The sequence below is a fragment of the Peribacillus sp. NPDC097895 genome, from assembly GCF_050277555.1.
Classification (GTDB): Bacteria; Bacillota; Bacilli; order Bacillales; family DSM-1321; genus Peribacillus.
In genome coordinates, this window is the sequence record NZ_JBNNSH010000003.1 from 1 (window position 1) to 115,343 (window position 115,343).

General features: G+C 40.4%; 115 protein-coding genes, 1 tRNA gene, 1 pseudogene and 1 riboswitch (1 of these 118 running past the window's edge). Of the genes and pseudogenes, 44 read left to right on the forward strand and 73 right to left on the reverse strand.

Going from position 1 to position 115,343, the window contains the following annotated elements:
* Window positions 1–439: 439 nt before the first annotated feature.
* Window positions 440–625, forward strand: coding sequence for a hypothetical protein (locus ACQKMH_RS16275; RefSeq protein WP_427588540.1), 186 nt, complete (start codon window positions 440–442; stop codon window positions 623–625).
* Between the two features lie 34 nt (window positions 626–659).
* Here ACQKMH_RS16275 and ACQKMH_RS16280 read toward each other — a convergent pair whose 3' ends face one another.
* Window positions 660–1,565 (reverse strand): DMT family transporter, encoded by a 906-nt coding sequence (locus tag ACQKMH_RS16280; RefSeq protein ID WP_427588541.1) that lies wholly within the window; start codon window positions 1,563–1,565, stop codon window positions 660–662.
* Between the two features lie 149 nt (window positions 1,566–1,714).
* On the opposite strand from ACQKMH_RS16280, the gene ACQKMH_RS16285 reads away from it, so the two are divergent.
* From ACQKMH_RS16285 to ACQKMH_RS16295, 3 genes are all read left to right on the forward strand, one after another.
* Window positions 1,715–2,422 carry an MgtC/SapB family protein gene (locus tag ACQKMH_RS16285; RefSeq protein WP_230159509.1) on the forward strand — a complete coding sequence of 236 codons (708 nt, stop codon included), beginning with the start codon at window positions 1,715–1,717 and terminating at the stop codon, window positions 2,420–2,422.
* Between the two features lie 525 nt (window positions 2,423–2,947).
* On the forward strand, window positions 2,948–4,315 hold the full coding sequence (locus ACQKMH_RS16290) for a beta-propeller fold lactonase family protein (RefSeq protein WP_427588542.1): 1,368 nt from the start codon (window positions 2,948–2,950) through the stop codon (window positions 4,313–4,315).
* A gap of 232 nt (window positions 4,316–4,547) precedes the next feature.
* Window positions 4,548–4,620: transfer RNA gene (locus tag ACQKMH_RS16295), tRNA-Ala, on the forward strand.
* Between the two features lie 713 nt (window positions 4,621–5,333).
* On the opposite strand, the gene ACQKMH_RS16300 is transcribed toward ACQKMH_RS16295, so the two are convergent.
* From ACQKMH_RS16300 to ACQKMH_RS16325, 6 genes are all read right to left on the reverse strand, one after another.
* On the reverse strand, window positions 5,334–6,152 hold the full coding sequence (locus ACQKMH_RS16300; RefSeq protein ID WP_427588543.1) for a class I SAM-dependent methyltransferase: 819 nt from the start codon (window positions 6,150–6,152) through the stop codon (window positions 5,334–5,336).
* 137 nt (window positions 6,153–6,289) lie between these two features.
* On the reverse strand, window positions 6,290–6,724 hold the full coding sequence (locus ACQKMH_RS16305) for a MarR family winged helix-turn-helix transcriptional regulator (RefSeq protein WP_427588544.1): 435 nt from the start codon (window positions 6,722–6,724) through the stop codon (window positions 6,290–6,292).
* A gap of 426 nt (window positions 6,725–7,150) precedes the next feature.
* The gene (locus tag ACQKMH_RS16310; protein WP_427588545.1) at window positions 7,151–7,879 is read right to left on the reverse strand and encodes a MerR family transcriptional regulator; all 729 of its coding nucleotides are present in this window, start codon (window positions 7,877–7,879) and stop codon (window positions 7,151–7,153) included.
* Window positions 7,880–8,209: 330 nt separating this feature from the next.
* Window positions 8,210–9,412: a PLP-dependent aminotransferase family protein gene (locus ACQKMH_RS16315; protein ID WP_427588546.1), complete on the reverse strand. Its 1,203-nt coding sequence runs from the start codon at window positions 9,410–9,412 to the stop codon at window positions 8,210–8,212.
* A 324-nt stretch (window positions 9,413–9,736) separates the two neighbouring features.
* Entirely contained in the window at window positions 9,737–10,108 is a 372-nt protein-coding gene (locus ACQKMH_RS16320) for an MmcQ/YjbR family DNA-binding protein (RefSeq protein WP_427588547.1), read from the reverse strand.
* A 23-nt stretch (window positions 10,109–10,131) separates the two neighbouring features.
* Window positions 10,132–10,527: a VOC family protein gene (locus tag ACQKMH_RS16325; protein ID WP_427588548.1), complete on the reverse strand. Its 396-nt coding sequence runs from the start codon at window positions 10,525–10,527 to the stop codon at window positions 10,132–10,134.
* A 354-nt stretch (window positions 10,528–10,881) separates the two neighbouring features.
* On the opposite strand from ACQKMH_RS16325, the gene ACQKMH_RS16330 reads away from it, so the two are divergent.
* Window positions 10,882–11,088, forward strand: coding sequence for a hypothetical protein (locus ACQKMH_RS16330; protein ID WP_427588549.1), 207 nt, complete (start codon window positions 10,882–10,884; stop codon window positions 11,086–11,088).
* A gap of 619 nt (window positions 11,089–11,707) precedes the next feature.
* Here the strand turns inward: ACQKMH_RS16330 and ACQKMH_RS16335 are convergent.
* Window positions 11,708–12,061 (reverse strand): GNAT family N-acetyltransferase, encoded by a 354-nt coding sequence (locus tag ACQKMH_RS16335; RefSeq protein WP_427588550.1) that lies wholly within the window; start codon window positions 12,059–12,061, stop codon window positions 11,708–11,710.
* A gap of 823 nt (window positions 12,062–12,884) precedes the next feature.
* Between ACQKMH_RS16335 and ACQKMH_RS16340 the strand changes: the two genes are divergently transcribed.
* Window positions 12,885–13,115, forward strand: coding sequence for a helix-turn-helix domain-containing protein (locus tag ACQKMH_RS16340; protein WP_427588551.1), 231 nt, complete (start codon window positions 12,885–12,887; stop codon window positions 13,113–13,115).
* A gap of 878 nt (window positions 13,116–13,993) precedes the next feature.
* Here ACQKMH_RS16340 and ACQKMH_RS16345 read toward each other — a convergent pair.
* Window positions 13,994–14,158 (reverse strand): hypothetical protein, encoded by a 165-nt coding sequence (locus ACQKMH_RS16345; RefSeq protein ID WP_427588552.1) that lies wholly within the window; start codon window positions 14,156–14,158, stop codon window positions 13,994–13,996.
* 375 nt (window positions 14,159–14,533) lie between these two features.
* Here ACQKMH_RS16345 and ACQKMH_RS16350 point away from each other — a divergent pair, with 375 nt between their 5' ends.
* The 4 genes from ACQKMH_RS16350 to ACQKMH_RS16365 all read left to right on the forward strand — a co-directional run bounded on the left by ACQKMH_RS16350 (window position 14,534) and on the right by ACQKMH_RS16365 (window position 20,034).
* Window positions 14,534–15,451 (forward strand): proline dehydrogenase family protein, encoded by a 918-nt coding sequence (locus tag ACQKMH_RS16350; protein ID WP_427588553.1) that lies wholly within the window; start codon window positions 14,534–14,536, stop codon window positions 15,449–15,451.
* A gap of 53 nt (window positions 15,452–15,504) precedes the next feature.
* The gene (gene pruA / locus ACQKMH_RS16355; RefSeq protein WP_427588554.1) at window positions 15,505–17,046 is read left to right on the forward strand and encodes an L-glutamate gamma-semialdehyde dehydrogenase; all 1,542 of its coding nucleotides are present in this window, start codon (window positions 15,505–15,507) and stop codon (window positions 17,044–17,046) included.
* 169 nt (window positions 17,047–17,215) lie between these two features.
* Window positions 17,216–18,685, forward strand: coding sequence for a sodium/proline symporter PutP (putP, locus tag ACQKMH_RS16360; protein ID WP_427588555.1), 1,470 nt, complete (start codon window positions 17,216–17,218; stop codon window positions 18,683–18,685).
* Window positions 18,686–18,819: 134 nt separating this feature from the next.
* A complete protein-coding gene (locus ACQKMH_RS16365; RefSeq protein WP_427588556.1) occupies window positions 18,820–20,034 on the forward strand; it encodes a PucR family transcriptional regulator in 1,215 nt (404 codons plus the stop codon).
* Between the two features lie 295 nt (window positions 20,035–20,329).
* On the opposite strand, the gene ACQKMH_RS16370 is transcribed toward ACQKMH_RS16365, so the two are convergent.
* From ACQKMH_RS16370 to ACQKMH_RS16425, 12 genes are all read right to left on the reverse strand, one after another.
* The gene (locus tag ACQKMH_RS16370; protein WP_427588557.1) at window positions 20,330–20,743 is read right to left on the reverse strand and encodes a TetR-like C-terminal domain-containing protein; all 414 of its coding nucleotides are present in this window, start codon (window positions 20,741–20,743) and stop codon (window positions 20,330–20,332) included.
* Between the two features lie 41 nt (window positions 20,744–20,784).
* Window positions 20,785–20,919, reverse strand: coding sequence for a hypothetical protein (locus ACQKMH_RS16375; RefSeq protein WP_427588558.1), 135 nt, complete (start codon window positions 20,917–20,919; stop codon window positions 20,785–20,787).
* Between the two features lie 14 nt (window positions 20,920–20,933).
* The gene (locus ACQKMH_RS16380; protein ID WP_427588559.1) at window positions 20,934–21,650 is read right to left on the reverse strand and encodes an MBL fold metallo-hydrolase; all 717 of its coding nucleotides are present in this window, start codon (window positions 21,648–21,650) and stop codon (window positions 20,934–20,936) included.
* A 226-nt stretch (window positions 21,651–21,876) separates the two neighbouring features.
* The gene (locus ACQKMH_RS16385; RefSeq protein ID WP_427588560.1) at window positions 21,877–22,974 is read right to left on the reverse strand and encodes an NAD/NADP octopine/nopaline dehydrogenase family protein; all 1,098 of its coding nucleotides are present in this window, start codon (window positions 22,972–22,974) and stop codon (window positions 21,877–21,879) included.
* Window positions 22,975–23,218: 244 nt separating this feature from the next.
* Window positions 23,219–24,649: a sodium:solute symporter family protein gene (locus ACQKMH_RS16390; protein ID WP_427588561.1), complete on the reverse strand. Its 1,431-nt coding sequence runs from the start codon at window positions 24,647–24,649 to the stop codon at window positions 23,219–23,221.
* A gap of 149 nt (window positions 24,650–24,798) precedes the next feature.
* The gene (locus tag ACQKMH_RS16395) at window positions 24,799–26,016 is read right to left on the reverse strand and encodes a CdaR family transcriptional regulator (protein ID WP_427588562.1); all 1,218 of its coding nucleotides are present in this window, start codon (window positions 26,014–26,016) and stop codon (window positions 24,799–24,801) included.
* A gap of 554 nt (window positions 26,017–26,570) precedes the next feature.
* Window positions 26,571–28,223, reverse strand: a complete 1,653-nt coding sequence (locus ACQKMH_RS16400) for a glycerol-3-phosphate dehydrogenase/oxidase (protein ID WP_427588563.1) — start codon at window positions 28,221–28,223, stop codon at window positions 26,571–26,573.
* Between the two features lie 429 nt (window positions 28,224–28,652).
* A complete protein-coding gene (locus tag ACQKMH_RS16405) occupies window positions 28,653–28,898 on the reverse strand; it encodes a DUF2164 domain-containing protein (RefSeq protein WP_053348825.1) in 246 nt (81 codons plus the stop codon).
* A gap of 298 nt (window positions 28,899–29,196) precedes the next feature.
* Entirely contained in the window at window positions 29,197–30,687 is a 1,491-nt protein-coding gene (gene glpK, locus ACQKMH_RS16410; protein ID WP_427588564.1) for a glycerol kinase GlpK, read from the reverse strand.
* 23 nt (window positions 30,688–30,710) lie between these two features.
* Window positions 30,711–31,535: an MIP/aquaporin family protein gene (locus ACQKMH_RS16415; protein ID WP_427588565.1), complete on the reverse strand. Its 825-nt coding sequence runs from the start codon at window positions 31,533–31,535 to the stop codon at window positions 30,711–30,713.
* 219 nt (window positions 31,536–31,754) lie between these two features.
* Entirely contained in the window at window positions 31,755–32,297 is a 543-nt protein-coding gene (locus tag ACQKMH_RS16420) for a glycerol-3-phosphate responsive antiterminator (RefSeq protein WP_427588566.1), read from the reverse strand.
* Between the two features lie 192 nt (window positions 32,298–32,489).
* A complete protein-coding gene (locus ACQKMH_RS16425) occupies window positions 32,490–32,927 on the reverse strand; it encodes a hypothetical protein (protein ID WP_427588567.1) in 438 nt (145 codons plus the stop codon).
* 189 nt (window positions 32,928–33,116) lie between these two features.
* Window positions 33,117–33,217, forward strand: a riboswitch (SAM riboswitch).
* 82 nt (window positions 33,218–33,299) lie between these two features.
* Here ACQKMH_RS16425 and ACQKMH_RS16430 point away from each other — a divergent pair.
* Both ACQKMH_RS16430 and ACQKMH_RS16435 read left to right on the forward strand, forming a co-directional pair.
* Window positions 33,300–34,403, forward strand: a complete 1,104-nt coding sequence (locus ACQKMH_RS16430) for a 5-methyltetrahydropteroyltriglutamate--homocysteine S-methyltransferase (RefSeq protein WP_427588568.1) — start codon at window positions 33,300–33,302, stop codon at window positions 34,401–34,403.
* 51 nt (window positions 34,404–34,454) lie between these two features.
* Window positions 34,455–34,958, forward strand: a pseudogene (locus ACQKMH_RS16435) (MFS transporter); the annotation flags it as partial.
* A gap of 101 nt (window positions 34,959–35,059) precedes the next feature.
* Here ACQKMH_RS16435 and ACQKMH_RS16440 read toward each other — a convergent pair.
* The 3 genes from ACQKMH_RS16440 to ACQKMH_RS16450 all read right to left on the reverse strand — a co-directional run bounded on the left by ACQKMH_RS16440 (window position 35,060) and on the right by ACQKMH_RS16450 (window position 38,927).
* Window positions 35,060–35,584, reverse strand: coding sequence for a hypothetical protein (locus ACQKMH_RS16440; RefSeq protein ID WP_427588569.1), 525 nt, complete (start codon window positions 35,582–35,584; stop codon window positions 35,060–35,062).
* 485 nt (window positions 35,585–36,069) lie between these two features.
* Window positions 36,070–37,173 (reverse strand): CaiB/BaiF CoA transferase family protein, encoded by a 1,104-nt coding sequence (locus ACQKMH_RS16445; protein ID WP_427588570.1) that lies wholly within the window; start codon window positions 37,171–37,173, stop codon window positions 36,070–36,072.
* 269 nt (window positions 37,174–37,442) lie between these two features.
* Entirely contained in the window at window positions 37,443–38,927 is a 1,485-nt protein-coding gene (locus ACQKMH_RS16450) for an amino acid permease (RefSeq protein ID WP_427588571.1), read from the reverse strand.
* Window positions 38,928–39,361: 434 nt separating this feature from the next.
* Here ACQKMH_RS16450 and ACQKMH_RS16455 point away from each other — a divergent pair, with 434 nt between their 5' ends.
* Window positions 39,362–40,987: a M4 family metallopeptidase gene (locus ACQKMH_RS16455; protein ID WP_427588572.1), complete on the forward strand. Its 1,626-nt coding sequence runs from the start codon at window positions 39,362–39,364 to the stop codon at window positions 40,985–40,987.
* Window positions 40,988–41,263: 276 nt separating this feature from the next.
* Window positions 41,264–41,665 carry an SET domain-containing protein gene (locus tag ACQKMH_RS16460; protein WP_427588573.1) on the forward strand — a complete coding sequence of 134 codons (402 nt, stop codon included), beginning with the start codon at window positions 41,264–41,266 and terminating at the stop codon, window positions 41,663–41,665.
* Window positions 41,666–41,933: 268 nt separating this feature from the next.
* Here ACQKMH_RS16460 and ACQKMH_RS16465 read toward each other — a convergent pair whose 3' ends face one another.
* Window positions 41,934–42,122: a hypothetical protein gene (locus ACQKMH_RS16465; RefSeq protein ID WP_230159483.1), complete on the reverse strand. Its 189-nt coding sequence runs from the start codon at window positions 42,120–42,122 to the stop codon at window positions 41,934–41,936.
* Between the two features lie 89 nt (window positions 42,123–42,211).
* Entirely contained in the window at window positions 42,212–43,450 is a 1,239-nt protein-coding gene (gene nagZ / locus ACQKMH_RS16470) for a beta-N-acetylhexosaminidase (RefSeq protein WP_427588574.1), read from the reverse strand.
* A gap of 285 nt (window positions 43,451–43,735) precedes the next feature.
* Here nagZ and ACQKMH_RS16475 point away from each other — a divergent pair, with 285 nt between their 5' ends.
* Window positions 43,736–44,089, forward strand: a complete 354-nt coding sequence (locus tag ACQKMH_RS16475; protein WP_427588575.1) for a hypothetical protein — start codon at window positions 43,736–43,738, stop codon at window positions 44,087–44,089.
* A 94-nt stretch (window positions 44,090–44,183) separates the two neighbouring features.
* Here the strand turns inward: ACQKMH_RS16475 and ACQKMH_RS16480 are convergent, their stop codons facing one another.
* Window positions 44,184–44,966 (reverse strand): TrmB family transcriptional regulator, encoded by a 783-nt coding sequence (locus ACQKMH_RS16480; RefSeq protein WP_427588576.1) that lies wholly within the window; start codon window positions 44,964–44,966, stop codon window positions 44,184–44,186.
* Window positions 44,967–45,158: 192 nt separating this feature from the next.
* Between ACQKMH_RS16480 and ACQKMH_RS16485 the strand changes: the two genes are divergently transcribed.
* A complete protein-coding gene (locus tag ACQKMH_RS16485) occupies window positions 45,159–45,929 on the forward strand; it encodes a TSUP family transporter (RefSeq protein ID WP_427588577.1) in 771 nt (256 codons plus the stop codon).
* Window positions 45,930–46,041: 112 nt separating this feature from the next.
* Window positions 46,042–46,980 (forward strand): oxidoreductase, encoded by a 939-nt coding sequence (locus ACQKMH_RS16490; protein ID WP_427588578.1) that lies wholly within the window; start codon window positions 46,042–46,044, stop codon window positions 46,978–46,980.
* A gap of 89 nt (window positions 46,981–47,069) precedes the next feature.
* Here ACQKMH_RS16490 and ACQKMH_RS16495 read toward each other — a convergent pair whose 3' ends face one another.
* Window positions 47,070–47,510 (reverse strand): peptidylprolyl isomerase, encoded by a 441-nt coding sequence (locus ACQKMH_RS16495; RefSeq protein WP_427588579.1) that lies wholly within the window; start codon window positions 47,508–47,510, stop codon window positions 47,070–47,072.
* Window positions 47,511–47,675: 165 nt separating this feature from the next.
* Between ACQKMH_RS16495 and ACQKMH_RS16500 the strand changes: the two genes are divergently transcribed.
* Complete coding sequence (locus ACQKMH_RS16500; RefSeq protein ID WP_427588580.1) at window positions 47,676–48,668, forward strand: NADPH:quinone oxidoreductase family protein; 993 nt, start codon at window positions 47,676–47,678, stop codon at window positions 48,666–48,668.
* Window positions 48,669–48,698: 30 nt separating this feature from the next.
* Here the strand turns inward: ACQKMH_RS16500 and ACQKMH_RS16505 are convergent, their stop codons facing one another.
* The 3 genes from ACQKMH_RS16505 to ACQKMH_RS16515 all read right to left on the reverse strand — a co-directional run bounded on the left by ACQKMH_RS16505 (window position 48,699) and on the right by ACQKMH_RS16515 (window position 51,239).
* The gene (locus tag ACQKMH_RS16505) at window positions 48,699–50,171 is read right to left on the reverse strand and encodes a PAS domain-containing sensor histidine kinase (RefSeq protein ID WP_427588581.1); all 1,473 of its coding nucleotides are present in this window, start codon (window positions 50,169–50,171) and stop codon (window positions 48,699–48,701) included.
* 146 nt (window positions 50,172–50,317) lie between these two features.
* Complete coding sequence (locus tag ACQKMH_RS16510) at window positions 50,318–50,746, reverse strand: cell wall hydrolase (RefSeq protein ID WP_427588582.1); 429 nt, start codon at window positions 50,744–50,746, stop codon at window positions 50,318–50,320.
* Window positions 50,747–50,969: 223 nt separating this feature from the next.
* Window positions 50,970–51,239 carry a DUF1292 domain-containing protein gene (locus ACQKMH_RS16515; protein WP_427588583.1) on the reverse strand — a complete coding sequence of 90 codons (270 nt, stop codon included), beginning with the start codon at window positions 51,237–51,239 and terminating at the stop codon, window positions 50,970–50,972.
* Window positions 51,240–51,701: 462 nt separating this feature from the next.
* Between ACQKMH_RS16515 and ACQKMH_RS16520 the strand changes: the two genes are divergently transcribed.
* Window positions 51,702–52,106, forward strand: coding sequence for a VOC family protein (locus tag ACQKMH_RS16520; protein WP_427588584.1), 405 nt, complete (start codon window positions 51,702–51,704; stop codon window positions 52,104–52,106).
* Window positions 52,107–52,332: 226 nt separating this feature from the next.
* Here ACQKMH_RS16520 and rpsN read toward each other — a convergent pair whose 3' ends face one another.
* From rpsN to ACQKMH_RS16560, 8 genes are all read right to left on the reverse strand, one after another.
* Entirely contained in the window at window positions 52,333–52,602 is a 270-nt protein-coding gene (rpsN, locus tag ACQKMH_RS16525) for a 30S ribosomal protein S14 (protein ID WP_427588585.1), read from the reverse strand.
* A 192-nt stretch (window positions 52,603–52,794) separates the two neighbouring features.
* On the reverse strand, window positions 52,795–52,944 hold the full coding sequence (rpmG, locus tag ACQKMH_RS16530) for a 50S ribosomal protein L33 (RefSeq protein WP_053348792.1): 150 nt from the start codon (window positions 52,942–52,944) through the stop codon (window positions 52,795–52,797).
* Between the two features lie 22 nt (window positions 52,945–52,966).
* The gene (locus tag ACQKMH_RS16535) at window positions 52,967–54,160 is read right to left on the reverse strand and encodes a GTP-binding protein (RefSeq protein ID WP_427588586.1); all 1,194 of its coding nucleotides are present in this window, start codon (window positions 54,158–54,160) and stop codon (window positions 52,967–52,969) included.
* Window positions 54,161–54,510: 350 nt separating this feature from the next.
* Complete coding sequence (locus ACQKMH_RS16540) at window positions 54,511–54,681, reverse strand: hypothetical protein (protein ID WP_427588587.1); 171 nt, start codon at window positions 54,679–54,681, stop codon at window positions 54,511–54,513.
* 152 nt (window positions 54,682–54,833) lie between these two features.
* Window positions 54,834–55,214 (reverse strand): nucleotide excision repair endonuclease, encoded by a 381-nt coding sequence (locus ACQKMH_RS16545; RefSeq protein ID WP_427588991.1) that lies wholly within the window; start codon window positions 55,212–55,214, stop codon window positions 54,834–54,836.
* A 248-nt stretch (window positions 55,215–55,462) separates the two neighbouring features.
* A complete protein-coding gene (locus ACQKMH_RS16550; RefSeq protein WP_076368068.1) occupies window positions 55,463–55,615 on the reverse strand; it encodes a YpzG family protein in 153 nt (50 codons plus the stop codon).
* Window positions 55,616–55,721: 106 nt separating this feature from the next.
* Window positions 55,722–56,369, reverse strand: coding sequence for a DUF4352 domain-containing protein (locus ACQKMH_RS16555; RefSeq protein ID WP_427588588.1), 648 nt, complete (start codon window positions 56,367–56,369; stop codon window positions 55,722–55,724).
* A 22-nt stretch (window positions 56,370–56,391) separates the two neighbouring features.
* Entirely contained in the window at window positions 56,392–57,759 is a 1,368-nt protein-coding gene (locus tag ACQKMH_RS16560) for an alkaline phosphatase (protein ID WP_427588589.1), read from the reverse strand.
* A 233-nt stretch (window positions 57,760–57,992) separates the two neighbouring features.
* On the opposite strand from ACQKMH_RS16560, the gene ACQKMH_RS16565 reads away from it, so the two are divergent.
* Window positions 57,993–58,151: a hypothetical protein gene (locus ACQKMH_RS16565; protein ID WP_427588590.1), complete on the forward strand. Its 159-nt coding sequence runs from the start codon at window positions 57,993–57,995 to the stop codon at window positions 58,149–58,151.
* A 183-nt stretch (window positions 58,152–58,334) separates the two neighbouring features.
* Here the strand turns inward: ACQKMH_RS16565 and purT are convergent, their stop codons facing one another.
* The gene (gene purT / locus ACQKMH_RS16570; protein ID WP_427588591.1) at window positions 58,335–59,492 is read right to left on the reverse strand and encodes a phosphoribosylglycinamide formyltransferase 2; all 1,158 of its coding nucleotides are present in this window, start codon (window positions 59,490–59,492) and stop codon (window positions 58,335–58,337) included.
* A gap of 275 nt (window positions 59,493–59,767) precedes the next feature.
* Between purT and ACQKMH_RS16575 the strand changes: the two genes are divergently transcribed.
* On the forward strand, window positions 59,768–60,094 hold the full coding sequence (locus ACQKMH_RS16575) for a hypothetical protein (RefSeq protein ID WP_427588592.1): 327 nt from the start codon (window positions 59,768–59,770) through the stop codon (window positions 60,092–60,094).
* Between the two features lie 447 nt (window positions 60,095–60,541).
* Here ACQKMH_RS16575 and ACQKMH_RS16580 read toward each other — a convergent pair whose 3' ends face one another.
* Both ACQKMH_RS16580 and katA read right to left on the reverse strand, forming a co-directional pair.
* Window positions 60,542–61,735, reverse strand: a complete 1,194-nt coding sequence (locus ACQKMH_RS16580) for a M14 family metallopeptidase (RefSeq protein ID WP_427588593.1) — start codon at window positions 61,733–61,735, stop codon at window positions 60,542–60,544.
* A 386-nt stretch (window positions 61,736–62,121) separates the two neighbouring features.
* Window positions 62,122–63,576 carry a catalase KatA gene (gene katA, locus ACQKMH_RS16585; protein WP_427588594.1) on the reverse strand — a complete coding sequence of 485 codons (1,455 nt, stop codon included), beginning with the start codon at window positions 63,574–63,576 and terminating at the stop codon, window positions 62,122–62,124.
* Window positions 63,577–64,183: 607 nt separating this feature from the next.
* Here katA and ACQKMH_RS16590 point away from each other — a divergent pair.
* From ACQKMH_RS16590 to ACQKMH_RS16600, 3 genes are all read left to right on the forward strand, one after another.
* Window positions 64,184–65,071 carry a TetR/AcrR family transcriptional regulator gene (locus ACQKMH_RS16590; protein ID WP_427588595.1) on the forward strand — a complete coding sequence of 296 codons (888 nt, stop codon included), beginning with the start codon at window positions 64,184–64,186 and terminating at the stop codon, window positions 65,069–65,071.
* Window positions 65,072–65,222: 151 nt separating this feature from the next.
* Entirely contained in the window at window positions 65,223–65,570 is a 348-nt protein-coding gene (locus ACQKMH_RS16595; RefSeq protein ID WP_427588596.1) for a phage holin family protein, read from the forward strand.
* Window positions 65,571–66,134: 564 nt separating this feature from the next.
* Entirely contained in the window at window positions 66,135–67,502 is a 1,368-nt protein-coding gene (locus ACQKMH_RS16600; protein ID WP_427588597.1) for an amino acid permease, read from the forward strand.
* Window positions 67,503–67,547: 45 nt separating this feature from the next.
* On the opposite strand, the gene ACQKMH_RS16605 is transcribed toward ACQKMH_RS16600, so the two are convergent.
* The 5 genes from ACQKMH_RS16605 to ACQKMH_RS16625 form a co-directional block, all read right to left on the reverse strand.
* Window positions 67,548–68,411, reverse strand: a complete 864-nt coding sequence (locus ACQKMH_RS16605) for a DUF4349 domain-containing protein (protein WP_427588598.1) — start codon at window positions 68,409–68,411, stop codon at window positions 67,548–67,550.
* 124 nt (window positions 68,412–68,535) lie between these two features.
* Window positions 68,536–72,351 (reverse strand): bifunctional 2',3'-cyclic-nucleotide 2'-phosphodiesterase/3'-nucleotidase, encoded by a 3,816-nt coding sequence (locus ACQKMH_RS16610; RefSeq protein ID WP_427588599.1) that lies wholly within the window; start codon window positions 72,349–72,351, stop codon window positions 68,536–68,538.
* A 367-nt stretch (window positions 72,352–72,718) separates the two neighbouring features.
* Window positions 72,719–73,174 carry a DinB family protein gene (locus ACQKMH_RS16615; RefSeq protein WP_427588600.1) on the reverse strand — a complete coding sequence of 152 codons (456 nt, stop codon included), beginning with the start codon at window positions 73,172–73,174 and terminating at the stop codon, window positions 72,719–72,721.
* A 28-nt stretch (window positions 73,175–73,202) separates the two neighbouring features.
* The gene (locus ACQKMH_RS16620) at window positions 73,203–74,036 is read right to left on the reverse strand and encodes a GNAT family N-acetyltransferase (protein WP_427588601.1); all 834 of its coding nucleotides are present in this window, start codon (window positions 74,034–74,036) and stop codon (window positions 73,203–73,205) included.
* 401 nt (window positions 74,037–74,437) lie between these two features.
* Window positions 74,438–74,599: a YvrJ family protein gene (locus ACQKMH_RS16625; protein WP_081092540.1), complete on the reverse strand. Its 162-nt coding sequence runs from the start codon at window positions 74,597–74,599 to the stop codon at window positions 74,438–74,440.
* 156 nt (window positions 74,600–74,755) lie between these two features.
* Here ACQKMH_RS16625 and ACQKMH_RS16630 point away from each other — a divergent pair, with 156 nt between their 5' ends.
* Window positions 74,756–75,379, forward strand: coding sequence for a sigma-70 family RNA polymerase sigma factor (locus ACQKMH_RS16630; protein ID WP_427588602.1), 624 nt, complete (start codon window positions 74,756–74,758; stop codon window positions 75,377–75,379).
* Window positions 75,372–75,587: a hypothetical protein gene (locus tag ACQKMH_RS16635; protein WP_427588603.1), complete on the forward strand. Its 216-nt coding sequence runs from the start codon at window positions 75,372–75,374 to the stop codon at window positions 75,585–75,587. Before ACQKMH_RS16630 ends, ACQKMH_RS16635 begins: the two co-directional genes overlap by 8 nt.
* Window positions 75,588–75,652: 65 nt before the next feature.
* On the opposite strand, the gene ACQKMH_RS16640 is transcribed toward ACQKMH_RS16635, so the two are convergent.
* From ACQKMH_RS16640 to ACQKMH_RS16650, 3 genes are all read right to left on the reverse strand, one after another.
* Window positions 75,653–78,022, reverse strand: coding sequence for a penicillin acylase family protein (locus ACQKMH_RS16640; RefSeq protein WP_427588604.1), 2,370 nt, complete (start codon window positions 78,020–78,022; stop codon window positions 75,653–75,655).
* Window positions 78,023–78,247: 225 nt separating this feature from the next.
* The gene (locus ACQKMH_RS16645) at window positions 78,248–78,688 is read right to left on the reverse strand and encodes a hypothetical protein (RefSeq protein ID WP_427588605.1); all 441 of its coding nucleotides are present in this window, start codon (window positions 78,686–78,688) and stop codon (window positions 78,248–78,250) included.
* 237 nt (window positions 78,689–78,925) lie between these two features.
* Window positions 78,926–79,789 (reverse strand): STAS domain-containing protein, encoded by an 864-nt coding sequence (locus ACQKMH_RS16650; protein WP_427588606.1) that lies wholly within the window; start codon window positions 79,787–79,789, stop codon window positions 78,926–78,928.
* Window positions 79,790–79,935: 146 nt separating this feature from the next.
* Between ACQKMH_RS16650 and ACQKMH_RS16655 the strand changes: the two genes are divergently transcribed.
* Window positions 79,936–80,079: a hypothetical protein gene (locus tag ACQKMH_RS16655; protein WP_230159444.1), complete on the forward strand. Its 144-nt coding sequence runs from the start codon at window positions 79,936–79,938 to the stop codon at window positions 80,077–80,079.
* Window positions 80,080–80,185: 106 nt separating this feature from the next.
* On the opposite strand, the gene ACQKMH_RS16660 is transcribed toward ACQKMH_RS16655, so the two are convergent.
* The 4 genes from ACQKMH_RS16660 to ACQKMH_RS16675 form a co-directional block, all read right to left on the reverse strand.
* Entirely contained in the window at window positions 80,186–80,515 is a 330-nt protein-coding gene (locus ACQKMH_RS16660; protein WP_427588607.1) for a hypothetical protein, read from the reverse strand.
* A gap of 99 nt (window positions 80,516–80,614) precedes the next feature.
* Window positions 80,615–81,808: an MFS transporter gene (locus ACQKMH_RS16665; protein ID WP_427588608.1), complete on the reverse strand. Its 1,194-nt coding sequence runs from the start codon at window positions 81,806–81,808 to the stop codon at window positions 80,615–80,617.
* A 160-nt stretch (window positions 81,809–81,968) separates the two neighbouring features.
* Entirely contained in the window at window positions 81,969–83,291 is a 1,323-nt protein-coding gene (locus ACQKMH_RS16670) for an APC family permease (protein ID WP_427588609.1), read from the reverse strand.
* A 374-nt stretch (window positions 83,292–83,665) separates the two neighbouring features.
* A complete protein-coding gene (locus ACQKMH_RS16675) occupies window positions 83,666–84,493 on the reverse strand; it encodes an undecaprenyl-diphosphate phosphatase (RefSeq protein WP_290370600.1) in 828 nt (275 codons plus the stop codon).
* A gap of 153 nt (window positions 84,494–84,646) precedes the next feature.
* On the opposite strand from ACQKMH_RS16675, the gene ACQKMH_RS16680 reads away from it, so the two are divergent.
* Window positions 84,647–85,390, forward strand: a complete 744-nt coding sequence (locus ACQKMH_RS16680; protein WP_427588610.1) for a glycerophosphodiester phosphodiesterase — start codon at window positions 84,647–84,649, stop codon at window positions 85,388–85,390.
* A gap of 60 nt (window positions 85,391–85,450) precedes the next feature.
* Here the strand turns inward: ACQKMH_RS16680 and ACQKMH_RS16685 are convergent, their stop codons facing one another.
* Window positions 85,451–85,654 (reverse strand): alpha/beta-type small acid-soluble spore protein, encoded by a 204-nt coding sequence (locus ACQKMH_RS16685; RefSeq protein ID WP_057278019.1) that lies wholly within the window; start codon window positions 85,652–85,654, stop codon window positions 85,451–85,453.
* 167 nt (window positions 85,655–85,821) lie between these two features.
* Between ACQKMH_RS16685 and ACQKMH_RS16690 the strand changes: the two genes are divergently transcribed.
* Both ACQKMH_RS16690 and ACQKMH_RS16695 read left to right on the forward strand, forming a co-directional pair.
* The gene (locus tag ACQKMH_RS16690; protein WP_427588611.1) at window positions 85,822–87,108 is read left to right on the forward strand and encodes a glycosyl hydrolase family 18 protein; all 1,287 of its coding nucleotides are present in this window, start codon (window positions 85,822–85,824) and stop codon (window positions 87,106–87,108) included.
* Window positions 87,109–87,382: 274 nt separating this feature from the next.
* Window positions 87,383–88,375: a potassium channel family protein gene (locus ACQKMH_RS16695; RefSeq protein WP_427588612.1), complete on the forward strand. Its 993-nt coding sequence runs from the start codon at window positions 87,383–87,385 to the stop codon at window positions 88,373–88,375.
* Here the strand turns inward: ACQKMH_RS16695 and ACQKMH_RS16700 are convergent.
* The 3 genes from ACQKMH_RS16700 to ACQKMH_RS16710 form a co-directional block, all read right to left on the reverse strand.
* Window positions 88,372–88,776 (reverse strand): YugN-like family protein, encoded by a 405-nt coding sequence (locus tag ACQKMH_RS16700; protein WP_230159437.1) that lies wholly within the window; start codon window positions 88,774–88,776, stop codon window positions 88,372–88,374. The genes ACQKMH_RS16695 and ACQKMH_RS16700 overlap by 4 nt on opposite strands.
* A 421-nt stretch (window positions 88,777–89,197) precedes the next feature.
* The gene (locus tag ACQKMH_RS16705) at window positions 89,198–90,544 is read right to left on the reverse strand and encodes a glucose-6-phosphate isomerase (RefSeq protein WP_427588613.1); all 1,347 of its coding nucleotides are present in this window, start codon (window positions 90,542–90,544) and stop codon (window positions 89,198–89,200) included.
* Window positions 90,545–90,692: 148 nt separating this feature from the next.
* The gene (locus ACQKMH_RS16710; RefSeq protein WP_427588614.1) at window positions 90,693–91,856 is read right to left on the reverse strand and encodes an iron-containing alcohol dehydrogenase; all 1,164 of its coding nucleotides are present in this window, start codon (window positions 91,854–91,856) and stop codon (window positions 90,693–90,695) included.
* A gap of 209 nt (window positions 91,857–92,065) precedes the next feature.
* On the opposite strand from ACQKMH_RS16710, the gene ACQKMH_RS16715 reads away from it, so the two are divergent.
* The gene (locus ACQKMH_RS16715) at window positions 92,066–92,299 is read left to right on the forward strand and encodes a DUF378 domain-containing protein (protein ID WP_230159434.1); all 234 of its coding nucleotides are present in this window, start codon (window positions 92,066–92,068) and stop codon (window positions 92,297–92,299) included.
* 202 nt (window positions 92,300–92,501) lie between these two features.
* Here ACQKMH_RS16715 and yugI read toward each other — a convergent pair whose 3' ends face one another.
* A complete protein-coding gene (gene yugI / locus ACQKMH_RS16720) occupies window positions 92,502–92,906 on the reverse strand; it encodes a S1 domain-containing post-transcriptional regulator GSP13 (protein WP_061143894.1) in 405 nt (134 codons plus the stop codon).
* Between the two features lie 529 nt (window positions 92,907–93,435).
* Between yugI and ACQKMH_RS16725 the strand changes: the two genes are divergently transcribed.
* The gene (locus tag ACQKMH_RS16725) at window positions 93,436–93,789 is read left to right on the forward strand and encodes a helix-turn-helix domain-containing protein (RefSeq protein WP_427588615.1); all 354 of its coding nucleotides are present in this window, start codon (window positions 93,436–93,438) and stop codon (window positions 93,787–93,789) included.
* A gap of 157 nt (window positions 93,790–93,946) precedes the next feature.
* Here the strand turns inward: ACQKMH_RS16725 and ACQKMH_RS16730 are convergent, their stop codons facing one another.
* Entirely contained in the window at window positions 93,947–95,116 is a 1,170-nt protein-coding gene (locus ACQKMH_RS16730) for an aminotransferase (protein WP_427588616.1), read from the reverse strand.
* A complete protein-coding gene (locus ACQKMH_RS16735; RefSeq protein ID WP_427588617.1) occupies window positions 95,113–95,613 on the reverse strand; it encodes an Lrp/AsnC family transcriptional regulator in 501 nt (166 codons plus the stop codon). Before ACQKMH_RS16735 ends, ACQKMH_RS16730 begins: the two co-directional genes overlap by 4 nt.
* A gap of 284 nt (window positions 95,614–95,897) precedes the next feature.
* On the opposite strand from ACQKMH_RS16735, the gene ACQKMH_RS16740 reads away from it, so the two are divergent.
* Complete coding sequence (locus ACQKMH_RS16740) at window positions 95,898–96,734, forward strand: alpha/beta fold hydrolase (protein ID WP_427588618.1); 837 nt, start codon at window positions 95,898–95,900, stop codon at window positions 96,732–96,734.
* Window positions 96,735–96,822: 88 nt separating this feature from the next.
* On the opposite strand, the gene ACQKMH_RS16745 is transcribed toward ACQKMH_RS16740, so the two are convergent.
* Entirely contained in the window at window positions 96,823–97,083 is a 261-nt protein-coding gene (locus ACQKMH_RS16745) for a DUF1871 family protein (protein WP_427588619.1), read from the reverse strand.
* 92 nt (window positions 97,084–97,175) lie between these two features.
* On the opposite strand from ACQKMH_RS16745, the gene ACQKMH_RS16750 reads away from it, so the two are divergent.
* Window positions 97,176–98,360 carry a MalY/PatB family protein gene (locus tag ACQKMH_RS16750; protein WP_427588620.1) on the forward strand — a complete coding sequence of 395 codons (1,185 nt, stop codon included), beginning with the start codon at window positions 97,176–97,178 and terminating at the stop codon, window positions 98,358–98,360.
* Window positions 98,361–98,646: 286 nt separating this feature from the next.
* Window positions 98,647–99,504 (forward strand): manganese catalase family protein, encoded by an 858-nt coding sequence (locus tag ACQKMH_RS16755; protein WP_427588621.1) that lies wholly within the window; start codon window positions 98,647–98,649, stop codon window positions 99,502–99,504.
* 39 nt (window positions 99,505–99,543) lie between these two features.
* Here ACQKMH_RS16755 and ACQKMH_RS16760 read toward each other — a convergent pair whose 3' ends face one another.
* From ACQKMH_RS16760 to ACQKMH_RS16775, 4 genes are all read right to left on the reverse strand, one after another.
* Entirely contained in the window at window positions 99,544–100,158 is a 615-nt protein-coding gene (locus tag ACQKMH_RS16760) for a PH domain-containing protein (RefSeq protein ID WP_427588622.1), read from the reverse strand.
* A gap of 40 nt (window positions 100,159–100,198) precedes the next feature.
* Window positions 100,199–100,675, reverse strand: a complete 477-nt coding sequence (locus ACQKMH_RS16765) for a GNAT family N-acetyltransferase (RefSeq protein WP_427588992.1) — start codon at window positions 100,673–100,675, stop codon at window positions 100,199–100,201.
* Between the two features lie 182 nt (window positions 100,676–100,857).
* Window positions 100,858–101,082, reverse strand: coding sequence for a hypothetical protein (locus tag ACQKMH_RS16770; protein ID WP_427588623.1), 225 nt, complete (start codon window positions 101,080–101,082; stop codon window positions 100,858–100,860).
* A 131-nt stretch (window positions 101,083–101,213) separates the two neighbouring features.
* Window positions 101,214–101,804 carry a peptidylprolyl isomerase gene (locus ACQKMH_RS16775; RefSeq protein ID WP_427588624.1) on the reverse strand — a complete coding sequence of 197 codons (591 nt, stop codon included), beginning with the start codon at window positions 101,802–101,804 and terminating at the stop codon, window positions 101,214–101,216.
* 178 nt (window positions 101,805–101,982) lie between these two features.
* Here ACQKMH_RS16775 and ACQKMH_RS16780 point away from each other — a divergent pair, with 178 nt between their 5' ends.
* Window positions 101,983–102,369 carry a kinase-associated lipoprotein B gene (locus tag ACQKMH_RS16780; RefSeq protein WP_427588625.1) on the forward strand — a complete coding sequence of 129 codons (387 nt, stop codon included), beginning with the start codon at window positions 101,983–101,985 and terminating at the stop codon, window positions 102,367–102,369.
* Between the two features lie 40 nt (window positions 102,370–102,409).
* On the opposite strand, the gene kapD is transcribed toward ACQKMH_RS16780, so the two are convergent.
* Window positions 102,410–103,033 (reverse strand): 3'-5' exonuclease KapD, encoded by a 624-nt coding sequence (gene kapD / locus ACQKMH_RS16785; RefSeq protein WP_427588626.1) that lies wholly within the window; start codon window positions 103,031–103,033, stop codon window positions 102,410–102,412.
* Between the two features lie 270 nt (window positions 103,034–103,303).
* Between kapD and ACQKMH_RS16790 the strand changes: the two genes are divergently transcribed.
* Complete coding sequence (locus ACQKMH_RS16790) at window positions 103,304–105,166, forward strand: transglycosylase domain-containing protein (RefSeq protein WP_427588627.1); 1,863 nt, start codon at window positions 103,304–103,306, stop codon at window positions 105,164–105,166.
* Between the two features lie 30 nt (window positions 105,167–105,196).
* Here the strand turns inward: ACQKMH_RS16790 and ACQKMH_RS16795 are convergent, their stop codons facing one another.
* On the reverse strand, window positions 105,197–105,754 hold the full coding sequence (locus ACQKMH_RS16795; protein ID WP_427588628.1) for a DUF5366 family protein: 558 nt from the start codon (window positions 105,752–105,754) through the stop codon (window positions 105,197–105,199).
* Window positions 105,755–106,090: 336 nt separating this feature from the next.
* Between ACQKMH_RS16795 and ACQKMH_RS16800 the strand changes: the two genes are divergently transcribed.
* The 7 genes from ACQKMH_RS16800 to mnhG are packed head-to-tail and all read left to right on the forward strand — an operon-like array spanning window position 106,091 to window position 111,819.
* Window positions 106,091–108,496 (forward strand): Na+/H+ antiporter subunit A, encoded by a 2,406-nt coding sequence (locus ACQKMH_RS16800; RefSeq protein WP_427588629.1) that lies wholly within the window; start codon window positions 106,091–106,093, stop codon window positions 108,494–108,496.
* Window positions 108,493–108,915, forward strand: a complete 423-nt coding sequence (locus tag ACQKMH_RS16805) for a Na(+)/H(+) antiporter subunit B (RefSeq protein WP_427588630.1) — start codon at window positions 108,493–108,495, stop codon at window positions 108,913–108,915. The genes ACQKMH_RS16800 and ACQKMH_RS16805 overlap by 4 nt, the downstream gene beginning before the upstream one ends.
* Entirely contained in the window at window positions 108,915–109,256 is a 342-nt protein-coding gene (locus ACQKMH_RS16810; protein ID WP_427588631.1) for a Na(+)/H(+) antiporter subunit C, read from the forward strand. The genes ACQKMH_RS16805 and ACQKMH_RS16810 overlap by 1 nt, the downstream gene beginning before the upstream one ends.
* Window positions 109,249–110,730: a Na+/H+ antiporter subunit D gene (locus ACQKMH_RS16815; RefSeq protein ID WP_427588632.1), complete on the forward strand. Its 1,482-nt coding sequence runs from the start codon at window positions 109,249–109,251 to the stop codon at window positions 110,728–110,730. The genes ACQKMH_RS16810 and ACQKMH_RS16815 overlap by 8 nt, the downstream gene beginning before the upstream one ends.
* 6 nt (window positions 110,731–110,736) lie before the next feature.
* Window positions 110,737–111,213 carry a Na+/H+ antiporter subunit E gene (locus ACQKMH_RS16820; RefSeq protein WP_427588633.1) on the forward strand — a complete coding sequence of 159 codons (477 nt, stop codon included), beginning with the start codon at window positions 110,737–110,739 and terminating at the stop codon, window positions 111,211–111,213.
* Window positions 111,213–111,497, forward strand: a complete 285-nt coding sequence (locus ACQKMH_RS16825) for a Na(+)/H(+) antiporter subunit F1 (protein ID WP_427588634.1) — start codon at window positions 111,213–111,215, stop codon at window positions 111,495–111,497. Before ACQKMH_RS16820 ends, ACQKMH_RS16825 begins: the two co-directional genes overlap by 1 nt.
* Window positions 111,481–111,819 carry a monovalent cation/H(+) antiporter subunit G gene (gene mnhG, locus ACQKMH_RS16830; RefSeq protein ID WP_427588635.1) on the forward strand — a complete coding sequence of 113 codons (339 nt, stop codon included), beginning with the start codon at window positions 111,481–111,483 and terminating at the stop codon, window positions 111,817–111,819. The genes ACQKMH_RS16825 and mnhG overlap by 17 nt, the downstream gene beginning before the upstream one ends.
* A gap of 53 nt (window positions 111,820–111,872) precedes the next feature.
* Here the strand turns inward: mnhG and ACQKMH_RS16835 are convergent, their stop codons facing one another.
* From ACQKMH_RS16835 to ribD, 5 genes are all read right to left on the reverse strand, one after another.
* Complete coding sequence (locus ACQKMH_RS16835) at window positions 111,873–112,592, reverse strand: MOSC domain-containing protein (RefSeq protein WP_427588636.1); 720 nt, start codon at window positions 112,590–112,592, stop codon at window positions 111,873–111,875.
* Window positions 112,593–112,720: 128 nt separating this feature from the next.
* On the reverse strand, window positions 112,721–113,113 hold the full coding sequence (locus ACQKMH_RS16840; protein ID WP_427588637.1) for a hotdog fold thioesterase: 393 nt from the start codon (window positions 113,111–113,113) through the stop codon (window positions 112,721–112,723).
* A 127-nt stretch (window positions 113,114–113,240) separates the two neighbouring features.
* A complete protein-coding gene (locus ACQKMH_RS16845; RefSeq protein ID WP_427588638.1) occupies window positions 113,241–113,804 on the reverse strand; it encodes a 5' nucleotidase, NT5C type in 564 nt (187 codons plus the stop codon).
* A gap of 15 nt (window positions 113,805–113,819) precedes the next feature.
* Complete coding sequence (locus ACQKMH_RS16850; RefSeq protein ID WP_427588639.1) at window positions 113,820–114,917, reverse strand: FAD-dependent monooxygenase; 1,098 nt, start codon at window positions 114,915–114,917, stop codon at window positions 113,820–113,822.
* Between the two features lie 17 nt (window positions 114,918–114,934).
* Window positions 114,935–115,343: the 3' end of a bifunctional diaminohydroxyphosphoribosylaminopyrimidine deaminase/5-amino-6-(5-phosphoribosylamino)uracil reductase RibD gene (ribD, locus tag ACQKMH_RS16855; protein ID WP_427588640.1), read on the reverse strand. It continues 692 nt past the right edge of the window; only the last 409 of its 1,101 coding nucleotides appear in the window; the start codon falls outside the window, past its right edge; it ends in the stop codon at window positions 114,935–114,937.

The following is a 115,343-nucleotide window of genomic DNA, read 5'->3' on the forward strand; positions in this document are numbered from 1 at the left end:
AATGTTTGACTTGCTCATTTGCTTTTTTAATAGTGTGTGCTCACTTAAAATTTAACGTTGGCGCTTTGTTTTGTTCAGTTTTCAAAGAGCAATTTGTTGTCGTTTCTCTCAGAAGCGACTTCTATAATGTAACACATTGCGTCACGTTTCGTCAACAACTTTTTTTAAAAAGTTTTCAACAACTTGTTAGTTGTTTAAGTTGCTGTCTTAGCGACAAGAAATAATATACCATGTACCAATAATGTTTGCAATACGTTTTTTAAAACTTTTTTTCTAAAAAGTGTTTTTTTCTTTTTTCTTCTATATGATCATTCTTTTTTAATCATGATATTTTAAGATAACCTGTCCCCTGTTGCGCTCACTCGTGATTAAATGACGCATATTTAGCTGCAAACACAAATAGACATATAAAGATATCTTTTTCCCATGAGGTGAAGCAATGAATCTTTCATTAATCGGATTACTCATTTCCTACATTATGTCCCTTTACTTATTCAGCACAGCTTATTATGAAGCCATTAGGTTCAGCAGAGAAAAAGGAAGGGTGAACGGTACGACGTTTTTATTCAGCTTTACTTTCGCTTTAATTTTTACACGGATCACCTATTTGTTTTATCCATATTAAATAAAAGCAGTAAGTCGGGTTCGACTTACTGCTTTTATACGGTGACTGGCTCTTCTTTGTGCACCTTACTTTTCTTTTCGTCCTTTAGGAATATCATCAAACCTGCCAATATAATCGTACCTCCGAGAACCTGCGTCCACAGTATCGGTTCTTCTAGTATGAAATAAGCTAAAATTGTCGCTCCAACCGGTTCCAGTAAGATTCCCATCGAAATTGTTGAAGTGCTTAACCACTTCAATGACCAATTGAATAAAGAATGCCCTAATAGAGTCGGAAAAATGGCAAGCAAAACAAAATAAATCCAATCAGCCGTTGGATATGGCGTCAACGGCTCTCCCTTGAAGACCACATAGAAAAACAAAGTAATGGCACTAATGGCATACACGACAAATGTGTATGTTGTAGAAGAGATGCGCTTTCGTACATTTTGTCCAAACAGTAAATAACCGGTTACAAGCGCACATGCGATAAGCGAAAGAATGTCTCCCCAAAGCGCCATACCACTGATTCTTAAATCTCCCCAGCTAATGACAAGGCTTCCGGCTATTGCAATGATGCCGCTCAATATTGCTTTCATCGAAAATCTTTCTTTAAAAAATAAGTAAGCTCCCACAAAAGCGAATAAAGGCTGGAGGGTGACAAGCACAGTGGAACTCGCGACTGACGTGTAATTGAGCGATTCAAACCATAAAATAAAATGAAAGGCCAAAAACACTCCTGATGCAATAGAAAACAACCAATCCTTTTTCTCAATGAATCTAAGTTCATGGCGGTATTTCATTAAGAAAACAGGCAACATTAGAAGAACGGTAAATAATAAACGGTAAAAGGCTATTACACCCGATGGAGCAGTAGCTAACTTCACCAGAATGGCAGAAAACGAAACGGAAGCCACCCCAATCGCCAATGCAGCATAGGGATTCATTTTTGGAATTTGCATTCAAGTTACTCCTTTCAATTAGAATGACGACTTAATGAACTCTATTCTACTATGTTAAAGTTATTAGGGTAAGCTTTTTTAAAAAACGGGTATATGGCAACAGATGATATTATTCTTCTTCTATATTACTTCGGAAGTGGTGAAACAAAATGGAATGGACATTCAATCCTCAATCGGAACTGCAAATCCTTATAAAACTGGGGATTTCAGCTCTACTCGGACTAATTATCGGGCTGGAGCGCGAAATGAAACGAAAACCTGTCGGATTAAAAACAAGCCTGGTCATTTCTATTGTCAGCTGTTTACTAACGATCGTTTCCATGGAATCCGCTTATAAGTTCCCAGGTAGTGAACACGTAAATATCACAATGGATCCCTTGCGTCTAGCCGCCCAGATTGTTTCTGGAGTCGGTTTTATCGGCGCGGGTGTCATTCTCCGTCGTGACAATAACAGCATATCCGGATTAACGACCGCAGCCATCATCTGGGGAGCGGCAGGTATCGGGATTGCCGTTGGGGCCGGGTTCTTTCTTGAAGCGATAGCCGGCGTCATACTATTGATCATCAGTGTCGAATTGGTGCCTGCAATCGTCACCTGGCTCGGACCAATGAAATTAAGACAAAAAGAAATCTTTCTGCAGCTGGTAGTACAAGATAAAGATGACATTGCCGTCGTACTGAAAAAAATCAAAGACGAAAAAATATTCATCAAAAACCTTAGAATCAAAGATGTGGCAGAAGACCACCACCTTTTGACACTTAAAGTTCTGGTCGATCATAAAGTCAGAACATCGGAAGTGTATTACACCGTATCCAATCTGAAAGAAATTGCACGGGTAGAGATCGAAAATGCATAAATGGAAAGAATCGTTTGACTACAATCAAAGGGTTCGGAATTAAACATTCCGAACCCTTTTGAATTCCCCTCAATATTAAGAGATTTGAGCCTCTACGAACATTTGACCCTCAGCTGTCCAATTAGCCATCTTCTTCAAATTAATGGAACACAGCAACAGCAAACCTTGTCTGCATAAACCAATCGAACCTTCCGCAATCCTCAGGTTTTATCTCTAACATTTAAATCCAACACCTAATTTCGTATATTTACTATCATCCATCGGGCAGTGAGAAAGTCCAGTGATACGGAACTTCACTGTGGCCTAATCCATTATTCACTTTGAATTTTCAAAATAATCAAACCGACATCCTTCTCTATACGTTTATATATAGTGAAGGGAGCAGAACCACGAATTAACTATACATTTCAAAGGAAGGTGGTTAGAAAACAAGCTGGATTTTGACAGGGATATGATTTTCCTGTTCATCTACCTGGCTTAAAAAATCGTATAGTTTATCAAGAAAATAATTTCCCGAGGTGAGAAATGTTTAAAAAAATGAAGGTAAAAAGTATGTGGATTATCCCCTTACTATTTGTGTTTTTCCTACCAAATGTAATTGGTGCTTCTTCTACTAAAGGTAAAAGTCCTGTGTTAGGGACAGGCTTCGACACCCAAATCACCAATAATTCCCTTGCTGTAAGTCCAGATGAGCAAATAGCGATTGTCTCTGATAGCCGTGAACAATCCATCCTGGTCTATGATCTTACCAAAGGCAAGTTGCGCAAAAAGATCGACGGCTTTGGTTCACCGAGAAACATCGTGTTTATTGATGGCGGCTCAGAGTTTGTCGTCTCAGACAGTACGCTCGGTACGCTTCGTTTTTACAGCATAAAAAATTTCACCTTAAAAGATGAAGTTGTCGTTGGTCCAGGTGCATTCGGGACTGCTGTCAGCCCGGATGAAAAGACATTGTATGTGAATAATCAAGCACACAATTCTGTCACGGTCGTGGATCTGGAAAAACGAAAACCGATTGACGTCATTACCGGTTTCGCCCAACCAAGGCAAGGCATTAAAGTCTCTTCGGACGGAAAATATATCTTTGTCACGAACTTTCAAGGAGATAAAGTGTCCATCGTTGATGCGGCCACTAAAAAAATCATTCGTGAAATATCAGGGTTCTCCAGTATTCGCGGAATCTCGATTACCTCTGATGGAGAATCATTGTATGCCGCCAACAGCGGACGCAACAGCATTTCAGTAGTTGATACGCTAGACGGTAATATAAAGAGTGAAATCAAAGTGGGACGTGAGCCATATGGCGCTACTCTATCGCCTGATGACAAACTCCTTTTTGCAAGCAACAAAGCTGACAATACGATTGACGTGATCAATGTTGCTGATCACCGCGTAGTTAAAACAATTGGGGGTTTCAAAGAACCAAGACAAGCAATTGTCTTTAGCCATGACGGAGATCAGGCTTATGTATTAAATCGGGATCTCTCTATTGCGCGGGTTGATATTAATAACTACACGATCACGGATATAATTCAGGATAAGCCAAAAAAATATAAGCTTAAAATACTGGAATCGGACGAAGTCGGGAAGTATGTAGCAGATCAAGACGGAATGACACTTTATTACTTCACAAAAGATGATTCTAATGTCAGTAATTGCAAAGGTCCATGTCTTGAAATTTGGCCGCCATTCCGTGCAGATAACATCATCTCGAATAAAGGATTCGACAACAAAGACTTTAAGACAATCATAAGAGATGACGGAAAACAACAAACAACGTATAAAGGACAACCTCTTTATTACTATGTGAAAGATAAACAGGCAGGTGATATAAATGGGCAAGGCGTCAATAATGTCTGGTATGTATGGAAAAAAAAGATTTTTGAGGAATAAACGCAAGAACAAGGATTCAGGAACGCTGATAAGTGGCATAAAATTGTTTAAGTTAGAAAGATAGAACACGTAAAAACCTTTGATATTTTTGAACAGCTGGAAAAATAAACCCAGAGATGGACTGAACCGTTTGACCACAATCGAACGGTTTTTTTATCATTTTTGCAAAAATCTCATATTTATTATTGACTTTTCCCGAAAATTCGCTAAAATAATTATTGTACCTCAATTCGGGGCATTAGCTCAGCTGGGAGAGCGCTACGCTGGCAGCGTAGAGGTCAGCGGTTCGATCCCGCTATGCTCCATACTATAAACTCTTAGAGCCATAACGGTTCTAAGAGTTTTTTATTTGCCCACAATCCACTTCAAAAAAACTGATTGATGTAAAAATGAAAAAATCCTGCATCGAACAAAACTGGAATGAGCAAAATCGCACATTACAAAGACATGAATTTTAAAGGGAAAACAAAAACGACATATAGTGAATGGTGAAATCAATTAATAATATTGGATTTTTAAGATTTTAATAATTGTTTTATTTATGACTGCTTTATCAATTTTTTATCTTAAAGCTTTTTCAAAAACAGGATTCGTATTTTTAGTAGTAGCAGGTATTACCGTAGCTATTTAAAATTTTCTAAATGACAAAGCGTATAAAAAAAGAGGTAATAACTAATACGCTATATCATTACTTACCATTGCTTTTTTATATTCTTGTTAAATCCTCACTTAAAGAATTGATTCAACGAACTTAGTTTGTTGTATCAGCTTGCACCCATACCCCATCATAAAAAAACAATCGCGGTACAAACTAAACATCTTTTACATGTACGATATAGGATTCATTTTCCATAACGCTTAATTAACTAACGCACCTTTAGTTTAAGTGAAAAATGATCTAGTATAGTGAAAATAATAAAAGGCTGTCTAGTATTTTCGACATTTTCTATCGTAATTACTTAAAGGGGTTACTTTATTGATATGTGGCGAAAGCTTTAGATTAAGGCTGGATTCAACATTACTTTCTCTCGAAACGCAAATGAACAAACTTCATCATCTTTAATAAATCTACAGCCCTCACCATTACACGAGTTCCACTTTCCCACTTCTTGCTTGCTGGTATACCTTTGAAGTACGATTCGCAGGATATAACCTTGATTTTGGACGACCAACTTTCCAATGCTTTTGGATTGTTGACATAGAAATACATTTTTGCTCCCTTGTTCCCTGTTCTTTCCACCGTACGATTTGAAATCTTTAATGCAAATTTTGATTCCGCATCGAAGTACAACTCCCCGCCTGGAAAGCGAAGCCCCATTTTCTGAAATATGCCTTTGAGTTCACTTTCTTGAAAATAGTAAAAAACACCGGCGGATACAAAAAGTATGCCGTCTTCCTCATTAAAAATCACATCATCAAACCACGAAACATCAAAAAATGATTTAGCAATGCTGATATTCCTCGGAGAGTCTGCGATAAGAGTTTTGCGGAAAGCTATCGCTTCTGGTAAATCAAGGTTGTACCAGTTAAGTGTGCCATTATCCACTCTTGAAAATGTAGTATCAAGTCCCGCGCCGATGTTTACAATAGTGGCCCGAGGATGTTTTTCTATAAAAGCTCGAATGGAATCGTCAACTTTTTTTGCTCGGACTATATAGCTTATGCCTCCATACTCTCCAAATGTATTGGATATTTCGGTAAAATTAAAATCACAGCTTGCAATGATCTTTATCGCTTCATTGTCGTACAAAATTTCTGGATTCTTCTCACTGGCAGTGGCGCGTCCCCAAAGAGGTATTAGCATTGTGCCTTGAACGGATTGTAAATTTAAAAACATATCACCTTTCCTCCTCAAGCTTCAAATTCACATTACGGATTCTTCATACAGCCGAATTAATTAAAAGAAGGAATGATTGAGCCGATAATTACCCCTAGACTTATCATTGAAGGCACACTCACGTTCAGTCATATATATCAATCCTCCATTTTTTTAAGCAGGTAATTCACTTTATGCAAAGCGTATTGTAGATCCTGTTGCTCTTCACTATCTAACTTGGATAGGTCATTGACGAAACTCTGATAAATTTTCGTCCATTTTTCTTGTTGTGAAGTTTTCCCTTTCTCTGTTAACTCAATTACAAACGACCTCTTATCATCCTTATTTTGACTCTTAGTAATGTAACCCCAATCAAATAAGCGCTTAAGCAAGTCTGTCATTTGCTGTTTGGGTACATTTAGGCCTTCACTTATTTGTTTGATAGTCAGGGGATTATGGTTCATAAAGACGAATTCTAAGATTTGGTTCTGTAAATGAGTTAAGTTACTGGATTTTTGATTCAATCGCTGAAAACTCTTAAACAAATTAGGGATTAACTCGATATATTCTTTACTAACTTGAGAAATAGTCATTGATTACCTCCTAATATAGTAATGTATTATATACCAAATAGATTAATATACAATATTTTTTTCACATTTGGTAAATAATCATTTACTAAATACTGATTTCTCCGTTTAAAAACTTGTGAAAATGCAACTGCACTTTTTGTCCAATAAAAAAGAACTGACTAATATCAGTTCACAAGATCTTGTACACGCTAGCTCTAAAGGAGGTTCAAAATCGTTTAACAACCGTTGTTCAGTATGATACTTCCTATTATTTATTGAATTTGAATCGTTCCTTACTAAACTAGACTGCCCCGTTAGTTCCGCAAGGTTGCCGCCGCAACCTCCCTTTTTGAAGGAAAGCACCTGTTAGCCTGACAAGAACTTCTAAAAAACCGTATGCTATATTTGGCATACGGTTCTTTTACAGAAAAACAAGGTATTAATTCATTAAATGTTTGATATAGCATTCTTGATGTAGTCAGAAAACTGTTTATCATTTAACCCAAATTTATCTCCTATTTCAGGATTCTCTTTATAATAACGTTCAGCTGCTTTTGAGATATCAGGATCATCAATAGTTAACTTTTTAATGAATTCATTCCATCGTTTTGCTAAGTGTGTTACATCTGGATTTTCAGGTGGTGTCCCCTTCTCATATTCCACACGTATCTTCGTAGTTAATTCGGCCCATTCACTAACATATTGCTTTCTTTTATCTAGTCCAAGCTGTTCGAACATCTTTTGCTGTTGCTCCTGGGTAAAATATTTATCCTTATTCATATTAATCACCTCAATTAAATTAATAAATTGCTCTGGCGTTACTTCTTGTTGACTATTAATCAATTCGTATATATTCTCCAACCGATTACGTAACAGTTCTTGTAGCCGGATCCGTTTTTTTACATCATCTAACTGTACTTTGATAAGTTCAACCGGATTGAAATTACGATTTTCCATTATCTCTTTAACTTCTTCCAAAGCAAAACCTAACTGCTTAAGTGATAAAATTTGTTGCAGCCTAGCTATATCTGAGTCTGTATAAAGTCTATGACCCGTATCTGAATACTGCGAAGGCGAAAATAGACCAATCTTATCGTAATGATGAAGCATACGCACCGTAAGTCCGGTTTGTTTAGCTAATTCTCCTACTTTCCAATATTTCTTATTCAGGATCATCCCCTCATTTCGCACGAATTGTTTTTGCCGGCAACCTTACTATACAACCTGACACTGTGTAAGGCTCAAGTCCCTTTATTTATATTTATTAAAAAAATTAATTTATTCATTCAACACGTTAAATCAGTTCTCAATTTCTATGTCTTAAGCAATTGGTTCAATAAGAAAAAGGCAGCCGCAGCAACCTCCCTTTTTGAAGGAAAGCACCTGTTATTATTGAATGATTTCATCTAGTTTGAGAACAGATAAAATCATCGCAAACGAGATGACGAATCCTTTAATTAACAAAAAACCTACCCCATTTAAGGAAGTAGGCTCATTAAAATTAGTTCAAAATTCATTTTTAAAATTAGGTGCGATAAGCTGTCCTAGTCTTTGAATTCCCTCGATTATTTCTTTCTCATTGGCATAACTGAACGAGAGTCGAAGAAACTCGGTTCCATCCTTTTGATCCAAGAAAAAGTATTTCCCTGGAACATACGAAACCCCCTCAGCTAGAGCCTTTGATAATAAATGCGACGTATCAACGCCTGGAATTCTCACCCATACAAAGTAACCACCTTTTGGTACATACCAGGAAACGGGCTCTGGAAGAAATTGTTCCATCGAGCGGATTAACGCAGTACATTTGGCACGATACACATCTTTTAGAAGGTCAAGTCGTTTCTCTAAATCTGTGTTTTCTAAGTATACTGCCATTGTACTTTGAGAAAATGGATGGTCTAAATCTTTTTTAAACCACTCTAAAGCTTTAATGAATTCACTTTCGCCTGCTATCCATCCAATCCGCATTCCTGGCGCCACTACCTTGGATAATGAACCAACGTGGAGGACTCTTCCACGTTTATCAAATGATTTTATTGGCAGCGGATTTTTGTCGAAAGATAATTCTCCGTATGCATCATCCTCTAGAATGAGGAAATCAAACTCGATGGAAAGTTCCAATAAATGCTTCCGCCGCTCAGTAGACATGGTCGTCCCAGTTGGGTTTTGAAAGGTTGGGATGGTATATAGGAAACGCGGCAGAGTTAAACCTTTACGTTTTCTTTCATCCAGCATTTCTTTTAATTGGTATGTTTGAAGTCCCTGTTCATCTATAGGTATACTAATGATCTGATTCGTATAGTTTTGAAAAATCTCTAAAGCCTCCATATAGGTGGGAGATTCTACAACTACGACAGCCGTATCATCAAGGAGAATGCGGGCAATAAGATCTATCCCCTGACAAGCACCTGATGTAACCAAAAGTTGTTCTTCCAAAACGGAAATTCCACGCTCTGCCAATCTTTTCTGAATTTGCTGCTTTAGTCTTGCAATCCTTGGACTTCCGAGATAATGGAGAGGCAAATCCTGCTCTTCATCAAGAAGTCTGGCTACTGCTACTTTAATCTCCTCAGAGGGAACGAGAGCTGGATCCGGATAGCCTGAACTCAAGCGTATACAGCCACCTGGCAAATCTGGCATCCATGCACCAGGTGGATCATTCTTAAGTGCCGCTTTAATGTTTTCAGAAAAAAAAGATTCAACATTCACTTCAACCATACACCTTTCTGTCAATCGAACCGTGATTGATTTTCTCAATTTTTATAGATAGCTGCTTATGTAGATAAATAGCTATCTTTTGCAGAAACACCCTTACATGTATTTTAGACTTTCTTCTCTGACGGAGACAACCTATTAATATCGCAAATTCAGGAGTGCCTTTTACACTGAACTCTCTTGGCCGCTCCAAAACATTAGGAGCTTTTTTCTTTAAGCCATGTGTGTATAGATTAAGTCGTTATTTTTATCTATCAATATCTGCAAAGCAGATAAAAGAAAGTAAAAAAGTGAAGAAGGCAGATCATCCGCCTTTCTTCACTTTTCATGAAACTTTTCGTATTTCTTAACCAAACGCTTCGGTGCCGCACGTAAATAGGCTTCTTGAATTAGAATGGTCAATTCACCCCAGTCTTCCCTATCCGGATTGTGAATGGAGACCCAGCCGTGATGTCCTATATACGGTGTTTTGAAAAAATTCTCTTTCTGCAGCAATAATTCTTGGGTTTCCCGATCTGACTTGAACGACAAACTGAACCCTTTCTCACTTTCACCTGAAATCACGAAGGATTTTCCATTGATTTTAAAAGTATTGTGACCGAAACCATCAATATGTTCGACAGCTTCGGGCAGTGCAAGACAGATATTACGTACATGTTCAAGCATGCCTGCCGTGTCGTGTAATTTCATGTTTCATTCACCTATCATCAATTCTATTTTGCATTCACATCGGGTTGATGAATTCCGAATATATTGCCTTCTGTATCAATATAGTATCCTTGCCACGCCATTCCAGGCAGGGCATATTTGGGCTTGGCAACCTTACCGCCAATCTCAATAATTTTAGCTTCCGTTAAATCGTAATTTTCCACTCCCATTGTACAAGCAAATCCATTTAAAGCTTGGTTTGTTTCCGGCGGAGCACTTTGACGCTGCATCAAAGCTCCATTGACCCCAGGTTCATTGTCATCGCCAGTTACTGCTCCAAAGTAAGGCATTCCCGCATAATCACTCCAATCTTGAAATGACCATCCGAATACCTCTCCATAAAACTTCATTGCCCGTTCCATATCATCTACATGAATTTCGAAATGAACTAACCTTCCCATGATTCCCTCCTACTTTTTACAAGAATTAACCATTTCCTTAAATTATTCAGGGTTTTCGCTTACAATATCCCACTTATTATTATAATAGATATGGAAATAAATACAATTATTGCATTAATATATTATTTTTAGTTGAGATTAAATCAATCATAATCCTGACATAACTTTTTAGAATGATCACAGGAACCGTTCTTCAAATATAGTTAGTTCCGAGCAACTTCCCTGGTCCTGCGTGACGGTTTAATCGACAAAAAGAAGGGAATTGGAAGCGCTTCGCCGAAAATATAGACCATACGATTATTAGCGCATAAGCTTTTACACGTACTTTACCCTTGATGGAAAGTAGGAAAAGCCATGGGAAAATCGAAGAGTTTACAAGAAATTTATATCATGAATCGTCCAGAAAACAGTCAACTTTTTCGAGAAGTACAAGCTCTGCTCCAATCCAAATATCCACACAAAAAAATGACCGCAACAAAAACCTTGCAATATATTGTGGCCGATAGTGTATCGTCTGGAGAATTGCGTAACGTGGAAAGTCGGCTTTTATACAGTTATTGAAGATAATTTGAACAAAAAAAACAGTCACTTGTAAACCTTTGTGGCTGTTTTATCGTTTAATTCTATTCAATACCACTTTGACGTTATTAAGCATACATTTTTGTTAGGTATCTGGATTAAATTTAATACTCTTATGTTAATTTCTTTTCTTATTTTTCGGTTCAATTAATACCTTGAAAGATCATGTCATTATATATAATCACAAAAAAATTTCCGTACAATAAGCAATTTGAACATGTCCAAAAGTTTTATTGGAATTTATGTTTAATATCATCCTATGAGTAAATGCATAAATTGCCAAGATTCGCATACCATTCTTGAGAGTAACGACCTCAATTTTTTCTGGTTGTTCTAAAAGGCTCAGAAAGCTGGATGGTTCAGGGGCACAAAAAAAGATTAATGAAGAAAAACTCTGTAGAGATTCCTTCAAATCTACAACTAATGTTTGGATGGCAAGGCACCTTCCCCTTACACTTGTTCAGACGTTTCACTGTAGGAGTCGTTTGAAATTACATGGCTACAATATGTACGAAAAAAAAGGCTACACCTAATTGGTACTAGCCCCCTTCTAATAATTGTACTTGAAACGAAAACCATTTATGGTGTCAAGGCGCCGAATTCAAGATTCCAATGTAATATATTCAGCTCCATGCTCTTTTGCCCAATTATGTATATAACTAAGCAGACTATATCCAAGGCCACTAGGACGATGATTTACATCAGTAACCAAATCTTGTACAAAAACATAGCGTTCATTATATGAATCTTCAAGCCAGCTAATACCTGCTAAAGCTACAATACTTGTATCATGATATAAAGCAAATAACTGTTTACCCTCCTTATGCATATCATTTAATAATTCTAGATATTGCTTTAAAGTCAAATCATTATGTAACTGACTCAATATAGGATAAGCCTGTAAGAATTGATGTTCTACAGTTAACTCTACTATATTTTCCACTGGTATTTTCATACTAATATTCTCCTAACTTTTTTAAGTTTAATTGTTTCCATAAATATTGGATATATGCATAAATTAAATGCAAGAATCGTGCCATTTCAAAAGAAAACGTTAATTCGTTATCCGCATGCCCATTCGCTATTCACACAATTCCCCTGGGGTAACAAATGCTAGGAACGAACAAAAAAACGACGCTGATTTTCAGCAATCGTCATTCAATCATATTTCCAATAACATTATGAAACCTTCCTTTAACACCAAATTCACGAACTGCTTGCTGTAAAGTTCTAAATGTTTGTATTAAAAATAAATCCATACCGAACTGAACAACATTTTGAGCAACCTTATGTCTTCTCCCGTTACAATAGAGCGAAAACCAAGCACAAGTACGGCACTAATTTCATTCCGCTCTATCAGTATCGATAGAACCCACTAAGGTTAACACAGCCACCCCTTCTAAATTGGGACAACCGGAGCTGATAGTGCGGTATTTTCTTTCAATACTTTTTCTTGTGTTCTTTCGATTTCTTTACCTTGTGTTATATAAATAAGCTACCTAGCATTCGGCAATTTTAACATCAATCACTTCTAATTCTTTGAATCTCTTATCCTATATAGTTAATCGTTATTGCGTCATTCTGCCCACTAGTTTAAGTAGAAAACTTCGCAACCTCACACATATTTTTAACGAACCTGTTTTTCAACCTTTTCGCTTTCGTGTTCATATGCTGTTACACAAAGTTGGCCTAGATACCAAATATTTGTGAAACTATGCGTATATTTTTGTGAAAGTTGGACGAGACTGCTAGTAAATTAAATCTAGGAGGTTATCAAAATGTTTAGATTCGGAAAAGGTAAACCACGAAGTAAGGTCGGGAAATTCATCGATAAGCATGGATATTCACAAGAGGAATTTGTAAGTGCGTCCGGAATCTCACGCAATACGATAAGCAGAGTTTGCAGCGATCCTAAGTATGTGCCATCAGCCGGAGTATTAAAGAAAATCATGAAGGCGATTCGGAGTATAGATGCTGACGCAAAGTCAGACGATTATTTTAATATTTAAGGAGAGAGCAAGTGTTGATATTAGGAAAACGCAAAACGTTTCTTTATTGGGCAGATTATAAACGTTCAGCGTCCGCATGATTTTTAAATTCCTTTAAGCGTAACGACTCACCCCGATGCATCGCACTAGTTCGATAGCGTATAATGGACGAATTGGAAAGGTAGCGGCAAGCGTACTTCTCCAAAATCACTTCTTAACTTCGTCCATTATAATACATGCTCCCATAATTCAAGCTTTCCTTTCAATGGAATAAAGTCATCCAGCAGCTGCATGTCCTTAACTTCCCAAGCTTATCCTCCCACTGTGAAGTCTCCTAAAAAAATCATTGCCTGATTCCACTTGTCCATCTTTCCAGTACTGCCTGCATCCCGTTATTTTCAATTATCATCAAACAATTTTCAAGATTACATATGTCCTTTGAGAATCCATGCCTACTAAGCAACAACTGGATTGGCTACTTGCTACAGAAAGCCTTATCCACTTTTTTACTAGTATGAATCGCCAGCGGACCACAATAATTCGTTCTCCATGACCTTGTTTCGTATTTGATCTCTCCTAGGACAAAAAGACTTGCCCATGGCTGAATTATTGGTAGAACCTTCATTATGGCAGCCTACAACTTTTGAAAATTCACTGTGTCCATGTCATGGAATATGTAAGCCTAGGCAGAGAAGTATAGCAGCCCGCTATGCTCCATATTGAAAATCCCCCACTTCTACATTAGAGGCGGGGGATTTTCAGATTGAAGTCTTTACTTCATTTATTGACTTCATAATAAACCTTTTGAATCTTTTATCCCTTATAGACAAACACGGCGGCACCTTCTGCAAGCGGGGCTTGTTATCGATTTGGGACAAGTGCTTATGTATTGACTTCATCTATTTTCGACTAAACATTTTCTTAATGAACCGAACCACAGGTAACACAACGGATTCATGTACATTCGTTAGGGCATAACCGATCAGGCCCATTACTACCAAAACCATTATTAAAGCTATTATCAAACCTGATGTTTCTCTTAGTTCTTCAAATACAGCACCCATCTCTTATCCTCCCCGGCTTGCGAACCGACTTATTTACGTCATCAATCGTTTTTTTCCACGAACCATTGCACCCGTTCTTGCTAAATAAGGTTCATTATAACGCATTGGATGATTATGGTCGAGTTTCCACCTTTATACCTACATAGTGATTTCCATCATCTCTTCCTATTTAAAGGCTTTCTTCTAGCGTTTCACTTTACTTAAAATATAAACCTTCCCTTCTTGCCATAAAATACGTGTCAATGAAAACCCTTTCATTTGTCCAAAACCGACAAATCAAAGACAGAATTATTGTTTTTTGAGAACATTGTGAATATTGTCGAAAAATCGTAAGCTTAATTTATGAAATACATCTTCTTAGGGGGTGCGCTTTATATGGAAGCCATTACAAGGGACTTTTTCTTATTTTTATCTAAAAATAATCTGCTTAATAATATTGCTAAAAAAAGCGGAGGAAATTTTGCTGCTGGAAAGATCATTGGGGGAACTGATTTCCAAAGTTCCATTAAATTCATTAAACAACTTAATAATAGCGGCTTGTCGGTTACAGTCGACCATCTTGGGGAATTCGTTGATTCTAAGGAAGTGACTCAGGAACGGACGGCAGAATGCATCGAAACCATTGAAATGATCAGCAGGGAAAAACTTGATTCACAAGTTTCTCTGAAGATGACATCTTTGGGACTTGATATCGATCATAATCTCGTCATTGAGAATATGACGAAAATTCTTGATACAGCGGAAAAACATAAAGTCATGGTCACGATCGATATGGAAGATGAAGTTCGCTGTCAGGCAACAATCGATATTTTTAGGCAGTTCAAAGAAAAATACAGCTGCATAAGTACTGTTCTACAAGCATATTTATTCCGCACAGAGAAAGATTTGGAGGACCTTGGCCAATATAAGCCATTCCTGCGACTCGTAAAGGGTGCCTATAAGGAATCTCCCGAGGTCGCTTTTCCCGAAAAGAATGATGTAGATGAAAACTATAAAAAGTTGATTAAGCAAAGTCTTCTTAACGGTAATTATACGGCCATTGCCTCACATGATGACAAAATCATCGAATATACAAAAGAGCTGGCTAAGAAACATAACATCCCAAATACACAATTCGAATTTCAAATGCTTTATGGCATGAGAAATAAAACCCAGTATGAACTGGTCAAGCAAGGTTACAAAATGCGTGTTTATGTACCATATGGTCTGGATTGGTATGGATACTTCATGAGAAGGCTTGCAGAAAGGCCATCCAATATTGCCTTTGCCTTCAAAGGGATGGTCAGAAGCTAAATATACATTCAACATTATTACTAAAAAAAATCTATGAAAAGGTGTGATGATCAATGATTTCATATAAACATGAACCATTTGTTGATTTTACAAACGAGGAAAACAAAAAAGCTTATCAGGAAGCACTTCAAACTGTTGAAGGTTACTTAGGGCAAGACTACCCTCTTTATATCGGGGCAGAAAAAGTGACGACTGATGAGAAAATCGTTTCATATAACCCTGCAGATAAGCAAGAGGTCATCGGCCGAGTATCGAAAGCGAACAGGGATCTTGCTGAAAAGGCCATGCAGGAAGCTGTTACCGCTTTTGAAAGCTGGAAAAAGGTGAAGCCGGAAATCCGCTCTGACGTTTTGTTCAAAGCGGCTGCCATCATTCGCAGACGCAAGCATGAATTCTCTGCGTTATTGACAAAAGAAGCGGGAAAACCTTGGAATGAGGCAGATGCTGATACAGCTGAAGCGATCGATTTCCTTGAATTCTATGCCCGTCAAATGCTGACGCTTAAAGATGGTGTGCCTGTTCAAAGCCGTCCGGGAGAATTTAACCGCTATGATTACATTCCATTAGGGGTTGGCATCATCATTTCTCCTTGGAACTTCCCATTTGCGATCATGGCAGGAACAGCTGTTGCCGCTATCGTTACTGGTAACACCATTTTGTTGAAACCAGCTTCGACTACTCCTATTGTTGCTGCGAAATTCGTTGAAGTCATGCTTGAAGCCGGCCTTCCAGCAGGTGTGTTGAATTTCGTTCCAGGAAGCGGAGCCGAGGTGGGCGACTACCTGGTTGACCATCCTAAAACACGTTTCATTTCCTTCACAGGTTCACGTGATGTAGGTCTGCGCATTTACAAACGTGCTTCTGAAGTGAACGAAGGCCAAATTTGGCTGAAGCGTGTCATTGCTGAAATGGGCGGAAAAGATACGATCGTCGTCGACAAAGAGGCAGATCTTGAATTGGCCGCTCAATCGATCGTGAAATCTGCATTTGGCTTCTCAGGACAAAAATGTTCTGCATGCTCCCGTGCTGTCATCGTAGAAGATGTATACGATCAAGTTTTAGATCGCGCTGTTGAATTAACAAAACAACTTACAGTTGGTAATCCTGTAGAGAATCATTTCATGGGACCAGTTATCGATCAGGCGGCATTCGATAAAATCATGAGCTATATTGAAATTGGCAAAGAAGAAGGACGCATTCTGACTGGCGGAGAAGGAGATAGTTCAAAAGGATACTTCGTTCAGCCGACAATCGTCGCTGATGTCGATCCGCAAGCCCGTTTGATGCAAGAAGAAATCTTCGGACCAGTTGTTGCTTTTTCAAAAGCGAAAGACTTTAACGAAGCTCTTGAAATTGCCAATAACACAGAATACGGTTTGACTGGGGCTGTCATTACGACAAATCGCCTGAACATGGAAAAAGCACGTGAAGAATTCCATGTAGGGAACTTGTATTTCAACCGCGGCTGTACGGGTGCAATCGTAGGCTATCAGCCATTCGGCGGGTTCAACATGTCAGGAACCGATTCCAAGGCAGGCGGACCGGACTACTTGCAGCTTCATATGCAAGCCAAAACAACATCAGAAACATTCTGATAAATATTTCATCAAAAGCAATTGAAGAGGAAATGCCCTCGTATTGGTGATGTATCTTCAACTAGATGATACAAAACCAATACGAAGTAAAATGGAGGAAGTGACAAATAGGTTGCTTCCTCTTTTCAAACGAAAAATTATATACTTTCATCCTGAAGGGAGTCTTCCTATGATCGATTTCTCATTAATACTTTCCATTAGTATTTATATGGCGGGTATGCTGTTAATCGGATATTTCGCCTACAAAAGAACCTCTAACCTAAATGATTACATGCTGGGCGACCGGGGTCTTGGCCCTGCTGTAACGGCATTAAGCGCCGGTGCTGCCGATATGAGCGGTTGGCTTCTAATGGGTATGCCAGGCGCCATGTTCGCAACGGGACTCAGCTCGATTTGGATCGTAATCGGCCTGACGCTTGGTGCTTATGCAAACTGGTTATACGTGGCACCTAGATTGAGAACGTATACGGAAGTCGCTAATAATTCCATTACGATCCCTGCTTTCCTGGAAAATCGTTTTGGTGAGGGCTCGCGGATCCTAAGGCTCATTTCAGCATTGGTTATCCTGATATTCTTTACCTTTTACGTTTCTTCCGGAATGGTGTCCGGCGGAGTCTTATTCCAAAGTACATTTGGCCTTGATTACCATACAGGTCTATGGATTTTGACAGGCGTCACCGTTGCCTATACTTTATTCGGTGGATTCCTGGCAGTAAGCTGGACAGACTTTGTTCAAGGACTCATCATGGTCGTCGCCCTGGTTCTTGTACCGATCGTCACCCTTTTCCATGTTGGCGGCTTCGGCCCTTCCATAGATACACCACGTTCCATTGATCCTGCCCTATTGAATATTTTTACCGGAACGAGCTTTTTAGGCATCATCTCATTATTTGCATGGGGACTAGGTTATTTCGGACAACCCCATATCATTGTCCGCTTTATGGCAATCAGTTCTGTTAAGGAAATCAAGAAAGCCCGTACTATCGGGATGAGTTGGATGATGTTTTCAACTGTTGGTGCCATGCTGACTGGATTCATCGGAATAACGTATTATTCCCAGAACGGTCTCAAGTTAGCTGATCCTGAAACGATTTTCATAGAGCTAGGGGAAATTCTTTTCCATCCATTCATTACTGGTTTCTTGATTTCAGCGATACTGGCAGCCGTCATGAGCACGATTTCTTCGCAGCTGTTGGTTACGGCCAGCTCTTTAACGGAGGATATATACAAAACCTTCTTCCGTCGCTCGGCTTCAGATAAAGAGCTTGTCTTCCTAGGCAGACTTTCCGTACTGATCATATCAATCATCGCACTTATTCTCTCTTGGGAGAAAAATGACACGATTCTTGCACTTGTCGGTTATGCATGGGCTGGGTTCGGCTCATCATTCGGTCCGCTTGTCTTACTCAGTCTCTGTTGGAAACGCATGACAAAATGGGGTGCTTTAGCCGGGATGGTCGTTGGTGCCGGGACTGTGATTTTCTGGTCGATGGCCGGCTTGTCCGATACGCTTTATGAAATGATCCCTGGTTTTGCCGCAAGCTTGATTGCCATCGTTCTGGTCAGTCTTCTTACAGCCAAGCCATCTAAAGAAGTAGAACAGCAATTCGAACAATTCGAGAGAACATTAAAACAATAATAGAAACCCTAAAAGGAACGGTATATGAAAGTATTCTCATATACCGTTCCTTCTTTGTGCCCCTATACACATCATCCGTTTAAAAGTATTATTAAACTAAGTTGTCATTTACTTCAAAAAACAAGGGGCCATATATGTCATTAGAAAAAATCCAAACTCTCACAAACATCAACGATATAACGGATATGGTCAGCACTTATTTAAAAAAACCAGTTGTCATCGAAAATGACCAATTTTTATTGCTGGCATATAGTTCATATTATATCGAGCACTTCGACCAAGCCAATCGACAAACCATCTTCACAAAGCACTGGCCGATTCCAATCTTGGAGAAATTCATGGATGAGGGCATTGTTGAACAGCTTAAAACAGTGCAGCATCCTTTCAGAATAAAACAAATCGAGGAAATCGGTTTAAATCAAAGAGTCGTAGTAAGCGCTGTCCATAAAGGGCAGGTCTTTGGATTCATTTGGGTCCAGGAAACGGAAATGATGGCTGACTCCGATTTGGTTTTTTTACATGAAGTTTCCCATCATATCGGCAAGCTCCTCTATCAGAAAAAACAGCTTAATATGAAAAAAGATGAAGAAAAAAATGAGTTTTACCAAAAGGTCATAGACGAAGTCTATCAAACCGAAAACCAAATAAAATGGGAAGCCGCTAACATGAGCATCCTCATTCCGGAAACTTTCCTTGTAAATGTTTTTACCATCGCTCAGTCCGATGCGGAGCTTTTCGATGAATTAACGGATACAGTCAGTCTATTCGCCAATGCATTGAATCATTTTTCCTATGTATTTACAAGTCAATTGAAAATCGTCGTCTTAATAGGCAGCAATGGGAAAGGCAATATTTCAGATAGCGCCAATGATTTAACGAACACGGTTCTTTCCCAATTCAATAACCATAAGATATTCCCGGGAATCGGAAATGAGTATTCATCGATTCTTCAATTAAGAAAATCCTATCTCGAAGCACTGGAAGTGATTAATGCAGCCAAGTTCACCGGCAATCCCGAACAGCTTCCTTTCGAATATAGTAAGCTTGGAATTTTCCGTTACCTAGAAATGATCTCCAATCATCATACTAAAACGAATTATATCAATAAGGATTTACAGATTCTTCAAAAGAAGGACCAGGAAAGCCAAACCAAGCTCCTTCAAACGATGGAAATATACCTGTTGAACAATTGCCGGATCAAACCGACAGCTGAACAGCTATATATTCATACCAACACATTGAAATATAGATTGAATCAAATAGCCGATCTCACATCGATCGATTTTGATGACTTTCATTCAAGAATCCAGCTATACATCGATTTACAGCTAATAAAGCAGAAATCTTAGGGCATTCTGCTTTTGAGGCCATATTTTTCGGAGCCCGCCCATGAATCATTTAATACACTAAGGAGTGAGGATTACGGAGACATACCCCCGTGCTCCTCACTCCTTATATGTTGTACTTCATAAACACTTTTACCAAATCACATACATTAGACCGTTTTATTTACATGTATACAGAATAAAACCAAATAGATACAAGCCAATTTAACGTTTCAAGGGAAAAACTAATCGCCAGAGGGGAACCAAAACAAAATAGCCCACAAAGGACCGTTATACCAAGACAGCCAGAAAGCCCATTTTACCCTCCCGTCAGCTCATATTTATCATGATTGATAACTATTGAATGGATTCCCTCAATATAAGTATTTAACAGTAAAGAAAAACTCTTATCGATATCAATAGCCATCCCAAACCCACCCCTTTTTTCAATTGAAGTAAACCCATGTAAAATGCTCCTTAATCCTCTCACTAAGTGAATCGCCATTTCTTCCTGCAAATCATAGGCTTGGAGTACTTGGACAACAAGCTCTACAACAGATTGTTGTGCTTGCTGTAATTCCTTGTCTTCACCATTTGGAAATCGGGTGGTGGCATCATAAAGTCCTGGATGAATTCTAGCAAATTCAACATATGCTTCACTCAGTGCAAGGATTGCATCATCACCGGAGCGTCCCGCTGCCGCTTGAAGCATGTATTCATAAAGTTTTTTCACTCCATTTACTGCTAGTTTCTGTTTTAATCCATTTAGGCCGTCTAAATGGTTATATAACGAGGGGGTGCGTATTTGTAGTTCTTGCCTAACGAAAGGTGATCATGGCCGTTTTCATCAACTAGTTCTGTAGCCTTCTGTAAAACGATGGACAAATCTATCCTTTTACGTCGAGACATCTCATTTTGACCTCCTATTTTCCTGGTTGAAGTTTTAATTCCGCTTCAACTATCGCTCTGTCTATAGAATTCCCAGGGTGTTCTAGCATCTTCCCATGACCTACAGCAAGTAATCTCGGTTTATAACTTCTTAGTTTCTTTGCACTTTCAAGTGCGATGAGTTTGTTCCAAGTCCCAAAGGCTGGAAACGGAAATAAAGGTTTAATCATTCCTGATACCGCAGTTCCACCTCTCGTTTGCAAGGCATCCCCAACAATTAAACTATGATTCCGGGTGTCAAGAAGAGAGATCGAACCAGGGGTATGTCCAGGTGAAGAAATAACTTCCAATGAACCAATACGGTCGCCTTCTTTTAGTAATAAGTCTGGTTGAGTTTTAATCTTTTTAGGGACAACTCCGCGGATTGGAGAGTTTACTTCATTTTGTAGGAGAGTAGAATTGCCAGCCAGTAATAATGCATCCCTAACAGAAATACTCACTTGTAAATCAGGGATTAACGCTTTAAGCCTGTCTAGTGCACCAACATGATCATCATGAGCGTGAGTAACGATTAATCTTGTAATCGGTTTTCCGACAACCTGAGCTGCATCCATTATACTTTTTGTGCTGTAGGGTAATGCTGCATCTATTAGTGTAAGGCTATCCTCTTCTTCTACAAAATAACAGTTCACCGGAAATACACGTGGCATGAAAGAGAGTTGAAATAATGTATCAGCCTTCGTCATTTTCATCTTTAATGAAATTCCTCCCTAAAACTAATGTGAACAATATAACTAATATGATTAGTTTTTCAAAAATATCCCATGTTCAAAGTCTTGAAATATATGTAAATAAGCACTCATCATTAAAGAACCCTTTTACATAAACAATGTCGCTCTTTCTTGAGCTTGTTTACCTAAAAGGGCTGCGATTTGTTCTGCTGAAAAATGTGGGTTTTACGAATTTATTACTGACTCCTTAAACAGAAACTTTATGCGTGCCTGTACGAACGAATTCAATGATTTCATCTTTTGAAAGTTTACTAAGACCTATATTATCAATAGTCCTTCCAGTTTGCGGGATTCCGCCAACAAGAATTTCACCTAACGTGATCATCGAATCCATTACAGGTGTGTCCAGTCCAATATGATCGGCTATTGATGCGAATGTTCGTAAACCAAAAGGAATATCTTCAGATAAATAACGAGATTGTAAAGAAGTAGGCCCTTTAATCGGTGTCAAACTGCGGCTTCCGTTCAACACTTCCCAAGTAGTTCCTTTTGGTCCATACCCTGATGTATGAAGAAGTTCAGCAATTGTCATCAACTCCAAATCAAACCATTTCCCAATTTCCAATCTTTCCTGATCCAGCTGTTCCATCACACGAATAACAGATGGGGTCATCCCTTCTTCATAAATATAAAATTCTCCATTTGAACGCTCAATGCGCCCCGCATTTAAAATCGTTCCAGGCGGATGATCGATCGGATTCATACTACTCAATCCAGCCTCAAGTACATTGCTCACAGGGGTGATAGATAAAATATCATCAAGTAAAGCCGTTGCCCATTCAGTACGAACGGAAGGAAACACGCCGATTTGCACATTAATTTTTACATTAACTCTTACTTTTCCAGGACCCTCTAGTCTTGTCGCATATGGAAGGGTATCTGATTCAGCTAGTACAACATCTTCATTTACGCCCAACTCTCTCCATATCCTTGCAAATTCTAAAGAACCAAGCGTTCCTGGCAGAAGAACAACTAATTGATCTGATTTCACTTTATCTGCTAATAGATTCGCATAGTCTTTATGTGCAAAAGCAGGGACAGCAACAAGGATAATCTCTGCACCGTTTAATGCTTGGTCAATGTCATTTGTGACCATAGCTATTTCAGCCGTTCCATTTAATACCTCACCAAGACATTCAATACGTTTCGTTTCAAATACAGCCTTCATTGCTGAGCAGAATTTCTCCATTTCAAATAGACGAACTTCGTGTCCAGCCAAACTTAAATCAGCCGCTAATGTATGACCTCCATTACCTCCACCTAATACAGCTACAGTTCTTTTCATAATTTTTTCCTCCTTCATAGCTTTTCTTCTATTTTTCATACTTTCATATTCTATTGAATGAGTAATCATGACATTGTTCTATCAGAACAAAATGTTCAGTGATTCATCCGTGATGTTTTAATAAACTAATTTTTCAGTCTTTTATTATTTCTTTATGACATCATCTATATAATGTTTTGTACAAACAATACCTGTCATAAGGGTAACTACGATTAATAACGACGGAATGAAATAAAGTAGAAAACTATACAACATCATTATTAAGCATCTCCTTATCCACCTTAATTGCAGAATTGCCTGCAACGTTGTTTTTCGTTAATGAATGGGTGATAAAAAAAGCAATGATATTCGCGATAAATCCTGGAACAACCCCAGATAAACCAAAAGGTTCATGTAACGCAAAGGTCCAAAATAAAGTGATGATCGCCCCCACAACGATTGAGGAGATACCGGCTGTTGCATTACGGAAATTCCACATGATTCCCATCACCAATGGGAATACAACAGTAGGAGCCCAAAGGTAATAAGAATATTCCAAGGCCGCGATTATACTTGGAACATTTAGAGCGAAAATTAAAGAGGCGATACCAACAATTACTGTCAGTATTCTTCCCAATAATAATTCTTGCTTGTCCGAAGTTTTTTTTCTACTAAGAAAAGGATAGATATCTCGCATAAAAGAAACGGTCGTTGAATTTAAAAAGGAGCTGGCTGTGGACATAATGACAGCTAATAATGCAGCAACTGCCAATCCAGTAACACCAACCGGCAAAAGTTCCTTTACAATGGTTGGTAAAGCATTGTCTGTTTGAATCCCAGGGAATAACACATAGGCGACTAAACCTAATGACGCTGTGATGAAGAAGAATCCAAAAGAAAAGAATCCGGCGATTATATACCCTTTTCTAGCCGTTTCAGGATCTTTAGATGAAAAAATCCGTTGTGTATAAGGCGGAATCAACGCTTCTCCTAAAAGAAATGTGACGAATAAACCAATAAAGGTAGTTACTTCCCAATTGCCCAACAAGGTGAAATGAAAATCCGGAACTTTTGCAAGTAACGTATCCGTACCGCCCACCGCAAACAATCCAATGATAAGCGAAAGAGGCAATATGACACCAAGCAGTACAAATTGAAGAACATCCGTTTGAATGACGGCCATAACTCCTCCAAAGGACGTATAGAGAATGACCGCTCCCATCCCGATTAGAATCCCTACAATCGGAGGTATATCCAAGATTACTTTAAGCATAGTTCCTAACGCTAAAGCTTGTCCCCCTATAATCCCCGTACATAATCCAACTGAGAGAATACCAGTTACTAATTTCGCTTTTTTTCCGTAGTGATTTTCCATAATATCTCCAACGGTTTGTGCTCCTTTATAAGCTTTTAACCGCGGGGCAATAAAATAACCAATCAATACACTAGCAATCCCATATGCACAAAATGCAAACAAAAAGACATACCCATCTTTATATACATTTCCCGCCATTCCAGTCGAGGCACCTCCTCCTAATACGGAAGCCGCCAAACTGGCAAAAAGAATGGAAATTGTAACTTTCTCTCCTGCAACATTATAGTCTTTTACTGTCTGTATGCGTTTACTTGTTTGATATCCAATAACCGCGATAAATGCAAAATAACCTACAACAAAGATCCAATCTAAGATTCCCATACCCCTTCACCCCTTTTCAAACTAATAACCTAAAACAGTTTCTCCCTCTCTAATTTGAATTATATTAGTTTAGGGTCATTCGAAGCATCGTCATCTCCGCCTAATTATTCGAATAGATATAAGAAGTAGTTTGTGCTAACAGCACAATGCTAATTTCCTTTGTTTTCTGGTTCAAGTATCAGCATCAGTTTCACCGCAAGATAAAGTTCCAGGGCCTCCCTAAAGTTCCGTAAATTCTTCCCTGTAATTTGTTCGATTTTGTTCAATCGATAAAAAAGTGTATTACGATGGACGTTCAATGCTTTCGAAGAGTTAATCGGACTTAAGCTAGACTCACACCAAGCTGTGATCGTTCGAAATAATTCATCACAATCTGGGAACTGTTTCAGGTTTATAACGGTTTCTTCTACGAAATGATGCGCTGTATTTTTATGAATATAGGATAGTAATTCTTCTAAAACCAAATCTTTTATATAAAAGATATCTGGATGATCCGTCATTTTTTTTCCGATTCTCAGCGCCCGCCAAGCAGCATGGTAGGAATTATTAAGATCAGACAAACTTCCAATGGTTCCAATTCCAATTGAAGCGTCAATTCCTAACTCCTTTAATTCTCCAATAAGCTGTTTACACTTCATTTTAATCTTTTCATAGATTTCTTCTTCATGCATTTCATTAGCCAACATATGAAATACAACATATTTATCAGACCCTAAGGACACTGCAATATCCTGATTATTCGAAAAGATTCTTTTAATTTTCGATTCTATGTTTATCTTTAATGATTGAATATATATTTCTGGTGAATCTTGCTTTAACGCTTGCTGATGAATTTCACTCGCAATGTGATTGAATTGAAAGAGATCGATAACGATCGTTATGCGAGGTGGTTTTAAATCATAACCCAATTCCCCTCCTCGAGTTAGCAATAGCATTTCATCACTATGGTTGGGATCGAAAGCCGCAATTTCCTGAACGAGGCTTTGTAAAGCCCTTTCACGTAGAAGTGAAGATTTATTGATGATTTCCTCACGCAATAAAATTTCTGCATACTTTTTAGCTAACCTCCCAAACTTTGCTACTTCATTGGGATATCCAGTGATGCCTAATGTACCTACATATTCCCCTGATAGTTCTATCGGGATTGTTATTCCAGGCTTTACTCCCTTTAAAGTACTTGATACTACCTCATTATGGGTCATTTCCTTACGACGAAATATGGCTCCAAGGGAAGCTTGATGCAATGTGCCAATTCTTGATTGGTCACTTGAACCAAGCACCATTCCGTGTTTATCTGTAATCAGCACTTCATGGCCAATTACTTCACTGGTTATGTTCGCAATTTCTTGAGCAAGCTTTTCTAACAAAATATCCCCCACCTTATTTTCTTACTGAAATATATTATTTTCTTTTTATATTACACTCACTTTAGTTCCCCAATTGTACAGAAACTAAAAAAACCAGCTCTCATTAAACTTGAACTGGTTTGTGATGAAAAATGATTATTTTTTACATAAAAAACTAAATCCATTAATTTCAAGACATATTTTCCTTGTCTCGAACCTATTCGTGCTCCGAAAAATCAGCATTTAATCCCCAATGATTTCGGATCGAAAACGGGCTCCAAACCTTTTAAGCAGTTATAAAATCAGATAATCAAATTTCCTCTTTATATATTTAGAAAATTCAAATTAAACGGTTGGGATAATTATATTTCATCTTAATCATTTATACAATAAGAGCAGGTACGGCTAATCTTCTCTGATGATGAGCTTGTTCTATTCGCCAGCATTCTATCATTGAATACACGCTGAGCAGCATTGTACTCATCTCTTACACACACAGCTATAACTAGAAAAAATCATGGAAAATAAGATAAACGCCAGCATAGCTACTGGCGTTTATCCGTTTCAGGTATAAATCAGGATACTTTAATAGCACCAAGTATTTCATGTTCCAGTTGATTGGATCTTTCCATCTTCATCGATTCCGTCCATCCGAAATATCCAGCCATATAATCAATCACTGATTGTTTATGCGTTTGGACTAGATCGATATCGAATAACAGGGTCCCGGTCCTGCGGAAGAAGAAATCCACTGGAGTTGCGGCCATTTCATGATCTAGTGCGTATTTCAGCTGTACGAACAATTTCTGCGGGAGGCCACTACTTGTTCCCCCATCTCTTTCGCTTTTTGCGATATTGAATAACACAGGTGCATTAGACCCGTACATGGCCAAAATCCCCTCCGAATCCTTAGCAGTGAGGCCTGAGGCGACCCCCATTTGAATATGTTTCTTGATATAATCGGAGAAGTTTCTTGATCCCCCGACATCTCCTCCTGAAATCGGCATTCTTTTTGTATTGCTGGCAGGGTAAGTCTTATTTGACTGCTCGGAAAGCTTGCCTGCGACAAGGTCAACCGTCGTTTTTGCCATTTTGCGATACCCGGTCAATTTACCTCCCGCAATCGTGATAAGGCCCGAATCGGATTCCCATATTTCATCTTTCCTTGATATTTCGGAAGGGTCCTTTCCTTCTTCCATTATCAACGGCCTGACTCCTGCCCAGCTTGATTCGATATCCCCATCCGTAATTTTCACTTTTGGAAACATATAAGCAATCGCCTTTAATAAATAGGCACGGTCTTCCGAAGTAACGGCCGGAACAGCGGGATCGCCTTCATAAAAAGTGTCCGTAGTCCCTACATAAGCTTTGCCGGCTCTCGGGATGGCAAAGATCATCCGTCCATCAGGTGTATCAAAGTAAATCGCCTGCTTCAACGGGAATTTCGATTGGTCGATGACCACATGAACACCCTTTGATAACTTCAGCGTTTTCCCCTTTTTCGATTGGTCTTTTTCACGGATGGAATCCACCCAAGGACCTGCTGCATTAATAACTTTGTCTGCGTGTATTTCATACGTGTCCCCTGATAGTAAATCGGCAACTTGAACGCCGGTCACCTTTCCATTTTCATATAACAATTTATCTACTTTTGTATAATTTATCGGTGATGCACCTTTATCAACAGCTGCCTTCATGACTTCAATCGTTAAACGGGCATCATCTGTCCGATATTCGACATAGTAGCCTCCACCCTTCAGTCCCTCTTTCTTTACGAGAGGCTCACGTTTTAGCGTTTCATCAACAGAAAGCATTTTCCTGCGTTCAGCTTTTTTTACTCCTGCAAGGAAATCGTATACACGGAGTCCAATGGAGGTACTGAATTTCCCAAAAGTGCCTCCTTTGTGCATCGGCAGCAGCATCCATTCCGGCGTGGTCACATGCGGTCCATTTTCATAAACGATTTCCCGCTCTTTCCCAACCTCAGCAACCATTTTTATTTCAAATTGCTTCAAATAACGCAAGCCGCCATGGACCAGTTTTGTCGAGCGACTTGAAGTACCTGCCGCAAAGTCCTGCATTTCCACCAATGCCACTTTCATTCCCCGGGTCGTTGCATCCAGGGCGATCCCTGCACCCGTAATTCCCCCGCCAATCACTACCACATCATATTTTTCTTTTTTCAGAAGTTCGATTGTTTCTTCCCGATATTTATTTGAAAACCTCATGCCTAACTCCTCCTTTAAGTAATGCCTTCTTTTGGTCGAGCAGCTTGTTTTCCTGGTTTATTCGCACTGTTTACACGTGATTTGGGTCATTCTATTCAATTGGTTCATTTGTTCGCATAGTAGTTTATATAGATATTAATATCCCTAATCCGCCTTAAAAAACAAAAAAAGAGACCATAAATGCACATTATCGTATTCACGATAACGCATTCATGGTCTCTCCTGTTCTCCGGCCGAGTTATTAACTTGATTTCAGTATATCATACTCTAGCTCATATTAGAAAGACTTCGCTTTGTTTTTATTTATTCTTTGTTAAATTAGGTTATTGATTACCTTGTTCAACTAAAGGTGCAGATTAACTGAAAAAACGGAAACAGGTTTCCTTTCTTATGTCGTTTTTGACTCATTATGTGCAACAAAAAAGTTGTTTATCTTTTTATCGGACGTTCTAGGGTTAATATTTCATCTTCAAGTGAAGAAAATTGCTGTTCAACTACATGTTTAACATCCAAGACAGCGGCGTTATAGAAATGAGGAGCAAGCGACTCCTTAACGAAATCTAATACTCTTTCTGCAGCAAATTCGGTTATTTCTTCATCTCTTTCTTGTGAAAAAAAATATTGAATGTCAGAAATCATTAATTGCTGTTGGTCTTTTGTAAGTTTTATAAACAAGGACAACACTCCCCCTAATAAATTATATTATAGCTAACTATACATATGAAATTCAGTAAATCACAGGCTATATTTAAATAAGAAATTATGTACAAGAAGGAAAGGTAAAGAGGTAAACCCTTAATTATTCTACAACATAGTTTGGTTTAGGTTTGGAGTAATAAGGAGCGCGCTTTAAAAGTGATTTGAAAAATAGAATTTTTTTGAGTTAATGGGGCTTTAGTTGAAGAAGTTGCATAAAAAAGACCACTATAAGTGGTCTTAGTTGTTTGTTCAATATAGTGTTTATCCAGAGCCTTTATTTAAAAGCCATTGCCGCATGTACAGCTTTTTTCCAGCCTTCATATAATTTTTCACTATCATGCTCTTCCATGGATGTGTTAAAGGTTTTGTCTACCGCCCATTGCCGGGAGATTTCTTCTTGATCCTTCCAATATCCAACAGCCAGTCCAGCTAAATACGCAGCCCCTAGTGCCGTGGTTTCATTTATGGTTGGTCTTTCGACAGGCACTCGCAATAAATCGCTTTGGAATTGCATTAAGAAATCATTCTTGACTGCCCCGCCATCGACTCTCAATGTCTGTAGCTCGATGCCTGAATCCGCCTCCATTGAATCAAGGACATCCTTCGTTTGGTACGCTAGTGATTCTAGTGTTGCACGAATGAAATGTTCTTTGGAAGTACCGCGCGTCAAACCAAAAACCGCTCCCCGTACTTCACTGTCCCAATACGGAGTCCCGAGACCCACAAAAGCCGGCACTACATATACTCCATCCGTACTTTCCACTCGTTTTGCATAGGCTTCACTGTCCTTGGCGTCATTAAGCATCCGCAAACCATCTCGCAGCCATTGGATTGCCGAGCCAGCAACGAATATACTGCCTTCCAGTGCATATTCAACCTTCCCATTCAATCCCCAAGCAAGGGTCGTCAATAGTCCGTGCTCTGAACTTACAGCCTTTGTACCTGTATTCATGAGCATGAAGCAGCCTGTGCCATACGTATTTTTAGCCATTCCTTCATTAAAGCAGGCTTGGCCAAATAATGCTGCCTGCTGATCACCAGCCGCTCCGGCAATCGGAATCGATTGACCGAAGAAATGATATTCGATCGTACGTGCGTACACTTCAGAGGATGGCCTAACTTCCGGCAGCATCGATTTTGGTACAGTCAATATCTCCAGCAGTTCCTCATCCCATTTCAGCTCATGGATATTGTACATCAGTGTCCGTGATGCATTTGAATAATCCGTTACATGGGCCTTGCCTCCTGAAAGCTTCCAAATCAACCAAGTATCGATGGTCCCGAATAACAGCTTGCCTTCATCCGCTCTTTGTCGTGCACCTTCCACATTATCGAGGATCCATTTCACTTTTGTACCTGAAAAATAAGCATCTATCAGCAAACCCGTTTTATCCCGGAATAGATCATTTAATCCCTTTCCCTTCAAATCGTCACAGATTTCACTTGTTTGTCTGGACTGCCATACGATGGCATTATAAACAGGTGCTCCTGTTTCCTTATCCCAAACGACTGCCGTTTCACGCTGATTAGTAATCCCGATACCGGCAATTTGCTCTGGCTTGACACCGGATTCAGACAGTACACCGGCAATGACCGCTAGAATCGATCCCCAAATCTCATTTGCATTATGCTCGACCCAGCCTGGTTTCGGGAAAAACTGAGTGAATTCCTTCTGGGAAGAATGTACGATTTCCCCCTTTTCGTTAAATAGAATCGCCCGCGAACTTGTTGTTCCTTGATCTAAAGATAAGATATATTTTTCCATAATGCGTTTCCCCCCTTTTATTTTTAACTAGCAATGTTGCTAATTTCTAACTCACGTGACTGCTTTTTTCCAAAAGCATATGCTAATACCAATATTATCAGGCTTACTCCTAGAACAGTCCAAAATATTGTCGTCACTTCACCTAAAAACACCGCTTTATAGAAGACAGCTCCAAGCGCTCCACCGACAATCGGGCCAACAACCGGAATCCATGCATAGCCCCAATTCGATTTTCCCTTACCCGGTATAGGCAGAAGGAAGTGAGCAATACGAGGTCCAAGGTCACGGGCAGGGTTTATGGCGTAGCCTGTTGTTCCTCCAAGCGACATCCCGATAACAACAATCAATAAACCGACAGCAAATGGATTCAGACCTTCTGTAAACTTGCCGGCTCCAATAAATAATAAGCCAAGAACAAGGATGAATGTACCAATCATTTCACTTAAAAGATTTGAAAAAGTATGAGGGATAGCTGGTGAGGTTGAAAACACACCAAGCTTTGTACCTGGATCCTCCGTAGCTTTCCAGTGAGGCAAATAATGCAAAAATACTAGAGTCGCGCCTATAATCGCCCCAATCATTTGTGCCACGATATACCCTGGCACATCAGCCCAAGGAAAATCTCCATTGATAGCCAATGCTACTGTAACAGCCGGGTTTAAATGTGCTCCACTTATGGAGCCTACTGCAAAGACACCCATTGTAACAGCCAATCCCCATGCAATCGTGATGACAATCCAGCCAGCATCTTTGGCATAAGATCCCTTTAAGGAGGATCCTGCCCCAATACCTGCACCAAATAAAATTAAAATCATCGTGCCTACTACTTCTCCCCAAAATGGAGTCATACATGACCCCTCCTCTTATAGAATGATGCCTTACCAACAAATAAAAGGAGATTCACAACAGAACTATCCTCAATAAATGAGTATGTCTGGTGTGAATCTCCTAATCTCCGTCACATGTATTAACTTGTAATTCAAAATATACTAGTTTATGAAAACGCTGTCAAATATTTTCTGAAAGATTCATTCTTTTTTCTGTAATTTTTTTGACTTTTGACCCTATTAGACGATATCCCACAATTCAGTTTTGGAAGTGGTGATTGCGGACGCTCCCGCTTCAAGGGCATTCAGGACTTCTTCCGAAGTCCGTATAAGACCACCTGCAAAAATGGGAGTTTGTAATCGTTCTTTCACTTCTTTTATCATCCATGGCATTGCGCCCGGCAATACTTCGATATAATCCGGCTTCGTTTTCTGTACCAGCTTATAACTTTTCTCCAGCGCATGTGAGTCTATTAAAAAGATTCGCTGGATGGCAATGACTCCCTTTTGCTTCGCTTTCAAAATAACGCTTGATTTTGTCGAAATCAGCCCATAGGGGTGATACTCCTGACAAATGAATTCTGTCGCGTATTCATCACTTCTTATGCCATGGATTAAATCGACATGATAAATCATTTTCTTATTATGCTGCTTGGCCATCATGCTTACATTTTTCAATTGGGAAATATGCAAGTCAAGAAACACACCAATTTCATAGGAACTATCTAGAAATCTTTCAAAATCCTTCATGCTTGCAGAGGCAGGCAAAATCTTCTGGTCCATCCATTTTCCCCCTTATGTCCCGGAAAAACTCTAAACTTTAAGTTTTTTAGTATATTTTAAAGTGCTTGATTTATCAAACACATTTTTTCTTATCGAAGAATCACTTGTCACCATATCCTTACACTAACATACCTGGTATCCCCAATACAGTACGGGGAAGAATGTATGTAAAATCCCCCTAAAGATGATTCATCATAAAGAGATTTTCAGTTTCAATGCACCTTCGACAAGCTCATACGATTTAATCGTGCCCACGGGGATTTTTCTCACGATATTCCAAGCATTCACATTCATTTTGATCATTCTATTTTCAAATTCAAAAAATGGCGGTCTGTTAAATATCTTATGATTAATGAAATTCCTATCAATAGGTTTCATTTCCACTAATTCAAATGAAATCGTTCTATTATCAACGTGAACCGGTTTTATTGTAATCCGGAAAGGTACATTTTTCTTAAACATCATTTTTTTCACTTCCGTCGTTCCCCAAAGCACTATATGCTTTGGCGTAATCTCGACTTTTATTTTCTGCTCATTAGATTTCATGTTTATAATTCTCTCTAGCATGGATGCAGTTACCTTTATCGGTATACCATTCCCAAAAACATTAAAGTGATCGAATGTATTCATCCCGGCTTTCCCCCTCTGACTTTCAATAACCCACCTCGCATGCGTGGGTTATAGCATATGCCAGGTTCACCAATGTGGTTAATCATCATGCAAAGCTACTATGAATAATCGCTATATTCTAAATTTTCCGCCTCTACCCTTGACCTTTATCATAACTCCCTGTATAGTCATAATTAATTTAATAGACAACTCTTATCCAGAGAGGTGGAGGGACTGGCCCTTTGATACCTCAGCAACAGACTTTTCATGTACTGTGCTAATTCCAGAAGTGTAAAACTTGAAGATAAGAAGAGTAAATAGCTTTGTTGCCAACACCTCTTCTTATTTTTAAGAAGAGGTGTTTATTTTATCAAAGGGAAGAAGGTATGCAACATGTCAATCACATTAACGAAAGCACCATTTAGAGCGGACCATGTCGGAAGTTTATTAAGACCAGATCGTTTACATATAGCTAGAAAGCAATTGAAGGAAGGTACCATTTCGGCGGAGCGACTTCGTGAAGTTGAAACGGAAGAAATCGAATTGATTGTCGATAAACAAATTGAAGTTGGATTAGAGGCCGTGACGGATGGGGAGTTCAGACGAACTTGGTGGCATTTTGACTTCCTCGAACATTTAAATGGCATCGAGGGATATGTAACTGAAAAAGGTCTTACATTCGATGGGGTGCAAACTGAGCGATATAATGTTCGCAATACAGGAAAGGTTTCATTCAATCCCGAGCATCCCTTCATTCATGACTTTATTGAATTGAACAAAATAGTGGACGGACGTGCCGTTGCCAAACAAACCATTCCCAGTCCCAATCAATTGTTTGCTGCCGGTGTTCATAATGAAGACATCTATCCTGATATCGAGGACTATGCAAATGATGTCATTAAAGCGTATCAAGCTGCTTTGAAAGCCTTTTATGAAGCAGGTGTGCGTTACCTTCAATTGGATGATGTATATATTGCCAGACTTTCAGCTCCAGATTTTCAGTTCAAAGATGGAAAATATTCGAGAGAACAATTAATCGATTTAGCACTGCGTGTAATTAATGGTGCATTGGAAGGAAAACCCGAGGATTTGGTCGTCACGACACACTTATGTCGTGGAAACTACCAGTCAACGTGGGCATTTGAAGGAAGTTATGCACGCATAGCCCCAACATTATTGGCAAAAGAAAAAGTAGAGGGATTCTTCTTGGAATATGACGATAACCGCTCAGGGGATTTTAAACCATTGGAATACATTCCAAACGGCGGGGCCCGGGTCGTTCTGGGAGTCGTCACTTCAAAAAATGGGGAAATTGAAGACAAGGAAGCTGTTAAGGCACGCATTAAAGAGGCCTCACAATTCGTTCCCCTCGAACAACTATGCTTAAGCCCGCAATGCGGATTCGCTTCCACCCATCATGGCAACAAGCTTACGGAAGAACAACAATGGGAGAAGTTGAAATTCATCGTTGATGTAGCAAAAGAAGTTTGGGAATGACGAGGCGGCGACATTATTACTGATTTACAGGATTCGAACAACCTAATCGGCAGCCCCTACCTGCTATCCGTATCAGGGATAAGTGACTCTCTACTTAGCACGGCTTTGCTTATATTCGGCATCGCCAGCCTGATCGGATCAAAGTTTGGCGGATATAGTATGGATCGATGGGGTGTATCATTTACACTAATTGGCGGTATGGCGCTGCATATTGTGATGATCATCATGTTATCCATCGTTACGAATTCATTGATGGGCGTTTTGATAATCCTTACATTATGGTCGTTCGCAGCATGGTCATCAGGGCCGACACAGCCATATCATTTAGCGACCCTTGAGCCTGAATCATCAGGAGTCATGCTCGGTCTGAATCAGTAGATGATGCAATTGGCCATGGCGGCCGGTGCTGGAATTGGCGGTGTTGCTGTAGAACAAGTATCCCTTTCTTCCATAACCTGGATCGGTGCAACAGGCGTTGCCATTGCCATGGTCATTGTTCTGGTCCTTTCAAGTTCATCCTCAAGCAGTGAAATAGTAGAGTCCATAAAATCTTAGAACGTTATATAAACATCCATCATAAGGCGATATAATAGCCTTATGATGGATCCTAAAGCTGAAAGCAACAAAAAAAGAACGTCCATCAGCACGTCCCCTTTTTACTTGCAGCTATCTTCATCATCCACTTTCTTCACAAATATATCATCGGTCACCCTATCTTCCAGCTTGTTCTTCAAGACCAATTCTGCGGCCTTCCCATCACTAGGCGACCCGTCCGAAAAATACATCGGAAATAAGGAGAAAAACATTACATAGAAGGAAAAATATATGAATTGATACCAGATTACCGAGCTTTCCAAGATATTCTGATACACTAAGCTATATATGATCAACATACTGACTAAATTAAAGGTAGCCCCCCCTAAATAAATCAGCATATTCGTCAATCGATTATCATGTTTCAATCCTCTGAACTCGCAAGTCCCATTCCAAAAATAATATTTCCTTACCTCTATGTTCCGAAAGGCGAAAAGTTTATTACCACAACCGATCAAGATTTTCTTTTCAGATCCTCCAAAAATCGTCACAAAGAAGATATGCCCGCTCAAATGTATCAGCGTAACGATTGGCATAATCAAAAAAAAGGAAAATAGAAATTTAATGATATCAGTGAGACCAAACATTTTAATCCACCATCCTTATCAAAGAAATTTTCTTATGAACCTTTTTACAAGGATGATACACTAATACCCAGTCCAAACTAGTTATAACTAGTAATTTTTCACAACATTATTTATTGATTTTCAACATCGATTTAAGAACCATTTAGCCATTTTTAATTTAATTCGGCCTTCCGCCTACTTAATTCGGCCTTCCGCCCACTTAATTCGGCCTTCCTCTTACTTATTTCGACCTTCCTCCCTTTAATTCGGCCTTCCGCCTACTTAATTCGACCTTCCTCCCTTTAATTCGGCCTTCCTCCCTTTAATTCGGCCTTCCGCCCACTTAATTCGATCTTCTTCCTACTTAATTCGTCCTCTTTCCACTTATTTCGCCCTACTAAATGTTGTCGCATCAGAGGTATTTACGTCGTTATTGCGAAAATCCGATTCATACAAAAACAAGGCTATCTCTCTCCAATATTGGAATGTGATAGCCTTGTTTGATCTTATTTTTCATTAAGGGTACGAAGTATCTCTGCGTTGCTTTGTCCCGGCTTCAGTCCCGCATGTTTATATTCAGGGGTGAAAACCGATGTTTTGATTGGGCAGGCAATTTGCTTCTGTTCATTTCCTTTTCCGTCAGGTACTTCGACGATCATTCCCCTATCCTTCAATTGGGGATGGTTGGTCGCTTCGGTAAAGGTCAGCACTGGTTCTGCGCATGCCTCGAAGTCAGCAAATATTTCCTGCCATTCATGGAAATCCTTTTCCAGGAAAGCTTGTTGGACGAACGTTTTGAATCGGATTCCGCTTTCTTCATCGCTGCCCATGCTCAGTTCATACAATTCCGGTGCCCCGATGGCTTCACATAAAGCTTTGCGAAATGGGGGCTCGAGACTTCCAACGGAAAAATAACGTCCATCTTTCGTTTCGTAAAAGTCATAAAAAGATCCCCCGTTTAACATCAATTTCTCTGGCTCAAGTTCCATGTCCCCTTGTAAATTCAGAGGTGCTGATATGGCATTCAATGCAAAACTGCAATCGGTCATGCTGATGTCGATGGCTTGGCCTTCCCCTGTTCGCTCCCTGTAAATGACAGCAGACAATATGCCGATAACGGCATGCAGTGAACCTCCAGCAAGATCGGCTATTTGGGTTCCGTTTTTTGCAGGGCCGCCTCTTTTTGTTCCGGAATAGCCTGATAAACCTGCAATCGATAGATAATTGATATCATGGCCCGGTCGGTCCTTATAGGGACCGGTCTGGCCGAATCCCGTGATGGAACAGTAAATCAATTTCGGATTGATCCGTTTTAATGCCTCATACCCCAGTCCTAGGCGTTCCATGATGCCTGGACGGAATTGTTCTATGACGATATCGTAGTCCTTCACTAGATTTTTTACGGATTCGATGGACTCTGATTGTTTTAAATCAAGTGTGATCGACTTCTTCGATCTGTTAAGATATTGGTTCACACCCCATGAATCACTTGCTCCCGGCCTCTCTACCCTCAAAACGTCCGCTCCTAAATCCGCTAGCATCAAAGTGGCAAATGGGCCTGGCAATAACGTTGAAAAGTCCAATACTTTTAAATTAGTCAATAAGGTCATCAGCTGCGCACCTTCCCTTTCCATTGGAAATATTCAATCGGATACACATGCAGTTAACGCTTTCCCCGTTGTTCTGTGCATGCCATTTAGCTACATAGAGATTACGATTATCATATAACATCCCCTATTAAATTTGTATGAATTTCCATTTATAAAAAATAAAAAGCCAGGAATCATCCTCCTGGATTCTGTTTATGAGCCTAAAGATAAACAAATAAAAGCCGGACAATTTAAAACTCATTGTCCGGCTGATTTTACTTATAGCTTGTTCATTCGTATTTTTTGTCAAAGTCAAACTCGACTTCATCAAGTTTAACGAACTTAGTCTTTCTTATCATTTTATAGCCAAACCATAGACCAAGGAAAAGCGGGATTCCCAGGTATGCAGCTATAACACTGCCCCAATCAATCTGGTCTGAGAAAAAGGCTTGGATATTTTGGGACAGGATGACGATCAGACCAATTAAAATGGCAAAGATCGGTCCTATCGGGAACCATAATGCTTTATATGGCAGCTTCTCCAATGAATGACCCTGAGCGATGTATGCCTTCCGGAAACGATAATGGCTGATAGAAATGCCCAGCCAAAAGATAAATCCAGTAATTCCAATGGCATTCATTAACCAAATATACACTTTACCATCACCGAATATAGAAGCTAAAAAGGCTAGCATACCGATGGAACATGTCAACACCATTCCTGCAACCGGTACTCCGCGTTTATTAAGTCTTGCAAAAATACGTGGTGCTTGCCCATCTTTTGCCATTGAATATAACATACGCGTAGATGCATATAGACTAGAGTTACCTGCTGATAATACCGCTGTCAAAATGACTGCATTCATAAGCGAAGCGGCAAAGGCAACTCCAGCCTTTTCAAAAATGAGCGTGAATGGGCTTACCATGACGTTATCCCCTTGTAAACTTGAGTTCGTATAAGGGATAAGCAGCCCTATAACAAAGATTGCCAATACGTAAAAGAGCAAGATTCTCCAGAAGACACTTTTAATGGCCTTTGGTATATTACGTGCAGGATCCTCACTTTCACCCGCTGCCACACCGACAATTTCGGTACCTTGAAAAGAAAAGCCCGCAGCTATGAACACGATGAAGACACCCATGAACCCACCCGGGAAAGGCGCGTCGTCGACTGTGAAGTTTTTAAAACCTACTGCTTCGCCACCCATGATGCCGACAATCATTAGTATTCCAACGATTATAAAAATAACGATGGCTGTTACTTTTATGAAGGAAAACCAGTATTCTCCTTCACCATATCCTTTAACGGATAAATAGTTTAATAGGAAAATGAGCACCAGGAATGAGGAACTCCATAACAATGATGGACTATTCGGAAACCAAAATTTCATGATCATTGTTGAAGCGGCCAACTCTGCCGCTATGGTCATCGACCAATTGAACCAGTATGTCCATCCCAAGGCAAACCCAAATGCCGGATCGACGAATTTCGTTCCATAGGTACTGAATGAACCGCTTGTCGGCATAAAGGCGGCCAGTTCCCCTAAGCTCGTCATCACGAAGTACACCATTGCGCCAACTAAAGCATAAGCAAGTAATGCGCCGCCTGGCCCAGCTGTATGGATAGCTGCCCCGCTGCTAAGAAACAGCCCGGTGCCAATAGCTCCTCCAATGGAAATCATCGTTAAATGCCGAGATTTTAAACCGCGCTTTAATTCTTGTTCTTCTTGCTTTGGAGGATGCTGAAAGATGTCGTTTTCTTGTTTTGGTATCATTAATTTCATCCCTTTCTACATAAGCGCTTTCATTTATGGGGAAATCCATTTAATAAATTTTCCTATTTCATCGAGTTTCAAATAGTGCTAATTTACAATTCGAATATTCCTATTCTGAATATATGCAATTTTCATGCCAAATTTAAAAACCGCACTATTCAACAAATAAACCATTTATTTGACGAAATATTTTGCACTTTACGCCACGATTCTTTGCACTTTACGCCATGTTTCTTTGCACTTTTATTCATTCGGTTCAATTTAAATACATTCCAAATATTACTAAAAGAATAAACCCAAAGAACATTTCTATAAAAAACCATTTTTCTCCATTTTATTCCTTTAAATGTCATATTTTTTGTGAGTTTTCTCCATTTGATAATAATTGTGAAACGATGTAAAAATGAGGTATTCTCATGAAGGAGTTGAGTGTTATGAAAGGTAAGGTATTTTTAGGAACTGCACTATCCATCGGTCTATTATTTTCTGCTATTCCCCATCAAGAAGCTTTAGCGGCAAAAAATGTGTTAAGTGTTGAAAAGTACAATAAGCATAAGGATTCGCTAGAGTACAAGTCTGGGAAACTTACGGACCCATCAACGCAATCGGCAGAGGATATCATTCTTACCTTTTTTGATGAAAACAAAAAGTCTTACAAACTAGAAAAGCAAAAGGCGAAAAACTCCTTCACGATCCAGAAAGAAAGCAAGGATGAACTAGGCAATACCGTCCTTAGATTGCAACAAACCTATAAAGGCGTACCTGTATGGAACTCCACACAAGCAGTATTGATTGATGCTAAAGGTGTATTGACGGTCGTATCCGGTACGGTTGAAGCCAATCTAAATACGAAATTAGGGAAAAAGGCTAACAAAGGCATCAGTAAATCCGAAGCTATTAAAATAGCGGAAGCGGATTTGGGGTTCACTCCTGCCTATGAACAATCACCTGAATCTGACCTATATGTATACGCAAATGAGGGCAAGGCCGATTATGTATATAAAGTCAATTTGAAATTCTTAAGTCCGGAACCAGGAAATCATGAATATTTCATTTCAGTCAAAACGGGTAAAATCCTGAATAAATATAATACACTAGATGAAGTGACGGGGACCAATTCCGTCGGAACGGGCACCGGCGTCTTAAACAACACCGTTTCTTTGAACACTACCTTATCCAGCGGTCGATACTATTTACAAGACAATACACGCGGTAAAGGCATATACACTTATAATGCCAATAACCGTTCAAGATTGCCTGGTACACTCATGTCCAACACGACCAATGCTTTCACTACTTCTACCGATAAAGCGGCTGTGGACGCTCATTTTTATGCGGGTAAAACCTATGATTATTACAAATCCACATTTGGAAGGAACTCTTATGATGGTAATGGAACCATTCTGAAATCAACCGTTCATTATGGCTCGAGATACAATAACGCATTCTGGGATGGCACCCAAATGGTCTACGGTGATGGGGACGGCACGACGTTCATCCCATTGTCCGGCGGACTGGATGTCGTTGCACATGAATTGACGCATGCTGTGACTTCCTCGGAATCCAATCTTACCTATCAATATGAATCCGGTGCTTTAAATGAGGCGATTTCTGATATTTTTGGTACAGTCGTAGAATTTAAGAATCAGAGTGCCAAAGCTGATTATCTGATTGGAGAAGATATTTACACACCTAATATTTCCGGTGACGCACTCCGTTCAATGGCTAATCCAACATTGAATGGTGACCCTGACCATTATTCGAACCGTTATACGGGATCAAGTGACAATGGAGGAGTCCATACGAATAGCGGAATTATTAATAAGGCAGCTTATTTGATCTCTGCAGGCGGCACTCATCACGGCGTGACTGTATCTGGAATCGGCATTGATAAACTAGGGAGCATCTTCTACAGGGCAAACACGATTTATTTAACTTCCTCATCCACTTTTTCACAAGCCAGAGCAGCAGTTGTACAAGCTGCCTCTGATTTATATGGTTCAAGCAGTGCAGAAGTCACAAATGTCAAAAATGCCTTTACAGCAGTCGGTGTGAACTAAAAGAATCAGAACCTATATGACTAACACCTCCCTAGCTTACTTTTAGCGGGGGGTGTTTTTTCGTTTGTATATATGCACTTGGGAAGGATAGTTTGGCCAATGAGAAGATTAATTCGGCCGTTCTGATCATTATTTCGTCCTTGGAGTTCATGATGAATGAAAGTTTGCAAAGTAGTAAGATAATGATTAATTCTCTAAAATAGTTGCTTTTCTTCTTATTAACTGTCAAGCTTAGATAATCTGGACTATATTGAATAGAACAAGTAGGTGACGAACATGATTGAAGTTAAAACTTCCACACTTAGTGATGGTGAGTTCAATAGAGGTGTATTCGCAACACAGGACATTAAAAAAGGTGAACTTCTGCATGAAGCCCCTGTCATTGCATATCCAAATGAGGAGCATGTCTTCATTGAGCAAACATTGCTGGCTGATTATGCGTTTGAGTATGGAATTAACCATACTGCCATGCTTTTAGGTTATGGCATGCTGTTTAATCACTCTTATACTCCCAACGCTACGTATGACATAAACTTTAAAAATCACACGTTTGATTTTTTTGCTTACACCGACATTAAAGCAGGAGAAGAAATCCTGATTAATTATAATGGTGAAGTCGATAATGAGGATCCTCTTTGGTTCAATAAAGAAGATGACGGTGAAGAAGAATCCGAATGATCATTGATCGTTCATGAAAGCACTTGTGCTTTTGAAGACCCTGTTATAGGTTCTTCAAAAGCAACGAGTGCTTTTTCATTTTTCCTTTCACCGAGTTCCTCCACAACAAAATGGACTTTGCTATTTTCAGGAGGTCTTTTAATGATGGCTAGACCAGACCATAGTTTTTACGTGCTTATGGTTTCTTTACGAGTGGTCTTCTTCAAATGAAAAAAATCCCCAGTAAGGATTGCCCAACTTGAGCAAACACTTAATGGGGATATTTCCCTTAATGGGTGGATGGATTACTTGATTTTGATTTGGTTATGGATTGGAGTTGGCTCTTAACCTTATCAATGGTTTCTGGAGTGGCTAAGGATTTAATCTGACTCATGGTTTTTTCACGAGTTTTCTTATTGCGCATTAAATATGCTGCAGCTCCTATCAAGACGGTTCCAAGCACTTTGTTTGATGGCATGTGAGTTTCCTCCTTAAAGTTCGTTATAGTATAGTATTCCCTTGATCAGTAGATTTAAACAAATACCCCTTGTGATTGGGGTATCCCCTTTATTTATCCAAGTTCAAACTTTCGAGATACTTTAGGCTTTCAGGACTTTTCACCACTTTTTGGGCTAAATCAGGATCTACCTTCTCTTGCTTCAAATTGTAGACTTTATACGTCAGGACTCTCTTCACTGATTCGTTAATTCGCTCCATTGGCACTTCCCCAGCCTTTACAGCTTCAAGTAATCCGTTATATACCTCAAGCTCATGGGTATATTCATGACAGACAAGTAATAAATCAGCTCCTGCAAGAATTGCTTCCTTCCCCATATCTTCATAAGAGAAATACTTGTTCACAGCTCCCATTTCCAAATCGTCCGTAATCACAAGCCCTTCATATTTAAGTTTCCCCCGGAGCAGGTCTTCTATGATGACCTTGGAAAGGCTTGCTGGTTTTTCTTTATCATAGGCCGGATATTTAATGTGAGTCACCATCACGAAAAAATTTGGGTTCTCCATTTCACTTATGATTTTCTTGAAAGGATAAATATCCGAATTTTCCAGATCGAGCTGGTTTGCTTCCACTGAAGATGTTTCGACATGCGGGTCGATTTCGCTGCGTCCGTTTCCTGGAAAATGCTTCAAAGCACCAGTCACAGAAGCATCATTCAGGCCTTGTAGGGCTTTCTTTCCGTATTGATAGACCTTCTCCGGATCTTTTCCCAATGAACGCTTGTCTGTTTTCGATAGATCAAGAACTGGAGCGAAATTAATGTTAATCCCCATGGAACTCAGTTCTGTCCCATTCAATTTTGCCACATTATACATGTCTTCCACAGATGCCTGTTCCCCCATGTCCTTTTGTGCCGGGAGAGGCGATACCCGTTCCCTCATCCGGATTATGTCCCCACCTTCCTGATCGACTGCCACCATGAGCGGAAGCGACTGCGAACTTTGATTGGCGGTTTGCTGAAGCGAATTGGATAACTTAGCCACTTGTTTAGGTGATTTCATATTGCGGTCAAAATAAATGACGCCCCCTATATGTTTTTGTTCGATAAGCTCCGTTATATCATTGCTCTTTTCAGTTCCCTTGAAGCCGACCACCATAAGCTGTCCGATTTTTTCTTCAAGCGTCATGTTTTCGATCATTTTTTCAATTTTTTTATCCGTAATGGATTCCACGTCTTTCCCTCTATCGGTTCCCGCTTCTGAATTCGCCCTAAACTGAATGAACATCACTGTAGAAAATGAGAGAAGGGCGATGAAAAGCAGACCAATATAGATACTTTTTTTCTTCATGCTTTGCCTTTCAATAGGCGGCCTGGCACTTGAAAAGCTTGTCTATTCTTCATGGATGCTACCTCTTCATTTGACACTTCATGAGTCATATTGTCCTTCCTTCCTTCCTTCCTTAAGTGCACATTTGATTTATCCTAAAAATTCTGTCTGCATCATTCCATTGAGCACTCTCTTCATCATGTTCATAAACAGCCCATCCTATATCATCCTTGAGGATTTTTTTGCATAAAGCATTAGCCACGTTCCATACTACATACATACCCTAATGCAAAGGAGATGCCCTTTATGGACGGAATCTTGAGAAATCTTGCCAATACCCTCAGTCATGCAGTCGATTATGCAAAAGAAAAAATAACAGCCATTACAGGATCGACATCAGTTACGATTGTGGAATTGAGTGAGCAAATCATCAATCAGCCTGAAACAAAACTAATCAGGAAAAACCTTTTAGGTATATCCTTTTCTTTTTATCATTTACAAAAAGAAGACGTTACGTATTATTTAGAAATGAAAAGCTCACAAATTCTACAGTTGGATGTTCAAGCACATAACCATACCATTGTGTCTTACAGATCTTATCGAGATCTTTCCAGCTTACCCACTGCGATAAGATTTCCAAAAAACCTTTTATCCGAATGAATCTGCGGGAGTTTTACACAAAATTAGAAAAAGGCTAAAATCCCCCTTCACAAGGAGATTTCAGCCTTTTTTATTTTGGTACGTGATCTAACAGCTAGAGTGAGAAAAATTGATCTCTTTCTATCGAAATCCATTTCTCGGCACCTTCTTCATCCTTTTTGACTAAGCGATTAACGAGGATATCATGCCAAATGTAATTTTCGAGAAAATTGATATGAATGGGATCATCTGTGTAAAACGCCGTTTCTCTCGTTTCCGAAGCAGGTCCATAAACCGTTTCCTTGCCATCAATGGATAGAATGAACCATTTATTCTCTCCAATATTGTCCACATAGCTGGTTTTACGATGTATATCTAGCCCTGATAAGGGGTTTTCAACTTGAAAGACAATCCCCTTGAGTGTACAGTTTGCAGCTATCTCCGTAAGCTCTTGTTCTAGTTTCCCATACATTTTGTCCCATAAAGAAATTACCACTCTTTTCTCGGCTTTTTGAAGTAAAGTACGACAAAAAGATAGGATATGCCCTTCACCCTTAAGCGTCATTACACGATTATCGGACATAGGCCCGATTTTCTCGAATTGTTTTAGTGTATGACTTATGGATTGATAGGAACTGTTCCATTTCGATTGGACGGATTCCAAAAATACATCGACTGGTAAAGGTGAATATTGTATCGAGTCATTGATTTCCTCTTTTAATACGACTCCCTCTTCTTGAAGCCCATTTAATATTTCATAGATACGGGCTCTGGGAATTCCTGATTCCTTGCTTACCTGATAGGCGCTGGTTGGACCTTGACGAACTAAAGAAACATAAGCCTTTGCTTCATATTGACTAAATCCAAGGGATTGTAATTTTTGTATGATATCTTGCATGGTACCTCCTCGTGCTTGTAGTAAGTTATATGCTTATCATACCAAATCTCTTATTAAATCATAATGTTCTTATTTACATCAGGATTCATTTTAGTTACTATTCTAATAGTGACTAAAATGAACACTTTGGGTTAAGACCGAATCAAAATCAAGCGATTCGATCTTAATGCCATTGATTTGGAGGCTTATTGGATGGAAGATATACAAATTTCCACACTCTTGCTGCTAGTATTTTTCGGCTTTCTGGCAGCATTCATTGATTCTGTGGTCGGTGGTGGCGGCCTGATCTCCATACCCGCTTTATTATTCTCAGGACTTTCCCCTACAGCTGCAATTGCAACCAATAAGTTAGCAAGTTCCATGGGGTCTTTAACAAGTACGATTGCCTTCATACGCTCAGGAAAGGTTGATTACCGATTGGTTTCAAAACTTTTCCCACTTATTTTCACAGGGTCCTTATTAGGTGCATGGGTGGTCAATTTTGTCTCACCCGATTTATTAAAGCCCCTAATCTTAGTTCTTTTAATAGCTATAGCCATTTATACCTTTATAAAGAAAGACTGGGGACATGAATCGACCTACAATAAGCTCACGTTGCCAAAGGCAGCACTATTTGCATTCGCTATATTTGCGACTGGCTTTTATGATGGTTTTTTAGGGGCTGGAACGGGATCTTTCATTTTGTTCGCCTTTTTAATGATTGGCTTTGATTTTTTGAACTCTGCTGGAAACGCAAAATTTTTAAACTTCGGAAGTAATCTGGCAGCGCTGCTCATGTTCATATTTCTTGATACCGTCAACTATTCCTATGGAGTACCGATGGGGATATCCATGATAGCGGGAGCATTGGCAGGTTCTAAATTCGCCATTAAGAAAGGAGTCGCATATGTAAGAGTTTTGTTTATCATCGTTACCGTCATCTTGATTTTGAAAAATATAGTTGATTACATATTGGGAAAATAAATTAGACACCTTCGGTAAAGCAATTCAGACATAAAACCCGACCACAAAATGTGACATATAGTAATTATTTGGGTATATGATAGGTATAGAATGTGTGGAAAGGTGTGATTCGATGACTGAAAAGTGGAATGGCGAAGACATGGAAGATGTATCGGGGCAAACCATCGTGATTACTGGTGCAAATAGTGGACTTGGCTTTGAAACGGCTTTTGCTCTGGCCGGTAAGGGGGCAGAAATCATTCTTGCTGTCCGGAATGCTTCAAAAGGTGAAAAGGCGGTCGATAGAATCATCTCGGTCTATCCTAAGGCGAACGTACGGGTAATGCAGCTGGATTTAAGTGATTTAAACAGCATTCGGCATTTTACTGATTCCTATAATGAAAACTATGACACACTCTCTGTCCTTATTAATAATGCAGGTGTGATGATCCCCCCATACAGTAAGACGAAAGATGGTTTCGAACTGCAATTCGGATGCAATCATCTCGGTCATTTTGCTTTGACAGGGCTCCTACTTCCGCGTATTCTTTCTACGCAAAAATCACGGGTGGTCACATTGAGCAGTTTGGCCGCCATCAATGGATTCATTGATTTCGAAAATCTGAATGGTGAACTCGGTTATAAACCAATGAAATACTATGGGCAAAGCAAGCTGGCCAATCTTCTTTTCGCCCGTGAATTACAAAACAAATTCAACCAGCATGATGCAAACCCGATTAGCGTTGCCTGTCATCCGGGCCTGTCCCATACTAATCTCATGTCACGCGGATCTGGCAAACCGATAAATAAATTCGTCCACTTTCTTTCGAAAACCATCACCCAGCCGGCAAATATGGGTGCACTTCCTACCCTTTATGCCGCAACGGAACCTACATTAGTAGGCGGGGAGTATATAGGGCCAGATGGAAAGAAAAACAGAAAAGGCTTTCCTAAAAGAGACGATATAATCAATACTTTATATAATGAAGAAATTTCACAGAGGTTATGGGATATTTCGGAATCCATGACAGAAGTGGAATATACTTTTACTGAAAGCATTTCGTCAAAATGACTCTCTATATCCCCCTCCTTCTATTAAAATGGATTAAATAATATAGTAATAAGAAAGAGGGAGCACAATGCCCCCTCTTTTCACTTCCATTATTCAGCGTCAAAAACTTCGACTTTCTCCATTTTGTCGCCATTTTTCATAGCTTTGGCTGTTTCAAGACCAGATGTCACTTTACCGAATACTGTGTGAACACCGTTAAGATGCGGTTGTGGCGCGTGTACAATAAAGAATTGGCTTGAGCCAGTATCTTTTCCAGCATGTGCCATCGAAAGACTGCCTGCCTCATGTTTGTGAGGGTTTCCTTCTGTTTCACATTTAATTTGCTTTCCGCTTCCGCCTGCACCTGTACCTGTTGGATCTCCGCCTTGGCTTACGAAACCAGGGATGACACGGTGAAAGACTACACCATTATAAAATCCTGTGTTTGCTAGGTTTTCGAAGTTAGCCACTGTGTTCGGTGCTTCGTTCGGGAAAAGGTCAAATTCGATCTTTTCTCCATTTTCCATAAGTATGTATCCTTTTTTAGCCATGTAAAACATCTCCTTTAATATGAACTGAACTGAATCAAATCTAATAGTAACACTTTTAGAAGGAGAAAGAAAAGCCAGCGCTACTTATTTCGAATTGTATCATTATGATTTCAATGTTTTTTCTTTTATAATTAGGTAGATTTATTATAAAAGGGGGAACGAACCATGAAACAGCATTTTGATGCATTAGTCGTTAACAAGCAAGAGGATCAATTTACCGTTAACATTCAGCAATTATCAATTGATGACCTTCCGCAAGGCGAAGTGCTCATCCGTGTTCATTACTCTGGTGTAAACTATAAAGATAGCCTTGCCAGCATTCCGAATGGAAACATTGTCAGCAGCTATCCGATTGTTCCAGGAATTGATATGGCTGGTGTCGTCGTTTCATCTGAGGATTCCCGATTTAAAGAAGGGGACGAAGTCATTGCGACCTCATACGGAATTGGCGTTTCCCAATCCGGGGGTTATAGTCAATTTGCCCGTGTTCCTGCAGATTGGATCGTTCCACTTCCTGAAGGCCTTACTATGAAAGAAGCGATGATCATCGGAACGGCTGGTTTCACTGCAGCCTTATCGGTGCTTCGTCTGGAAGAAAATAACCTTACTCCTGATCAAGGGAGCGTTCTCGTCACTGGTGCAACTGGCGGGGTTGGCAGTTTTGCTGTCTCGATCCTTTCCAAACTTGGTTATTCCGTGGAAGCGAGTACAGGAAAAGCATCGGAACATGGATACCTGAAGGAAATCGGTGCTACGACCATTGTATCTCGTGAAGATGTTTACAATGGCAAGCTGCGGGCACTGGGCAAACAGAAGTGGAGCGGTGCGGTGGATCCCGTCGGCGGTGAACCGTTAGCCTCGGTCCTTAGCCAAATCAAGTATGGCGGATCTGTAGCAGTCAGTGGATTAACAGCCGGTACAAGCCTTCCTGCCACCGTCTTTCCATTCATCCTAAGAGGTGTGAATTTACTTGGAATCGATTCGGTCAATTGCCCGATGGGTACAAGATTGAAAGTTTGGCATCGCCTAGCTACAGACTTTAAACTCGATCATTTAGAACAGCTCATTCAACAGGAAATTACACTTGAAGAATTGCCTGAAGTCCTACCGACCCTTTTAAAAGGGGAAGCAAGAGGCAGAACAATCGTTAAACTATAAATCAAAAAGTGACGAGAGCATGGCTTCTCGTCACTTTTTACGTTGGATTCCAGTGATTGGGAGAATGATATCAACGATGGTCCCTTTTCCCACCTCACTACTAAAGTGAATTTCCCCATTGTGCTCATGGATTATTTTAGTACTGACCATGAGCCCCAAACCTGTTCCTTTTTCAGTAGTGCTATAAAAAGGCTGCCCTAAATGCTTCATGCGCTCATTTGAGATTCCGCAGCCCTGATCAATGAATCGGATTATTGCGGATTCTCCCTTATCGTTAACCTGTATATAAAGCTTGCCTCCGTTTGGCATGGATTCTATCGCATTATTTACGACATTCGTGAATACTTGCTTTAACTGATTTGGGTCGCCCATAACAGATGCATTACACGTCTTATATTCGTTGATGATTTCAACATCATTCAATATCGCTTGAAACTCTTCTAACGTAATCACGCTATCCAATATATCGTTAAGTTGAATAGATTCCCAAACCTTCGCTTCAGGCTCTGCTAAACTTAAAAATTCATTGGCAAGGACCTCAATTTTCTCAACTTCACTGACCGTGATTTCAAGGTAGTCCTTTTGGTAAGGGTTTTCCCTTAATAATTGTAAAAAACCTTTAACCGTGGTTAATGGGTTTCTAATTTCATGTGCCATGCCCGCAGCCATCTGCCCTACCGCAGATAACATGTTGGATTTACAGAGCAGCTCCTCTGTCTTCTTACGCTCTGTAATATCCCGGCAGAATACCTGTATAGCGGGATATCCATTATAATTAATCGGAAGACCTAATGTTTCTCCACAAAATACTTGTCCGTCAAGCCGAATGAATTTTTGCTCCAATAAATCAACCGCTTTATGTTCATCCCTCATTATCTCGATTCTTTTTTTAACACTTTCTCGGGAATCAGGATGAACGAATTGAAAAACCGATTTACCGATAATGTCTTCTACACTATCCATCCCAAGCATTTTTGCCCCCATGGGATTCATATACTCAATAATCCCATTGCGATGTACGAAAATCGCTTCAGGAGACACTTCCACTAAACTGCGATACCTTTGTTCACTTTCCTTCAAAGCAGCCTCAGCAAGTTTTTGCTTTGTAATATCCCGATAAACGAAGACCAGAGCACACGGCTCATTTTCATTGTCCTGGATATTGAACAAGGAAATGCTCACATGGATTAACCGGCCATCTTTTCTTTGCCTGACCGTTTCAAATCCTTTTTTTTGTTCCCCTGCCTTAATCTTGTCATGCAATTCATTGACTGACTCCTTCAAGAATTCAGGAATAATTGGAAACGGCATGCCACTGAGCTCATCATTCGCCCAACCGAAAAACTCTTCGAAAGCTGCATTTACTTGAAGGGTCTTTCCTTCCAGATCAACGATGGATATGGCGTCCGGGTTATGCTCCATGAAAGACTTAAGTTTCTCAGCATTATCCTCCGACTGTTCTCCCATTTGCCCTTGTCCATAATCAATAAGCCTTTTACTCATCAATAGTTTTATTCCTTTCTATCCGGAAATTTACAGTCTCAATTTTACAGTATCAGTAAATCATTTGCCAGTTTTATCATATGATTTTTCCTAGTTAAAGACTGATGCACAAAGAGGCCAAACCCCCATAAGGTTCAGCCTCTTCTTTAAAACGTATTATAAATATTCGGACATTCTGTACCTGTTGGTTCATAAAAGCAATGGAGCTTAAAACGCCCAACCAGGGGCTGATTATACCAGGTTGCCGGACAATCTCCCTGTGGCCGGAAGTACCATAGGCTAAATTTCGAGGGCCATAACCTTTCACCACTTACGCTCCGGCGTGCAAGCCTTTTTTCCCTATCTCTTGCTCGCTGATAAAAATACCCCTTCTGTACGGCTTCAAAGGCATGCTCCTGATAAATCATGTCTGGAATCGTCCTCAACCCTTTGAAATCGGAACAATTTGACCTAATCCGATTGACCCCTACATTACCGATCATCAACATGCCTTGATCACCTTCACCCTCGCCTTCCGCTCTAAGCAATCTTGCCAATAAGGCAATATCGGCATCAGTGTGCTTTACAACGGCCATCTCATCACCTCCACTTTTTTTATCCTATGCCTTGGATGTGGAAAAATACTCCGTTTATTAACAAAATCTTCATATGCGGTACACGTCCTATCAATAATAAAACCCTATACTTAAGAAAGGCTGGATAGCACGCGTGGCTATCATGGTATTTGGCGAAGGCGGGGCCAATACTTTCTTTATACATATAAAAAAGACGGCACACATTGTGCCGTCTTTTATCTTGTCATTCTTTCTCTTCAAATGCTGCTTCAAACGCCAATGATACCTTTTCGAACTCTTCGTCCGATTCGATATCCAGCAGTTCACCTTCGCCTTCGACCCTGAAAAAGAAAATATCGATATCTTCCTCTGTATCCTCTTCAATATCTTCAAGCAAACCTACTGCTACATATTCCGTTCCTTCTACATCCAATGAGCCTAAAACCTCAACTTCATGGCCTTCATCATTGTCATCAGTAAGGGTGAAAACCTCACCTTCACGAATTTTTCCCATACTACCTCTCCTCTCATATCCATTAAAAATGGAGTTGTTTCCATAGTATATCTACTATTTCATATAGAAACAAATCTTAGCCTTGAAAAAGGTAAATTCTTTTCGTTCGTGAAAAGAATCAATCAAGATGAAAAATAATCCTGAAAAAGTTCAAAGTAACATACACACCATATATGGTATAAGACCGATGGGAGGCGTTAGAATGAGTGACCAATATGACTTATTTCAACCATTATACGCTTAATTAAAGGATAGGCCACGGGTATATGAAGAAACCTATTGTTTATAGGAATGTCCTTTTCTCTATTATAGGATGATGTGGTACTTCTTGAAGGTATAGATAACATTATGGGGAAAAAGTATTTTCAGTTTTTAATTTTTTTTTAATAACGGCTACAAATATATAATTTTATATCGAATGATATGATATATATTAATATTGGGAAATTGCACCCGGACATAATGAAGGAGGAAGTTTTCTTGGCTACGAAAAGAGTAGATCATATTGGAGTTGTTGTAAAAGACCTTGAAAAATCCATCGCCTTTTATCAGGAAGTGTTGGATTTAAAAGTGAAAGCGCGGGTGCCTCATACCAATGGTGTAATCCAACTGGCTTTCCTAGGTTATGAAAAGTCAGAAGAAACAGAAATTGAATTGATTCAAGGATACAGCGACACATTACCGTCCGAAGCAACAATCCATCATTTTGCCATTACTGTTGATGATATCGAAGAAGAATATGCCCGGATCAAAAAATTGGATAACATCGAGCTGATCGATGAGGAAATCGTCACCCTTCCAAATGGATATCGCTATTTCTACATATATGGACCAGAAAAAGAGTGGATTGAATTCTTCCAAAGGTAAATAGGATGCTAAAAAAGCAGAGTCTGAATGACTTCTGCTTTTTTGCCGTTCACTCATGCAGAATCCCGGCTCACTGACTGTTTAAGTTCCTTAGGACGGATTTTTCCCGAACTGGGACGATTACGTTCTCGGAAGGATTTTTCCCGCGCTGAGACAGATTGCCACTCTCTCGGCCCCTGAATTATGCCTTAATCTCATCATTCCACCATATTTCTTTATCCGGCTATTACCAGCTTGCCTTTTTGACACCAGGCAGTTGCCCTTTATGGGCAAGCTCCCGAAAAACGATACGTGACATGTTGAATTTGCGCATATATCCACGGGGCCTCCCGGTTACACCACAACGATTGTGGGCCCTTGTCGGCGAGGAGTCACGCGGGAGTTTGGCCAATGCGGCATAGTCCCCCTTCTCCTTCAATTCCTTTCTAAGTTCTGCGTACTTTTCGACCATCGCCAACTGTTTTTGCGCTTTTACTACTTTAGATTTTTTGGCCATTTGAATCTCTCCTTTTTAACATATTGATTTTATAAATTCTATAAACTGTTCACAATTCATTTTGGCTGCCTGTCTTGCTCCCGCTATTCCTGGATATCGGCCCCATTTCAAGTTCAGCCAATGCTCCCACTTCCCTCCTTTTACATCCATTCCCTTCAATAAAACATAATCATTACGATTTAAAACTCAAAATTACTTCGTTTCACGGTGAAGCGTGTGTTTTTTTAAACGCGGGCAGTACTTTTTCAATTCGATTCGATCCGGGTTATTCCGCTTGTTTTTCGTTGTGATATAATTTCGATCCCCTGTTTCTGTGCATGCTAAAGTAATATTCACTCTCATCTTTGTTACCTCCAAAAGTTTTTTAATGAACGATTTCCGTAAAATCAGGTAATGGATCTTCATACAGAGACCAATCCTGCTGCAGCTCCATTTCGGTCAATAAGCATTGATCTAATTCCTTTTCGATTTCCTGTTGATTCATTTGAATGCCAATCATCACCAGCTCCGTCATCCGGTCTCCATAAAGTTCATCCCAGCTTTTCAATAATTCAGGTTCGTCATGCAAAATCTGCTGTTGTTCATCTTTAGGATAAGTTGCAATCCATTTACCTGCTGCCTGGATCATTAATGACGGTCCAGCTTGTGATAGCAGGCCTGCTGTATCATTTCTCGATGCCAACCAAAGGAAGCCCTTTGCCCGCACTACTTCCACGGGCCACCTTTCTAACCATGTCATCAGCCGCGAGGGATGAAATGGCTTTCTCCTTCTGTAAACGAAGGAGGCTATTCCATATTCTTCGGTTTCTGGCATATGCTCCTCATTCAATTCCTTTATCCAGCCAGCCCCTTGGCTTGCCTTTTCAAAATCAAAAAGATGGGTGTCCATGACTTCTTTTAGCGGAACCCGTGAATGACTCGTTACAATGATTCTTGCATCCGGATTCACTTTATGAAGTACCGCTTTCAATTCCGCGACGTCTTTTGCTTCCATTAAATCGATTTTATTTAAAAGAATCACATTAGCGAACTCTATTTGGTCAATTAATAGATCAACCACTTCCCTCTGGTCGGCCTCATCCGTTGCCTGCATTCGATCAATAAGCGTTTCTCCTGAAGCATAATCCTGCCAAAAGTTCTTCGCATCAACAACGGTAACCATCGTATCGAGCCGACAAAATTTTGATAAATCAATTCCCACGTTTTCATCAACATATGTGAAGGTTTGAGCGACTGGGACGGGTTCACTGATACCGGTCGATTCAATCACAATATAGTCGATATTACCTTGTGCGGACAGCTTTTCAACTTCAATCATTAAATCCTCACGAAGCGTACAACAAATGCAGCCATTCTGCATTTCCACAAGTTTTTCATCCGTCCGGGTAAACCCTCCTTGTTTGACCAGAGAAGCATCAATATTGATCTCACTCATATCATTAACGATGACGGCAACCTTCAGAGCATTCCGATTTTCAAGAATATGATTCAGTAGCGTCGTCTTACCGGAACCAAGGTACCCGCTCAATACGGTTACGGGAATTTTCTTTTTCAACATTCCTTACCACTCCTTTACTTGCTAAAAATAAATCGTAAACATTACGATTTAAGTTCCGGAATTACCTATCACGAAAAGCACCCTTTAATAATAAAACGTAATCATTACTATTTGCAAGTTTTATTCAAAATATTTATAGGATCCATTACTCCTTTTTAATGTTTTTACCCATTAAGGTTATTAATTATATAGGTACAACATTGTTCATAAAATTAATAACAAAAATAAATGGAAGCCCATTCACACATAACAGCATGTGTAAAGAACCTCCAACGCTTTTATTCATGTATTGAACCCTTATATAACACTAAGCTGCATCATCGAACAGCCCATTTCATTGGATTATTTGCTCATTCTCCCATTTCCCACCTTGAAGATTTTACCGTTTCTTGTTCAAAAGATTTAATCTCTCGCTGTTTCGCCTGTTTAGAAGCTTGTGAAACGGACCACGTTAAATTCCCAAAGGCAATCACTGTCCCTACCGAGATAACCAACACCTTTTTACAAAGTATTTTCTTCAATAGTAACCTCCTGAAAGTGTAATGGCGGAATACTTCAAATATAAACCAACAATGTTAACCTCACATCAAGCAATTGTAAATATACGGACATTTTTTGAGCATTGGGTGTAACACAAAAAAAAGCTGATTGCATGAGCAGCCAGCTTTTTTTATTATTTATAAAACACTTTGTCGACGTTATATTTGGCATGAAGTGTATTAATCATGTACGTTTCATAGATTTCACGTTCCATTGCGTCATCGACGATAAGAATGTCAATTTTTTTGACTTCATTACGGTGCTCTTTAATCGGAGAGACATTATCCTCAAAATGCTTTTTGACTCTTGGTCTTAATTTACGAGCCTTCCCGACAAAAATCAGCTCATCATTTTCATTGTAAAACAAAATGATGCCGCCTTTATCGCGGGGAATCAAATGAAAGTCGATAAACCCGTAGATTTCCGGAATGACAGCTTCGTCTCCTTCTATCACTTGTTTTCTTTGTTTAATGCTTATATCCGCTGCAGGGATTTCAATATTTATCATTACAATTCACGTCCTCTATTTGTATAAGGTGAAACTCTCAATCGGATCATTTAAACTCCGGTGATCAATAAATTTCACGCTAGGCACATTCAGCCCAAAGTTGCTTTATTCTTAAAGGTAAATGGTATCATAATTATGAATGAAAAGCCATGCATGCCTTAATTCGGATTCCATTCCATTTCCTATGTTTGTTTAGCCATCAAATATAAAGAAGAAGACTCACTAAGAGCCTCCTTCTTTATCAGAAATATCCTTTACCACCTGTGAGCCTTTGCATTGCTTCTTAGTATAATGTTTGTTTGTGATTCTTGCGTATGGCCATTAACTTGAGAATTTGAACGCTTAGGTCTTGTCCAATTATGGTGAAACTTTTGAGAATGTGGATCTAATTGATCTTTATAGCTCATTCTGTGTCACCTCATCATTAGGATTTGGATATTCCATTCAGTGATAAGAACCCCTATCACTTTTTCTAGTATTTGATTTTCCGCAGGCATTCATACACCATATCCTTTAAAAAGCGAATTCAACTGACTTGCCTTTTGCAAGGACTTCCTCTTCTTCATCCACCGCATCACTTGTCATGAGGGATATGCCCTTTATGTTTCCATCACTTAGAATGAAACCAATGTTTCCGCTTTTTGAACCGTTTCCTTCTATTTCACCGTTTAGTTCTTCTAAGTAGATATCATCTTCCCATGTCAGATGTTCCCCGCTATCGGTTTCAAGGAAAGCAACTGGGGAAAACTTGATTTTTTTATCCGAATTGTTTTTGATTTCAACGTTCACCTTTACGATATCGAAATCTTCATCATGCGTATAGCCATGAAAAAAATCGATCATGCTGTAATCAGGGGTAACATGCATCACTTTCATTTCCTTGACCTTAATCTCGATCGGGCCAACATTCAACGCTTCATTTAATTTTTTATAGGCCTTCAAAGTTAAATCGCCTTTTTCATCGGAAACGCTCTGACCGATCTGGTTCAAGTTTATATCATCAGGAAGCTGTGGATTCGGAACATAGACATCCTTTTTTATCAATGGTCGTTCCATTTCCTCTGTTTTTTCTTTAGCTGTCGTTTCTTCTTCGTAAGCTGGTTGGGTATTAAGAGCACCAAATGCCGTTAATAACAGGGCACCAATCATCAGTCTGTTCATTGAATCCCTCCCTGAAGTGTTATTACTTCTTTAATAGATCAAAGATGATTTTGGCATGATCCGTGTTATCGACCTGCCCGGCAAAACGTTCTTTATATGGTCCGTACGCGTAGACCGGTACATCTTCACCCGTGTGTCCTCCTGTAGTCCACGCAGTATTAGTCCGATTATCGAATATGGCCTCTATGGCATTATCGACGTTCGTCACATTTTTTGTTTTGGCAGCTTCTGTTACTGTTTTGATTTCTTCGTTAGTCAGCTTCACTTTATTTTGATTAATATATTGCTTTAATGTCTTTTCAACATCCGCCCCTTTTACGATGGCATCCGCCATGAAGTCTGGGGTGCGTTTGGCTGCCTTGATCGGTTCACCGTACCAGTTATATATTCCTTTAGCTCCGATCGAGAATCCTCCTGTAGAGTGATCCGCAGTTGCCACCACCAATGTATGTTTGTCTTTCTTCGCGAATTCTATTGCCGCTTTATATGCTTTTTCAAAGTCTTCCATTTCACTCATTGCACCTACGATATCATTATCATGTCCTGCCCAATCAACCTGGCTTCCTTCGACCATCAGGAAGAATCCATCTTTATCTTTATTCAATCGCTTGATCGCCGAGCTTGTCATGTCTTCTAAAGAAGGCGTTTCATTTGGGCGGTCAATCATTTTCGGGAGTCCTTCTGAAGCGAATAAACCTAGGACCTGTTCATTTTTGTCCTTGAGCATTTGCTTTTTATCAGTCACATAACTGTAACCGTCTTTTTTGAAGGCTTTTGCCAAATTGATGTCCGGCCTTTCAAAATTGGATTTCCCGCCGCCCAACAGGACGTCGATTTTATGTTCACCCTTGATTAAGTCATTATAATAATCGTCTGCAATTGAATTCATGTTTTTCCGATTCTCATCATGAGCACCAAAAGATGCCGGTGTTGCATGAGTGATTTCAGAAGTGGCAACCAATCCAGTCGCTTTTCCTTTACCCTTTGCTGCTTCCAATACGGTTTTGACTTCAGATTTATCATTATCCACTGCAATCGCAGCGTTATAAGTCTTCACGCCGGAAGACATTGCTGTTGCTGCTGAAGCTGAATCCGTTATATTTTGTGCAGAGTCTTCAGGATAGGTCATTTGCTGGCCAACCAAGTATTTATCAAACTCCGTCCGTTCTGCCACCTTAGTACCTGGGTTATCTTTTAAATAACGGTAAGCGGAGGTATATGATACGCCCATACCGTCACCTATCATGAAAATGACGTTCCTGATTTCTGGATCATTTTTAGGCTTTTCCTTTGCCGAAACACGATCTTCAGCGGACCATGTTAAACTTCCAAATGCTAAGGCCGAAACGAGGGTAATCGGCAAAACCTTTTTACTCCATGCATAATTCATATAAATGACCTCCCTTTAATGTTTGAATATTTAATTAAACTATAAGTGAAGAAGATAAACACAATGTCAAGACATTGTAAAAATGCAGTGTATTATTGTTAAGACAAGGTAAAGCCAACTTGTCACGTGATTGTATACTTATATGCTTTTATCCATTCCTTAAACGGTTGGTGGATGTCATATAGTTCAAGGGAATAGATGGAGACCATCACTAATGGGGGCCATTTTACTGGATGGGAGGAGTGGAAATACCATCCATCAACTCTAGCATGAAGAATGTTCTAGTGGAGTTTATTGTCGATACGCCCAATAAGAAACGCCCGAAACGATTTCCTATGGTGATTAATGAAGAAAGTATGAAGGCGGCCTTATATGCAGTACAAACGGGGTAAAAGCTATTGTAAAGGATCTGAAGAATTCTACCAAATGAAGGGGCATCAAAAGGCGAGCGTCCGTTCTTTTGATTTGTTGTGTAACCGGTCAAAACGTAAGTCGAAGAAGGTTTGGGGATTAACCGCGGTGAAGGACATTTTAGCTATAAAAAAAGCGCTCCAATCACAGAGCGCTTTTCGCTGTTATTTCTCTACGCCTAAACATTCCAAAGCACGGGCTGCATTCACTCTCGCTACTTCGATTGAATCAGCAGATGATAGGGCGACAGCGACCCTTCTCCCTACCTTGGTGACTGGTTTTCCGAAGAGACGCACTTGCGTGTTCGGTAAAGCCAAAGCTTTTTCAACACCGACTATTGAATATTCGGATAACTCAACTGGTGCTTTCAATGGACGGCTTGCCCCTGGGGTGATCAGCTTGATTTCAGGGATTGGAAATCCTAGAATCGCTCGAACATGCAAGGCAAACTCCGACAAGTTCTGAGTCACTAATGTCACTAGCCCCGTATCATGCGGACGTGGGGATACTTCACTGAAATAGACTTTATCCCCTGAAAGGAAAAGCTCGACCCCAAATAATCCATACCCTCCAAGTTCATCTATAATGGCATGGGCAATCCTTTTCGCCTCTATTATTTGTGCTTCCGTCATATTATGCGGCTGCCAGGATTCAATATAATCCCCGCCCTGTTGAATGTGACCGATGGGAGCACAAAACATCGTTCCGTTTACGGCACGAACTGTAAGCAAGGTGATTTCTGAATCAAAATGGATATATTCTTCAATGATCACTCGTCCATTTTGAACACGGCCGCCTTCCATGGCAATTTCCCAGCATTCTTCGAGATTTTCTTCCGTTCGGCAAACACTTTGCCCTTTCCCTGAAGAACTCATCAGCGGTTTTACGACATTGGGAAACCCAACTTCTTTGGCAGCTTGGACAAATTCTTCATAAGTATCAGCGAATTTGTAGGCAGCAGTCGGAATCTCCAGCGTTTCAGAAGCCAACCTCCTAATTCCTTCACGATCCATTGTTAATTTAGCCGCTCTTGCCGTCGGAATGACATGAAAACCTTCCTCTTCCAATTTGACTAATTCAGTTGTAGCAATGGCTTCGATTTCCGGTACAATCAAATCAGGTTGTTCTTTTTCTATAATTCCCCTTAATTGTACTGCATCCAACATATCGATGACATAGCTTCGATGAGCGACTTGCATGGCAGGGGCTTGTTCATAGCGGTCTACGGCAACTGTCTCTATACCAAGACGCTGTGCTTCAAGTATGACTTCTTTCCCCAATTCACCCGAGCCCAATAATAAAATCTTTTTCGATTTATACATTCAGTCTCTCCTCCTCCACATCCTTAAAACCATTATATACGAACTATATTCGAATAAACATGAAATTTTATTCGTATTTACAATTAAATTACGTAATAAATATTAAATAAACATATTTATTTAAGCATTTTAAAAACCAACTTGACAAATATGAATAATATGTTTTATACTTTTTTCATATCAGGAAAATATATAAGCTGACTAGTTCACTGGAGGCTCTCTATTCAACATGAATAGGGAGTCTTTTCGTTTTTATCAAGGAGGGAGGAATTACTATGCAAAAGGAAGCGCTGAGGTCCATCTCCCCTATCATGAAGGAGAAGCAAAATGGGCGCCTAGAATATATGGAGCACCTTAATCTGCCTGACCGAATATTTTTCCATTGGTGCCAGCAGCAATATGGGCTGAATAGAGGGGTGTACAATACGATCGATCATTGGCTCTATGAGTATGGCATTGTCCATATCCTTTACCGCCGGATTAACCTTTTAGCCTTTTTGGAATTCGCTTCTAAACCCGAACCAGAAGGCGGAAAGACAAAGCTCATTAAATTTGGCAGTGGTGGCTTAACTCAGAAGTTGCAGGAATTCATTGCGCATTAACCAGATTCTAAAAGGGACCCCTTATCAGTAAGATGAGCATTCCCCCTACTGATAAGGGGACACAGATGAGAATGTCGAAATTTGCATTACGAATAATTTTGTAAATGTAAGCGCTTTCTATTATAATGAAATTAGGTTGGATGGCATGCGTGGCCGTCAAAGTATCTGGCGTAGGTGGGGCCAATACTAGCGCTAAAGGAGTCAAACTTCTTTACCGTAAAACTATTAGAAGAACGTTTGGTTGATAGGGCTGCAATATAAGGACCAATATTGGAGAAGGACCGTTACTTTTCAAGCTTAAAGGCGAGATTCCATGCAATCGATAAGTAAAGCATAACTTTACTTATTTTTTGCAGCAGCCCTCATCGTTTCAAGTCTGATAGTTTATAAGACTAAAAAGCTCTTCCCCCATAAACACGGAGTTGAGCTTTTTCATTTGGTCAAATTTCACATATACATCCCTGCTAAGAAAATCCCAAGCGTCTTCTGATAAATCTCATCGAACTGTGATAAAGGAAGTGGGTTGGTTCCTTTGCCCAGCTCAACGGTAAATCCAGGCCTCCTCCAATCCTGAATGTACCAATCCTTATACCCTGCGTAACTATTGGCGGATTTGACAGGCTCATATCCACTGACCCTCGCAAACTCATTGACTATCGTTTCGGACTCTGGCGGCTCCAAATCTTCAAACCCCCAGTAAATGACCTCCCCTTGAGTATGGAAAGCAAGGACCCTGTCAAAATCACGTTTTCTTGTCAGCTCTGCCATTGCAATGGCTTCAGGCTGCGTAAGTGGTCCTTCGCCGGAATAATTTGCCGGACCTGGCTCCGTTACATTATTGCGTTCTTGTTCCAGCTCCCATTTGGCGGGAAATTGATCATTCAGATCCACCCCGTTAATATTGGCTTTCCAACCAGAGAAGTCTTCGCTGCCATTATTCCATTCCACGAGCTGTCTTTTCAAAGACTCATCGGCGGGCGAGCCTTTTTGAACCAAATCCACTCCGTCGGGATTCACCATTGGGACGATCGAAAGCATCGCCTGTTGATATAAAGGAAAAAGGGATAGACCTCGTATGGCAGTTTGATTCGTGATTGAAAGCAAGTAATCGTTTAAAAAGGTCATGATCACAGGGGTAGTAATCCACTCATTCGCATGAAAGGAACCATTATAGTGTACTCGCTTGTCACCGTTCCCAATCAGCACTTCTGGGATATCCCTTCCTAGCACTGTTTCTCCAATCGGGGATGTTTTAATAAAAGGATAGATACTTTTCAAGCGTCTTACATCAGTCACCATCGTCTCATAGTCATATTTTTGGTTTCCCTGAATGAGCCTCCACGTAATTCTCAATGGCACAGAAATCGTCTGACCAACTTGCAAGGCACTGGGATTGAGATTCGGATTAACCAAGAATAAGGCATCCAAAGAAAGATTACGCGATTTTGCAATTGCCCATAAAGAATCCCCTTGCTTAATCTTATATCCGGTCGTCGTAAATCCAGGAATTTTAATTTGCTGGCCTATCTTGAGGGCAAGTGGATCAATCCCACTATTGGAATCAATGATAATTTGGTAATTAACCTTGAATATTTGGCTATAATACCATAAGGAATCATTCTGGCGCACAAAAACGTCCATACTGCACCTCCTCTTAATAGAATGTATGCTGATACTATTTAATTATTGCTAAAGCACAAAGACCTTTCTTCATTGAAAGGGACTTCACGATTAATGTTGCTCACTCGTCAGGACGAACCAAATGGGGATCACCATCCAGAATGTCTAATTCCTGATATCTTTTAAATTTCCCTATCCATCCCCTTCTTTCAGCCAGCACAGATGCTTCAAGCATGTGTCAGATAACTTTAAAGTCAGTTCAAAGACAATTTCAAAATATCTTCCACAATCTGTGGTTACAAAGATGCCCTATACTTTGAACACGGATTGGCCGGCATAAAACAAAACAGGCATCCATTCATGAATGGATGCCTGTTTGCTTATTTATAGATTGATAGGTCGATATTTTACGCTTCTTGCGGTACAACCAAGCCCAAACCTTCAGCAATGCGTGTTCCATATTCTGGATCGGCTTTGTAAAAATGACCGATTTGACGAAGCTTGATTTCTTCTAATTCCACAGGTTTCATTGCACCCACAATCGTTTCCACAAGGCGAGTTTTCTCTTCTGCACTCAATAGACGGTATAAATCACCTGCTTGCGTGTAGTGATCATCACTATTATGGCCAACTTGTGCCACTTGCCCAGTGACCTCGAAAGGAGTGACTTTATTTTCCCCAGATTCTGCAGGACCGCCAAAACTATTCGGTTCATAATAAACAGAACCCTTGCCATTGTCATCTGCACGCATGAAGCCATCACGCTGGTAATTATTCGCTTCCACTTTCGGACGGTTAACCGGAAGCTGGTTGTGATTCGAACCAACACGGTAACGGTGTGCATCACCATAGGCAAATAGACGTCCTTGAAGCATCTTGTCTGGAGAAGCTTCAATTCCTGGAACGAACGTTCCCGGTGAGAATGTCGCTTGCTCTACTTCACCAAAATAGTTTTCAGGATTTCTGTTCAATTCCATGCGGCCAAGTTCGATTAGCGGATAGTCTTTTTGAGACCATACTTTCGTTACATCAAATGGATCAAAACGGTACGTATCAGCATCTTCCAAAGGCATGATCTGAACATATAATTTCCATGCAGGGAAGTCTCCTTTTTCAATGGCATTGAAAAGATCTTCCGTATGGTAATCAGGGTTTTCACCTGCTAGTTTTGCTGCTAGATTCACATCAAGGTTTTTGATGCCTTGTTCAGTTTTGAAGTGGTATTTCACCCACACTCCTTTTCCTTCATCATTTACCCATTTAAATGTGTGGCTTCCGAAGCCATGTGTATGACGAAGTGTAGCCGGAATACCCCGGTCAGACATCAAAATCGTTACTTGGTGCAAAGATTCTGGTGAATGTGACCAGAAATCCCAAACTGCTGTCGGGTTTTTCAAATGTGTTCGCGGATCTCTCTTTTGTGTATGAATGAAGTCGGGGAATTTTATTGCATCGCGAATAAAGAATACAGGCGTATTATTACCGACGATATCGTAGTTTCCTTCTTCCGTGTAGAATTTAACGGCAAATCCACGTGGATCACGTACTGTATCAGCAGAACCCAATTCACCCGCTACTGTAGAAAAACGGATAAAAAGATCTGTTTTCTTGCCAACACCATTGAAAAGTTTAGCCTTCGTATACTTAGAAAGGTCGTTCGTCACTTCGAAAGTACCGTATGCACCGGCGCCTTTCGCATGAACTACACGTTCAGGCACACGTTCACGGTTGAAGTGGGCCAGTTTTTCCAATAAGTGTACATCTTGAATGAGGACGGGACCGCGTTGGCCTGCAGTGATTGAGTTTTGATTATCTCCAACTGGAGCACCCCAGCTTGTTGTAAGGTTTTTCTTATTTGTCATTATTGAACCACCTTTTCATTATTATTTATGTATACAATGATAAAGCTTATCAGAAAAAAATCAATACTTATTTATAATAATTTTAATATAATAATGAGTTCATTAATTTTGCATACATATATCGCCCCTTAACAATAGCTAGTATATGGTAATGCTTAATAACGTAAACCCTTCTTACACAGCCTATTTTAATAATTAAGTTCCTAATTATGGTATACGACACGCATGCCGCTTACTCCTTCATGGGAAATGATTTTATCAGTTCTTCATTTAATGGGATGGTAATCGAGAATAAGGAAGTATGCCCATGAACGCTTCCTTCCTCCTATTAATTTTATAACAAACTGTATCGTTCGCCTGTGACATTGTTCACTCATTAGACCTTATTTTCACAATGAATAAAAACGCAGTTTGTGAATCATTGACCCATTCCGGTTCATTTGGGTATTTCATGACCTCCTTAAAAATTGACCACAACAAAGTGTGACTAAGATGCCATCACCGTTATTTTGCTAGAGAGATTGTGAACTTACTGGTTTGTGTTCATATAGAAAATAAGATACTATTACGTTAAAATGACCGGCCAATAAGAGTAAGGGTGATATATATGAATGAGCGGAAACAACTGGTAGTTAAATATGCACACCAATTATTTATTGAAAAGGGTTATCAAGCAACATCCATTCAAGATATTTTAGATTATAGCGGCATTTCAAAAGGAACATTTTATAACTATTTTTCTTCTAAAAGCGAGTTGCTTAAGGCAGTATTCCTTTCTTCTCAAGAAAAATTCGAAAAGGAGCGGAATGAACTGCTGATTGGGCAAAACCTGGCAGATATTGAAATATTCATCAAACAATCCGAATTACAAATGCACTCCAACAAAAGCAATAAACTCTTTTCCTTATATGAAGAAGTCATGATTTCTAATGATACCGAACTTAAAAATTTCATTACACATGCAAAATTCCAGCATATACATTGGCTATCAAAACGGTTTCTCGATATATTCGGCGAAGAGAAAAAACCCTATATTTTGGACTGTGCCATTCTTTATTCCGGCATGATGCATCAAACGATTCATTTTAATGCATTGGCTAAAGAGCCTGATTTCAACCCAACTGAAATTATCCGTTATTGTGTTGATAGGATTAAAACCATTTTCGAAGATGTGAGCCAGTCAAATGTACAGCTTTTGGAACCAGATCTTATCAAGCAATGGCTGCCGGAGTGCTATACACAGCAGGATTTTCATACTGCACTCCTCCACTCTGCAAACGACCTAAAAAAGATGATCTTGAAGCTTTGTCAAGATGATGAAAGAGAACGTGTAAATAACTTAAAGTTAATTCACTTTATCCAAGAAGAATTTTTACAAAACAATGATCCACGAACCTTTCTCATCGAAAGTGCCCTGCTTTCCTTAAACAGCAATCCAAAGCTAAAAAACACATTGGAACTAAGTGAATTCGAAAAGATCATTGCCAGTAACTAAATTGAAAAAAGCCCCCCCTTAAACGGGATCTTTTCCTTTTCAAGGAAATACTCCTCCTTTTTTTTGTGACAATTCTGCAAACATACAACTGAAAATCATGAAATTTTAGTATAATGACTTGTAGTATAGGTGACTTCAGGAGGAGTTTTTCATGAATATTATATTGCGTTTTCTTATCAACGGGTTGGTATTACTCGTCATTGACTGGCTTCTCGACTCCATCACGATTCAATCTTACGGTACAGCCCTGCTGGCGGTTTTTATATTATCAATTATGAACTTGTTAGTTAGACCCATTCTGCAACTTATTACATTGCCGATAACCATCCTGACGTTCGGATTGTTTTCGTTCATTATCAATGCCTTCACGTTCCAAATCACTTCTTATGTAGTCAGCGGGTTTGTCATACATTCTTTTTGGGGAGCTCTAATCGGATCACTGTTATTGAGTTTCATTCAAAGTCTATTAATAAAAAAGAGTAAAAAAAACCGTCAGTAGGATGCTGGCGGTTTTTCGTATCGATCCTCATTTTCCATACCACCTTTCGATATTTCCCGGGCTATTCCCCTAAATTCCGCTAACCTTTTCTAGCCATATTCTCTCATTTTTGACAATACAGAAGGAGAAAGCACCTTTTTCCCATAACTTTACATAATAAATCAACTTCTCTGGAAATCAGTATCACTCGATTCATGGAATGGCTTTTTACCTGAGTGGTATGAACAGGACCTTATAGATTCCTTCAAGCGTTTTAACATGTATATCCGATTAATCGCTACCCTTTTAAATGTTCAAAAGTCTAAATTTTTAGAAAAATCACATAATTTAATTTTGTTTATATAGCATTCTGTATCGTAATTATAAGATTGTTATAGGCTAATAACGAAGAGTATTCCTTTAATAGTAAGCGTTTTCATTTTTTACTTTACAATCTTCCTATTAAAATATATTATTTAGTTGTAATATTATGTGAAAAATCAATAAATAATATGTATTCTCCTCTACTAGTGATAAAATGCTAGATAGAGAAAATTAAACTCCAACATAGAAAAGGGGAAAATTATGCAAAACTCCAAAGAATCTCAACTACATAGAGGTTTGGAAGAAAGACATATCGCATTAATGTCTCTTGGCGCAGCCATTGGAGTCGGTTTATTTCTCGGCTCGGCATCTGCGATTAAATTAGCTGGCCCAGCCATCATCATTTCCTACGGCATTGGCGGGCTTATGATCTATCTGATCATGCGTGCACTAGGGGAAATGGCGATAAAAAATCCAGTCGCAGGCTCTTTCAGTCGCTATGCAAGCGAATTTGTCGGCCCTCTTGCTGGATATATAACCGGGTGGAATTACTGGTTCGTGTGGATTGCCACCTGTATGGCTGAAATTACGGCAGTCGGAATCTATATGCAATTTTGGTTCCCTGACACTCCACAATGGGCTTGGGCGTTAGCCGCACTTGCCATCATGACAACGATTAACTTTCTTGCTGTAAAAGCTTACGGTGAATTGGAGTTTTGGTTTGCCCTAGTTAAAATCGTTACGATCATCCTTATGATTGTCCTTGGCTTCGGAATGATTATTTTTGGACTGGGGAATGGCGGAATCGCGGTTGGATTCGGTAACCTTGTTGAACATGGCGGATTTTTCCCTAATGGGATTTCCGGTGTCATCCTCTCGTTCCAAATGGTCATGTTCGCCTATTTGGGCATTGAGATGCTCGGAGTAACCGCAGGTGAAGTTAAAAACCCTGAAAAATCTTTAAAAAGAGCCATCGATACCGTTTTTTATCGGATATTACTTTTTTACGTTTTAGCTCTGACAGTCATTTTATCAATCACTCCATGGGATGAAATGAATGGAGAAAACAGCCCATTCGTTATGATGTTTGATAAAATCGGAATACCAGGCGCAGCAGGAATCATTCAGTTTGTCGTACTGACAGCAGCCCTTTCATCTTGTAACAGCGGGATCTTCAGTACAGGAAGAATGTTATTCAACCTGGCGCAGCAAGGTGAATCACCAAAAAGTTTCGAACGTACAACAAAGTCAGGCGTTCCTGGCGTTGCCATTATCGTCTCGGCTGTCGTGCTTCTTTTCGGTGTTTACCTTAACTACATGGAAGCCGATAAAGTTTTCACTTACGTCACAAGTGTCGCTACATTCGGTGCACTCTGGACATGGGGAACCATACTTGTCACACAGATTATGTCTAGACGGAAAATGAGTCAGGGAGAAAAACAAGGCTTGTCTTACAAGATGCCTCTTTTCCCATTCACTTCATATTTCACTTTAGCCTTTTTAGTATTCGTAATGGTAGTACTCGGTTTTTCAGCAGATACAAGAATCGCACTAATCGTTGGTCCGATTTGGATCTTACTGTTGGTAGCCCTGTATTATATGACCGGCTTGCATAAACGGAAAAGATAAATGTCAGAGGGTGCCCAATCTAATTGGCACCCTCTATTTCTGCCTTTATTTTTTTCCCCTTCTTTTCATGGCCCAAAGGACCACCGCAACCGCCCCGCCTAAAATAACAAGGATAGGCAAGTTTCCTATTATAAAAACAATGATTCCTGAACCCGCTTTAAGTATTAGATTCGCACTCGTTGCGAGTTGTTTCTTCGTTCTCTCCCATGTATTCAATTCCTTATTCTCAATACCTGGTACAACAATTCGGTCCTGAGATAGTGTAATTGTAACCGTTGAATACGAGGTCTGGTTTTCAAGATACTTCATTTGTCCGGTCAGCTGCTCTATTTCTTCTTGAACCGCTGCAAGATCGGATGATATTTTCAGCAAATCCTCCGTTTTCTTAGCATCTTGCATGAATACGAGTAACCTTTCCTCTACAGCCCTCTTTGACTTCAGTCTTGCTTTTAAATCCACAAATTGCTCGGTTACATCTTGGCCTGTCACATTTCTTCCGACCACTTCAGATGCCTGGCCCTCGCTATCGGAAAGAAAATCCTGAAAATGGTCTTCAGGAACCCGTACAGTGATCGATCCTTCCACCATTTCTTCATCTGCCCTGTAGATATTGGATTCAACGACATATCCGCCATATTCCTCCACCTTGTTCTCAATCTTCATTTGTGCCTTTTCAAGGCTGTTCACCTTCAATTCAAGCTGGGCTTGATGAATGACCTTTCTTTCATTCGTCATCTTCTCTTTTTCCACAACTTTTTCCGGCTCCATTTTTCCAGAAAAGGAAGCGTCCATTTTACTGCTCGCCTTTTCATCACTTGATTCTGATGCTGAATCATTTTTTTCGTTACTGCTGCATGCCGCAAGCAAAAAGAACAAACTGAAGAGAAGCATCATTGTTTTACGGTTCATCGGTATTCCCCCTTTTCTTAATAGTATCGACGAATGATTTGGAAGAAAGTTACACTTCGTTATTCAGAAATAAAAAAAGAACGCCCCTTGTATTAAGGAGCGTTCTCTTTCGAGTAAACTTCAATTAATTATTGATATTCGTAATTCTGCTTTCAGTTTCCGCCGTGATCTTTCCGCCTTTAAAGGTTTCTTTCACATAGTTAACGAAAGCTTCTAGATCAGCATGGCCAATCACACGCTCTTTTCCTTTCAGGACGGTATAGTTATCCCCCCCGCTTGCCATGAAGTCATTGACGGTCACTGTGTATGTTTCGGTATCCGTGATAGGTTTTCCGTCCGCTTTCTTCAATAAAGTGACTCGTTCCGTGACCGGTTTACTGAAGTCGGCTGTATAACTCAGCCCTGAAATTTGCAAGGTCTTCGGTGCTCCTTCAACGAACCATTGCTGTTGAAGCAACGTTTTCACTTCGGCTCCAGTAAGTTCAAGCTTAACCAATACATTCCCGAACGGCTGTATTTTAGCTAAATCAGAAAAAGTAACGTCTCCCTTTGGAATATCTGCGCGAATTCCGCCTGGATTCATGAAGGCAAAGTCTGTATTCAAATCTGCCTTCATGGAGTCTGCAATTAAATTTCCAAGTCCTGTTTCCTGCGTGTAGGCATTTGCTCTTACTATTATCTCGTCCGTTGTCCCAAGAGGTGCTTTCAACTCTGGGAACATGTCTAAATAGTCGTTAATGAATTTTGTCGTCCCGGCGTCCGGTGTGATGCCATCTTGTGAAACCGTGACGATTTCAGCTGACTTTTTGACAATATCCTTTGTGATTGGATCGATTTCCAGGTCCACATCTTCAAATGCCGTTCCATAAGAGTATGCTTGTACAATCAATTTATTATCCACATAGTTGTTGACCCTTGCGTGATTATCCCCAGCTAAGATCACATCGACTTCATCATCCACGGCTTTAGCAAGATCCGCTACTTCACCCGTGATGACTCCGTCTTTTTCAGTGCCTGGGTCATGCGAGATGATCACAATGGATTTGACGCCTTTTCCCTTTAACTCATCAACTGCCTTATTTACGGCGGGTGCCTGTTCTATGAATTCCACATTCTTAATGCCATCCGGACTAACCTTTTGAGGTGTGGCATTCGTGACTACACCTATGAATCCAATATCAACCCCGCCTACCTTTTTTATGACGTAAGGGTCCAAAATAGGTTTTTTCGTGTCTTTATATACGACATTGGCCACCACATACGGGAAATTCAATTTATCGAATACTACATCTGATGTAGGCGACTTGCCGCCATTGATTTGAGCCATCAGGGTTTCTACCCCTTTATCGAACTCATGGTTCCCGACAGTTCCCACATCGAATTTCATATTATTCAAAAACTGTAGCGTCGGTTTGTCCTGGATCAAAGAGGAAACGGGAGCACTTGCCCCGACAGCATCCCCCGCTGATAGTAACAGTGTATGATCAGGATTTTCTGCTTTGCGTTGCTTTACATGTGCAGCTAAATAATCGGCCCTTCCCTGTTTGATACCGCCAAAATCAGAAGTAGTATCAAGCTGGCCGTGAAGATCATTGATTCCAAGCAATTGCACTTTAACGTTTTCTTTGCCAAGATTGAATTTATAAATACCAAAGCCTTTATCATCTTGATTACCCGTATAAGTAATCGGGCTGTCTTCATTTAAATATTCCGCTCCCTTTGGAGATGATGTAAAAGTAACATTCACCTTGCCTGAAATCGGGGCGATCGACCAGTTATTATCGGCGGTTGGATTGATCTCCTTTTCTTGTGTAATGTAATCCATTAGGATCTGGCGATTTTCATCCGCAGAGTCCACTACGTATTCACTGCCCTTGACTCCTGGGAAGTTTCCTCCGCCCGAGGCACGGTAATTATTCGTCACGACGATGAAGTCCTGATTCGAATCAACTGGTTTGCCATTATATTTTAAATCGGCAATCCTGCTTGAATCCGACACTTTTATCCCTTTTTCATCATAGCGCGGAGCCTTAGTGACATCGATTTGATACGTAACGCCGTCAATGACATCAAAATTATAGACAGCAAACTTTCCATTAAGCAATTCTTGTTCCTCAGTTTTGGAAGGATCAATTTTATTATATTTCCCTGCAGACATCTCAAGCCATTCTTTTACAACGGATCCTTTGATCTTGATTGCCTTCAAGGTATTATCGTATAAATATAAATCGCCGGCGCTGCGAATGGTCAAACCGCCTTTTTTGATTTCCGTGAACTCTTCAACTCCATTGCGACCCGCTTTGAACGGCGCTCCTACAGAGAGAATAGGCAAGTCTTTGTATTCAGGACGGTTGCTTTGGATGTATTTCTCTACATACCATTTCTGTGCGCTCGTCACGACTTGTACAGAAGGATCATCTTGTACAAGGGCGAAGTAACTATGAATGGGGGCTGTAGTCGTTCCAATTGGCGTGTTAACATACTTGATCGTTCCTTCGTGATCCCTTTTAACGGCTTTGACGACAGCTGCATCTTCAGCCGCTTTTATCCCTGTTACTTTGTCGTTGATTGCCCGTGTTGATGAATCGGAATGAACGACTTTCCATTTCCCCTTGATATTCTGGATATCAAGGTCGATGATCCCTAGATGACTGCCGCCATACCCTGCTTGAACGGCTGGTACACCATTTATGGTACCCTTTTTATTATCCACCCCTTTAAGGACATTGCCTTGGCTATCTTTAAATAGACTGTCTAAAGACGCTTCATCTTGTGCCGGAAAGACTTTATGTGTATGGGAGAACGTGATGGCATCGATTCCGGATACTTTACTTAATGAATAGATGACATCTTCAGTATTTTTGGTGTCTCCATTAAACCCGGAATGTGTCAGAGCCACGATGACATCTGCGCCCTTTTTCTTCATTTCAGGTACATATTCATTTGCAGTCGCGATGATTTCTTTTGTAATGACTTTACCTTCAAGATTTGCTTTATCCCAATCCATGATTTGTGGAGGAGCGAATCCGATGTAGCCTACTTTTACTGATTTTTCATTTCCATTGATGTCTTTTACCTTCTTGGTGACGATTTTATATGGCGTATATTTATTTTTATCATTCTTTGGATTGTTATCTTTATCTTTTTTATAAACATTGGCATTGACATAAGGGAAGTTCGCATCGTTTATGGCTTCGTCTAAATAAGATAAACCATAATTGAATTCGTGATTGCCGAATGTGGCCACATCATAATCAAGCAAGTTCATCGCTTTATAGACAGGGTGGACACCCCCTTTCTTCAGTGGTGCTATATTCGCTTTGTAAGTACCTAACGGCGTTCCTTGAATAAGGTCGCCATTATCTACTAAAACACTATTTTTCACTTCTTTTCTTGCTTGTTTGATTAATGTTGCCGTCCGTGAAAAGCCGACGGAGTCCGATACGGCATCTTTATAATAATCATAGCTTACTAGATTAGTGTGTATATCCGTCGTTTCCATGATCCTTAATTCAAACGGAGCATCTGAAACAGGGTTTGCCAGGCTGTTGCCGAAGCTACTCGTATTGCCGTTATACTTGGAGACCACCGATATTTTGACCCAATAACCCGATTTGTACGAGTTGAAGTATGCAGAGAATTTTTGGGCTGATTTAATATCCGTCTCGACAGCTGACTGTGAAATGACCTTTGTCCCATTCATTAGCTGGAACACAACAGTTTCATTTCCCTTGTTCCCCTTTTTCGGCGTGACCGTTACAGTTGCTTTTGTGCCGTTTGTGTAATTGACAGTAGGGGCTGAAATAATAAATGGTTTAGTCGTGACCGGTTTCTTGTTAGTCTCTTTTGCGGAGGTCTCCCCCGGTGCGGTAAATGGTGCGGTTATCAAACTTACAGCAAGAAGCGGGGCAAGCATTTTTTTAACATGCATCTTGGACATACTTCACAACCCTTCTATTTTTGTAAAATGCTAGAATAATATACCATAATTTTGTCGAAAACACGTCACGTTTTACCGTAATATTAAGAATTTTGAATAATTATAACCATTTACCTTCAATAATATTAATCATTAACGAATCGCATTGAATCCTTGGGGAGAAGGTTTGCTTTTGGAGGGCATAAAAAAGGCTGGCTCATGAGCATGTGCCAGCTTGCTTGTATCGTATGGATGAACCTCGAAAACGTATCGAACGCAGAGATTCCGTCACCTTCAGACATTTACAGTAAGGTGCCTCTTCAAAAATCACTGTCATTTATTACTGATTTATTGAATAAATGATATCGTCTTTTTTGATTAGAACCTATCATGCTCGATCTATTAAACTGGCTGAAACCGGTTTGATCCCCATCTCCCTCGACCAGATGGACAACTGTCCTATATGATGAATTTCGTGGGCTATCAGGTGGCGCAGTATCCTGCCTTTTTCGTATGTCCCCTCCATCCAAGATGGCTGAATCATTCCATTCTCATCTTCAAAGGAATGCGAGTTCAAATAGTCCATGACTTCAAAATGATAGCTCTCAGATAACTCTTCTACTTTCTCGATCGTATCATAAGAGTCTAAATCAATTCCGAGATCCGGCTTCCCTTGTATAGCCCGAATCCAGCTGTATTCAACATCGATAATGTGAGCGAGCGTCCTTAAAACATTGCCCATCCCGCCCGTACGCTTCCGTTTAAGATCTTCACTCGATACGGACCGGCACCATTCGAACCATTCACTTCGCACCTGCCAGTTATAAGTGAATAATGTCAACATCCAATCCCCCCCCTAATTCTCCTCGTCGTCAGCACTGCAGCTTGTATGAGTAATAATCCTGCCGATGAATGGTTTTGAATCCGCAAGATTCATAGAGTCTTAAAGCATGAGCATTCGTTGCCTCGACTTCAAGAAATATATCATATCCAAGTTGACATTGTTCGGCTACGATCTTTTTCAGTACCTTTGTGCCAAGTCCACTTCCCTGGTATTTAGGAAAAATGGAAAATCCATAAATCCACGCTTCCCGACCTGAGTGATCAACACGGATTTTCCCGACCGCTCGACCATCTTTTTCAATGATCATGGTTTTCAGCGTGGCCTCGTAAAGAATGCGCTGATAATAATCTCTCGCCTCTTTTTCCGTGAATTGGAAACACTGAATATCAAGCTGAATTTCCGTTTCCTCATCACCACTCCGTGAAGGGCGAACGACTGCATCCTCATAATCATCCAGCTCCGTTTGAGACCATTTCATTTGAAACTCAGAAAAAGCAAACTCACATGGCAGCTGTTTCAAAAATCCTTTCCCTGAATGAGAATGAGCAGGTGAATTCAAAATGATCAACTTATAATCCCGCTGCATGGCATTCCTCATAGCTTCGCCCATCAGCTTAGTAAAAATGCCTTGCCTCCTAAAATCAGGATGTACCATCCCGCACATCTCCACTTTGTTTCCAAATTCGTACAGTCCAAGAAAACCAACAAGTCTCAATCCCTCATAGTGAAGATAATCATTCTTATTCACACCATTTCGACTGCGAAGTGTCTCCCAGTTCAGCTTTAATGTAAAATCTCCCCGTTCACATTCTTGTTGTAGAATTCGAATATCCTCCAGCTGTTTTTCATTCAAAATTCCCACCCCTTTTCCATAGTATCAGTTTATTACCAAAAAATGAGAAAAGCAGCACCCTTTATTAGGATACTGCCAACTTTATATAAGTTTATTTAAGAATGTTGTTTTTTTAAAAGTATTTTCACTTTAATCCATAAAACTAAAAACGTACAGGAGGAGGATTTCCTATCTAATTCCATTGACGGATGAATTATAGTAGTAAAATGATTCCAATTGACGATTATTTTTTACCTATTTTATGGTATATTCCAAATAATGGATTACTCATTTTTTTATTTGACTAAAAAGGAGGAATGTAATAGGTTAAAATTACCATTGTGCCGATTTTTTTATACCCGAATTCCGGACCCTTTTTTGAATAGAATCCGAAACTCGGTTTTTACTACCTAGCACATAACGTCCTGAGGTTATCGTTTCGTTTTATGAGCGGACTTTTTTAAGTTCTCTACGTCCGTTGTCAGTTCTTTTAATTGTTTACCGAAGCGGAAGAGCAAAAACATAGAAACGACGAATGGATAGCCAAATTCGCTAACTAATGACACCCACACAGTAGCATCCTCAATCATCATCCTCTTCACCCCTTTTCTTGTATCTGATATCTAAAGTGAAACATGTTTAAAAAAATCAATCTAGCACTATTGATTTATAGATAAAAGAACGAATGTTCGTATATAATTGATTTATTCCACTTGTCCATCACTTTATTAATTAAAGGAGGGATAGCAATGAACCAATTAACCGCTCATTTCTTTTCTCATTCATTGGAATTTTTACAGCAACAGTACTCATCTTTCTTTGAACAACCGATCATTCAAGTATTTTTACAGAACCCAGAGCATATGAAGATTCTCAGAGAGACTCTTGATTCCCCTTCTTCTCACAACATTTATCATCTCAACGAGACTTTCAAAATTTTCTATTACCGGGCGAAGGTTTACAAATACATGTGCTCCCTAATTTACTTTTTCTCCGTTGATTTTGATAAAAGGGCACGGAAGCAGCGGGAACGCTATCGAATGGTACTGGATGCAGCGCCGAGGGATACTGGCGGAATAATTGATCGAATCGGAACTTTGGACCTTCAACTTGAAAATATGGGTGAAACGAATGAACTCTCCTCACACATAAGTGATGAAGAAATGATAAAAGCCTTAAAGAACTTAACCACCAAACAAAGCCTGGTGTTGACCATGATCTTTTCGTACGGCCTATCCAACAAGGAAATTGCTGCGTATTTCCATGAGTCGCCACAGAATATCTCAAGTATCCGTAAACAAGCTCTCAAAAAACTTCGAAAGCACTATATGGATGAGGTATATGCTAGAAAGGAGAAAAGCCATTGTGGATAAAAAACTCTCAAAAGAGGAATTGTTGAATCTAATTGATTCTTTGAATCCTAAAATAAAAAAATCGTTATTAAACACAAACTATCAAGACCGGAATGACCTGGAACAAGAAATTAAGCTCAAAATCATCGAGTCATATGAAAAAATCGCTGCAATCGAGGCTCCTAATTTCGAAGAGTTCCTTACTGAGTTCTTGACTAGGCAAAAATAATAAAAAAAGTACCACGTCCAGAACATGCTGGATTTGGTACTTTTTTTATGAAAAATATTCGTTTCTCAGTATGATGGATTCATTGTCAGCTTATCCCCTTTTGGATCGGCTAATACGGTTTTGTGATAAGTACCTTCTGCCCAATCATCAAGCTGATCGTGGTACCATTCGCTTTTAACGTTACCCGATTGGCCCGGGCCAACGAGGTGATAGGCCTGACTCATGTCGGATAGGTCGATGACAAATCTCCAGGCCCCCCCATGATTAACGGTTCCGTCATCTAAAAATGCCGCTGCCTGTACGGTGACACTGCTGCCGCCGACCGGCAATCCACCGCCGCTGTTAAACAATAGATTTAACGGGGTGACACTCGATAGCGGGTGGTTAAACCTTACCTGATGATAGTCTCCCCATTCCCAATCAGCTATATCGTCACCTTGTGATTCTTCCAATTCCCCTAACGTCTCCTGCAACGACTTTGCGAGTACCTGTTCCAGCCCGCCTGCCTCTTCAATCCAAGGACCTGGCTTCCCGTCCAGTGCCCGTCTCAGCAGTTCATCGACTGCAGAACGTCTTCCATTAAAGAGGTTGAGGGTTTCCTCAGGTATTTCTTCTGTAAACAGAACTTCCCCTATTTTTTTCATCCAGACATTAAATATCATCGGTGCCGCTTCATCAACGGAATCAATATGATTCCATTTCTTCAGAATCCTTAGAGCCTGGTCTTCCTGTTTACCCGATGAGCCTTTCAATACCTCCAGAAATTGAGGGACAAACTCCTTAGCTTGCAGATTCACCTGATCCATCTGCAGACTTTGCATATCCTCTGCCGTAAGCTTTTTATTGGCCTTTAAAAACTCCTGTATCCTCATCTGACGGTAAGGCTGTGCCCAGTTATTGCTGATATGGTACGGGTAATCATCAGAGATGACTTTATTATTGGCTGTCGAAATGAACCCTTCTTTTGGATTGATCGTTTTTGGAAGTTCATCAAATGGAATATAGCCTTTCCATTCATATTCATCTGTCCATCCAGGTACAGGCAGCATACTATCTCCTTTTTTCCGGATTGGGATCTTGCCGTTCGCCTTATAGGCAATGGTCCCATCGACCGAGGCAAAGACGAAATTCTGTGCCGGCGTTTCAAATTCCAAAAGTGCCTTTTCGAATTCTTTCCAGTTTGCCGCTTTATTCATATTCAATACGGCTTCAAGCTCGGCAGATGGATCAAGTGCCGTCCACCTTAATGCAAGCACAGTATCTTTTCCGCTTTTGCCGGCAAACTCGGAGACAACCGGTCCATGGCGGGTAACCGTCACTTTATAGTCAAGTGTCTTCCCATCCTTCACCTTGATCGGCTCGTCCAAGATTTTTGCTTTTTTCCATTTATCTTTGAAGGCAAATTCCATCTCATTTTCCGGGTTTCTCTTTTCAATAAACAGATCCTGGACATCCGGACCTGTATTGGTCACACCCCAAGCGATCTTTTCGTTATGACCAAGAATGATTCCCGGAACCCCGGCAAAGATAACACCGCTCACATTGACTGACGGTGCCTCCAAATGCATTTGATACCAAACGGACGGTGTAGCTAACCCTAGATGAGGATCGTCTGCCAAAAGCGGCTGACCGGAATCCGTTTTCTTACCCGATACGACCCAGTTATTGCTGCCGTTGAATTCATAAGGAATAACGGCCCCAGCGAAACTTTTTTCAATATCCAGTTCTTCCTTACTTATGATATAAGGAGCGTTCTTTGGATAATTCGGGAATAAATCATACGCTTTTTCCTTTGGGAAAGTTTGCAGCAAATACTGTCTAAACGCCTGATCTTCCCAGTTCCCGCCTAAATCAAAAGCCATATATTTACCGATGGTGAGCGAATCGACGGGTGTCCATGGCTCTGGTTCGTATCCAAGTAAAGTGAACTCGACCGGCCATTTTCCATTCTCCTTCAATTCATCGATATAAAGATTGACCCCTTCTGCAAATACATCCAAGGCTTCTTTCCCGTCACTTGTATATTCTGCATATGAGGCTTCAGCTGCCCGCCTCAACCCAAGTGTGCGGAAATATTTATCATTCTTGACGGTTTTCTCACCAATCACTTCACTCAATCTTCCTGACGCCTGACGCCTGCTTAAATCCATTTGAAATAAACGGTCTTGTGCTTGGATGTACCCTTGTGCTAAATATAAATCATGTTCATTTGCAGCGTTAATATGAGGGACACCACTGGAATCCCTCACAACCGTAACCGTTTCCAAAAGACCTGGAAGCGATATTTCCCCCTTTGTTTCCGGCAAGGGTCTTGATAGAAATACATTTGCTGCAATCAAGACAGACAGCAAAAGTAAAATCAGGATTCCAAAACTCCATAGTGCACGTTTTCTCCACTTCCGTTTTGGTTTTTGCTGGGGCACGGCAACTTCCATCAATTCATCTCCCTTTCCCTATAAAACTCTCTCTTTCTTTCTACTTAAGGTATTCCGCATTTCATCCCAGCTTTCCTACCAACTTCCCAACTTTCTCTCTTTTCCTTCAAGAATGATAGCAATTTTTTGATTTTCTAAAAGGGAGGATTAAATTATTTTCACGATTCCCTATAAACGTTGATCGATACAAAAACACCGATACTATGTATCGATGTTAGGGGAAGGTCAGCTATTTTTAATTATGTATTCAATCACTTTATCTACATCATCGGAATAAAAAAGGGCCTTATCAAAGTCATGGGCCGCCTTCGTCTCGGCTTCCATGTATTCAACCATGGTAAGTAAACCAAAGAGCCTCTTCCATTTATGGTTTTTCTCCAGAAGTTTTCTTTCCCTTTTTATATCCTCTGGTATGAATTCGTTAATGATAAAACAAGGGCCTGAAAATGCGGGGTACAAAAAACGGTCGTTCAAGTTGCGTAATTTTTCTTGATCCCATTCCACCCTGACCAAATCGGATATGACCGACACATTTTGGACCGATTCGAGAATGCGTTTTGACAAAGCATCATATTCTTCGTCTTCTAATCCGTTATCTGTCATGATCCCTATACAATACCATTTTTCATCCGGTTCCAGATCATCATTTTTCTTCTTGAAAAACACTCTTCATCCACCTTCCTTTAAACCTTATATGACCCATCTGTTTGGGAATTGTTTCTGTATGTGTCTCACCATTCACGTTTTTTCCATTCGTTACAAGAGCGGGGTATGTGCAACATGCTCTTTCCGCCATTTCACTATACCATGAAGAAATATCATTAGGATGATAAAAGGATAAAACTCAAACTCCATAAATACTTCGTCATACAAAAAAAGATATCCTGAAAAAGGATATCTCCATCATATTGGTTGAATTGCCAGTCCTCTTTGTTTAAAGAGGTACTCCATAGCCTGCGCGAAGGATAGAAAAGCTTTTACCTGGTTAGCAAAATCTAATTTTACAATTTTTTTCACCACATCGGGAGTAAAACCGACAAACATCGTTTCCGTTCCCATCAACGACAGTGCCCCCACCAATTGATCGAGCAGGGAAAGTAAATCACTTTCCTTCGTAAAGGTAATGCCGGAGAAATCCATGATCAATACTTCCGCATGAAAATCTGAACATTTTTGCAGTACCGTCGATTGCATCGACTCCATTCTCCAATCATCAATGCGCCCGATCAACGGTATGAGCAGGACATCCTTTAATACGGTCTGAACGATCGGAGTTGCCAATTCTTCCATGACTACTTGGTTTTCTTTTATCTTCTTCAAAGAATCATTTGCCGCTTTTGCCATTTCTTTATAATGATTCACATAACTAATACTCACACAATGAATGTATTGGTCCAGGATTGCATCAATTATCGAACTTGCCTTTAGCAAAATTTCAATCGAGTAATAACGGTTGCTTACCTCTTCTTCAATGAAACTCCAGAATAGGTTACGCACCAGCTGAGCTTCCTCAATATTCTTATCTAAAGGAACACCCATATCCACGATGCGCTTTCCAATTGTCATGCCCGTTACTTTCATACTTTCCATCGCTTGTGCCTTACCATGAATCAAAGCATCTGCATGAATTTGAATGAGCTGTGACCTTACCTCTTTGCTTGTTTCGAAGTCAAGGAGTGGGTCCTCTTCTTCAAACAGCTCGATATGTTCCACTAAGATATATTTGAATTTTTCAATTTTTTCACCGATCATTCTTAATTCTTCCATGTAAACCTCCCATACAGGGCTTTTATCACATTTTATCAAATTATTAATGATTAAGGATATAAAATCCTTCTATTACCAATATGATAATAGACGTTTACCCTTTTCTTAAAAAGGGTAAACGATATATATAACTTGGAGGGATTACCATGAAAAAAGATCAACAAGACTTTGAATCCGAAAACATGAGCGATTTAGTCGAACTGATAAACAGTAAAAATAACAGCCGCAGGATCTTGGATGTACTACGGCGTAATAAAAAGGATAAAGGTAAAAGCAAAGATAAAAAATGAAAAAGCCCAGTCCAACATGGCCTGGGTTTTTGAATGCATAAAATAAAAGAGCTGAATTCGTTTTTTAAACAAACTCAGCTCTTCCGCCATTATTTACTGATCGGCACTATCTTTTTCTCCGAATTTCCTTCACATGATTTCCCTCGGTAGTTATATAGACTGTTTCATCAATTTTGTATGTTAAATAACGGTCACAATCTATTTCCAACGTTTTCCCATTGCTGAACTTCATTGCGCAATTGGAGCCCTCTTCGGTTTCCGTCACATCAATGACTTTGTTCGTCTTAAAACCGACCGCCTTGCCATCGGAGAAATGAGGATAGTATTTTTCAACAATCTCCACTTTTTCCAACCTGCCCGGACTTGTTAAATATACAACGAATAATATAATTAAAACGGCTATTAACCCAATGAGAATTACTGCTTTTCGTTTCACTCTATCTATTACCCTCTTCTCTTATCAATCTATTATTCAATTTCCATTTTCACTAGATTATATTCAGGATTCCGGAAAATCATGATAGAAAAGATCATTTTATTTAGCGATTTTCACGTTTTCCACCATTATGGCACAAATAGCCGCCAGAACGATTAGAATGGATACAGCCGAGATGACCCCTCCCCAGCCGAATCTCATCAGAAATAAACCGCCTGATGCCCCAACGACACTAGACCCAGCATAATAAAACAGTAGATATAAAGAGGATGCTTGGGCCTTTTCACTTTTTTCGGCTAAACTTCCAACCCAGCTGCTCGCAATTGAATGAGCTCCAAAAAAGCCAAATGTAAACAGGGCAAGCCCGAGTATTTTCAGTATAAGCGGATCCAATAACGTTAAAAGGGCCCCCACTAGCATGATTGCGATTCCGGAAAGAAGAACGAGCCTCCGACTATATTGATCCGCAAGCTTCCCCATCCATGTAGAACTAAATGTTCCAACAAGATAAATAATGAAAATGAAGCCGATCAATGTCTGTGATAAATGATATGGCGGTCCCATTAATGGTATACCCACAAAGTTATAAACCGTAACAAACGAGCCCATTAATAGGAAAGCCATACCGAATAAGAGTACTAGTCTGCTATTTCTTAAGTTATTAATCAGAGATGCTTTTATTCTCGATACTGAGACTCCTGCGCGGACAGCATGATGCGAAGGAGGAAGCATCCACCAAAAAGCCAGACTGATGACTAAACTTAAAGCTCCAAGGCTGCCAATCGCTATGTTCCATGAGAAGTGATCAGTCAGGACCCCTACAATCAGCCTGCCAGCCAATCCTCCGATGCTCGAACCGCTCACGTATATTCCCATCACATAGCCCAGACTTTTCGGATGAAATTCTTCATTGATGTAGGCCATGGCTATTGCCGGGAATCCAGCAAGCACAGCTCCTTGAATCGCTCGTATTGCAATCAGGATGTATAGGTCATCTTGGATGAAGCTGACACATATGGATAACAAAGCAGACAACGTGAGCGCTGTCCCCATTATTTTTTTCCTATCGATATTTTCAGAGAAAAAGGAAACAAGCAATAAACAAATAGCAAGCGTTCCTGTTGCAAAAGATAATGTCAGACTTGCCATTGCCGGAGAAACGGCGAATTGCTTGGCGAATACCGGAATGACCGGTTGCGTGCTATATAGATCGGCAAACGTTACAAAGCTACCAAGAAATAAAGCCAAGATTGTCTTCCTGAATGATTTACCAGCTGGCTCGATATAATTCACGTTAATTCAGACCCTTCACTTTTAAACTTTTCCACTATGTTAATACGAACTGACTAAGTTGTCTATTTCTCCACGTATGGCAAAAAGGCAAGATTAGTACCAGCAAGCGCTTCTTCTTCATAAAAAAATCCCTTCACTGCGCGGAGTGAAGGGATTTTCATTAATATGACCGTTTATCATTACGCTCACTTTTTTTAAGCAGCCAGTACACAGGCATACCTATAATGAGGATGATCACCGAATACAGGGCATTTAAAGGTGTTTGAATTAATGTGCTTAAAACAATATATATCGCACCAGCAATCGCCACGATCGGAATCAATGGGTAAAACGGTACTTTATACGTTTTCGCATCCGGATCTTTCTTCCGTAAGATGAAGACCGCAAAGAAGGCTAAACCATAAAAACAGAAGACCGAGAAGACGGCCATATTGGTAAGTTTGTCAGGGTCTGTCGCAACCATCATGATGATTGCAATGATCACTTGTAATACCGTCGCATTTATTGGTGTTTTAAACTTGGGCGATATTTTCCCGATTTGCTCATGGCCAGGCATCATTTTATCAGTCGCCATCGCCAATGTTATGCGCGGAAAGGTCAGAAGCTTTCCGTTCAAGCAACCGAAGATTGAAATCGCTATTCCGATTGATATCAATTTTCCGCCCAATTCACCAAATAGAAGCGTTGCCGCTACATTCGCTGCATTCGTACCATGAGCTATGACTCCCTCTGCTCCCAATACATGAAGCATGGCAAGGTTCACAGCTAAGTAAGCGACCATGACCACGACTAATCCCGTTATGATTGCTCGCGGCAACGTTTTCTGCGGGTTTTTCATTTCTCCTGCCATGAAGCCGACATTCATCCAGCCATCATACGCCCAAAGCGTAGCCAAAATCGCACCGGCCATACTGATTTTCATAGAACCTTCACTGTTGATATTGAATACAGGCATATCACCTTGTGCGATACCGAACACTGCTATGAAAATGATGGGGATCAATTTAGCAACGGTCGATATGGTTTGTATCATACCGCCGTATTTTGTCCCCAGCAGGTTCATGCCTGCTATAAATACGATCGTAATAACTCCTATTGCCAATGCGTAATCTGAAGAGATATTAAATATCCCTGCCAATAACAACCCGAAGTATAGACTGAGTGCGCCCATGACTGCAGGCCCATATACCAATGTTTGAACCCAGCCGCATAGAAATCCCCATGCTTTTCCGTACACTTCTTCCATATAGACGTATAAGCCTCCCGTTTTAGGAATCCGTGTACTCACTTCCGCAATCGTCAATCCGCTTGCCAGGGTAATTAGACCACCAATCAACCAAGCTAACAAGCCCATGGTTGAATTACCGCTTAACTCAAGCACGTCACCAGGTCTCATGAAAATACCAGAACCAATAACTGTACCAACTACAATAGATGTTCCAACCCAAAAGCCAACCGTTTTCTTCAATTGGTCATTCCTCATGATGTCCTCCCCAGGTGTACACATGTACTTATTTTATATTAAAATTATATCATATAAATTATATGAAAATAGTTTATTCAATAGTTAGAATCTTCTCGCGAATAACAAGAACCATTGATATTACTGTGCTCGGGGTGCTATATTACATTTAAATTTTTTTACTAATTATGTCTGAAACTGCACTTAAAACCGAATATTTTTTTCAATACAAAAGATTATTCAATTTTTTTATCAAAAATTACGAATTAAAAACCCCTAAACATAATAATCATTCGTTATATTCTTTCGGTAATTCTAAGCGTTTTTTTCGGGCATGAAAAAACCACCCCATTTAAACAGGGTGGTTTCACTCCTCTTTCAAGCTTCGGTTCGTATTACCAAATAATGAATAGAAGCACAACTGCCAAGACAATCCGGTAGATGGCAAATGGAGTCAATTTAACTTTATTGATTAATTTCAAGAAAAAGCGGATGCAGAATAATGCAAAGATAAATGCACTGATGAAACCAGCGATAAAAAATGGCAAAACATCAGGTGTGAAGAATTCCCAATATTTCACGATTTTCAACAGACTGGCACCTGCCATGATTGGCACTGCCATGATGAACGTGAAATCGGAAGCAGCCCGATAGCTCATACCTAAAAGCACACCACCGGAAATCGTTGAACCTGAACGGGAAAATCCAGGCCATAATGATAAACATTGGATTAACCCAACTCCAAGGGCTTGTTTATATGTGATTTGGTCAACCGTTTCAGCAGTCAACCTTGGACGGAATTTATCCGCAGCAATCATCAATAACGCGCCAAGGAACAATCCGACGATAACCGTCTTCATCGTAAATAAATTTTCATCGATGTAATCTTCGAACAATAAACCTAAAACCGCAGCCGGTAACAAACCGACGATGATCTGCAATAGGTTTAGCTTTTTGCCCTTCACAGCAGATGTGTCCTTCAATCTCCTTAAACCAAGCAAGTCCATGAACCGCCCCCAGAAGAGCACCACTACAGCCAGTATCGAACCAAGCTGGATGACCACCTTGAACGCATTGGCCACTTCACTCCCGTAAAGCTCGCTCGACTTCAGCCATAAATCATCGACGATAATCATATGCCCTGTGGACGATACAGGAGCAAATTCAGTTAATCCTTCAACAAGTCCAAGGACAACCGCAACAAAAATTTCCCACATATTCATTATTTTCACCTCATAATTCGAACACCTATTTATGGAAATACCATTAGTTATTGTACTCGTTGTTTAAATCATTGTCTATTAAACATAGCTGAAACATTTTAAGGGTATATGTATGATAGGTTCTAGATAAAGTTTAAAGGGGAAGTGATGAATTTGCAAAGCATAAAAATTTTCGCCCATAGAGGGTCCAAAGGGACTCACCCTGAAAATACCATGGCCGCCTTTCAAAAGGCTGCAGAAATCGGTGCCGAGGGAATCGAGTTCGATGTCCATCTTAGTTCTGATGGGGAATTGGTCATAATTCATGATGAAACACTTGATCGAACGACCTCCCTTACAGGGTATGTAAAAGATCATTCGGCACAAATGCTGAAAACGGCGGATGCCGGGGGTAAATTCTCCAAGGAATTCCTTGGAGAGCCGATCCCTTTTTTAACGGATGTTTTCGACTGGGCCAGGGGTAATGCACTTTTGATGAATATCGAAATAAAAACGGATAAACTCGCTTACGAAGGAATCGAACAGAAGATTATAGATGCAATTCGTCAATATCGAATGGAAAGCCGGGTGGTCCTTTCCTCCTTCAACCATGATTCGATTGAAAAAGCGAAGGTGCTTGCTCCAGAACTTGAACGTGCTTTATTGTTCGAGGGGCTTCCTGATAACTTCGAAGAAATCTTAAGTAAAAAAATGGAATCCGGTTTTCATCCTGATAAAAATAGCCTCACTGAAGCCATAGCTGAAGCGGCAAAAAAACTTGGATACAAAATCCGGCCTTGGGTCGCCAATGATGAAACGGACATCATCAAGCTTGCTAAGATGGATGTGGACGTTATCATGACAGACTTCCCTGAAAAGGCAATCAAGATTTTAAAGGCTTGGCAGGCAACTAGCTGAACAATGCGAAAGAGAAGGAGCGATGCTCCTTCTCTTTCTAATCCATTTTTATTCAGTTAATTAACGAGAATATCCGCCTAATTGTTGCTCAGCCATTTGTACTAAACGTTTTGTGATTTCCCCACCAACAGATCCGTTAGCGCGAGAAGTAGTGTCAGCACCTAGGTTTACACCAAATTCACTAGCGATTTCATTCTTCATTTGTTGTAGAGCTTGCTCTGCACCAGCTACTACTAGTTGATTGCTGTTATTGTTGTTTGCCATGTATTTTCACCTCCTACTAATATTAATTAGCATTTTAGGCTTAAATTATTATTGCCAATTTATTGAATTATTTTTTCTTTTCGATTCCTTCAATCCAAAGCTCTTTATCATGAATTTCTTTTTATGCTCATAAACTGTTAGGAAACTTTCAGTAGGAGGGAAAATAATTGCAAATACATGTGGTTAGGCCAGGCCAGACGTTATTTGGCATCGCCCAGACGTACAGCGTAACCGTCGATCGGCTCGTGGAAACAAATAAGATTCCTAACCCAAATAATCTTGTTTCGGGGCAGGCCCTTGTCATTCCAATTGTCGGAAGCTATTATTTCGTTCAACCGGGTGATAGTCTTTATTCCATTTCCCAAAAGGTTAATGTCCCTTTTCAAGAATTGGCAAAAATAAACGGCATTTCCGAAAATCAGTCCTTATCCGTGGGATATCGGCTCTATATTCCGGCACGTAAAAAAAGGACCGCCGAATTCAACGGCTATGTCGAGCCGAGGGGTACGACCGTTGCACCTGCCCTTGTGACGGCCGCAAGAGAGGCTGCGCCCTATTTAACCTACTTAGCTCCATTCAGCTTCCAGGTGCTTCGTGACGGCTCCTTAAAAGAGCCATTACTCGATGATTTCCCTGCCATCGCCAGGGAAAACAAAAATGTCTTAATGATGGTGATCACGAATCAGGAAAATGACCAATTCAGCGATGAGCTCGGACGAATCATCTTAACGAATACTTCCGTTCAAAATAAGTTTCTGAACAATATCGTTGCAACCGCGAAGAAATACGGTTTCAGGGATATCCACTTTGACTTTGAGTTTTTGCGGCCGACAGATAAAGAAGCCTATAATCAATTTCTCCGAAAAGCCAAGGAGCGATTCAAGAAAGAAGGATGGTTCATTTCAACGGCACTTGCCCCGAAAACAAGTGCGGAACAAAAAGGACGCTGGTATGAGGCACATGACTATAAGGCACATGGTGAAATCGTCGACTTTGTTATCATCATGACTTACGAATGGGGATATAGCGGCGGACCTGCAATGGCAGTGTCTCCAATTGGACCTGTTCGCGATGTACTCGAATATGCCATCACCGATATTCCCGCCAACAAAATCCTGATGGGTCAAAACCTATATGGCTATAATTGGACCCTGCCTTTTGTACAGGGATCCACAGCCAAGGCTGTAAGCCCTCAGCAGGCCATCCAAATTGCAGCGGCCAATAATGTAGCCATCGAGTATGATGAAACCGCACAGGCCCCACATTTCAGATATACAGATATTGAAGATAAGCAGCATGAGGTATGGTTTGAAGATGCCAGATCGATTCAGGCAAAATTCGATTTACTTAAAGAACTGAATTTGAGGGGGATGAGTTATTGGAAACTCGGCCTATCCTTCCCGCAAAACTGGCTGCTCATCAGCGACAACTTTAACGTACGCAGAAGGGTTTGAGAACAGAATGAGCCTCTCCTCAATTTCTTGGAATGCCAAAGCGTAAACGGGCATATAATCCATTAACGAGCATGAAGTCCAGGTTCAGGATACGTGACTCAACCACAAAAGCCTTCCGGCGTTTTCCGGAAGGCTTTTGGCATTTTCCCGTATTCAAGTTGCAGTTTTCCAGGTTAATTAGCAGGAATTCATAACTCAAAGTTTTCCGCCTTCACCTTATGAGCAAAGCTTTTTTTGACCATACTAAAAGGAACAGCTTAAGGGGTGTGAAAACATGATTCGAATCAGTCCATTCAATAGCGCCTTTCCTAGAATTCCCCGTATCATTAGATTGCTTTCCATCATCGCGTTATTTTTGCTCTCATTCGGGATAGTGATTCACCTTGTGGAGCCAAAGAGATTTCCCACCTTACTTGATGGCATCTGGTGGGCAATCGTGACGATGTCAACGGTAGGTTACGGAGATTACACGCCTGTGACCAATCTTGGTAAAGTCATTGGGATCATCCTCATATTGTCCGGTGCCGGCCTGGTCACCTCTTATTTTGCTTATATTGCTAAAATGTCCATTTCCACCGAACAGCAATTTTTAACGGGAAAGAAAGAATTCAGTGGCGGCGGTCATATAATCATAGTGGGCTGGAATGAACGCTCCAAGAGAATCATCCAAAACATCCATGACCTTAAACATCATCAATCCATTGTCCTTATAGATGATACGCTGCAAAAGCACCCGCTTCCAAGAACGAATATCCACTTCGTTCAAGGAAAAGCTACATTGGATCCCGTTTTGCAAAAAGCTAATATCAAACAAGCCATACGTGTCCTTATCACAGCGGATCTCAAGCAAGACGAGCTGCAAACGGATATGTTCTCGATATTAACATTACTGGCCGTCAAGGGCATGAATCCGAGTGTTTATTGTCTTGTGGAGATTTTGACTTATGAGCAAAAGGGAAATGCTTTGCGGGCTGGAGCGGACGGGATCGTCGAAACGAATAAATTCGCAAGTGACTATATGCAGGATCGCTTATCTAAAGGGATTCTTGGGGACGCCGATGGGCAAAATGAAAGGCATGGATTGAACGTCAAAGAGCTGCCCCTTCAGATGGAATGGGCAGAATTAACCTTCAAACAGTTGAGCGTAAAGCTAATTGACAAGAACATCATATTGGTCGGTATCATTTCAGGAGGCAAGACAATCATCAAGCCCCCTCTTGATGTAATCATACATCTTAATGATACCCTGCTGATCATTGAAGATTAATGTAATAAAAGCTTTTCCAAATCACGGACAAGCGATTTTCCATAAGAGATATAGTTCTCCGGAAATTCAGCATCCGGATCTTCCGGTTCAGCAAACTGATTGAAGGAAGCAGAGAGGTTACCGATATTCCCTTCATCGTCAACACCATCCTCGTATTTATGAGATAACAAAAACGGTTGTAATAGTTCCACCATTACCCCATCCTTATCGAGTGAACCATCAACAGCCTTGAAAGGAACACGTAAGAACTGGTATCCATCACTGTCATCCATTTTATAATCAAAAGATCCGTGATCATAATCCCAGCCTCCGCCGATCACATAGCCTTCCGGTTTTAACTTTGTTTCCAGATCGAACAGCCCGAATGTTTTCCCTTCCAACTCAGAAGAAACCTTAATCATTGTAAAAAACCTCTTTCGCTAATTTTCTATTAGCATAACCAAAAGGTCATTAAAAAAACCTGGATTGACCTCATTCTTCCCTTTACATAGCATAGAGGAGATCGGGCCTCCTCAATAATTTCCAAGCTCTTTTCACCTTGTTGCTTCCTTCAACTTCACTAATTGCAATGGCTGGATCTCTCATCTCGATTTAGCTCATTTCCTGTTGTATCCCATTTAGTAATAGTTTTTGAATATTAGACTGGAGCCGCGCTCTCAGTCTTCCCTAACTCCTTGATGCTACTGCCGAACCATTTTTGAGCAGAATTTGCGGAACCTGGGTAACCCAAACTTATCGTTGATGATATTGACCGTGTTTGTGCAGTTCAAAAAAAAAGGTACCAAGCTGGATGTATACTACATCTGCTTGGTACCTTTTTTATTATAAGCGCTGTTCAAGCTCCGCTTTTTTCTCTTCATAACCCGGCTTGCCTAAAAGCGCAAACATGTTCACTTTATAAGCTTCCACTCCAGGCTGATCAAACGGATTGACACCTAATAGGTAACCGCTCATTGCACAAGCTTTTTCGAAGAAATACACAAGATAGCCAAAAGTATATGCATCAAGCTGTGGAACCGTTACGATCAGGTTTGGAACGCCACCGTCCGTATGGGCTAAAAGCGTACCCTCGAATGCTTTATTATTGACGAATTGCACGGTTTCCCCTGAAAGATAATTCAGACCATCCAAGTCATTATCCGCTTCTTCAATTAATAATTCATGACGCGCCTTTTCCACTTTGATGACTGTTTCAAAAAGGTCACGCCTACCTTCCTGAACATACTGCCCTAATGAATGCAGATCAGTTGAAAAGTTAGCTGACGAAGGGAAAATCCCTTTTTGATCCTTCCCTTCACTTTCTCCGAATAATTGTTTCCACCACTCAGAGAAGTATTGAAGTCCAGGCTCATAGTTTATCAGCATTTCAATGGTTTTCCCTTTATTGTATAGGACATTACGAACCGCAGCATATTGGTAGGCCTGATTATCAGCTAGCTCGGAAGAACTGAAGTCCACCCTCGCACGCTCGGCTCCCTCCATGATTTGATCAATATCAGCCCCGCTGACCGCAATTGGAAGCAATCCTACGGCTGTTAAAACCGAATAACGTCCGCCAACATCATCAGGGATTACGAAAGTTTGGAAGCCTTCCTCCGTTGCCACCGTTTTTAATGCGCCCTTTTCTTTATCAGTGGTCGCATAAATACGGCTTTTAGCTTCTTCAACGCCATATTTTTGTTCCAGCAGTTTCCGGAAAATCCTGAAAGCTAGTGCAGGTTCAGTGGTTGTACCCGATTTAGAGATGACATTAATTGAGAAATCCCTATTTTCCAATAGGTCCATTACGTCTTGCATATATGTAGAACTTATATTGTTACCTACAAAAAGAATCTGCGGTGTATTCCTTTTGTCCGATGGCAAAATGTTATAAAAACTATGTTGAAGCATCTCAACTGCCGCACGTGCTCCCAAGTATGATCCACCGATTCCGATAACCAATAATACATCAGAATCTTCTTTTATTTTCGCTGCCGCTTTTTTGATTCTCGAGAACTCTTCTTTATCATAATTGGCGGGTAAATCAATCCAACCAAGATATTCATTGCCTGCCCCTGTCTGTTCATGCAGAGAGTGGTGTGCCACTTTTACAGCATCCTGTAAATAAGTTATTTCATGCTCCCCGAAAAACGGCAGGGCTTTTGAATAATCGAAACGTATATGGGCCATTCCAATTCCTCCTCGATTTTTATGTTTCCCTTTCACTTTATCTGATGTAATTCTCATAATCAAGAAAACGATAAAGTAAAAAACGGAATATGCCTTTCAAAGTACTCTCCCACCTGCAAAGGCGGGAGAGATGCAACATTTCACTGAATTATAATGAAGCCCTTAAAATGGCTAGGACATCTTCACGGTTCAGGATCTTGAATCGTCCAAATTCCCCTCTGCTCATCGCTTTATCAGCCATGACATCCAACTGTGAGTCATCGATGCCATAATCCGAGAGATTGGTCGGAGCCCCTAAGCTGCTCCAAAATGCCCGAAGTCGTTCAATGCCCTCTAATGCAGCTTCCTCATCCGTTTTACCTTCAGGATCGACATGGAACACGCGGACTGCTACTTGTTTAAAACGTGCGACATTTTCATGGAGCACATGTTTCATCCAATTCGGGAATAAGATCGCCAATCCGCCGGCATGAGGGATATCATAAACCGCTGAAACGGCGTGCTCAATGTTATGAGTTGCCCAATCACCACTGTAACCAACCCCAAGTGAACCATTCAAGGCTAGATTTCCCGCATATAAGATAGTGGCACGATGCTCATAATCCTCAAGGTCATCCAATAATTTAGGAGCCGTTTCAATAACGGTCAATAAGAGCGATTCACAAAAACGGTCCTGAAGAGGTGCATGCGTTTCCGGATGGAAGTACGTTTCGAACACATGTGACATCATATCAACCATTCCGTATACCGTTTGATTTTTTGGAACCGAAAAAGTATTTTCAGGATCCAAAATCGAGAATTGAGGAAATACCAATGGACTTCCCCATCCATATTTCTCCTTCGTTTCCCAGTTTGTTATGACTGAGCCTGAATTTGCCTCAGAGCCTGTTGCAGCTAAAGTCAGTACCGTTCCAAATGGAAGGGCTTCTTCGACTGGTGCCTTTTTAATGACAAGATCCCATGGGTCCCCCTCATATTTAGCACCTGCAACAATGGCCTTTGTAGCGTCTATAACGCTTCCGCCGCCAACAGCAAGTACAAAATCGATACGATGTTCTTTACATATATTCACACCTTTTCGGACCGTTGAGATGCGTGGATTCGGTTCAACTCCGGAAAGTTCGTATACCTCTGCATCAATCTCTTTCAAGGCATTTATCACTTTTTCATATAAGCCATTTTTCTTTATGCTTCCTCCACCGTAAACAAGCAAAACTTTATTACCGTATGAGGGTATTTCCGATTTTAAACTTTCAAGCTGATTTTTCCCGAAAATTACTTTAGTAGGATTTTTATAAGTGAAATTCTCCAAGGGATATCTCTCCTTTTTATGTCACACAGACCATTTCGAGACTATATTGCGTCCACTTGATCCATGAAAGTTTTTACTTTTCTTCATTATGACCAATGTTCCAGGTAAATACAAAATATCCGTCCGGACCTTTTGTCAGGATGTATATTTACTCGATGAAAAAGCATGATAAGTAAAGAACTAACTTATTTTTTAAAGGAGGATGTACAATGAGTGGAATACAAAGAACTGCACTTGTACTTACAATAATCGGGGCAATAAATTGGGGATTAATTGGATTTTTTCAATTTGACTTAGTCGCCTCTATTTTCGGTGGACAAGATGCTACATTGGCACGGATCATTTATGGATTGGTTGGAATTGCCGGTCTTGTTAATCTTGGACTTCTGTTCAAACCCAGTCCTGAAATTTCCAGAGAGCCTGAAACCAGACCGACTCGTTAAAATTCTTAAGTTCATGGGACATTGTTTATGACCTATATAATAAAGCCGGACCATGGATTACATGACCCGGCTTTATTTCATTCCTATGCCCCGCCTGGCCAATACGCGACAAGTAGGGGTAACTCTGTTTCATCAATCCAAGACAGCCATGAACTAAAATGGACAAAAAAAACCGACAAATCAAATTTGCCGGTTTACAAAATTATTTTTTGATTAAGTCTTCGCGTTGAGATTGTTCAATCCACTCTTGAAGTTTGTCTTTCAATGTGTTGAAACCTTCAGTAGATTCGATGTGAGATGTTGCTTTAACAGATGCTTGGCGTTTTTTCGGAGCTTTTTTCGGAGCTTCAGTACGCTCAGGAGCTTCTTCTGTAGCACGGATCGATAAGCCGATTTTTCCAGCAGCTGAATCGATGGAAAGAACTTTAACTTTTACTTCATCGCCCACTTTTAAATGTTCGTTGATATCTTTAACGAATCCGTGAGTAATTTCAGAAATATGAACTAAACCTTGAGTTGAATCATCTAAAGCAACAAAAGCACCGTATGGTTGAATACCAGTTACTTTACCAGTAACTACCGCACCAATTTCGAATTTTTCAGACATGGTAACACTCCTATTTTATATATATTTTTTCGTCTTTTCACGCAATAAAAAATTATATCACATAATTGGAAAATAATCAAAGTTAAGTATACCATACTTTTTGAGATTTTACTCATTAAAAATGTTTGTTTTTTGGAAATAATAATTAATATAAGATCGTTATATTATAACTTAACCTAAAAATTTGCAAATAACCTTCATTTTCATTAGGATATCCACTCATTTTTCTAAAGATTGAAATTAGAGAAATTCGACACCATTTCTCATGATCATAAAGAGGTTTTAAAGAGAGTAATGTACAAGCTAAATATTCTTATTCACTTCTTACTAGTCATGACTAAATTGACCTTTTGGTTCGCTGCAATTACTTAAGTCATTTGATCTTAGTTTACACCTTAAAGACGTTTCGGTATTTCTCGATGCGGCATGATTTTCACAAAACTTCCATATTCACCCACTCTTCTTATGTTATAATATGGTAAAATAATTACATGAAAAATATATTTCCTGAAAAAAGGAGTGCATGACAATGTCAAATATCGCAAAGATTATCCGGCAATACCGAGAAGATCATAATCTCACTCAACAGGAACTTGCTTTAAAATTACGAATCGGCACAAAGAAGATTGAAAAGTATGAATCAGGTGAATCGGTCACTGATACACAAACCATTTTGCGGCTTTCAACCGCCCTTGATATTCCAGCTTCAGAATTCTTGAAGGATTCTCCAATCGGCAATGCTCCTGGCGTGGACGAGGACATAAAAAAGCTAATTGAAGAAATCGGAACCAAAAAGGCGGAACTCATTTTAAGAACAGCTAAAGATTTTAGCGAAGAAAAAATTCTGAATGTTATGCATGCTTTATATAAAACACAAGCCTAATTCAAAAAATGATGCCAGTATGTGTATTATTTTTCAGAGTCCTGGATATACTATGATTAACACTTTCTATGTTAATCCATTAGATTAACTCTTTTTCTAATTCCCCCTATGGAAAGGGATCCGGCTGCTAATAACGGCTGGATCCCAATTTTTTTGACTATTTACAATGCTTCTTCATAAAACGTTCCATTCTTTTAAGTGCTTCTTGGAGCTGCTCCATGGAGGATGCATAGGAACAGCGGATATGACCTTCACCGCTTTCTCCGAACACATCTCCCGGAACAACGGCCACAAGTTCTTCCGTCAAAAGTTTTTCAGCAAATTCCAACGAAGTCATCCCCGTTTTCTCGATCGAAGGAAAAGCATAAAAGGCTCCGCCAGGATTATGGCATTCCAGACCCATTTCATTAAATGATTTCACGATATAATTTCTTCTTCTTCGGTAACTTCTTCGCATTTCTTCAACATCTTGCATCCCGTGCTTTAATGCTTCCAATGCAGCATGTTGGGCAACGGTAGGCGCACACATCATCGCATATTGATGAAGCTTGAGCATCGCTTCGGAAATTTCCTTAGGTGCACAAACGAACCCCAGTCGCCATCCTGTCATCGCAAAACCTTTCGAAAATCCATTGATGACAATTGTTCTCTCATGCATACCCTCAATGGCTGCAAAAGAGGTGAATGTCTCATCATAAGCAAGTTCCGCATAGATTTCATCGGAAATGACAAGTAAATCATGCTTTTTAATAATGTCCGCAAGCATCACTAATTCTTCCTGCCCAAGCTGGGTGCCAGTCGGGTTATTTGGCGAACAGATTAAAACAGCCTTCGTTTTGGGCGTAATAGCTGCTTCGAGTTGCCCTGGAGTCAACTTAAAGTCATCATCCTTGGAAGTTTGGACAGTGACCGGGATTCCCCCTGCCATGGTCACAAGCGGTGCATAGGCCACAAAGCAAGGTTCGACGACAATGACTTCTTCACCTGGATTCAAGATGGTCCTCAGGGCTATATCAAGCGCCTGGCTTGCGCCGACCGTGACGATGATCTGGTCCTCTGGTCTATAAGAAACATGGAACTGCTTCTCCATATAACCGCTGATTTCCGACCTTAGTTCAAATAATCCAGCATTGGCTGTATAAGAGGTATACCCTTCCTCCAAGGAGTTGATCGCCGCTTCCCTCACTGCCCAAGATGTAACGAAATCGGGTTCACCCACTCCAAGTGAGACGACCCCTTCCAAATTCGCTGCCATATCGAAAAAACGGCGTATACCTGATGGTTTAAGCTCTGCAATCGTTCTTGATACATAACTCGTTTTAATCATGGTGACACCACAATCCGCTTATCTTCTTCAGTTTGATCGAAAATCGTGCCATCATGCTTGTATTTTTTCATGATGAAATGAGTCGTCGTGGAAATGACGGAATCAAGTGTCGAAAGTTTTTCTGAAACAAAGTTTGCTACTTCGTTCATCGAACGTCCCTCGACAATGACTGAAAGATCATAGGCACCAGACATTAAATAAACGGATTGAACTTCTTTGAATTTGTAAATCCTTTTTGCGACCTCATCGAAACCGACCCCGCGTTTTGGAGTGACTTTTACATCAATCATCGCTGTGACACCATGGTATTCATCCACTTTTGCCCAGTTAATGACCGTTAAATAACGGACAATAACACGCATATCTTCTAATTTCTTCAATGTTATTTCAATGTCCTCTTCTGATAAATCGGTCATTTTAGCCAAATCCTTCAGTTCGATCCGGCTGTTATTTTCAATGATTCTCAAGACTTCCAATTCCTCTTCATTCAAGTGCATTGGAAAACCCCCCTTTTGGAATTCACTAATTTAGATGTGACGTTATGGCGCTGGCAGATGTCTCACGAATTACCTTATTAGACTTTTTTAGAATCCTATATGACAATATAAATTAATAAGACTTATTCTGTCAGGATAAACTTACACTATTATATCAAAATTGGTCGGTGACCTGTTATAGTAATTGTCTTTTTTTCTAATGATTCATACAATTACTGTTATGCAACAGTATTAAAGGACCTTTTTTGGAATATTCAGGAGATTACCAGCGGAGGAGAAGGTATATGGAAAGTCAGAAAATTAAAGGCGTCGAACGGGTTGATAATATCGAAATCTATTTTGAATATGAACAAATGGATGATTCTTTCCCCACTCTTGTGCTACTTCATGGTTTTTTGTCATCCAGCTTCAGCTTCCGTAAATTAGTGCCCTATTTAACCAAGGAATTCAATGTAATCTCACTAGATCTCCCTCCATTCGGGCAGAGCGGAAAAGATTATCGATATACATATTCATTCCGTAACATGGCCAAATCCGTTGTTCAGTTTCTAAAGGGGAAGGATATCCGGACATTCAGTATAATCGGCCATTCCATGGGCGGGCAGATTTCCCTGCAACTTATCAAATCCCATCCCAATCTGGTCGAACATGCCATTCTCCTTGCCGGTTCAGGCTATCAGCCTAGCTATTCGGAAAAAATGAAGATGGTCAGCTACCTGCCATTCTTTTCATTCGGGATAAAACGTTATTTACAAAAGTCAGGTATCGAAAAAAATTTGAAAAATGTCGTCCATGACCCGGCCATGATAGACGATGAGATGCGGCAGGGCTATCTAGGGCCATTCATAAAGAAACACGATATATTCCGGGCCTTAGGGAGGATGCTTCGAGATAAGGAAATCGATTTGTTGAAGGAAGAGCTCGCTGACATCCATACACCTTGCCTGCTGATTTGGGGAAGGCACGATAGAGTGGTGCCGGTGAAGATTGGCCAAAGACTGCATGAGGACCTGCCTAATTCCGAACTTGTTGTCCTTGAGGATTCGGGGCACCTTCTACCCGAGGAGAAACCGGAAGAAGTGTATCAATTAATTAAGGGATTTCTTGGAGTGGCCAAGTAAAACTGCAAAACTTACGAGTAAAGAGCATAAAAAACCAATGTAAAAAAGGTGCCCCTAATTTCCTGGTACACCCTTTTCACCTTTAATATTAGATTGAACAGCTGGCATCATTTTTTATGATGAGCAGCTTCTGTGCAACTTCCAGGCACTTTTCCATTTGAACGGATTCATCGAACGCGAACTCGTAAATGGATTTTATTTTTCTCGCCAGTTCCTTTGGGTTATCGATATCCCGGATCGCTACGACCGTATCTGCAATTTCCGGCTCATATAGATCCCATCCTATTTTGAACGGGTCCCATTCTTGCAAAACGGCAACCAACGCTAAATTCATTTGCTGTGTATCCATATCATCATCACCTGCTCAATATTTTCAAAGAACATGATTTCATAGTATCATAACAACAGGCTTTTCGCGAAGACGATAAATTTTCATTCGGGGTGTATATTTTGAACAAGTCAATTTTTGAAGAACATATTAACAGGGAAAATTCAGGGTCTGAAAAATGGAATAAAAACTCGCTCAAATCATTGTATGGGCGCGAAGATGTTCTCCCAATGTGGGTAGCGGATATGGATTTTGCATCTCCTGAAGGCATTCAAAAGGCGTTAATGGAACGCTTGAGCCATCCCATTTTCGGCTATACCGTCCCATCCGAAACGGTTTTCACCGAAATTCAAAGCTGGCTTAGAAACCGGCACTCCTGGCAAATCGATAAAAAGTGGATCTCATTTAGCTCCGGCATTGTTTCCGCAATTGGTACAACGATTCAGGCATTCACGAAACCGGGCGATAAAATATTGATACAATCTCCCGTCTATAGACCATTTTTTGATATGATTAAAAATAATGAACGCGAATTGGTCAATAGTCCCCTTACCATACAAAAGGATCGCTTTGAGATTGACTTCGAGGATTTTGAGGACAAGCTGAAAAGCGGAGTGAAGCTATTCCTTTTTTGCAGTCCGCATAACCCTGGCGGACGCGTTTGGACAAAGGACGAACTATTGCGAATCGGAGAGCTGTGTGAAAAAAATGATGTAGTCATCGTCAGTGATGAGATACATGCTGACTTATTCCATACAACATCGAGGCATTATCCGATCGCCTCACTTTCAGAAAAATTAGCGGACATAACCGTTACGTTAATGGCCCCAAGTAAAACATTCAATATTGCCGGCCTTCAGGCTTCATTCCTAATCGCCAGTAATGAAAAATTGCAGGAGCAATTGCAAAAGGTCCAAACGAAACTGGCCTTCAATGGTCTTAATATCTTTGCCTTAACAGCGATGGAATCCGCGTATCGAGAGGGCAAGCATTGGCTCGAAGACATGATTGACTACATCGAGGAGAATATAAAAGTGGCAGAGGAATTCATAGCTGCTGAAATTCCTTCACTGCATGTCATGCATCCGGAAGCTTCTTTCCTGTTATGGATTGACTGCCGTGATCTTGGATTGACTGACAAGGAAATACAGGAACGACTGATCCATCAAGGAAAGCTCGCGTTAGAGCCTGGTTCAAAATACGGACCTGGCGGAGAAGGATTCGTGCGAATGAATCTCGGTTGTTCACGCAGCATACTGATGGAAGGGCTAAACCGTTTGAAATTGGCTTTTCCATAAAAAAGCAAAGAACCAGGCAAAATTGTGCCTGGTTCTTTACTTTATCTTCCTCTTTATCATCGTGCTCATGACGAGGCAAAGAATATTTTCTTCCAAAAGTTCTTCCTTTAATTCTTGATACTGGTTCAGATAAATCGTTATCCCATTCCCCTCCCGATATGCTCCGAAAGCGCAACATCCTTTCAAAATTGTTCTTCCCTCCATAAAGGTACTTTTCACCTTAGGAATAAATTAATTCGGATAACAAAAGCTAACCATGAACATTGAATTCCAAGGAGGCCTTTCATTGTATTTCTATAAAGAAGACTTAATCAATATGATCGTTCCTGATAAGCCTGATCCAAATGCGGCCAAAGTTCTTCAGGAAGCGCTCGGAGGACAATTCGGTGAAATGCGGACGATGATGCAGTATTCCTTCCAAAGCGCCAACTTCCGCGGGAAGGCAAAACAATTTCGTGACTTAATTCGTGGTGTTTTTTTGGAGGAACTAAGCCATGTTGAACTTGTCCAATCAACTATCAACCAGTTGCTGAATGATGCCGGCGGGAATATGCCCGGAAATTCCGGTATCGATGGCGCCCCATTGGATGATGTCATCAAAGCTGGCGCAAACCCCCATCATTTCATTATCGGTGCTAAAGCATCCCTTCCCGTCGATGCTGGCGGCAACCCTTGGAATGGATCATGGGTTTACGATCATGGAAATCTTGTAGCGAACCTTTTGAATAATGTCGTTCTTGAATCTACTGGCGTTTTGCAAAAGTCCCGGATTTATGAAATGAGTTCCAATAAAACAATGCGTGAAACGCTAGCATTTTTAATGGTTCGCGACAATGCCCATCAAAATGCATTTGCCAAGGCATTAGAAACGCTTGGAGTCGACTGGGGAAAAATCTTCCCGGTACCTAATTATGATTTGAACAAATATCCTGAATGCCGCAAATATGTGGATTTAGGCTACCATAATGCCCAATTCAATTTCAGGTTGGATCAAACTCAAATGGGCGAAATCTTCCAAGGGGAGACACCGAGCCGAAATGGCGGAAAGCTTGCTGTCACCGATCCTCCAAAAGGATTCCCTGTTCCTGAAATGCCGGATATGCCAAATGAACATAGCCCTGGATTGAGTGATTTGAACAATTAAAAAAGAAGGCGGACACATCACTCTGTGTTCGCCTTCTTTTTAATTATTGATATACTTTTCAAAAACATAGCCGAAATCTTTCACATGGTATTTCTTCCGGCTGTCCATCAACCATTCAAAAGCAGCTGAATTAATTTCCTTGAAACTCGCGGCCATTTGGCTTCCTTCAGTCCGAACTTGGTTCAAAGTGGAAGAAGCTAGGTTTACACTTTGCTGGGCAAATTGAAGGGCATACTCATTCTCGTGACAAATTTCCGATATTTTCACGAGTGATTTGAACAAGTCCTTTAATTCTTCAATGAATTTTTTATGGACATCGATGGAGAAAGTCTTTGCACCGATCGAAAAGTTAATTTCCGCATCCAGATCCACGGTGCCAGCCGTTTCAAGAGTCACGTTGGAAATATTATACTGGCTATAGCTATATCTCGTAAGTGTCCGCTTTTTGCTTATGGCGCTTGTTCCGTCCAAATGTATGAACGCCTGATTCGTGAAACAGTACTCATCGGTTTTTGATTTAATCAGGAAATAAATTTTTTCCTCATCTTCATGCATGATATAGTCATCTGCATCCACCTTATCATAATCCGCAGGTCTAATCACACTTCCAATATCACTAAGACCCAGGGCATCTGCCGCAATCTTCTTAAACATTCCCATTCCCCCTATCAAAATTCAGGTGAAGTACACCCTATTATAAGTATTTCTCTAGTATTATCTCATCTCGGATCGGAATTCCATCAAAACTGTAAAATGGAATCTCGGGCTTGACCTTCCTTGATTCTTCCACGGCGTTTTTAACGATTTCCGAAATGACATAACCACGCTTTTGAAAAAATTTCATTGCCTGTAAATTATCGTTCGTTGTAATCGCTTTAATAGTATGGCAATTTTTTTCCTTAGCGATATTTTCCATCACATAAAGCAATGATGAGCCCACCCCTTGATTCTCATGCTCACTATTCAAAGAGATGATCTGACATACATGGTCGGATATTTTGTATGTTCCCAGCCCCGTGATTTTTTCATTCTCGTCCATCACCCCAAAACCTTCAAGTTCCGCATAATGAAACAAGCCTCTTGAAAAAACGACTTGGGTCGTTTCCCAGTGCTGAATGAAAAACTCCTTAACCGTATCTGCCGCAATCATTCTTTTCGCTACGATTTGCATAACCAATTACGCCCCCAAAGTTTCTATCTCTATGCTTATAGTATAAAATGCTTATGCTGATAAGGGAACATTTTATTCTTCGTTCAGGTACTTTACGGACCTTCTAACAAAACATAATACCATTCATAATCAGATAATCAATATCAAAAAACGGGTCTCGTGATGCACAGCATCTTCCGGGATCAAGAAAGAGAATCTTCCTTTATACGCTGGTTCCTTTTAGTGACTTCATCTTCTAATTGCTTTGTTTTCAATTCTTCTTTCTTTGAATATCTTATAATTGCCCTCATCGTAAAAACGGCTGCAACTAAAAAGATGAAACAAGTTATTCCAGCCGAGATATATTCAGTCTTGTCTTCTGGAAAGTAAAGAAACAAACCTAGTAAAGTATGATTGAAAAAGTCCATCGGATCATCCTTCCTGATAGAGAATAAACTGCTTTATCCCATTATATCAATTACCAGAACAATCCACTAGAGGGGCCATTCCACTAAAACCTTAAAAAGCGAGAGGCACTAAGCCTCTCGCTTTTTAAGGTTTATAAAATGGTAATCCCTTTAATCACTACATCAACAGCTGGTTTGTCTCCCGCAACTGTCTCTACGTTAGCAATCGTATCAACAACATCCATGCCTTCTACGACTTGTCCAAACACAGAGTGCTTATGGTCAAGCCATGGTGTGCCGCCTTGTTCCATATAAGCATTGATGATTTCTTCCGGATAACCGGCTTGCTTCATTTGCTCACCCATCCTGCTGTCCACGTGCTGTGCTTGCACGACGAAGAATTGGCTGCCGTTTGTTCCCGGGCCTGCATTTGCCATGGAAAGCGCTCCCCGCAAATTGAATAATTGCATGGAGAACTCGTCCTCAAATGGAGCTCCCCAGATACTTTCTCCACCCATTCCAGTCCCAGTTGGATCTCCGCCTTGAAGCATGAAATCCTTGATGACACGATGGAAGATAATCCCTTCATAGTAACCGTTTTCAGCATGAGTCAAGAAATTCTCCACTGTCTTCGGAGCCAGCTTAGGGAATAGTTTAATCTTAATATCGCCCAGCGTCGTTTTCATGATGACCGCTTTTTCATTTTCTAATACTTCGCTTGTTAATTGTGGAAAGTTTGTCATTGTAGATACCCTCTTTCTTTATTAAATAAAATGGATGACAGCTCCATTTTTCATCTTCATTTTTACACTTTACACGATTTTTATAAAAAAAGCATCTTTGCGAAATTGAGCAAATACGCTGTGAAAAATCGTTGTTCTTATGTATCATGAAGGAAGTTATAAGAAAGGTGGTAGGGAAATGTCTGAACAGGATTTTAAAATCGGCGATAAGGTTACCGCCATATATAAAACAGGAAAATACATCGGGGAAGTCACCGATATCAGACCTTCAACATATCTTGTTAAAGTATTGGCTGTTTTGAAACATCCCATGCAAGGAGATCTTCATAACCCGAAGCAAACGGAAGTGTCCATGTTCCATCAACGGCGCGCTCTTGCATTCCGGGAGCAGACCAATGTACCTAAGAATATGGTCAGGGTCTTTGAAGAGGAAATTCCTGAGTATAAGGATTCCTTAAGAGAAGCGGTTGAGAATATGAAACGATCCTTAAGCGAAGTACACACAGAGTGGAATGATAAAAGCTTACAGCTGCTTGAAGATCTAGCGGCGGATTATTTCAAATAAAGAATGATAAAAGCCAAATCGGTAGTATAAGATTTGGCTTTTATAACGCTAAATGATTCAATACCTTTGATAAATCAATGCGATCGCCAATTGTTGTCGGTTCATGACTTTGCATATAACTCTTATCTTTCTCTACTAGCTTGAAGATATTATATGTCGTAATTGCATCATCCAGCGCCCTGTGATGCTTGCCTGTCCCTTCTTTGCCATAGGCCTGTACAGCCTTCCAAAGTCCGGTTTGATTTTGATCTCCAAAAAAACGTTTGTACTCCAGGCAAAGATCTGTTTGTTTTCCTGTAAAAGGGAATTCCACCCCTGATTTCTGACAGTTCTGACGGAGTACCTTCATGTCCATATTTCCCCAAGTCACAATTGTCGATGGGTGTTGCTCATCTATTTTTTTCAATAATGAAACCAGCTCTTCAAATGAAATCCCCCGGTCCACCTGGTCTTGGGTAATATTCAAGAATTTCTTGCATCTTCCCGTTAGGACTGGAAATTTCAATGGGTTAACAAAAGAAGAGAACTGTTCCTGAATTGTCTCATTTATGACCGAGACCAAACCTACTTCAATGATTTCAGGATAAAACCCTACTGGATTCGCTTTTCCTTCCGGCATCGTAAATTCAAAATCAATGAATACATATTGCTGTTGTTCCTCCATTTTTATGACCCCCTTCTTATTCTTGACATCAACATATAAACAAATATTGGTTTTTACTTTCTCATGACCATATTATAACAGAAGATTTAGAAAGTTTTTCACCGGATCGTACAACGCCTTGATACGGCACCTTCATTCCTAAATTCACCAAAACTCTTTATTGTCTTCCTTAATTGGATTATGATGGATTAATGAACCAAAAGTACCATTGTTAATTCCTGTACTTTTCCCAAGAACATACTAAAAATATATTAGTTAGGAAGTTGAACTATGCGCACGTATCTTGGTTATATCTCGATTTTCCTCTTAGTTCCTATATTGACCCTTTTCATTTTTCTTTCCTGTCAAGAGTGGTCCTTAGCCCAATCTCCCTATCATGTACTAGACAAGCGAATTCCGATTGATTCAATCGAGCTGGCTCAGACAAGTTACATAACGGCAGCAAATGGAAAAGTGATCAGTGAAATTTCCAATGGTGAAAAACGGACTTACATAAAACTTGAAGACATCCCTCTATTCCTGGAAAACCTGTTCCTTGTTTCAGAGGATCAAAAATTTTATGATCATGCAGGCTTTGACATATCCGGCCTAAGCAGGGCACTTCTTATCAATTCACAAAATAAAACAATCGAACAAGGCGGCAGCACCATTACCCAGCAACTTGCCAGGAATGTATTTCTTACCCATGATAGGACGTATAACCGAAAACTTAGTGAACTCATTTATGCCTATCAATTAGAGCGAAAGAAATCAAAACCGGAAATCATGGAACTATATTTGAATGCCATATATTTCAGTAATGGAGCTTACGGAATTGAAGCCGCTTCCCAGTTTTATTTCAGTAAACCGACCGGGGAGTTAACCAAGGCGGAACTTGCCTTCCTGGCAGCAATCCCTAATAATCCTGAACACTATAATCCTCTTAAACATTTCGATGAAACGAAAAAGCGACAAGAGAGATTACTGAAACAAATGGTAGCTGAAGGTGATTTAGAACAGATCGAGTATGAAAAGCTTATCAAAAGTACGATTAAATTAGACTTGTCCACCTCGGTAGACTTATATCCTGATTATGTGACATATGTTCATCAGGAATTAAAAAACCTGGTAGCATCCTCTGAAGGTCTCACAAGATCTTTGCAAAGTTCTGATGAAGCTACACGTAAGAAGGCGGAAGCCGAGCTGGATAAACGGGTCGAAAAGCTTTTAAATTCCGGTGTAACCATCCATACCGCACTCGATACTAAGCTGCAAACGCAGTCCAAGACTGCTGTACAATCAAAAATCGGTGTCAATGATATCGAAGGAGCTATAGTGGTTATACAGCATCATACGCACGAGCTTGTCTCTTTGATTGGGGGAAAAGATTATAAAAAAAATTCTTTCAATCGGGCATACCAAAGCTTTAGGCAACCAGGGTCAGCCATAAAGCCACTTCTTGATTACGCTCCCTATATTGAAGAAACGGATGCTGACATCAATCAGCTCGTTAGCGGAGCAAGCTATTGCAGTAATAGTTATTGTCCAAAGAATTATAGCGGTGATAGCTACGGGCTGGTCACATTAAGGAGTGCCTTCGCACAGTCCTATAACACACCCGCCATAAGGCTTTTTGAAAAGACTGGCATGGAAAAGAGCTTTAAATATCTGGATGCATTCGATTTTAAAAAGGTGACCAAAAATGACCACCATATCAGTTCGGCTATAGGCGGTTTCGAGTATGGCATGAGTCCCCTTGAACTGACGAATGCCTATACTTCCTTCAATGATGGAAACTATCAGCCAGCGCGCGCGATCATTAACATAACCGATCAAGAAGGTAAAGTCCTTTATAGCTGGAAGGACAAATCCAAGGAGATATGGAGCAAAAGCACCGTAGACAAGATGCGGCAACTTCTCCATGAAGTAACCCTAACCGGGACGGCCCGCAAAGCCTACTTTCCCACAGACTATATCGGTGGTAAAACCGGTACGACCAATGATGTGAAAGACATGTGGTTTGTCGGCCTGACACAAAACTACACAACCGGCGTTTGGATTGGGAGAGACAAGCCCTCCAATCTGCAATCCATTTATGCACACACACCTCATGTATTGATATGGAAAGATATCAGCCAGACTGCCGAGGAATAAAAGAAGGTGCCAATGATGGCACCTTCTTTTTTATATGGGCAGACTTGCAATAACACTGTTATAAAGCTTCAATCCTGCATAAGCGACTATTGAAATCAAGGCAGTCCAAACGAAGATTGGAAAGAAAACCAATCCTACTAACCTAGACAAATTCAGGCTCGGGCTTAATTTATTGACAAAATAAATTAAAGCGACGACATTCGTTGCGATAAAGATAGATCCAAGCCCGATGACGAATTGAACACTGAACAATGAACAAGCGCCGCCAATGACATATATGATCGATCCCCTTCTCACACTGTTCAAGGCCTTGCCTTCTGAATCCTTGGAAAAGAATAATAAAGATAGCTCCAATACAGTATCGGAGATCAACTTCAATGCGGCAAAAACCATAAAGAATAATAAGAGCAATACGATAAGCAGTGCCAGCTTTATGCCAGTTTCAGAAAAAAACTCCAGCATGCCTTGATAGATTCCCAAATCCCCAAATAACTTGAGCATTTGCATTTCCCCATAAATGGCAAATGAAAGACTGAATAATAGGATTGAAATGATTGGAAAGTAACTAAGTAAATATGTGTTTTTCATGTTTTCTCCATCCATGCATCTTTTATCCTATATTATGCAAGATAATCCTTCATTTCACAATGGATAGTATACTAATTCTCCCTAAAAAAGCCTTTTAAAATAAATTTTTCAGGTCGATTTTCTCTCCTTTTCTACCTATATATAAAACTTCATTTCAGTGGACCCTCACTGTTCTTAAAGCCATGCAAACCCGCAAAAATTGCGTTATACTTTTAAGCGAGACAAGAATTGATTAAAAAAAAAATACATATTCAACGGCGATTTCCTAACGTCTAGGATTGCGTGAAAAAAAGCATAATAAGACGAATGACTTCGTTTAAAAAGGGAGGGGAGTTTATGTCTTTACTTCATTGGGCGGTTTTATCACCGTTTCTATTAGCACTTATTATACCAGTATTATACAAACTATTCCGACAAATACATACAGGATGGTTTGTAATGATTTTACCGATTGTGCTATTCACCTATTTTTCAAGGTTCATTTCCTTGACCAAACAAGGGGATGTCATTACGGAAAGGGCTGCATGGATTCCTTCTCTCGGAATTCATGTTGATTTCTATGTGGATGGACTTGGGCTTCTATTCGCCTTGCTCATTACAGGGATAGGTTCACTCGTTGTTCTGTATTCGGTTTTCTATTTATCAAAAGAGAAAGAAAAGCTGAACCAATTTTACATCTTCCTTTTACTTTTCATGGGAGCGATGCTTGGCGTCGTCCTTTCCGACAACCTAATTGTCCTTTATTCCTTTTGGGAATTTACGAGTTTATCATCTTTCTTATTGATTGGATATTGGAATGAAAGGGAGCGTTCACGATATGGAGCGCAGAAATCCCTGCTAATCACTGTGCTCGGCGGCCTAAGCCTGCTTGGAGGCATCATTCTCCTTTCCATTATGGGGAACACATTCAGCATACGTGAATTGATATTACAAAGCGGGGAACTTATGGACCACCCGCTCTTCACCCCTGCACTTTTGCTCGTACTGCTTGGTGCGTTCACTAAATCAGCACAGTTCCCATTTCACATTTGGCTGCCTGATGCGATGGAAGCTCCGACACCGGTCAGTGCTTACCTTCATTCGGCAACGATGGTCAAGGCCGGAATTTATTTGGTTGCCAGATTAAGCCCTGTTTTTGCAGAATCCGGTTTATGGTTCTGGCTCGTTTCGATTGCTGGATTGATTACACTGTTCTGGGGCTCGTTCTCTGCGATCAAGCAGACCGATTTAAAGGGTGTTCTCGCTTTTTCCACCATCAGTCAGCTAGGGTTGATCATGTCGCTATTGGGTCTTGGTGCGGCAGCTCTCCACTATGAATCATTGGGCGAAAATATATACATGGCTGCCACGGTTGCAGCTGTATTTCACTTAATAAATCATGCTACCTTCAAAGGCAGTCTTTTCATGGTTGCAGGCATCATTGATCATGAAACCGGTACCCGGGATATCCGAAAGCTTGGCGGATTGATGCAATTAATGCCAATTACTTTCACCGTCGCCTTAATCGGTGCCTTTTCAATGGCAGGCCTTCCACCCTTCAATGGTTTTTTAAGTAAGGAAATGTTCTTGGCCAGCATGGTGAATGTATTGGAACTGGATATTTTCAATATGGAAACATGGGGCGTACTGTTCCCTGTTCTAGCATGGGTTGCCAGTGTGTTTACTTTTATTTATAGCATGATTGTCGTGCTCAAACCCTTCACAGGCAAACTTCAGTTACACCTAATGGACAAGAAGCCCCATGAGGCACCGATGGGGATGTTGATTTCTCCAATCATCCTTGCTTCGTTGGTGATTGTTTTCGGCATTTTTCCAAACTTGCTATCTTCATCAATCATTAAACCTGCTGTGGCTGGAATACAGCCTAGCTTGGCAGGACCGGACTTCCAAGTTCATATCGTTTTCTGGCATGGATTCACACCCGAATTATGGATGACGATCGGTATCATCGCAGCGGGAATCACTTTATACAAAACGTTGCCGAAATGGAAAAAGATCCTGCAGTGGATGCCTGAACGTTTTTCCTTGAACGCTTTATATGATAATGGGCTAAGAGGATTCGAAGGCTTTGCATCCTCCGTCATGAAATTTTTAATGACAGGATCGATTCGGATGTATCTGCTTTCAATCTTCCTATTCTTCATTCTTTCTTTGGGCTTTACGCTCTATTGGAAGGATGCCTTTAAATTCGATACAGGAAATTTTGCCCCGATTGGTTTTTATGAGTTGGTATTGGCGGCGATCATCGCGATTGGCTCGATTGCCATTCTGTTTGCAAAATCCCGTTTAACTTCCATTATCATATTAGGAGCTGTCGGTTATACGATATCCCTATTTTTCGTCTTGTTGCGGGCACCGGATCTAGCATTGACTCAACTAGTCATCGAAACGATTTCGGTTTCGCTGTTTTTGCTCTGTTTCTTCCACCTTCCGTTAATGGCAAGCAGAAGGGAAGAGCGAATGACCTTCAGGTTGAATAACGCCCTGATATCCATTGGTGTGGGAGTCATGGTTACATTGATTGCCCTTTCCGCACACAGCAATAAACTATTTGATTCCATTTCAAATTACTATCTTGAAAATGCTTATAAGGAAGCAGGCGGGAAAAACGTCGTAAATGTCATTCTCGTTGACTTCCGCGGACTTGATACAATGTTTGAAATCAGTGTCCTTTCCATCGCTGCGCTTGGAATCTTCGCAATGATCAAATTGCGGTCGACAGGGGGGAAAGATAAAACATGAAGCAAAATGACGTAATTCTTCAAACGGTAACGAAGGTCGCCGCCTTTGTTATCTTGCTTTTTTCGGTTGCCATCTTTTTAGGGGGGCATTATTCGCCGGGCGGCGGGTTTGTCGGCGGCTTAATGACTTCAGCCGCCATTGTCCTGCTGCTCCTCGCTTTCGACATTAAAACCGTCACCGGCATCTTGCCGATTGACTATAAGTTAATGATTGGTTCAGGCTTGTTCATATCAACCCTGACCGTTGCAGGTGGGTTATTGTTCGGGGTGCCGCTCATGACCCATGTTTACCATTATATCGATTTGCCTCTTCTTGGGCATATCTCACTTCATACGGCTGTACTTTTTGATTTGGGTGTTTATCTTGTGGTTGTTGGTGTAACGATGACCATTATTCAAACGATAGGGGAGAGTGAATAATGGAACTATTAATGGCCATTGTCATTGGAATACTATTTATGTGTGCAACCTATTTAATGCTATCAAAAAGCATTTTAAGAATCATCATCGGTACGGGGCTGCTCAGTCACGGCGCCCACCTGTTGATTTTGACGATGGGCGGTTTGAAAGGCGGTTCCGTTCCATTGCTAAGTGATAAAGTTACATCTTATGTAGATCCGCTTCCGCAAGCACTTATCTTAACGGCGATCGTCATCAGCTTTGGAGTCACATCATTTCTGCTTGTGCTTGCTTATCGGACTTACCAGGAGCTTGGAACGGATGATATGGAAGAAATGAGAGGTACGGAAGCAAATGAGTAATCTAACCTTCATGCCTGTTTTATGGCCGCTTTTCACCGGCATCTTCCTCATATTCTTTGCAAAAAATATCAAGCTCCAACGAGGGATTTCTCTTTTTTCCGCTCTTATCGGAATCTTAATATCCCTTTATCTAGTTTTCGCGGTTCATACTCAGGGAATCCTGACTCTCGGGGTCGGAAGCTGGAATGCTCCATTCGGGATCGTGATCGTCGCAGACATGCTTTCCTCACTGCTGGTCCTGACCACGAATATCATTGGATTCGCCATATTGGTTTACTCGTTATACTCCATAGGTGAAGAACGCGAAAGGCATTATTATTATCCTGTATTTCAATTTTTGCTGATTGGTGTAAATGGTGCATTCCTTACGGGCGATCTTTTCAATCTATTCGTTTTCTTTGAAGTCATGCTGATGGCTTCTTATGTGTTGCTTGTACTTGGAGGGACGAAAATCCAACTGAGGGAATCATTGAAGTATATTATCGTCAATGTTCTTTCCTCTTCCTTTTTCGTCATCATGGTCGCCTACCTTTATTCAGTTCTGGGCACATTGAACATGGCGCACATCAGCCAGAGGATAGCTGAAGTCAACCAGCCTGGAATCATCTCCGTGATCGCCATTGGTTTCTTGATCGTATTCGGTTTGAAGGGAGCCATTTTCCCTCTTTTCCAATGGCTGCCTGGGTCCTATTATGCTCCACCTATCCCGGTGATGGCGCTATTCGGTGCATTGCTGACAAAGGTCGGGATATACTCCATTTTCAGGACCTATACACTCTTGTTTTATCATGACCAAGATTTCACCCATACTTTCCTGGCGGTTCTTTCGATCTTGACCATCATTATCGGTGTCATTGGTGCGATTGCCTATTGGGATGTAAAGAAAATCATCATTTACAATATCATCATCGCGGTCGGTGTTATCCTATTCGGCATCTCCGTCATGAATGAACAAGCCTTATCAGGCTCCATTCTATATATCATTCATGACATGCTGATCAAGGCTGCACTCTTTCTGCTGGTTGGCATCATGATTAAAATCAGCGGATCGGGTGATTTACGGAATATGGGTGGCTTGATTAAACAATACCCTGTCCTTGCCTGGACCTTCTTCATAGCTGCGATATCATTGGCGGGAATCCCACCATTCAGCGGCTTTGCCGGCAAGCTTCTGATCCTTCAGGGAGCTGCAGAAAAAGAGGCATACTTTGGAATGGCCGTTGTCTTACTATCAAGCTTGATGGTCTTATATTCCGTTATGAAAATCTTCACAAACGGCTTCTGGGGAACTCCTAAGGCCGGTTATACATTAGCTGAACATACGGTTAATAAGATGCTTGTTCCTGCCGTTCTCCTTGTTGTCCTCTCAGTTATATACGGGGTCGCAACAGAATCGGTTTACCCATTTATTACACAAGCTGTAGATACATTAATGAATCCTGATATTTATATCAAAGCGGTTTTAAAGGAGTAGTGCCTGATGTCATTCCAAATTTTACTGAATGTGTTCCTTGCGGTCATCTGGATGTTTTTAAAAAATGAGTTTAACGGGAGCACTTTTATCATCGGATATGTTTTGGGTTTAGGCATCATGTTCGTCTTCCGTCATTTTTTTAATGATCGTTTTTATTTGAACAGGGTGAACGCCGTCGTTCTATTACTGCTCATATTCGCTAGGGAACTCATACTCTCTAACGTTAGCGTCCTTAAAGTCGTGCTTAAGCCTAAGCTGGATATGAGGCCTGGCATATTCGCATTCGAAACCGTTCTTACGAAGGATTGGGAAATTACGATACTATCGAATTTAATTACACTGACACCTGGAACACTTGTCGTTGAAGTTTCTGAAGACAACCGGATTCTTTATATTCATGCGATGGATATCGCCGACAAAGATGAAGCCGTGGACAGCATTAAAAATACATTTGAAAAGGCGATTATGGAGGTGAGCAAATAATGTTCGATCTTATATTGAAAATCGCGTTGCTCGGAGTTTCCCTTTCCATGTTAGGATTCCTATACCGTTTAATCAAAGGGCCCTCCGTACCGGATCGAGTCATCGCACTTGATGCGATGGGAATCAATCTTATCGCAATCGTTGCACTTGCCTCCATTATCATGGATACAAGCGCCTATTTGGAAGCCATTCTTCTGCTCGGAATCCTATCTTTCATCGGAACGGTCGCTTTCGCCAAATTCCTTGAGAAAGGGGAGATTATCGAAAATGACCGCAATCGTTGAATTCCTATCTGCCCTATTCCTTTTAATGGGAGTCTTTCTCTTTTTAGTCTCGGCTTTCGGCATCATCCGGCTGCCTGACGTCTATACAAGAAATCACGCTGCTTCAAAAAGCTCGACACTTGGAATCATGTTCATCCTGATCGGCACCTTGTTATATTTTTATTATGAACATAGCCATTTCGATTTTCGGGTCGTGCTCGCGATTATCTTTATCTTCATGACCAGCCCTGTTGCCGGACATTTAATCATTCGCTCGGCTTATCATTCAGGCGTTAAAATGTGGGATCGGAGCGTCCAGGATGATTTAAAGAAAAACCGATGATCCCTGCCATCGCAAAAGAGCTGCCCTGATTACAGGAGCAGCTCTTTTCTGTCTCAATCCTTTAAAAACACCTGGTCACCCACTCTGATTTCACCTGTTTGTATGACCGAGGCATATACGCCAAAATGATTGTTCCTTTCCTTGACGACAGTTTTCAGGAGTGATGGATCTCTATGGGAATCGCTTGGATCGACAGTTATGATCATACAACGCTCACAATACCTTTTGATCTCCAATTCCACTTCATTTCCGATTAGAATCCTTTTTCCGAACCATTGCTCTTCTAAAAAGGGCGTTTTGTTCACTAAAGATAACACTAAATTTTGCCTGAATCTCCTGCCATCCAATTCCTTCCCCCAAAGCCTTGTCATTTCACCAATAGAGGCATCACTCACAAGCAAGATGTTTTCTTCTTCAATCGCTCCGAACGGAATATGTGAAGGAGGATAAACTATAGTTGTTACCTCCTGTTTTATCAACAAATCCATTTCCTTTAGAAAGGCTTCCTCTCCCCATGTCAGAACTTCTCCTGAAGGGGTCTTCACTTTAACGTCCGGATATTGGTCCAAAGCTTCCTCACCAGAAAAAACAGCTTGATAACGGACCATTTCCGGGACTTGGGTTATCGTCAGGAACTTCCCATTTTTGTCTTTAAAGGCATGACTGCGATCTCCATATAGCCCATAATCCATCACCTTCGTTTTCTGTACCTGTTCACCAGAGAATGATTTTAGAGGATGACGGGTGATTTCTTTTATATGGCCAACCAACATAAAGGAAAAACTCCTTTTCAAACAATATAGTTTAAGATAATAAGATACTTAACCAGGGCTCCGTTGAGACAAAAAAGTGTACCTGGCTCCCTATCATTCTGTCACCTACCAAGCAATTGTTCCTTCATTCACTTTGGTAAGTCAATAACGGCTAATGTACAGCGTGAAACGCAGATGAGATGATCCTCTTCATCACGGATTTTCACGTCCCATACCATCGTTGTCTTCCCGCGATGGATTACGTTACCTTCAGCGGTAACATAACCAGAACGTACGCCCCTTACATGATTGGCATTGATTTCAAGACCGACTACAGCTTGTTTAGCTCTATCCACAAGCAGCATCCCCCCATAACTTGCAACGGATTCCGCAAGGGCAACGGAAGCTCCCCCATGCAATAAACCATACGGCTGCCTAGTCCGTTCATCCACCGGCATCGTCGCAATGACTTTCCCATCTCCGACTTCTTTCATTTCAATTCCAAGCGTGCCTATCAATGACTTTTCAATATTTCTCTCCATCCCAATACCTCCAACCACCATATTTTCCTTACCATCACCCTGAATAAATGAATCACTATTCATAATAGTATACATAAAAAGGATGACCCAAGTCTATCAAGTCATCCGTCAATTAATGTGAATTCGATTATTTGGAGAGTATTTCTTTTAATTCAAACCAGCTTGTCAGTCTTGGAATATCCAATTCCCTGTTATAGGAGTTATCCATTGCATAGACTTTCGTGGGAATATCCAATAAGGTTTCCAGGACTGCCGGTTTATCATCAAAATAATAATCCAATTCCAATTTGCGAATCGTTTCAATTTTTTCATGATCCTTCATACCACAGTAAAAATGGTCATCCTTAACTGGAAAGCCGTTTTCAATCAGCCATTTTTTTGTACGGTCACCATGCTCCGCTTTCCTAGCGGTGATGTAATAGATTTCATGACCATCGCGTTCAAGCTCCTGCAACGTTTCCACTGCGCCCTCGAAGGCTGGACAGGATGAATAATACACTTCATCGGCAAGGCTGTTCCACATCTTGCCCCCAGCCTCTTTATCAAGCCCGAAAGCTTCATGGATCTCTAACGTCTTTAAGGCTCTGAATTTTGCTAAGTCTATGTTCTTATTAAGCTTTTCATTATAAAGATGGAACGCGAATTCTCTCAAATTAATTAGGGTATCGTCAATATCAAAACCGAATTTCATATCCTTCACTCCTATTCAAACATAAGCGGCGGCAAACTGTGATGCGAAGGAAATTTCCTTGTCCACCTGAATGGCCTGTAATCTTTCAATTTCGGCTTTTCTTTCCGGCTCAGCCATTTTAAGTCCAAGGAAGTCAGTATCCTCCTGCAGGATGCATCCTTGGATAAGCTCGGCTAATATATCGGCATCCTTCATGGCACAATTGAGTCCGAACGCACCTGTAGGTGTCATCGTATGGGCTGCATCGCCTAATAAAGCAACGCCATCCTTTGTCCACGTTTTACAATAGCTGCTGTAAACATCCAATAAAATGAAGTCATTCCAAGAGCTGATATTTTCACACACAACCTTTTTTAATTCAGGAAAGGCCAAAAGTAAATTTTCTATGAATGGTTCAAAATGCAGTTTTCGCAATTGGGGAAATGAACCATGTTCAATATTCCATCCAATTTGGATGAAACCTCCAGCCTGAGTGAAGAGTGCAACCTGTGAGTCATTGACCAATGCCATCTTGATTGAAGGCTTCCACCCCTTTGGAGCAGGAATTTTTGCCCACAGTAAATCATAGCCATGATTTTTAATCTCGACTGGTATCCCCGCTTTTTTTCGAACGATGGAAAATCTGCCGTCCGCTCCGATTATCAATGAACTTTGCACTTCCAGGTCATTCCCGCCATTTCGAGCCTTGACACCCGTAAAACGGCCCGTTTCATTCTGAATCAAGCCCGTAACCCTCGTATTCATCATCAATTGAAAAGAATCCAGCTTTTCGGCCTCATTCAATATAGCTGTAAGCAGATGATTTTGAGGGACATGTATCCCAACATGATCTACAGGCCATTCAGGGAAAATCCTTTTAAATATTTGGCCGTCATGCCAATATTCAATTTGTTCCATCCTAAGCATGCCAAGCTTTTTCACGCTCTCGAACAAACCGTGCTTTTTAAGAATGCCCTCTCCTTCATCGTTCAAGAACTCACCCCTGAACTCCCTTGAAACTTCAGAATGCCTCTCAAGCAATACGACTGAAATGTCCTGCTTGGCCAAAAGGTAAGCTAACAGCGCTCCTCCAGGTCCCGATCCGACTATGCATACATCTGATTTAACCAACATGCCTCTTCACCTGTTGTCTATTTTAATTTAGGATAAGCCGTGATGCGTATGTCCTCACCAAACGTTTCCACGCCAGAGAAGGAAACATCCATCGCTTCATCCATCGTATCCATATTCATTCCAGTATACGGTGTTAGTGAATTTCTCCCGCCCAATAGTTTAGGAGCTATATAAATCAAGTATTTATCGATGAGTCCCTCCCTAAGGAAAGAGGCATTCACTTCGCTTCCACCTTCTAGCAAGACATCCGTAATTCCTTTTTTATACAGCTCTTCCATCAAAGTCCTTAGATTAAGGCCCGTCTCATTTTTGGGGACGAAAATGAATTCGATCCCTTTATCACGTAAAGCCTCCATTTTATCTGCAGGTGCATCCTCCTGCGTTACGATCATCGTTTTCGCATCTGATACTTGGACAACATTGGCG

Coding starts and splice junctions, on each gene's coding strand:
- ACQKMH_RS16275 (WP_427588540.1), top strand. CDS start 440: ATGAATCTTTCATTAATCGGATTACTCATTTCCTACATTATGTCCCTT.
- ACQKMH_RS16280 (WP_427588541.1), bottom strand. CDS start 1,565: ATGCAAATTCCAAAAATGAATCCCTATGCTGCATTGGCGATTGGGGTG.
- ACQKMH_RS16285 (WP_230159509.1), top strand. CDS start 1,715: ATGGAATGGACATTCAATCCTCAATCGGAACTGCAAATCCTTATAAAA.
- ACQKMH_RS16290 (WP_427588542.1), top strand. CDS start 2,948: ATGTTTAAAAAAATGAAGGTAAAAAGTATGTGGATTATCCCCTTACTA.
- ACQKMH_RS16300 (WP_427588543.1), bottom strand. CDS start 6,152: ATGTTTTTAAATTTACAATCCGTTCAAGGCACAATGCTAATACCTCTT.
- ACQKMH_RS16305 (WP_427588544.1), bottom strand. CDS start 6,724: ATGACTATTTCTCAAGTTAGTAAAGAATATATCGAGTTAATCCCTAAT.
- ACQKMH_RS16310 (WP_427588545.1), bottom strand. CDS start 7,879: ATGATCCTGAATAAGAAATATTGGAAAGTAGGAGAATTAGCTAAACAA.
- ACQKMH_RS16320 (WP_427588547.1), bottom strand. CDS start 10,108: ATGAAATTACACGACACGGCAGGCATGCTTGAACATGTACGTAATATC.
- ACQKMH_RS16325 (WP_427588548.1), bottom strand. CDS start 10,527: ATGGGAAGGTTAGTTCATTTCGAAATTCATGTAGATGATATGGAACGG.
- ACQKMH_RS16330 (WP_427588549.1), top strand. CDS start 10,882: ATGGGAAAATCGAAGAGTTTACAAGAAATTTATATCATGAATCGTCCA.
- ACQKMH_RS16335 (WP_427588550.1), bottom strand. CDS start 12,061: ATGAAAATACCAGTGGAAAATATAGTAGAGTTAACTGTAGAACATCAA.
- ACQKMH_RS16340 (WP_427588551.1), top strand. CDS start 12,885: ATGTTTAGATTCGGAAAAGGTAAACCACGAAGTAAGGTCGGGAAATTC.
- ACQKMH_RS16345 (WP_427588552.1), bottom strand. CDS start 14,158: ATGGGTGCTGTATTTGAAGAACTAAGAGAAACATCAGGTTTGATAATA.
- ACQKMH_RS16350 (WP_427588553.1), top strand. CDS start 14,534: ATGGAAGCCATTACAAGGGACTTTTTCTTATTTTTATCTAAAAATAAT.
- pruA (WP_427588554.1), top strand. CDS start 15,505: ATGATTTCATATAAACATGAACCATTTGTTGATTTTACAAACGAGGAA.
- putP (WP_427588555.1), top strand. CDS start 17,216: ATGATCGATTTCTCATTAATACTTTCCATTAGTATTTATATGGCGGGT.
- ACQKMH_RS16365 (WP_427588556.1), top strand. CDS start 18,820: ATGTCATTAGAAAAAATCCAAACTCTCACAAACATCAACGATATAACG.
- ACQKMH_RS16375 (WP_427588558.1), bottom strand. CDS start 20,919: ATGTCTCGACGTAAAAGGATAGATTTGTCCATCGTTTTACAGAAGGCT.
- ACQKMH_RS16380 (WP_427588559.1), bottom strand. CDS start 21,650: ATGAAAATGACGAAGGCTGATACATTATTTCAACTCTCTTTCATGCCA.
- ACQKMH_RS16385 (WP_427588560.1), bottom strand. CDS start 22,974: ATGAAAAGAACTGTAGCTGTATTAGGTGGAGGTAATGGAGGTCATACA.
- ACQKMH_RS16390 (WP_427588561.1), bottom strand. CDS start 24,649: ATGGGAATCTTAGATTGGATCTTTGTTGTAGGTTATTTTGCATTTATC.
- ACQKMH_RS16400 (WP_427588563.1), bottom strand. CDS start 28,223: ATGAGGTTTTCAAATAAATATCGGGAAGAAACAATCGAACTTCTGAAA.
- glpK (WP_427588564.1), bottom strand. CDS start 30,687: ATGGAAAAATATATCTTATCTTTAGATCAAGGAACAACAAGTTCGCGG.
- ACQKMH_RS16415 (WP_427588565.1), bottom strand. CDS start 31,535: ATGACTCCATTTTGGGGAGAAGTAGTAGGCACGATGATTTTAATTTTA.
- ACQKMH_RS16420 (WP_427588566.1), bottom strand. CDS start 32,297: ATGGACCAGAAGATTTTGCCTGCCTCTGCAAGCATGAAGGATTTTGAA.
- ACQKMH_RS16425 (WP_427588567.1), bottom strand. CDS start 32,927: ATGAATACATTCGATCACTTTAATGTTTTTGGGAATGGTATACCGATA.
- ACQKMH_RS16430 (WP_427588568.1), top strand. CDS start 33,300: ATGTCAATCACATTAACGAAAGCACCATTTAGAGCGGACCATGTCGGA.
- ACQKMH_RS16440 (WP_427588569.1), bottom strand. CDS start 35,584: ATGTTTGGTCTCACTGATATCATTAAATTTCTATTTTCCTTTTTTTTG.
- ACQKMH_RS16445 (WP_427588570.1), bottom strand. CDS start 37,173: ATGACCTTATTGACTAATTTAAAAGTATTGGACTTTTCAACGTTATTG.
- ACQKMH_RS16450 (WP_427588571.1), bottom strand. CDS start 38,927: ATGATACCAAAACAAGAAAACGACATCTTTCAGCATCCTCCAAAGCAA.
- ACQKMH_RS16455 (WP_427588572.1), top strand. CDS start 39,362: ATGAAAGGTAAGGTATTTTTAGGAACTGCACTATCCATCGGTCTATTA.
- ACQKMH_RS16460 (WP_427588573.1), top strand. CDS start 41,264: ATGATTGAAGTTAAAACTTCCACACTTAGTGATGGTGAGTTCAATAGA.
- ACQKMH_RS16465 (WP_230159483.1), bottom strand. CDS start 42,122: ATGCCATCAAACAAAGTGCTTGGAACCGTCTTGATAGGAGCTGCAGCA.
- nagZ (WP_427588574.1), bottom strand. CDS start 43,450: ATGAAGAAAAAAAGTATCTATATTGGTCTGCTTTTCATCGCCCTTCTC.
- ACQKMH_RS16475 (WP_427588575.1), top strand. CDS start 43,736: ATGGACGGAATCTTGAGAAATCTTGCCAATACCCTCAGTCATGCAGTC.
- ACQKMH_RS16480 (WP_427588576.1), bottom strand. CDS start 44,966: ATGCAAGATATCATACAAAAATTACAATCCCTTGGATTTAGTCAATAT.
- ACQKMH_RS16485 (WP_427588577.1), top strand. CDS start 45,159: ATGGAAGATATACAAATTTCCACACTCTTGCTGCTAGTATTTTTCGGC.
- ACQKMH_RS16490 (WP_427588578.1), top strand. CDS start 46,042: ATGACTGAAAAGTGGAATGGCGAAGACATGGAAGATGTATCGGGGCAA.
- ACQKMH_RS16495 (WP_427588579.1), bottom strand. CDS start 47,510: ATGGCTAAAAAAGGATACATACTTATGGAAAATGGAGAAAAGATCGAA.
- ACQKMH_RS16500 (WP_427588580.1), top strand. CDS start 47,676: ATGAAACAGCATTTTGATGCATTAGTCGTTAACAAGCAAGAGGATCAA.
- ACQKMH_RS16505 (WP_427588581.1), bottom strand. CDS start 50,171: ATGAGTAAAAGGCTTATTGATTATGGACAAGGGCAAATGGGAGAACAG.
- ACQKMH_RS16510 (WP_427588582.1), bottom strand. CDS start 50,746: ATGGCCGTTGTAAAGCACACTGATGCCGATATTGCCTTATTGGCAAGA.
- ACQKMH_RS16515 (WP_427588583.1), bottom strand. CDS start 51,239: ATGGGAAAAATTCGTGAAGGTGAGGTTTTCACCCTTACTGATGACAAT.
- ACQKMH_RS16520 (WP_427588584.1), top strand. CDS start 51,702: ATGAAGGAGGAAGTTTTCTTGGCTACGAAAAGAGTAGATCATATTGGA.
- rpsN (WP_427588585.1), bottom strand. CDS start 52,602: ATGGCCAAAAAATCTAAAGTAGTAAAAGCGCAAAAACAGTTGGCGATG.
- rpmG (WP_053348792.1), bottom strand. CDS start 52,944: ATGAGAGTGAATATTACTTTAGCATGCACAGAAACAGGGGATCGAAAT.
- ACQKMH_RS16535 (WP_427588586.1), bottom strand. CDS start 54,160: ATGTTGAAAAAGAAAATTCCCGTAACCGTATTGAGCGGGTACCTTGGT.
- ACQKMH_RS16550 (WP_076368068.1), bottom strand. CDS start 55,615: ATGAGCTATAAAGATCAATTAGATCCACATTCTCAAAAGTTTCACCAT.
- ACQKMH_RS16555 (WP_427588588.1), bottom strand. CDS start 56,369: ATGAACAGACTGATGATTGGTGCCCTGTTATTAACGGCATTTGGTGCT.
- ACQKMH_RS16560 (WP_427588589.1), bottom strand. CDS start 57,759: ATGAATTATGCATGGAGTAAAAAGGTTTTGCCGATTACCCTCGTTTCG.
- ACQKMH_RS16565 (WP_427588590.1), top strand. CDS start 57,993: ATGGGAGGAGTGGAAATACCATCCATCAACTCTAGCATGAAGAATGTT.
- purT (WP_427588591.1), bottom strand. CDS start 59,492: ATGTATAAATCGAAAAAGATTTTATTATTGGGCTCGGGTGAATTGGGG.
- ACQKMH_RS16575 (WP_427588592.1), top strand. CDS start 59,768: ATGCAAAAGGAAGCGCTGAGGTCCATCTCCCCTATCATGAAGGAGAAG.
- ACQKMH_RS16580 (WP_427588593.1), bottom strand. CDS start 61,735: ATGGACGTTTTTGTGCGCCAGAATGATTCCTTATGGTATTATAGCCAA.
- katA (WP_427588594.1), bottom strand. CDS start 63,576: ATGACAAATAAGAAAAACCTTACAACAAGCTGGGGTGCTCCAGTTGGA.
- ACQKMH_RS16590 (WP_427588595.1), top strand. CDS start 64,184: ATGAATGAGCGGAAACAACTGGTAGTTAAATATGCACACCAATTATTT.
- ACQKMH_RS16595 (WP_427588596.1), top strand. CDS start 65,223: ATGAATATTATATTGCGTTTTCTTATCAACGGGTTGGTATTACTCGTC.
- ACQKMH_RS16600 (WP_427588597.1), top strand. CDS start 66,135: ATGCAAAACTCCAAAGAATCTCAACTACATAGAGGTTTGGAAGAAAGA.
- ACQKMH_RS16605 (WP_427588598.1), bottom strand. CDS start 68,411: ATGAACCGTAAAACAATGATGCTTCTCTTCAGTTTGTTCTTTTTGCTT.
- ACQKMH_RS16610 (WP_427588599.1), bottom strand. CDS start 72,351: ATGTCCAAGATGCATGTTAAAAAAATGCTTGCCCCGCTTCTTGCTGTA.
- ACQKMH_RS16615 (WP_427588600.1), bottom strand. CDS start 73,174: ATGTTGACATTATTCACTTATAACTGGCAGGTGCGAAGTGAATGGTTC.
- ACQKMH_RS16625 (WP_081092540.1), bottom strand. CDS start 74,599: ATGATGATTGAGGATGCTACTGTGTGGGTGTCATTAGTTAGCGAATTT.
- ACQKMH_RS16630 (WP_427588602.1), top strand. CDS start 74,756: ATGAACCAATTAACCGCTCATTTCTTTTCTCATTCATTGGAATTTTTA.
- ACQKMH_RS16640 (WP_427588604.1), bottom strand. CDS start 78,022: ATGGAAGTTGCCGTGCCCCAGCAAAAACCAAAACGGAAGTGGAGAAAA.
- ACQKMH_RS16650 (WP_427588606.1), bottom strand. CDS start 79,789: ATGGAAGAATTAAGAATGATCGGTGAAAAAATTGAAAAATTCAAATAT.
- ACQKMH_RS16655 (WP_230159444.1), top strand. CDS start 79,936: ATGAAAAAAGATCAACAAGACTTTGAATCCGAAAACATGAGCGATTTA.
- ACQKMH_RS16670 (WP_427588609.1), bottom strand. CDS start 83,291: ATGAGGAATGACCAATTGAAGAAAACGGTTGGCTTTTGGGTTGGAACA.
- ACQKMH_RS16675 (WP_290370600.1), bottom strand. CDS start 84,493: ATGAATATGTGGGAAATTTTTGTTGCGGTTGTCCTTGGACTTGTTGAA.
- ACQKMH_RS16685 (WP_057278019.1), bottom strand. CDS start 85,654: ATGGCAAACAACAATAACAGCAATCAACTAGTAGTAGCTGGTGCAGAG.
- ACQKMH_RS16695 (WP_427588612.1), top strand. CDS start 87,383: ATGATTCGAATCAGTCCATTCAATAGCGCCTTTCCTAGAATTCCCCGT.
- ACQKMH_RS16700 (WP_230159437.1), bottom strand. CDS start 88,776: ATGATTAAGGTTTCTTCTGAGTTGGAAGGGAAAACATTCGGGCTGTTC.
- ACQKMH_RS16705 (WP_427588613.1), bottom strand. CDS start 90,544: ATGGCCCATATACGTTTCGATTATTCAAAAGCCCTGCCGTTTTTCGGG.
- ACQKMH_RS16715 (WP_230159434.1), top strand. CDS start 92,066: ATGAGTGGAATACAAAGAACTGCACTTGTACTTACAATAATCGGGGCA.
- yugI (WP_061143894.1), bottom strand. CDS start 92,906: ATGTCTGAAAAATTCGAAATTGGTGCGGTAGTTACTGGTAAAGTAACT.
- ACQKMH_RS16725 (WP_427588615.1), top strand. CDS start 93,436: ATGTCAAATATCGCAAAGATTATCCGGCAATACCGAGAAGATCATAAT.
- ACQKMH_RS16730 (WP_427588616.1), bottom strand. CDS start 95,116: ATGATTAAAACGAGTTATGTATCAAGAACGATTGCAGAGCTTAAACCA.
- ACQKMH_RS16735 (WP_427588617.1), bottom strand. CDS start 95,613: ATGCACTTGAATGAAGAGGAATTGGAAGTCTTGAGAATCATTGAAAAT.
- ACQKMH_RS16740 (WP_427588618.1), top strand. CDS start 95,898: ATGGAAAGTCAGAAAATTAAAGGCGTCGAACGGGTTGATAATATCGAA.
- ACQKMH_RS16745 (WP_427588619.1), bottom strand. CDS start 97,083: ATGGATACACAGCAAATGAATTTAGCGTTGGTTGCCGTTTTGCAAGAA.
- ACQKMH_RS16760 (WP_427588622.1), bottom strand. CDS start 100,158: ATGTTTAAGAAGATTGCGGCAGATGCCCTGGGTCTTAGTGATATTGGA.
- ACQKMH_RS16765 (WP_427588992.1), bottom strand. CDS start 100,675: ATGCAAATCGTAGCGAAAAGAATGATTGCGGCAGATACGGTTAAGGAG.
- ACQKMH_RS16770 (WP_427588623.1), bottom strand. CDS start 101,082: ATGGACTTTTTCAATCATACTTTACTAGGTTTGTTTCTTTACTTTCCA.
- ACQKMH_RS16775 (WP_427588624.1), bottom strand. CDS start 101,804: ATGACAAACTTTCCACAATTAACAAGCGAAGTATTAGAAAATGAAAAA.
- ACQKMH_RS16780 (WP_427588625.1), top strand. CDS start 101,983: ATGTCTGAACAGGATTTTAAAATCGGCGATAAGGTTACCGCCATATAT.
- kapD (WP_427588626.1), bottom strand. CDS start 103,033: ATGGAGGAACAACAGCAATATGTATTCATTGATTTTGAATTTACGATG.
- ACQKMH_RS16790 (WP_427588627.1), top strand. CDS start 103,304: ATGCGCACGTATCTTGGTTATATCTCGATTTTCCTCTTAGTTCCTATA.
- ACQKMH_RS16795 (WP_427588628.1), bottom strand. CDS start 105,754: ATGAAAAACACATATTTACTTAGTTACTTTCCAATCATTTCAATCCTA.
- ACQKMH_RS16800 (WP_427588629.1), top strand. CDS start 106,091: ATGTCTTTACTTCATTGGGCGGTTTTATCACCGTTTCTATTAGCACTT.
- ACQKMH_RS16805 (WP_427588630.1), top strand. CDS start 108,493: ATGAAGCAAAATGACGTAATTCTTCAAACGGTAACGAAGGTCGCCGCC.
- ACQKMH_RS16810 (WP_427588631.1), top strand. CDS start 108,915: ATGGAACTATTAATGGCCATTGTCATTGGAATACTATTTATGTGTGCA.
- ACQKMH_RS16815 (WP_427588632.1), top strand. CDS start 109,249: ATGAGTAATCTAACCTTCATGCCTGTTTTATGGCCGCTTTTCACCGGC.
- ACQKMH_RS16820 (WP_427588633.1), top strand. CDS start 110,737: ATGTCATTCCAAATTTTACTGAATGTGTTCCTTGCGGTCATCTGGATG.
- ACQKMH_RS16825 (WP_427588634.1), top strand. CDS start 111,213: ATGTTCGATCTTATATTGAAAATCGCGTTGCTCGGAGTTTCCCTTTCC.
- mnhG (WP_427588635.1), top strand. CDS start 111,481: ATGACCGCAATCGTTGAATTCCTATCTGCCCTATTCCTTTTAATGGGA.
- ACQKMH_RS16835 (WP_427588636.1), bottom strand. CDS start 112,592: ATGTTGGTTGGCCATATAAAAGAAATCACCCGTCATCCTCTAAAATCA.
- ACQKMH_RS16840 (WP_427588637.1), bottom strand. CDS start 113,113: ATGGAGAGAAATATTGAAAAGTCATTGATAGGCACGCTTGGAATTGAA.
- ACQKMH_RS16845 (WP_427588638.1), bottom strand. CDS start 113,804: ATGAAATTCGGTTTTGATATTGACGATACCCTAATTAATTTGAGAGAA.
- ACQKMH_RS16850 (WP_427588639.1), bottom strand. CDS start 114,917: ATGTTGGTTAAATCAGATGTATGCATAGTCGGATCGGGACCTGGAGGA.